Raw genomic sequence first — 115343 nt, forward strand, 5'->3', positions numbered from 1 at the left:
GGATTAACCCCCAACGCATATGCGCAGCAACTTAATGCTGCTTAAACTGGTGTCTACTTTAGTCGGGCCATTCCATTGCTCTTACTCAAAACTCATAACTCATAACTCATAACAAGGCCAATCACACACGCCAGCAAGCTGGCTGAACTCGGTACGTTCGCCTGTGTTGGCGTTATGCGAATAATTCCTAACCACAGATAACGAGTAGAAATGTCTAACTTCAACCTCCCCATCGTAAATGAGTGGTATGACACCAAGTCCTATCCAGACAACGTCACCAGAATTTCTGAAAAATATATCGATCCTTACTGGTCAGGTAATATTTGGGTGATTAAGGGCTCTGAAGCCAGCTTGATTGTCGATACCGGGACTGGGATCGTATCTCCTATTCCAATAATTGAATCGATTACGAATACACCATTAATAGCGGCCGCATCTTGCCATTATTATGATCATGCAGGAGGTCTTCACTATTTCGACCGGCGATGCAGTCACCCTCTTGATGCCGCAGTTATTTCTGATTCCACAAACGACATGGGCGCAGGCAACTTTAATCAATTTGCTGTATTTTCCGGGTTGCCAAACAAAGAGTTCAAATTGGGGGCATATCATCCTATCAGTGCAATACCCACTGACTTACTCAGCGACGGCTTCATCTTCGATTTGGGTAATCGGAGTATCGAAGTTCTCCACATTCCAGGACGCACTCCGGGAAGTCTAGTATTTTGGGAAGAGAAAACTGGCTACTTATTTGGTGGCGAAACTTTGTTTGTCGACCCATATCTAAATGATTTTCCACCTAAAGATGTGCAACTTTACGAAGACGGTTTGAAACGTCTTTGTCAATATCCGGTATCAACTATATTTGGTGGTCACTTTGAACCATTTTCTGGAAAGGAACTCATTGATTTAGTGGGGAGTGAAGTTGGGCGCTATCACTAAGTTTCGCATAACAAGACGTTTCAATCTGACTCCGCAAACTGTCACGTTTTTTGTTCCAAAAAGCCTGCCAGTTCGCTACGAAGTTGCGCTTGGCGTTATAAGCTTCCAAGAGGAATCAAGTTGAACAACTATTTTGAAAGCCCTTTTGTGGGTAAATCGTTGAAAGAACAAGTCACGAACCCAAATATCATTGTGGGTGAGCACAGTTACTATTCTGGTTATTATCATAATCATAGTTTCGATGATTGTGCTCGTTACTTGCTGCCGGATAGAACTGATATTGATAAGTTAATTATTGGAAGTTACTGCTCAATTGGTTCTGGTGCTGTGTTTATGATGGCTGGGAATCAAGGACATCAAAATAACTGGGTCAGTACATTTCCATTTTTCTATCAAGACAATGAAATTTTTTCGGATGCTAAAAATGGTTTTGAGCGTTCGGGTGACACAGTTATTGGTAATGATGTATGGATTGGCACTGAAGCCATGATTATGAGTGGTGTATCTGTCGGAGATGGTGCAATTATCGCAAGCCGCGCAGTCGTTACCAAGGATGTAGCTCCGTATTCAATAGTCGGCTCAAACCCAGCCAAACATATACGTTACAGGTTCACAGAGGCTGAGATATCTCAGTTGTTAGAAATGAAGTGGTGGGAATGGAGTGATGAACAAGTTAAGGGAGCTATGAGCTTAATGTGTTCTTCAAATATCGATGGTCTTTATGATTATTGGAAAACGTTAGTAGGCCTCAGTAATAGCTCATAACTTCTGTGGAATTTTCAGTCAATTTGCCTTTAAAAACTAGAACCTTATCTGCCGTGACTCTGGTAAACAAAGAGTGCTCTTTTTCGTTGCAAAAAAAGTTCTGTTCCACATCAGTTATACCGTTCTATTTACTACGTCGGAAATTTTTGTTTCTGATGTAATACTCTCATGATACGAATGACAGAGCCATCAACTGAATAGGAAACGATCATTGATATCTCAGGGATTATGAGTAATCGACCTTTTATATGATCTCGTTGCACGCCCATTAATGGGTGCCGAAGTAGGTTTTCTACTTTATCTTCAATGACCTTATCTGCTTTATCTGCAGCCGCAGGATTAAAGTCATAAAGAAATTCAAAAATTTTTTCTCGGTCGTTCAGAGATCCTTCTTCCCATAAGATCACTGATTAACACTCCGGCTGCGGATCTTAGCTTTGCGCTCTGCCATTATGGATTTAGCTTGGTCATGCTCAATAAAAGTAGACCTGCCGGCATCTAATTTGTCAAAAGCGAAGTTTACCTGCTCACTTAGCCAAGCATCATGAGATAAGACTTTACGTTGTTGATCTGCCAATTGTTCTGTCAGGTCCCTGCAAGCCTCACTGAGGGTACGGCCTTGGCTTTCAGCCATTTGTTGGGCTAGGCGCTTGGTTTCTTCATCGACTCGAAACTGAATTCTAGTATCCATAAGAGCATCCAACTTGTTGCGTGTGCACAAATGTTAGCACCAGGCAACTAACAAGGCCAATCACAATCGCCAGCAAGCTGGCTGGACTCGCTAACGCTCCCTTTTGTTGGCGGCGTTAAGTAATGGCGCATAACTTTCATGCCAATGGCTTCTATAGAAGCTTTCTTAACATGGGTGGTTTATCGTGTGCTATTGAAGCTCTGTTAATTTGGCTTGTTAATTTGCAACGTCGCCAATATTACTTCTCCGGTGAGCGGGGCGTTAGGCATCAAGACCAATGCGATGTGCCAGACCTTCAGGCAAGGGCTATCCTTTTAGAGCCATTGTCGGTGGGACGAACCAGAACAGGAAATTACGAGCATGTTGAAATTAGCGCGGGCTTTTTGGGGCACACTTATCACATTGGTGTTCATGGGAAATGCTATGGCGGTGGAGGAAGCGAAATACACCGTAGTGTTGAAGCCGACCAATTCGAGCTTCGAAAATACGAATCACACCTCCTCGCAGAGACTACAGTAGATGGCGATTTTGAAGATGCGGGAAATGAGGCGTTTGGTCGCTTGTTCAAGTACATCTCAGGAGACAACCAGCAGCAACAGAAGGTGGCCATGACTTCGCCAGTTGGGCAGGTTCCTTTGAGCCAGAAGATTGAGATGACATCACCTGTGGGTCAACAAAAACAAGAGGGTAAATGGATTGTTAGCTTTATGATGCCAGCCTCCTTCACGCTGGAGACAATTCCAGAGCCCAAAGACTCGGCGGTATCTATACGGCAGGTTCCAGCACGCTACATTGCCGCTGTACGTTACTCGGGGTTCTGGAATGAAAAGGCCTACCGCCGCAACTTGGCTAAGTTGAATGAATGGATTAAAAAAAATGCCCTAGCACCGAACGGACAGCCAATCTGGGCAAGATACAACCCTCCATTCATGCCTTGGTTTCTTCGGCGTAACGAAATTTTGGTGCCGGTTGCGACCCCTAACATGAGCAATTAAGCGCCGATTCTAATGAGCCAATGGGTTGTGGCCGCGGGCTCTCTCTGAGCTGCACTCCGGTAGAGCGGTTTAATTTAAGCGTTAGGTGCCTAATAGGGATCTCGAATGAATAAAATTAATCCAAAGAAATTACTCAATAGTAAATGGACAGCAGTGAGCCCAGCGAAAAAGGAAAAACACTTTTTAGTCTCTGAAGTTGAATTTGATGAAGAGGGTGTTGTTGTTTCATGTTGCATCGAGGCTGTCATGTCAAAACGCTCAATTTCGATAGATTGGCGTGATCTGAAAGATGAAAATAACTGGACTCATGGCTGGAAATAAACTGACAGGCGCTAAGAGTTACCTAAAAATTCAAGCAAGAAGGACGTGCTTACAGCGCGCCTCTTCTTGAAGCGCCATACTAAAATAGGAGTTTATTCTCAATGAGTAAAAGCATAGATACAGCCGTTTCTTTTGTTCATAAAGTAAAAAAATGGATGTCGTTTATCGTACTTGTATTGATGACCATAATTGTTTCAATTGCGATTGTAGAGCTTGGCATAATTCTTTATTTAGATATATTTGATGCTACTGATGATGTTCTTTTTCTTGAAATAGATGAGTTGTTTAAAATATTTGGCTTCTTTTTCATTATCCTAATTGGATTTGAGCTTGTAGAGACAGTGGAAATGTATTTTAAAGAAAATGTCATACATGCAGAAGTGGTCTTATTGGTGGCAGTTATAGCTGTTTCTCGTAAGGTGATTTTACTTGATCTAGAAAAATACGACCCCTTAGCGATAATAGGTTTGGGTGTGATTATTCTCGCTCTAGGAGGTTGTTATTGGTTTATCAAACAAAGTTATAAAGTAAAAAGCGTATGAAAATAAACTTAACCGAACTCTGTAATGTTTACCTCTTTTTTTACGAAGACACGTACTAATAGCCTGTTGTTTTGATTAAAGCTAAGTAACCGGTCGAATCAGGATGAACTCTTTAAAATTTATCTAACTCTTAGGTCACGCTATGTATGCAAAGGTAATCTCAATATTGTGTTGTTTTGGGGCGGTAATGGCAGTTACATCGTGCACAAGCTATCAACAAAATGATAGTTATTCGCAAGGTTTCAGACATGCTTATAACGTTAATAATGGCAATTCGGTAGATTTTACTGTTATCAAAGATATTAATTATTCAATTACTGACTGGCCGCAGTCATTGGCGGCAGACTTTTATTTACCTAAAATTTTATCACCAGAAAAAAATAATTGGCCTGTGGTATTGATGGTGCATGGCGGTGGCTGGTCTGGGCGTGATCGCAGCGATATGGACTCGACATCAAAAAAGCTAGCGAAGAAAGGCTATGCCGTTTTTAATGTGAGTTATCGATTTACCCCTGAATTTATTTATCCAGCACCCGTTCAGGATTTACAACTAGCACTGCTTTGGCTACAAAATAATGCCAAAAAGTATCAGCTTGATTTGGAAAGAGTGAATGCTTGGGGTTATTCATCTGGTTCACATTTAGTTACCCAATTAGCTAGCGTCAAGCCAGGAGAAGCCCAAACACTTGATTTTTCGCCGCCTCTGCCAAAAATTCGAGCGGTTGTTGCTGGCGGTATTCCTGCAGACTTGAGTCAATATAGTAATAGTCCTATTGTGGTTCCTTTTTTGGGCGTTAAACGCGATGAAAACCCTCAGCTATATAAAGAAGCGTCACCTATTACTCATGTTTCATCGGACGATCCTCCGGTATTTTTATATCATGGCAAGCTCGACCAATTAGTCGAAAAAGAACAGTCTATAAATTACTACCACGCTTTGCGTAAGGCTGGCGTACCCGCTGAGTTATACCTACATCCATTGTGGGGACATTTTGCTATGTTTCTCTTTGGCTGGGATGCCGAACATAAAGCCATCGATTTTCTTAATCAATATAATTATTGATATTTTATTTCACGAAATTCAAACCTTAATTTTAGAGTAAGTAGATCGGTATAACAGATGTGGAAATGAAAAAAATATTTTTTTGCCACGGAAGAACACGGAACTCACGGACGCAGTTCACGTGCGACAAGAGCCCAAAAGCCTTTGATGGATAAGAGCTACTTTCAGATCTGATCACTATTTTTCAGTGGATTCAGTGGCAAAAAAGTCTTTCGTTTTTAAAGAGCAAACTAACCATAAAACTCCAAAGAAGTTATGAGTTATTACTTAAGTCGACAGATCTTCTAACAAGGCGCTAAAGCCTCGGGCCCAGTAATATGCGCGACTTGGCTTTAACGCTGGCTATTTCTTTGGATAAAAATATTTAGATAAATGTCCAAGCCAATATTCTGGTAATTTTATTTCCCTGTTTCATTTCTATTTCTCGTATGTCGACGGCGCCAAGCTTACTAATCAATTTTTTTGCAGGCTTTACATTGTCAACTTTCGATACCAAGCTGGTAAACCAGCGGCATTGAGTAGCAAATGTTTGGCTTTCTTTGATTAGTTTTTTAAGGAACATGCGTTCGCCACCCTTGCACCATAGCTCTGCATCTTGACCACCAAAATTTAGCGTGGGCGCTGTGGATGTTTGCTCACCGCGATGACGCGCAAGGTTGTTGACTTTAAGCTGGCTGCCTTTGCGTGCTTCATCTTCTGAAGCATGAAAGGGTGGGTTGCATACGCTGATATCAAAGAGTTCGCCCGCTTGAATGATACCGTTAAAAATATGATTTTTATCGTGCTGGGTGCGCAGTGCGAAGCTGCCTTTTAGCTGGGGGTTGTGAGCGATAATCGAAGCCACGTTCTCAAGCGACTGAGCATTAATATCACTGCCCACACAATGCCAACCGTAGAGTTGGCAGGCTAATAGCGGGTATATGCCATTTGCCCCCGTGCCTATATCGAGTAAGGTGATTCTAGGTTGGCTACTCACCAGATCTATCGTCGGCTCGCTCACCCCAAGTAACTCTGCTACATAATGGATGTAGTCGGCGCGGCCGGGGATTGGCGGACAAAGCGCACCTGCTGGAATACTCCAATCGCTAATGTGGTAGTGGTACTTTAATAGCGCGGCGTTTAAAGCGGTGACTGCCAGTGGGTCGGCAAAGGCGATGGAAAGGTTACCGTAAGCGTTTGCTTTTACATAAGGGGCCAGTGGCGGGTAACTTTTTTTGAGTGCGGGAAAATCATAGCCTTGCTGGTGTAGATTTCTCGGGTGCAGGCCTTTGCGATCAGGCTTAGCTGGATAATGTTTACTTGAATAAAGTGTGCTCACAGTGATAGGCCCGAGATGTAAAATTCAAAAGTGGGGTCGATATTCGCTAATCGATGATTATAACCTTAATGTATGAATGCGGGATACGTAACAACCCATCAGCCATTCTTGCTAGGTGATTGTCTTATCGGCCTTGGCTAGCTTTCTCGGTGTATTGTGTTGTTACATAGATGAAGAACTGACTGATTAGGGTTAAGTCATGATGTGAGTTTGTACTGTTAATGCTGCAGCAACCTACTCTTTAGATTCCACTAACTTGCGAGAAGTAAATTCATGACGTGGCAACAAACATTAGCAGATCTAGAAACCGGTAAAGTGCGCGCCGCAGCACAAAATAGCAGCGGTATTTGGCAAGTGAATACGGCGGTAAAGCGCGCCATTTTAGCGGCATTTGCAGCCGGAAAAAATACTGAGTTTACGGGGGCATATCATGGCTTTGTGGATAAACATACCTTAGCTGCGCGTGAGTTTACCCTTGCCGATCAGGTGAGAATGGTGCCTGGCGGTTCATCGGTGCGTGCGGGTGCTTATGTGGCGCCGGGCGTGATTATTATGCCGCCAGCCTATATCAATATTGGCGCTTTTGTTGATAGCGGTACCCTGATCGATAGCCATGCACTGATTGGTTCCTGTGCACAAATCGGCAAGCATGTGCATGTGTCTGCCGCGGTGCAAATTGGTGGTGTGCTGGAGCCCATTGGCGCGAGGCCGGTTATTATTGAAGATAATGCCTTCTTAGGTGCTGGGGTGATTATTGTGGAAGGCGTTGTGGTGAAAAAAGGCGCTGTGATAGCACCTGGGGTGTCGTTGTCTGCGTCGGTACCGGTTTATGACTGTGTTAATCAGCTGGTATTGGGGAAGGGTGCCGATATTCCCGAAAATGCGGTAGTGGTACCCGGAACCCGACCTGTTGCGGGTGCTTGGGCTGAGTTGCAAGGGCTTAACATGGCGTGTGCGTTAATTGTGAAATACCGCGATGACAGCAGTAATGCCGCTTTAGAGTTGGAAGCTGTACTGCGCTAGGAGCAAAAAATGACTGCCATGTTACATTCAACAATTAGGCCAAGCTGGCTTAGAAAAGCGGTACTTGAACCACTGGTAGCGCACCATAAAGCGCTGAAAAAGAGTGCTGAAACTAATCCAGATGAAGCCGGCTTTTTTCTTTATGATTTAGACTTTCTTCAGCAACACGCGTCTATGCTGATGCGCCAAGATGTGGTTAAGCTGTGGTTTGCGGTAAAAGCCAATCCCTTGTCGCGGGTAATAAGCACATTAGCGCAGCAAGGGTTTAATTTTGATGTTGCGAGTCAGGGCGAACTCAGCCAAGTGCTAGCACAAGATGTGCCCGCTGCGCGCATTCTTAATACGGGTCCTGCCAAGTCACAGCGGCAAATGAAAGCCTTTTTAAGCCAAGGTGTTCGCACCTTTGTGGTGGAGAGTGTGAATCAGTTGTACTGGCTTAACCAAGCCGCGAATGAATTATCTTGCCGGCCGCAAGTGTTGCTACGCGTGCAGTTGCAATGGTCTGAGGGCGAAAAAAATCCTTTAGGTGGCAACGAAGTGACGCCTTTTGGTTTATCTTGCCAAGCGTGGCAAACGGTCAAAGTCAGCGACTTTCCTGCGCTAAATATCAATGGTTTACATATTTTCCAATGGGGAAACATGCTCAGCAATGAGCGCCTGTTTGAGCTCTGGTCGCAAATGGTTACGCCCTTGCTGGCGCTGGCTACACAGCTAGCAATGAGCTTAGAGGTATTAGATTTAGGCGGCGGGCTCGGGGTGGATTATTTACAAACAGGGCAGGGATTAAGCTGGCCAAGCATTGTCGCCGATTTAGCAATAATAAAAGCACAAGCAGGGGTGAGGGAGCTTTGGTTAGAGTTAGGGCGTTTTGCCGTCGCTGAAATGGGCTATTACGTGACCTCTGTGGTGGATCGTAAAGAGAATTTTCAGCACCAACAATTAGTACTCGCTGGCGGAATTAATCATTTAATGCGCCCAGCTATTACCGAACAGCCTTTTCCTGTGGCTATGCTCAGAGCGTCATTAGCAAAGCTTAGTTATTTTGATCTTCATGGCCCACTTTGTACCAGTTTAGATAAATTGGGCACAGTGGCGCTCGCCTGTGATGTAGACGTTGATGACTCATTAATCTTTGGTTTTGCAGGTGCCTACGGATTTACTGAAAGTATGCCCTTTTTTCTCTGCCATTCCATTGCGGCTGAATATGTGTTGCAGCACGGTAAGATTGAACAGGTGCGTAGTGCAGAGCCCGCTTCATGGTATTTACGCTAGCGGGGCCTATGAGGTTATTTTAGCTTTACTGAGGCTGGATAATATTTATCACCAAGATTTTTATTAAATTTTCTATTCGCTATAAGATTTATCGCTGCAATTGTGGCCGTGATGCAGGCCTAAATCGCAGTGAGTAGGTAAAGCGACTCCTTGATAGATTTTCTGCGGTGAATGCTACTTAATATAAGTAATACCTCGAAACTAATGTGGATTTTGTCGAAATTTTGCTTTTAAAGACTCAAGACTTCTTCGCCACGTCTCTTTGCTACGATAAGCACTGAACTCACGGAAAAATTAAGATTAAGACCAAAACGAACATTGACTTGGTAAGACCTTACAAGAGATATGCTGTTGGTTTGTCGCTCTTCGTCCGTGGGTTCTGTGCCTCTCGCAACAAACAAGCGTGGCAAAAATAGGTTTAAGTGTTCGTTTTTTCTTTGCCAAGTTGGGCAGTAGCATACAACCACATAAGTTATGTGTGATTACTTATGCCCTTTTAACGTGCGTTAGTTGCACGGTAACAGGGCATTTTTATGTTTAATCGCTTTTGCTTCTCTTTGGTTAAAATATAGCCGAATAGAATATTGAAACCAGTTTATTGAATAGCTAGCAGCTCTACTTCAAAAACAAGTAAAGAGCCGGGCTCTATGGCCCCCGCAGGGCTGTTGCCGTAAGCGAGTTTTGATGGGATAAAGAATTTAAATTTATCGCCCACCACCATTAGCTGCACACCTTCCGTCCAGCCTCTTATAACTCTATTTAACGGGAAACTAATAGGCTCATTGCGATCTACTGAGCTATCAAATACGGTGCCGTCTAATAATGTGCCGTGATAATGCACTTTTACGGTAGAGCTGGCAGTGGGGTGAATATTGCCTTCACCTTTATTTAATATTTGATATTGCAAGCCAGAAGCGGTTTCTATTACGCCTTCATTGTTTTTGTTGGTTACTAAAAATTCTTTGCCAATGGTTATATTTTCAAGTGCTGCCTTTTTATGGTTTGAATTTCTAATAACATAAAATGCCACAATCAAAATTATTGCTGCCAAAATAACAAATTTCATTATCGTTCCTATTAATGTTGAATACTTGCATTCTAACACTCGATTCTTTTTGTGGTAAGGGGTATCTCAATACGGCGCTAACGAGATAGAAATAGCTAATGCTTAGAGGTATTGAACCTGTGGTTGGCCACAAACCACTTGCTCTAGGGATTGCCTTGGCGGATTTGCCATTGTTAATGACCCTGTAAAGGGCTTGAGGATAAGATGACAAGGTTCAAGCCCTGCTTTAAACGCCAAGCTTTCAAGCGGTACAAGAGGTTGCTTATTTATACGCCAACCATTGAGATTGCTTGCCCTAAGTAGCCATTGCAGCTGTTGAGGGTTAGGCTCATTTTGTCTACAATGGCGCACTTTCTATCTCTATATGCTAGGTCAATCATGAACGATACTAAATCGCTACCAGAGTTACCGGATCGCCTGTCGACTAACCCTCGTAGCCCACATCATGTGGCAGAAATTTTTGAGCACAACATTGGTATTCGCCTCAATGGTAAAGAGCGTTTCGACGTGGATGAGTATTGCATCAGTGAAGGCTGGGTAAAAATTTCTTCACCTAAAGCGCTAGATCGCCGTGGCCAACCCTTGCTGATTACCGTCAAGGGTACGGTTGAAGCTTTTTATAGCTAAGCTATTTTTAAGTTGTCTTATTAAAGAGTCTAGAATACCTAGACTCTTTTTTTATATCTAATTAAAAGTGTAATGTCGGTAATTTTTTATTCGTAATGGTTAATCGGTAGCTGGTTTTTTCATTAAAATTTCATATAACTAGGCTATGGCGCTGTGTTAAATATTCATTTTTATTTTTGTGATGTTATATTTGGCCGAGCAGGGCTTGCTCTATAGGCGATTGAGTGTTGTACTTCATTTTCCTAATTTCAATTTTTATGTATTACATAAGGAACATCTGATGGCGGCTAAAAATATTTTGATGTTGGTAGGCGACTACGTTGAAGATTATGAAGTGATGGTGCCTTTTCAAGCGTTGCAGATGGTTGGCCATACGGTACACGCAGTTTGCCCGGGTAAGAAAGCGGGTGACTTTGTACGCACGGCGATCCACGATTTTGAAGGTGATCAAACCTATAGCGAAAAGCCGGGCCACAATTTTGTGCTGAACTTCGACTTTGCCGATGTGAAGGCTGAGGATTATGACGCCTTAGTGGTGCCCGGTGGGCGCTCGCCCGAGTACTTGCGTTTGAATGTGACTGTGTTGGAGTTGGTACAAGCGTTTGATGATGCGAAAAAGCCTATTGCGGCTGTGTGTCATGGCCCACAGTTACTAGCGGCGGCAGGCGTGTTGAACGGGCGTGAATGTGCAGCTTACCCTGCTTGTGGCCCTGACGTAGAAATGTCAGGTGGGCGTTATGTGGAGCTTGAGGTAACCGGTGTGCACCTTGAAGGTAACTTGGTGACGGCGCCTGCTTGGCCGGCGCACCCAGCATGGTTGGCGGGTTTTCTAACGCTACTGGGTACCAAAATTACTTTATAAATTTTTTTACGAGCGCCTAGCTTTGCCAAGGCGCTCGTTTAGTTTATTGATTTTTAATGCTATTTGTTCTTTTTAGCGTCTTTTTGGGCTTTCTTCTCTTTGGCTGTTAATAGCGGTTTTTTCTTGACGTCTTTTTTACTGTCTTGTCCTTTGCTCATGATCTGTTCCTTTAAACCTAAAGCCAAATAAGCCAGTGAATGGCAGGATTACGCATTGGACTCTGCCTGAACCGTCCAATTTTTTACGTGACGGTCTTAGTATGGCCTAAGGGCTGCCAATAGATACTAATGTTTTTTGCTGTTACGGCCTTTGTGGCTGCAAATAACGAATAATCACTTCCATGTTTTTATGTTTAGCCATATTTTTGTATTTTATAAATAAAATGTGAACCATTATGGTTGCCGCAAAGAGATTTATTAATCGTTAGGGCAATAAAAATATATTTTATTTATACTTATTATTTATAAAAATGGAGTGATTGTTATGGCCTACGATTTAAATAACAGATTAGTCATAGGTGTTGCTTCAAGCGCTATGTTTGATTTAACTGAGTCGGATACGGTTTTTTGTATTCAAGGCGAAGAAAAATATCGGGCTTATCAAGCAGCAAATATCGATAACCCACTGGGCAAAGGTGTTTCCTTTTCTTTTATCAAGCGCTTACTGTCTCTCAATCACTTGAGTCTTGATCAAGAAGACCCGCTGGTGGAAGTGGTGTTATTGTCGAGTAATGACCCCGATACGGGGTTGCGGGTGATGAAGACTATTGAGCATTATAAGTTGCCTATTTCTCGAGCAATCTTTATGCAAGGCAAGTCTCCTTATGAGTACATTCCTGCTTTAAATATTTCATTATTTTTATCTGCCAATGCGGTTGATGTGAGAAAAGCGATTGGCATGGGTTATCCGGCCGGTCATGTGATGGCATCAAGAATGGTCGATGAAGAGGGGGATGACTTAAGGATTGCCTTCGACTTTGATGGCGTGTTGGCCGACGATGAGTCTGAAACCGTGATGCACAATACCAATGATGTTAACCAGTTTCATGACCATGAAACTAAAAACGTATTACAGCCCCATAATCCCGGGCCATTAAAAGAGTTTTTAGTGAAAATATCAGCGATTCAACGGCTGGAAGAGCAAAAGAAACGCACCGAACCTGATTATAAAAACAAACTGCGAGTATCCATTGTGACAGCTCGTAATGCGCCTTCTCACGAGCGTGCGCTCAATACCTTAAAAGGTTGGGGTGTGATGACCAATGATGCCTTTTTTCTGGGTGGCGTAGATAAAAGCCTCATATTAGGCATTCTTAAACCGCATATTTTCTTTGATGATCAAACGCGTCATTTAGACTCCACCAGTTCGGTGGCGCCGTCTGTGCATATTCCCTTTGGCGTGAAGAACGAGGACACAAGCTGATAATATTCACTTCAGAAATATGGTCCAGCAGGTGCGACTACCCTAAATGGAGCTGCGGGCGGCGGCCATCCATTATTTCAGCTGAGTAAGAGCCTGCCCCTTGGCTTTCATCTTCTGATAAGCTGGCTTAACATTCATGTTACTGCCCGACTGGAGCTAGCTGCATGACTCAACCTGAAGACCTCCATCTTAATCTGCGCAATCTACACGCCGACGACTACGACCAGCTGCAAGTGCTGATGGATCGTGTGTATGACGACATCGGCGGCGCTTGGCCAAAAGACACCATTGCCGCGCTGATTGAACAATTCCCCGATGGGCAAATTTGTATCGAAGACGGCGACCAGCTGGTGGCGGTGGCGCTGACCGTATCGGTTAAATACGAGCGTTTTAGTAACCCCCATACCTATGACGATTTAATATTGAAGAATGAACAAATCAGGCACAGCGACAAGGGCGACTCTTTGTATGGCTTAGATGTGTTTATTCAGCCGGAATATCGGGGTTTTCGCTTAGGCCGACGCTTATACGAGGCGCGCAAAGAGCTGTGCCGATCACTGAATTTACGGGCGATTTTAGCCGGTGGCCGGATCCCGGGTTATTCTCTGCATGCGGAGCTGTATACGCCGGCGCAATATATAGAGCGAGTAGGGCGTAAAGATATTTACGACCCTATTTTAAGTTTTCAGCTGGCTAATGATTTTCAGGTGACGCGCCTGATGCGTAAGTATCTGCCTGAGGATAAAAAGTCCCTTGGTTACGCGACTTTGTTGGAGTGGCGCAATATTCTCTATACGCCGCCGTCCTCAATATTGAATGAAAAGAAAACCCAAGTGCGCATGGGTGCCGTGCAGTGGCAAATGCGCGAGTTTGGCTCGGTGGAAGAAGTATTAGAGCAAGTGGAATATTTTGTGGATGCGCTGTCGGATTATAAGAGTGACTTTGCGCTGTTTCCGGAGTTTTTTAATGCGCCTTTGATGGGCTTAACCGATCAGCTAGATCAAACCCGCGCCATTCGTTATTTGGCGCAATATACCCAACAGTTTCGCGACCGCATGTCGGAAATGGCGGTGAGCTATAACATCAATATTATTACCGGCTCTATGCCGTTGTTGGAAAACGACCGTGTGTATAATGTCTCGTATTTGTGCCACCGCGATGGACGGGTCGACGAGCAGCGCAAGATCCACATTACACCTCATGAGCGCCGCGATTGGGTGATTGAAGGCGGTAAGCAGTTTGAGGTGTTTGAAACGGACGCAGGCCGCGTGGCCATTCTGATCTGCTACGACATTGAATTTCCTGAGTTGGGGCGCATCGCCGCCAGCAAAGAGGTAGACATTATTTGCGTGCCGTTTTGGACGGACACCAAAAACAGTTATCTGCGAGTGCGCCATTGTGCCCAAGCGCGTGCCATTGAAAACGAGTGTTACGTGGTGATCACCGGCAGTGTGGGTAACTTACCTAAGGTGCAAAACTTAGACGTGCAATATGCCCAGTCTTCGGTATTTTCACCGTCAGACTTTTCATTCCCCCACGATGCGGTGATGGCGGAAACCACGGCCAATTCCGAGATGATGATGTTCTCGGACTTGGATCTGGAAAAGCTGACGCTAGTGCGCAATGAGGGCTCGGTGACCAACTTGAAAGACAGACGCACAGACTTGTACGATCTCGTTACCTCGTTAAATAACTGAGTCATGACTTTAAAGGTGCGTGTTGAAATACCTAAGCTAGCTTGCCGAGGCACAAAGCGCATCTTACCGATAACTCTTGGCGGCCAATAACCAGAGTGGCTGGGTGAAGTTTGCACAACGCATAGCTTCAGCATCGTAATAATGCGTGTAAAACGCCGTGAAGTGTTAAACTGCCGCCTTTGCTGCAATCCTTGTGTGGTTGCAGATCACTTTTAGCTTGTTGGATACGATTAATGTCAGATAAATTTTTCTTTAAAGGCCGCCAAGATGCACGCCAAAGTCATATTAAATATGGCTACGAAACTCAGGCTAAGCCGCGAAACGGCAGCAAGAAATATCCGTTAATGCTGGTGGTGACCAGCGAAGCGCGCAAGCTGGAAGTGGCCGCGCAAGTGGCTGCAGCCGAACTGTATGCCGAGATAGAGTTAGACACCCGTGAGGGTGCGGTTGAGTCGATTGGCGCGCTGACCGTGCAACTGAGCAAGCAAGCCGCGGTAAAGGTAGAAAAATTGCCAGCGCGCAATGACGTTTGTTCTTGTGGCAGCGGTAAAAAGTTTAAGAAGTGCTGCGGCTAACCATACTGTTAAAAGTAAGGTTTTAATTGCACAAATGAGCTGGAAATGATTTTGCCAGCTTAAAGCTTAACGGGTGTATCAAATGAATACTGTTTGCTGCACTCCGTTGAGTTTCTGCTATTGCACTCATTGCTATCAGTAATAAGCGCAGATGCAGCGCCCAGAACAGAGAACATTGCATGTCTAGTTTTACCTCCCCAAGCCTGCCGCTAATTGATGACTTTGTCGCGCAAAAGTGTGACGAAGTGATACAAATACTCTACCAAGATGACCATATACTGCTGATCAATAAGCCCAGTGGATTGCTGAGTTTATCGGGTAAAAACCCGCAGAACTGGGATTCGGTACACTTTCGCTTAGTGCATGGGCGCCTAGTACAGGGGCAAGTCGGCGTCAGCCCAGCATTTGCCCAAGCTAAGTTGCCGCATCGCCTAGACTTAGGCACCTCCGGCGTTATGGTGGTGGCGTTGAACGCCAATTCCGCAACACATCTTAATAAGCAGTTTCAAACGGGCAGAATTCAAAAGCGCTATCTGGCCATGCTGGAAGGTTGGGTAGCGGCGGATAGTGGAGAAATTAACGCGCCGATCGCTAAAGATGCCGCTTTGTTTCCGCGGGTAAAAATTTGCTCTACGGGCAAGGCATCATGCAGTGAATATCAGGTATTAGCGCGGTTAAGCGCGCCTAAACGCACCTTGGTGCAGTTTACGCCCCGCACTGGGCGTACCCATCAATTGCGCATTCACAGCCTAAGCGTTGGTCATCCCATTTTGGGCTGCGACTTATATCAAAATGCCCGCAGCGAACAGTGTGCCGAGCGCTTACTGTTACACGCCAGCGACCTGTATTTTACGCATCCCCACACTGGCGAGCCGATGCATGGCCACAGCCCTAGTCCGTTTTAGTCATGGGTGCGGTAATGGCGTGATAACTGATGCCATGACTAATAATAATGTGGTTTGTTAATTCTGAGACAGCTAAAGTATGTATCTGCTTTTATAGCGCTGCTATTTATTGCTCACCCACCTATAGCCCACACATTTCTAGCGCCCCATCTCTAGCGCACCCATCCTGAGTATTCGAATGACAGACGCCCGTACCTATAAGATCAGACCGACACGCAGTGAAATGCAGCAGCTTCCCGCTTTTAGTGGCCTTACATTGGCGCAAATTCATGTGCTGGCAGGCCCGGAAGACGTCGCCGTGGCGCGTGAGCACTTAAGCCAATGCCAAGTGCTGGGCTTTGATACCGAGAGTAAGCCCACCTTTCAGGTGGGCGAGCTGAGTATAGGGCCGCACTTGGTGCAATTAGCCTCCAGTGAACGGGGGTATTTGTTTCAGCTAAACGATGCTGCGAGCAATCAATTATTGGTCGAATTATTAAGCTCAGAGCAGATACTAAAGGTCGGTTTTGGCTTAAAATCCGACCGTGGCCCTTTGCAGCGTAAACTCGGCATCGAGCTGGCGGGGCTCCATGAGTTATCGAATCGCGTGAAGCAGCTGGGCTATCAGCATCCGGTTGGGCTGCAAGGAGCCGTGGCCATCTTGCTGGGCCAATATTTGGCCAAGTCCAAACGCATAGCGCTGTCTAATTGGGCAAATCCTCTATTAAGCTCAGGCCAATTACGGTATGCGGCCAACGACGCTTATGCGAGCTTGCGCATTTATCAGGCGCTGGCGCAGTTAGCTGCTAGCGCAACATAGGTGAGTTTGAGTATTATTTCGGCACAGGCACGTCTTTTTTACTGACGTTTTCTTGTGCCATCTTCTGCTCGGCCAAGTGCTTATCGGTGGCGTTTGCATGCAAATGGGCTCGACCATTATCCTGATGCAAGTGCAAACTGAGCGAGGTGAACAGTGCGAAGTGATCCGATCCTTTAAGGGAGAGTCGCTTGATGCTGACCAGCCTAAAGTGATGGCTGTGAAACAAGTGATCCAGTGGCCAACGAATAAATGTGTGTTGGGCATTAAAGGTATTAAACATGCCACGCCCAATTCGCGGATCGAGCAAGCCACTGACTTTTCTAAACAAGCGGGTGGTGGATGACCATGCCACATCGTTTAAGTCGCCGGCCACTATCACCGGCAGCTCACACTCAGCCACGCGCTTTCCTACGGCCAATAGCTCTGCATCACGGGGGGCTGACTCGTCATTTTCAGCCGGGCTGGGCGGCGCTGGATGTAAAAAATGGGCGCGTACCTGATCACCGCTTTTTAGTGTGATCAAGCAATGCATAGAAGGCACATCTTCTTCTACTAAGTAACGGATTGTTTGATCTGTTAGCGCCAGTCGAGAGTAAACGTGCATGCCATATAAGTTTTCCAGTGGGCATTGAATTTGGTACGGATAATCAGCGGCTAGCGATGAGAGCTGTTCTTGCCACCAAAGGTTAGACTCTAGCGTAACTAAGATGTCCGGCTGATGTTTTTTTACCAAACTCAGTAGGCTGTCTGCATGGCGATTGGTGGCCAATACGTTGGCATTAAGTAGCGTTAAGGTAAGGTGAGCGTGCGGGTGAGTGTTAGTTTTCACTTCTTTAGGATAAAGGCGGGTATAAGGCAAAATCCACCACAGGTGATAGATCAAGTAGCTGAGGTTTAACAACAGCAGTGACCAACTGGCAACTTGCTTAAAGTCTAGGCGCCACAGAGCAAGCAAGCTGAGCAAGCTAATAGCGCTAATAAACTGCAGTCTTGGAAAGTCTAAGCCTCGTACCCACCAAGCTGGGTTTTGCCACAAAGGCAATAAAGTCACTAAGCTGGTTACGGCCGTGGCCAGCCAAAATATCGTTAACTCCATAACTGGCGTCATCTCCATTAACCGTTTTTTGACGGCCTAAAGCGTATTTAAAGGCCAGCTTACTGTCATACATTGGCACATAATCTTACCTGATTACCCACAAAGCTCAGCCATATATCAGTGAGTTCAGTATCAATAAATTCAATAGGTTACAGGGAGGTGCCGCCTCTTCGGTAAAGAATATGAGGCTCAGTTTGGTGTTTTGACCTTGTAGGGGCCAATTTATTCGGCCCGGTTTGGTGTTTTGGTCTAAATCTAAACCTCAGTAACAGCCAGCAAAGCTGGCCAGCCGAATAAATTGGCTGCTACAAAAGACAAACCAAAACAACGCGCATCATGGCTGAAGTTCATACGTAATCAGGTAATCTTAAACATTCTGCAGCGAAAGCCAATGTAATAAGCTAAAAATCAAGCTTGTGGCGCGTTTTCAAGGGGCAACAAGCTTATGTGCTGTCTGTTATGCTCAGGCGTGATGTGTTGGTTTGATCGCCAAGTTACCCCCTATAACAATGAGCTTAACGCTTATGGAAGATAAGGAAGGCATGTGTTTATCTGGGAAGGCGTGACTGAATTTGTGGCCGTAGCTGAGCTCGAAAGTTTTACGCAAGCGGCCAAACGGTTAAATATTTCTACCGCACAGGTGAGTCGTCAAGTGAGTGCGCTAGAAGCGCGCTTGGCCATCAAGCTGTTTTATCGCACCACCCGTAAGGTATCCGTCACCGAAGCGGGCCAACAATATTATCAGCATTGCCGCTTAGCCCTTGATGGGCTGGAAGAAGCTGAGCGCACCCTGACGGAGTTGCAACAAGCCCCCCAAGGGCGACTTAAGTTAACGGCGCCCGTGACCTTTGGGGAAAAAACCATAGCGCCGCTGGTGAATGACTTTCTCCTGCGCTACCCCAAGCTAGAAGTGCAAATGCAGCTTACCAATCAAAAACTTGACTTGGTGGCCGAGGGTTATGACTTGGCGGTGCGCTTGGGTAAGCTTGATGACTCCAGCATGATGGCCAAACGACTCGGCTCGCGTACTCAATATGTGTGCGCCTCGCCCGACTACTTAGCGGCCCATGGCGCGCCGCAGCTATTAGCCGAGCTGGACGGCCACAATTGCCTGTTGGGTAATTTAGATTACTGGCGTTTTCAAGAGCTGGGTCAAGCGCGTAATGTGCGGGTAAAAGGCAATATGCGCTGCAATAGCGGTTGGGCGCTGCTGGATGCGGCCTTAAAGGGTATAGGACTAGTACAGTTGCCGGACTACTACGTGCAACCCGCCTTGGCTGCGGGCACGTTGGTGGCGATATTAGCGGAATTTCAAGAGCCAGATGATGGCATTTGGGCGCTTTATCCCCATAACCGTCATCTGTCGCCTAAGGTAAGATTGCTACTGGATTTTTTAAGTGAGGCGTTGAGCTAAGGTCGATTGCACAGTTTATAAGAGTCATGTTGGTGCAGCGTAAATTGTATAAAAAGCAAGCTGGCTGTCTGATCTCTTTTTACATCTAGGTGTTAATTTTTTGTAACTTAATCCTCCTTTCCCCACTCTTATAGAGAGCGATAAACACATCAGCAAGGAGGCGTCTGGCACTAAACGGGTAAGTGGCACTCAGCAGAATGAAGCAAGGGTGCAGTAATAGTGCAGTTTTACGGTAAAAACGGTTAACTCGGCTTGAATAAGAAGGGGAAGCTCACATGAAAACTCACATGAAATCCTTGGTATCTCTGGCGTTTTCGGCCATGTTTGCGCTTATGCTGATCCCAGCACAGTCAAACACAGTCCTTACAGACTCAGCGGTGGTAATTCAAACCTTGTCGGCAGGGGATGGTGTAGATAATCGTCAATGTCGCATGCTGGAAAAACAAGATAAACCACTGCCTGGCTTTTGTGGGCCTTAAGGTGACACGATAACGGACGACTCAATGTCAGCAAGATGGCGCGCAGGGGCAAAGAAAGGGCCAAACTGAGTACAGTTTGGCCCTTTCTGTATAATTAGCATGATTCATAGTGAATGTATTTTTTGACGCTTGAGTTTATGGTCTTTAACGCTAGTGGGCACCCTGTACGTTTTTTACCGCGTCACGCGTGGCGATGTGGGCCAAATAAGCCTGCAGTGCGGGGTAGGGCGCAAGATCTACGGCCAAATGCGGGCACCAGCTCAATACTACATATAAATAGGCATCAGCCACCGTAAACTGCTGGCCCATTAAGTAGTCATGTTGACTGAGGTGCTTATCCAAATAGGCGGCGCGCGGCGAAAACTTATCCTGTATGGCACCGCGTACCTGTTGTTCAAACACCGGATTAAACAAGAGCCCTAACGTTTTATGCACTTCTGAGTTAATAAAGCCCAGCCACTCTTGCAAGCGATAACGCGCTAATGTGCCGCTGGCTGGCGCCAACTGAGCGGCTGGATTTTGGTCGGCAATATATTGTAAGAGAGCGATATTTTCGGTGAGGTATTCGCCGTTATCCAGCTCTAATACCGGCACATAGCCTTTGGGGTTAATATCAGATAAATGCCGACCATCGGGCAGCTGGCGGTTACCGGCTAGGCTGAGTTTAACCAGTGAAAAATCGACACCGGCTTCGAGCAAGCAGATATGAGCGGCCATAGAGCAAGAGCCGGGGGCGCTGTAGAGCTTCATGATATTTCTCCTAATCGAGCTGAACTTACGGAGGGTGAGTCAGCTGAATATAGTATTTTTTTGAACTCATGAGCAGGCTGGTTGATGATTGATGCGGTTAGACTGCCCCTAAAGCACGGCTTTTGTTATGCTAGGTACTGCGTTAAAAAGGAGAGAAGATGCGCATCCTATTTGCTTTGTTGGGTGGCTTGGCGTTGTTGTTAGGTCTCATAGGCGTGTTTTTGCCGGTGATGCCCACTACGCCCTTTGTGTTGCTAGCGGCGTTTTTCTTTAGTAAGTCTTCGCCACGGATTCATGCTTGGCTGGTCAATCACCCTTGGTGTGGCCCCTTGATCCAAGACTGGCAAACCCATAAAGGGGTTCGAGCCCATATTCGCCGTCGCGCACTCTGGATGATGGCGATAAGCTTTTGCTTTTCGATGTATGTTATTCCGCTGTGGCAGGTGAGAGTGGGCTTAGGCTTGGTTTTTTTATTGGTGGTGATTTGGTTTTTGCGGTTGCCGGTTATAGACGGGCCATCGAAGGTAGTGTTGAAATAATCAGGGGGCTGATACCAAAACTCTCACAAAACCAACGGTAGTACACCCATATAAACAAAATTGCATTGCAACAAGCTAGGCCCTAAGCTAGCCGGCATGCCCACAGCAGCCCGCCTATTTGGCGGTGTCAGTCTGCTTGATGGCACTTTTTCGCAGCTATTCTTTCGTGTCTATAGGGACGGTTTTATTATGAAACTTCTCACTGTTAATCTTCTCTCTATGCACCTTCTGACCATGAACCCTCTGATTATGAAATCGACGCTATGAAACAAGAAACATTGAAACTGATTGCCGACAGCATTACCTCCATTGCTGACTATCCTAAAGCTGGGGTGATTTTTCGTGATATCACCAGCCTAGTAGAAGACGCTGACGCCTTTAAGGCCAGCATAGATGCCTTGGTCGACTTGTATCGTGATGCGGGCATTAACAAAGTATTGGGCACAGAAGCGCGCGGCTTTATCTTTGGCGCACCCGTGGCCGCGGCCTTGGGGGTAGGCTTTATTATGGCGCGCAAACCCAATAAGTTGCCCCGTGAAGTGATAGAAGTGGCCTACGATCTGGAATACGGCCAAGACAAGCTGCAAATTCATGTGGATGCCATCGCACCCGGTGAAAAAGTGCTGATCATCGACGACTTACTGGCCACGGGCGGCACGGTAGAAGCGGCGGTAAAATTAGTGCGCCGCTGCGGCGGAGAAGTGCAAGAAGCGGCCTTTGTGATAGCGCTGCCCGCCTTGGGTGGCCTGCAACGCCTCAATAAAATGGGTATTCGCGTGAACAGCCTAGTGCAGTTTGATGGGCAATAATTCACTAACTATGGTCACTCACTACCGATGAATTATCAGGTTCTCGCCAGAAAATGGCGCCCTCAGCGTTTTACCGATGTTATTGGCCAACAGCATGTATTGACGGCCCTCGTCAACGCGCTTTCGCAAGGGCGTTTGCATCACGCCTATTTATTTAGCGGTACCCGTGGCGTGGGTAAGACCTCGATTGCGCGGCTGTTGGCCAAGGCGCTGAACTGCGATAAGGGCATTACCCCTGAGCCCTGTGGTGTGTGCAGCAGCTGTGTGGAAATCGAGCAAGGGCGCTTCGTTGATTTATTAGAAATTGACGCCGCCAGCCGTACTAAGGTGGAAGACACCCGTGAGTTGCTCGATAACGTGCAATATCAGCCGGCACGGGGTCGCTTTAAGGTATACTTGATTGATGAAGTACACATGTTGTCGCGCCACAGCTTTAACGCTTTGCTAAAAACCTTGGAAGAGCCGCCACCGCATGTGAAGTTTTTGCTGGCCACCACGGATCCACAAAAACTGCCGATCACTATTTTATCGCGCTGCTTACAATTTCATTTAAAAAGTCTGGCCCCTGAGCTAATTGATGGCCAGCTGCAGCATATTTTGCGCCAAGAGCACTTGCCCTTTGAGGTAGAAGCCACGGCGGCCTTGGCGCGCGCGGCAGATGGCAGCGTGCGCGATGCCCTGAGCTTAACGGATCAAGCACTGGCCTTTGGTAATGGCGAAATTAGGCTTGTGCAAGTGGAAGCTATGCTGGGCAACCTTAACCATAACCAGTTAATGAGCTTAGTGAATGCGCTGTTGTCGGGCGATGGCGCCGCTATGCTGGCGCAAGTGGGTGAGCTGGCCAGCATGGGGCCTGATTACGATCATATTCATAAAGAGCTGGTGGGCTTTTGGCATCAATTAGCCTTGGCACAAATCGTGCCGGCCCAGCCTTTGCTGCCTTATGCCAGTGAGCTAAATCGCTTGGCGCCATTAATTTCGCCGGAACACATCCAGCTTTTTTACCAGATTTGTTTACAAGGGCGTAAAGACTTGCCCTTTGCCGCCGATGGTCGCGCGGCATTAGAAATGACCTTGCTGCGCAGCTTGGCGTTTCAGCCTAACGCGGCATTAGCGTCGCCGCCGAGTGCGGCGTCTGCGACTGTTATTGCCAACACGGCCGATACTGTCAACACAGGCGAGTCGCCAGTTACCAGTACGGCTGAGGCTGCTGTAAAAAAGCCTGAGCCGCCGCGCATCATGCCCGCTTCAATCGCGTCGGAGCCCACCTCTGCAACCGTGACTCATGAGGCGGTTTCTGCCTTGATGCCTGAGTTGGATACGCACTCAGAGTCGGGTTTGCAGCCTGAGTCTGATGCGCAGTTGGCGGCCCAGCTTTATCACGAGCAAGACACCATTTTAGCGCAAGCCGTTCAGTTTGGTTATGAACCCAAGGCGGTGATGGCGCCTGTGTCCGTTGAGTCTGCGGCTAGCGAGCAGGATGAGTTTGAGGCGGCACCGCCGTCTGCTATTACGCCTCCCCAGGCAGAGGTACCGACCACAGCGGCGCCAGATATTGCCGATCCGGCGGCGGCTAACGTGGCAAAGATTCGCAGCTTGTTGCAAACCCGTAATCGGTTGCGTAGCCAAGATACGACCGACTCAGCCGCACCTCTCGATGCCAGTCGCCAAGCTAAGCCCAGCTATACAGCACCCATAGCTAAGCCAGCAGCACCGGCCAATGGGAGTCAGCAGGTTACCGATGCACACACTGGGGAGCCCAGATCAGGGCTGGCGCCAGTGACAAGGCCGACCCCGAGTCAAGCAGGGTTGAGTGGCAGCCTAGACCAGAACTTAAACCAGCAAGGCGTTGAGTTGCCGCCACTGGATGCCTATAACGACATGGCCAACCAGCAAGAAGATGATGATCTGCCGCCTTGGTTGGATGATGCAGGTGTCGGCCCATCCCAGCCCACATCTTGGCAACCCAATGTTTCTGCTGCCAGCGGCGCGCTTGGTGCGACTCAGGTCGCGCCCTTGCGTGCAGCGTCTTCGCCCAAAACGACGACTGCGCAGCCCAAGGTACAGGTTGCACGCACAGAAGCGGGAGCGACGAATCCGACAGCCACTGGCGCGCCGCTTAATTTTGGTACCGCGACCGGCTTGCGGCCGGCGCCGTCAAAAACGGCCACCGATCCCGAGCCCTTAAAACCCAGCAGCTTGCTGATTCAGGCCACGGATGCCTGGACTTCATTGGTGGCACAGTTGCCTTTGGGGGGCTTATTACGCCAATTAGCCATGCACTCTAGCCTTGAGCAGCAAGCGGCTAATCAGTGGCAATTGTGGCTAAAGCCCGAGCACCGTCATTTATTAAATGATAGCGCCCGTGATGAGCTGGCAGCCCTGTTGAGCGAACAGCAGCAAACCGCCATTAGCTTGCAGGTGCAAGTGGGTGAGCAGTCGGGTAGCCTAACGCCGTTTGAGATTGAGCAGCAGCTCTATCAAAATGCGATAAGCCAAGCAAAAGATGAAATAGAGGCCGATGATGCGGTACAATTTTTGATATCTCGCTTTGCGGCTGAATTAGATCGCGACAGCATAGAACCTATGGCGCAGTAATGCGGCGTATTTTTATCCCTTAAGAAAGAGTGAGCAGATATGTTTGGTAAAGGTGGAATGGGCAATATCATGAAGCAGGCCCAGCAGATGCAAGAAAAAATGCAGAAGCTGCAAGAAGAGCTGGCGCTGTTAGAAGTCGTGGGTGAGTCAGGTGCGGGTTTGGTTAAAGTGACCATGGCCGGTAGCCACTCGGTACGCCGCGTGGAAATTGACGACAGCTTGTTGCAAGACGACAAAGAGCTGTTAGAAGACTTGCTAGCCGCCGCCGTCAATGACGCCGTGCGCCGCGTAGAAGAGCAAAACAAATCCCGCATGGGTGAAGTGACCGGCGGCATGCAATTGCCACCGGGCTTTAAAATGCCGTTCTAATACGCCTCGCAAGACAGCGTTTACGCCATCGAGCACACGTTAGGTTTACGGTGTGCTCGATGAGTGAACCCACCTCGTTTACGTTAAATTGTCTTAATGGCACCTGATTACCCACAAAGTTCAGCTATGTTTCAGTGACTTCAGCATCAATAGATTCAATGGGTTACAACGTGGCGTCTCTTCGGCGAAGAGGACTTCGCCAGGGTTTTATGTTTTTATTTAAAAATTGCCAGCAAAGCTGGCCTGCCGAAACCTTCTGTTTATAAACAAGTGGCAGCTACAAAAAACTAAATAAGGCAGCACACTGGCTGAGGTTCATAAGTAATCAGGTAATGACAAGCTGATACTCCTCAATCCTATTCATTTCTCGTTATCTTTTCTCGTTATTACTAAAGAGTCTGACTATGCGTTTTAGTCCCTTGTTGGATGAGTTAATCAAAAGTTTGCAGATCTTGCCCGGTGTCGGCCCTAAGTCCGCTCAGCGTATGGCATTTGCCTTGTTAGAGCGCCAACGTGCCGGTGGCCGTCGGTTGGCTCATGTGTTGGACGACGCGCTGGAAAAAATTGGCCATTGCCGTCAATGCCGTACCTTTACCGAAGAAGACCTTTGCCCTTTGTGCGCTAACCCTAAGCGCGCTGTGAGCGGCCAGCTGTGCATAGTAGAAAGTCCCGCCGATGTAGTGGCCATAGAGCAAACCGGTCAATACCAAGGGCGCTATTTTGTGTTGATGGGGCATCTTTCGCCATTAGATGGCGTGGGGCCAGAAGAGCTGGGGTTAGATAAGCTCGCCAATTGGCTGGCGCGGGAGTCATTCTCTGAACTTATCTTGGCGACCAACCCCACGGTAGAAGGCGAGGCCACCGCGTATTACATCGCCGATATTGCCAGCCACCATGGGGTGTCCGTAAGCCGCATCGCCCACGGCGTGCCCATTGGTGGCGAGCTAGAGCTGGTAGACGGCAACACCTTGAGCCACTCCTTTATGGGGCGCAATCAGTTTGCTAATTCGTGAAGGGTGAGGTGTAAAAGGGATACGCCTCACGCCTCACTTTTTACCACTAACGTTTCCAACGCCGTGTCGCACAAGGAGCCTAATAGCAGTGCTGCGTAGGCTGCTTGTTGTACTTGAGCATCTGCTTCTACCAATACGGCGCGTTTAATGTCGGCAGGCGTATAACCTTGTAAATAGAGCTGGCTTAAGGCTAATTGCAACGGGCCAAGGCTTGGATTAAAAGCGGCATTTTCTAAATAGAGACCCTGACAAATCTGGCCATCGTTTAGTAATAGGGCCACACCAGCGCGGTTATGACTGTAAGGCGCATAACTGGCGTTAGCTTGATCCCATGCCGCCAGTGTGAGCGTATCGGGCTTATGTTGCGCGGCGCTCTGCGTACTTGCCGTTAAATTGGCGGTGGGGTTATTGAGCAGGCCGTAGGTTTGCTGAAGATCCGTCGGACCAAAAGCGTGAGGCAGTATTTCATTGAGCATAAAATGGTGTTCTGGCCAAGCCAGTAGCAAGTCGTCTTGATTGAGCTCTTGCATAAATTGACGACAATGGCCACAAGGGGTGGCGCTCACTACCACTCTTTCTATGTATTGCTCATCAAATAAGGCCGCATGCCCAATGGCTGCTTGCTCAGCGTGTACCGACAGCGGTAGTGGCATACCGACAAACTCTACATTAGCGCCTAAATACCAATGACCCGAGCCGCCAATGGCGATGGCACCCACGGCAAAATTAGAGATAGACGCCTGAGCTTTGTCTTTGGCGAGCGGTAACAAGGCAGAGGCCAGCGCGCCTGTGCCCAATTCACTGGCGTCCATCAGCAGTTGGATTTGCTCTGGGCTAAAGTGCGTTAGTTGGCTGAGTCTATGTTGGTCGAGCGTGTGTTTAAGTACATCATCCATACTGTTGAACTCCTGTTTTTAGGCATTAGGCTCATTGCTCGAAGGTTGGGTATTTTCTTTGACGTATAACGTACGGCCTACCGTATAAAGCGTTGGTGTTGCCTCACGCCTCCCTCCTTACCCCTCACCTTTTCTCTTACCCTAACAACCAAAGATACAAATGAAACAAGGGCGGCGCCAATAAGGCGGTGGCAATGCCGCACACCACCATGGCCAAAGAGGCAAATGCACCTTGCACCTGACCCACCTCGGCGGCAGCTCCGGTGCCGATGGCGTGGGCACCTGCGCCCATGGCCAAGCCTTGGGCTTCGGGGTGCGTCACACCGGCTATTTTAAGCAGTGGAAAGCCAATAATAGCGCCCATCATGCCCACTATGATCACTAGGCCTGCCGCTATGGCCGGAATGCCACCCATGGCGGCACTCACGCTCATGGCCAAGGGTGTGGTGATGGACTTAGTGGCGATAGAGGCCAGCAGCTGCGGTTGGGCGTGCAAAATGCCACCGAGCAGTAAGGTGGTGCCCACCGAAATGAACACCGAAATGCTACAGCACAGTATGATAGGCCACAGTTGTTGGCGAATTTTCGCTGCTTGTTGATATAAGGGCAGGGCGAAGGCCACTACCGCCAGCTCCAATAATAAATTGAGCGGCTTAGTCCCCGCCTGATAAACACTGCTATCTTGGCCGGTAAATACCAGCAAGCCGATGACAAGCAAAGCGGGCAACATAATGGTGTTGATAAGCGGGCTCTTATAACGACGTGCCAGCTTCTTAATCGCCAAATAGCAGAGTGCAGTGAGAGGAATCGCCAGCCACAGCATCATGCTTGCATCCGCTGATATAAGCGGCCCACCACCAGTAAGATCAACACCAGTCCACTTAATGCCGCACTTAAAATCAACCCTATGCCCTCACTGAGCACGTCCACGTAGCCGAGCAAGCCTGCCGCGACCGGAATAAATAACAACGCCATGTGCCGTAATAACAGGTGGGCACTTTGCTGTATCCAGCTTAAGGGCAACAATTGGCTGGTCAGTAATCCAAATAACAATAACAGGCCAATAATACTGCCCGGAAAGGCGAAGGGTAATAAGCCGGCGATCGCTTTGCCCAGTAGCAAACAGGCTAATAACAGGCTAAAGCCGCGCACTAAGATGAACGGCTCGCTGTTGAGCAAGCTATTAAAGCGCTTGTACATAATGGGCCACGGCCTGCAGCAGCGCCAGCTTGGTTTCATCTTCTTGATGGGCAAGCACCAGTTGCTCAAGATTGTGCATATAAGGCTCAGCTTGTTGGCTGAGTTTATCTTGGCAATGCTGGCGCCAGCGCTGCCATTCTTGCTCGCTTAAGGTGTTGGGATAGTTGCGGGCGCGATAGCGAAACAGCAGCTCGCTTAAACGCGGGTCATTAAATTGCAGCGGCAGTGTGGCCAGTACCTCGGGCGAGCTGGCGTGGATCATGGCCATGGCAGCTTTATCTGCCTCGCCAAAGAAACCGCCTTCATAGAGAGCGCCGTCTACATCTTTGCTGGGACCAAATTGGTTGGGCAGTTGATACAAGGCCACCACTTTTTCTCGAATGTCGGGGTGGCGGCGCAGTAAGTCGAGGCTTTGTCGACACTGGGCACGATTGATATCTAGCTCATCGGCTCTTTGCTCGCTAAGGGCGGCTGCTTTCGCCAATGAAGGGCATTTATTGACGTGCACCAGTTTTACCGGCACAGGCAGTAAATCACCGAGATCCGCACGCTTTGTGTAGAGGCGCTCTTGTAATTGCTCCGGGCTGAGTTCGAGCAGCGGGCTAAGATCCATGGCTAAATTCACACAAATCACCGCATTAGCGTTGTCTGGGTGCCAGGCCAAAGGGGCAATCCAAGTGGCGCAGCCTTGCCAAGCAGAAAACTGGCCAGACACATGCACGAGCGGGGTGGCGTTAATCACATCGATCAGGGCTTTGGCTTTGTGTTTGTTACGCAACCCATATAAATAATCGAATAACTTAGGTTGAGCCGTACGTAATAACTTAGCCAATGCGATGGTGGCGCGCACGTCGGCCAGCGCATCGTGGGCATTGGCGTGTTCAATGCCATTGGCTTGGGTGAGGCGTTCTAACTTAAAGCTGGGCTTACCGTCTTCGTCTTCTGGCCAGTTAATGCCCTCAGGGCGCAGTGCATAAAAGGTGCGCGCTACATCCAGCAAATCCCAACGGGAGTTGCCATGCTGCCAACTGTAGCCGTAGGCATCATAAAAGTTGCGATATAAAGTGTAACGGGTGACTTCATCGTCGAAACGAATGTTGTTGTAACCCAAAATGCAGGTATTCGGCTGGCTAAACTGTTCATGAATGCGGGCAATAAACTGTGCCTCACACAAGCCCTGTTGCTGGGCGGTTTGCGGGGTAATACCGGTGATCAATGTCGCCTCAGGTGAGGGCAGATAATCGGTAGGCAGCTGGCAATACCACATCATGGGCTCGCCAATTTCATTTAAATCTGCATCGGTACGAATAGCGGCAAACTGTATCGGTCGGTCAAAGGCCGGATGCAAGCCTGCCGTCTCATAGTCGTGAAATAAAAAACTGGGTGCTACTGCAGGCTGACTCATGGTGGTTCGCTTCTTTTTTACCGTGGGCCCGGACTTATCTCGGTGCCGGCCATTCAAAGAGTAGGCATAAGAGTAACATGTAGCAAAAGCAGCGGTAAGAGGCGAGGCCCTTTGGGGCTGCTATCTGGCTTTAACTGTTACCTAGGAAGGGCTTAAAGTCTGCAGTTAAAAAACTAACCAAAAAAATACCGAGCCCAAGCTCGGTATTTTGCAGCAGTCATGGCGGCGTTTTTACACTTACCGTTTATTGCTGATAGCTCAAGGCTGTTTTTAAATTATTCTGAACTGTCTTCTACGGGTTCAAAATCATCATCACCGCCGGAGGTCATGGGTGAGCATAAACGGTGCACGCGCTTAGGGCCTATCACCTTTAAATACTTTAACCATACCTTGGCATGTTTGCTGTCGGTGGCCGTGCCTTCTTTGACTTGTTCTAGGAAACGTTGCTCTTCACTGCTGTTGGGCGCCGTTTGCTCGCTATACAAAGCCAACATGGCATGGCCGGCTTCTTCAAGAAGCGCGGCTTCTGGAACCGTAAATTCGCCACAACGACGTAAACCGCGAGGGAAATGGGCGAAGTCCTGAAATGGCTTGTTTGACTCAAAGCTCATGTTCTTTCTCACTTTAATGGAAGGCTCTTTGATTCGCGCAAAGTATGGCACTCAGCATGCGGATGCAAAATCAATATTTTTAACGTCACGATAAATTTTTTTTATGCTGAGCATTGTGATGAATTTATAAGCCATTAATGCCCTGTCGTCGCTGTGTCTGTGCCCTCGTGAGTGAGCTCAATAAAGCGCGGATGCTGACGTAACTGATCAAATTCTTCATCTTCTGCGGCCACTTCACCCAAATGCACATTATTTTTTACTGCTAACTCTAAATCTGACAAGGCTTGATCTTCATGGCCCATACCGGCATGCGCACAGGCTCTTTGATACAAGGCATGGGCGTTTTGCTGATCCACTTGCAACACTCGATTACACAGGCTCAGAGCCCATTGACGCTCGTTCATCATTAAGGCTGCATCTGCCTTGTGGGTCATGGCATCCAAGTCACCGGGCTTAATGTCGAGAATTTGGTCATAAATATCGATTTTTGCTTGTGGGCTTTGTTCTTGGCTGGCGCGCAACCAGAGGCCGTGTATTTCTTGAAAACGCTCTATTTCTCGGTAATTTTCCGCGATAACCTTAGTTTTACGTTGCAGTTCTCGTTCAATTTGTTTGAGTTTATGCTCGTAAGTGTTGGTGATCTTTTTCATCTCGGTCTCTGCATAATCCCGCGCCGTTTTCTTTAGCTCCTTTAAGGATTGCCACCCTATGATGGCCAATACCGATGCCACACCCGCTAACAGATAAAAGAAGTAAGTTACCGTCACGTTGGCGTAACTAATTGCTTTATCGGCGACGTTTAGCTCTTTTTGTACGATGTCGTCGGTCACTTTAACTTGAAATTTAGCCATTTCTGTACGCAACGCCTTCAACTCGTCGAGCATATAACGCTCCATAAAAGGCGTGAGTCGAGTGCGGACGTCGGTTTCAGCTTGAGCGTCGCTATCACCGGGTGGGTCCTGGGCAAGGAGCGGCAAAGAGCAGAGTAACAAACAAGCAGCGAGGAAGAATTTTATCATGGGATACCTAATCAAAGAATGAAGCATAAAGATGCTGTGACTGAGGGTAACCCTAGGATGCTTGGTGTTCAAATAATGTTAGGGCGGAGCCTTAGCTCCGCCCTTATTGCAGATCAAGCCAGCTCTACCTGTTCGGCTTGTGGTCCTTTCTGACCTTGGGTCACGATAAAAGTGACCGCTTGGCCTTCTGGTAAGGTTTTAAAACCATCACCTTGTATGGAAGAAAAATGAACAAAAAGATCTGGGCCGGATGCACGAGTAATGAATCCAAAGCCTTTTTCTTCGTTAAACCATTTCACTGTACCTGATTCTCTTGCGCTCATAGTCTGTATCCGATGTCGTTTAGAAATGTGGCAACACTGTGTTGTCACTATCTTGATAGTAGCAGCTCTATTCAGACCTGCGCGAAGTGGCGCTAAGTCTGCTAGAAATAGGGCGCTGGGGCCGTGATAAGGGCGAGGGTATAACTGGATTTAAGATAAGATATCATTCGTTAATTATCACTTAAATGAATGCCGCCCTAACTAATTTTTTAGATAAATGCTTGCAATAGCCTGATCTTTTGTTAGGTTAGTAGCGTATTATTACTTAGCTCACTAACTAAATAAGTTTAGGACTATAAATGAATACTACTCATGCAGACCCAGATACGGACACTAACATTGACTTGCAACTTTTGTTGCGCCACCCCCAGTCAACCGATGGTTATCAAGTAAACCGCCTCATTGACCGATGCAAACCCCTAGATACTAACTCTACCTATTGTAACCTTCTGCAGTGCCTGCATTTTGCCGACACTTGTATGCTGGCTGAAAACCAGCAAGATGGCGCACTACTGGGGTTTATCTCTGCCTACCGTAAACCCACCGAACCAAACACCTTGTTTGTTTGGCAAGTAGCCATAGATAAACGCGCACGTGGTGAGGGCTTAGCCCGCACTTTGCTGACCACCTTATTAGCATCTGATGCCTGCGCCGGCGTTACCCATCTTGAAACCTCGATCACCGCCGACAATGCGGCCTCTTGGGGACTGTTTGAAAGCGTTGCCCGTAGTCAAGCCACAGGCTCAGGCACGCGCCACCAACTCTTTGATCAGCAGCGCCACTTTAACGGCGATAGCCCCAGCGAAATTCTGTTTCGCATCACGCTTGGCTAACTTCTCTTTGCTGATCGCCCCATGAATTTATCTTTACTTTTAATTTAGCCCAGGCTTTAAGGAATCAATGTGAATAATATTTTTGATGTAATGGAATCCAGTGTACAAACCTACGCCCGCTCTTTTCCGGTGACCTTTAATAAGGCACAAGGCGTGTGGTTACACGATCAATCTGGCAAGCGTTATTTAGACTTTTTAGCCGGTGCCGGCACCCTGAACTACGGCCATAATCATCCGCAGTTAAAAGAGGCGCTGATTGAATACATTCAGCAAGATGGTATTGCCCACGGCCTAGACATGCACACCACCGCCAAGGCGTCATTTTTAACGGCACTACAACAGATTATTTTAAAGCCCCGTGGCATGGACCATGTGGCGCAATTTACCGGCCCTACCGGTACTAACGCAGTAGAGGCGGCCATGAAGCTGGCCCGTAAAGTCACCGGTCGTAGCAATATTGTGGCCTTTACCAATGGTTTCCACGGCGTGAGTTTAGGTGCATTGGCCGCCACCGGTAACCAACATCACAGAGGGGGTGCAGGTACCTCCATGGCTGATGTAAGCCGTTTACCTTACGACGGTTATATAGGCGCCGGTGAAGATAGCTTGTTGCTGTTTGAAACCATGCTTAATGATAATTCCAGTGGTCTAGATAAGCCGGCCGCCGTGTTATTTGAGGTGGTACAAGGTGAGGGTGGCTTAAATGCCTCGTCTTTTAAGTGGTTGCAACGTTTAGAAAAAATCTGCCGTGCCCACGATATCTTAATGATTGCCGATGATATTCAAGCGGGTTGTGGCCGTACCGGCACCTTCTTTAGCTTTGAGCCAGCCGGCATTAAGCCCGACATTATTACCCTGTCTAAATCATTGAGTGGCATGGGCTTGCCATTCGCCATCGTGCTGCTGCGCCCTGAATTAGATCAGTGGGAGCCCGGTGAGCATAACGGTACTTTTCGTGGTAATAACCACGCCTTTGTGACTGCTCGCAAGGCACTGGAATTGTTCTGGAAAGACGACACCTTTGCCGCCGAGGTGCGTAACAAAGGCGAATTGTTGACTAAGCGCATGCAGGCGCTGGTGGACCGTTTTCCAAAGCTGTTCGTTAAGGTAAAAGGCCGCGGCATGATGCAAGGTGTTGCTTGTTACGACGGTGATATTGCCAGCATCATCACAGGTAAATGTTTTGAGCGTGGCTTGGTCATTGAAACCGCAGGACCCGATGGTGAAGTGGTGAAGTGCTTATGCCCCTTAATCATTACCGAGACCGAATTAAACCAAGGCTTAGATTGGTTAGAAGAAGCGGCCGCCGAGACCAATAGTGAGCGTCTGCGTAAAGCCTCATAAGACGAGTGTTTAGCCCCTCGGCAGGGTAAACCTTGCCGAGGGGCAGCAAGATAAAAGATTGACTAATAACAGCATTAAAGAAAGGAAATAGCATGATAGTTCGTACTTTAGCCGAATGTGAACAAACTGAGCGCTGCGTTAAAGCAGAAACGGGCACGTGGGAAAGCACCCGTATGTTGTTGAAAGATGACAACATGGGCTTTTCTTTTCACATCACCACTATTTATGCCAATACCGAAACCCATATTCATTATCAGAACCACTTAGAGTCTGTGTATTGCATGAGTGGCGATGGTGAAATTGAAGACTTAGCCGATGGCAAAATTTACCCCATTAAGCCTGGCACCTTGTATATATTGGATAAGCACGACAACCATTTGTTACGGGGTGGCAGTGAAGATATGAAGCTGGCGTGTGTGTTTAATCCGCCATTAACGGGGAAAGAAGTGCACGATGCCGATGGCGTATACGCACTCGACACCGAACAAGCATAGACCCACCATAGTTGAACGTACTGCAGGCGGGGGTTCGCCCCCGTTTACGGACATTTTCACTGGGCAGGGTGCTGAGCTTTAGAACCTCACCCAAGCGCTTACATCCAGGCACTCACATCCAGGCACTCACATCCAGGCCCAATGAAAATGTGCGACCACAGTGAAAACCTACTTGAATAAGATTAAGGGAATAATGTGTCTCACACAGTAGAAAAGATTGGCGGTACCTCCATGAGCCAGTATCAGGCGGTACGCGATAACATCATTTTGCATAATCGTACCCCAGAACAATATTACCAGCGCCTGTTAGTGGTGTCGGCGTTTGGCGGCGTGACTGATGGCCTGCTGGAGTGCAAGCGCACCGGCGCGCCCGGCGTGTATGCCACCTATGCAGATGCAGAAGACGACAGTGCTTGGGAGCAAGCGTTGGATAACGTGCTTAATCGCATGGCAAAAATTAATGAAGACATGTTTGGGCACACACCTGAGCGCGCCTTGGCAGACTCGTTTTTACAAGAACGCATCATAGGCATTCGTGATTGCTTGCATCATTTACGTCAAGTCTGCGCCTTTGGGCAGTTTCAGTTAGCCGAGCAATTACAGACTATTCGTGAATTATTGGCCGCCATGGGTGAGGCACACAGTGCCCACAACATGGTGTTGTATTTACGCCAAAGTGGCGTGAATGCGGTGTTAATGGACTTAACAGGTTGGCGCAGTGATGAGTCCTTGCCGCTTGATGAGGTTTTAACCCAAACGCTGGCGCGATTTGACTTAAATACCCAGCTACCGGTCGCGACCGGTTACGCCCATTGTAAAGAAGGCTTGATGAATCGTTTTGACCGAGGTTACAGCGAGATGACCTTTAGTCGCTTAGCGGTATTGAGTGGGGCGCGTGAAGCCATTATTCATAAAGAATTTCATTTAAGCAGCGCCGACCCCCGTTTAGCCGGTGAAGATAAAGTGATCCCCATTGGTCGCACTAACTATGATGTGACCGATCAGCTGTCTAACTTAGGCATGGAAGCGATTCATCCGCAGGCGGCGAAGGGTTTGCGCCAACAAGACATTCCATTGCGCGTGCGCAACACCTTTGAGCCGGATCACGAAGGCACCTTGATCACCACAGATTATCGTAGCCCGTCGCCCTGTGTGGAGATGGTGGCCGGACGCCGTAATATCTTTGCCGTCGAATTGTTTGATCAAGATATGGTGGGGCGTGTTTCCCATTATGCCGAATGCTTTACCGATGAGCTGGACAGCATGCGCTTGAACCTAGTGTCTAAAGACATGAATGCCAATACGCTGACCTATTATATTTCTGGTAACCGCAAGACGGTGCGCACCTTAGTCAGCGCATTGCAGCGTCGCTTCGAGCATGCCGATATAAATACTCACAAGGTATCTGTGGTATCCGCCGTAGGCAGCGACATGAGTATTCCCGGACTTCTGGCCCGCTCAGTGGCGGCATTAAATAAAGCCCACGTGCCGGTTCGCGCCGTGCATCAGTCGCTGCGCGCCGTAGAAATGCAATTTATCGTTGATGATGAATATTACGAGCAAGCCGTGGTGTCTTTGCACGATGAGTTGGTGCAAACCGACGCCGAAACCGTGGCCTTAGCCGTGGCGTAATTACAGCCGCTATTGCGCGCCGTGACGTTCGGACAATAGACGTCAAACATTTTCACCTCATCCCTCGATTTTCGAGGGATTTTTATTTAATAGCTTAGCGGCCAAGCTGAGTGCCGTGCTTCCCTGTTAAGACGATTTTTGGCACACTGCAGGCCTATTCTTAGGATGTGGATTTTTTATGGCTAAGCGTGCCTGCGCCGTGCATATTTTGGTGGATACTGAAGCTGAATGTGCTGCACTGAAACTGAAATTAAGTAAAGGAGCCGATTTTCATCAATTGGCCAAGAAGCATTCTACTTGTCCGTCTGGCAAGCGAGGCGGCGACTTAGGCGAGGTGAAGAAAGGCGATTTAGTGGGCTCGGTAGATAAAGCCGTGTTCAGTGGCCCTGAATTAGCTATTCAGGGGCCGGTAAAAAGCCGCTTTGGTTATCATTTGATCAAAGTGCTTTATCGTAACTAATTCTTTTCACGCTCTTAGTTTTCACAGAAGCCGACATTCAGCACGACTTACCTTATATAAGAAGGGGCCTGATGTGCGCCATTTATTAAGGGCCGAGTATGTATCTTGAGCATATCCAGATCCGCAATTTCATGGGTCTTAATCAGTTGTCGCTGATGCTTAATCAGAGTACGGCACTGATGGGCGAAAATGCCTGGGGAAAAACCAGTTTGTTTCGCGCCTTGTTTCGCTTAATGGGCCAAGGTGGTTGTTGTTATCAGTTTGAAGAAGATGACTTTTACCGCCATGAATCCGAGGAGCCCATTAATGAGTTATCGATAACGCTCACCTATCGTGAGTACCGCCCTGGTATCAGTGAGCACTCCTCACGGCTGACTCGCTTGGCGCCGGCTTGGGTGAAGCATAAAGACGGTTTTCATCGTATTCACTATCGGGCGCGGGCAAAGCGTACGGACGCTGGGATTGTTAGCGATCACGGCTTTTTAAATGGCGTGGGTGGTGATCTCGAATGTGAACAAGCACTTTTGTTAGTGCATCAATTAATTGAAATGAATCCGGTGTTTCGCTTGCGTGACTCGCGCGGCATTCCCCAAGACTTACCCATAGTGAATTTAAATGGCGATTATGATCTGCTGTTAACCGAGCTCAGTGAACAGCTCGCCGTCGAGGATGAGCTGACGAAAGCGGACATTAAGGCCGGCTTAGATGCGGTGCGCCAATTATTAGAACACTATTTTACGCCCCAAGGCGCCACCAGTCGGGCGCCGCGTCGGGCGCGAGACATCGCTATTCACCCGGTTAACTTAAGCCAATTGGGTAAATTGAATAGTTGGCATCCCAAAGGCGAAGACAGCGGTCTTTCGCTGGCACTGGCGGCGGTGGCGCACACCATATTACAAGCGCGAGGCGGGCGGCCTATCGAGGTAGGTGCGCGGCCCTTGTTGTTAATTGAAGATCCCGAAAGTCGCTTGCATCCCACCATGTTGGCGGTTACTTGGGGCATGTTGGATCGCTTTCCGGGGCAGAAGTTGGTTACGACTAACTCTGGCGATTTGTTGTCGGCGTTTCCGCTACACCATTTGCGCCGTTTAGTGCGCTATATAGATGAAACCAAAAGCTTTCAAATTGGTAATGAAAAATACAATGGCGAAGACATGCGCCGCATCGCCTTTCATGTGCGCATTAACAGACCCATGTCTTTATTTGCTCGCTATTGGTTGCTGGTGGAAGGGGAAACCGAAATTTGGTTACTCAATGAGTTAGCGCGCATTTGTGGTTATGTGTTGCCTGCGGAAGGCATCCGCATCATAGAATTTGCCCAATGCGGTTACAGCCCACTGATTAAGGTGGCCCGTGACTTTGGCATTGGCTGGCATTTGTTGACCGACGGTGACGAAGCGGGGCAAAAATATGCCCAAGGGGTGCGTAGTCAGTTGCGTGATGAGCGTGAAGAAGACAGGTTGACTGTGTTACCCAGCGTCGACATAGAGCATTATTTGTTTAATAACGGTTTGGAGGCGATTTTTCGTCAAGAGGCGCAAATATATGATAAACACACCCCTACAGGTCGCATTATCGAACGCGCACTCAGCCGACGTACTAAGCCTGGCATGGCCTTATCTGTGGTCGAAGCCATAGAGTTACAAGGTGTAAACAAGGTGCCTATTGAAATTCGCCGCATGTTTGCGCGCATGGTGGCCAATTCTCGTCGTCAACGCTGAACCCTTCGGGCAGCCATATGCTTGAAACGGTAAGCCATCGGCTAAAGAGAAGCATCCCTTTAAGGTATTCATTTCTCATTTACGGCCGTGGGCCACTGCCGCGTGACTTAATCAATTTTTTATCTTGGAGACGTTATGACAGAACCTTTAGCCGCGCGCTTATTTGCGCCCTTGGCGCTCACTGCCATCGGTGCCTTATTGGTTTTGATTTTGGTATTAGCAAAAGGCGACTTGTGTCCAGGCCAGCGTCGGCGCATCAGCGACGGTTTAATGTCGGTATGGGCGGTATTGGGCTTAAGTTTGATGTTGGCGGTTGAAGCCCAAGCGCCACCTCTTATGCTGTGGTGGGGCGGGCTGACGCTGGCGCTGGGGATAGGCGTGCTGGTATATCAGGCGCGACTTGCAGGCAAGCGCAGCCTAAGTCTGAGTTGGCAGCTACCGGCTTTGATATTGGCGGCAGGATTAGGCGGGTGGATCTTAATCCGTGTTGGGCCCGCCGGTCTTTTTATGCTGGGTGCCGGTGGCTGCGTTTTTGGTCAGCTGATCATGGTGCGCGCCAAGCACAGATTGCAAGCGTTTAACCTGTTATTACCGTTGGTTGGCGTGAGCTGTGCCTTGCTCTTTATCTTGATGTTGTTAGGGCAAGCTGCGTGGGCGGGCGAGGCCGTTAATCTGGATAGCTTAGTCTTGGTGTTTAGCCAAGTATGTACAGCCGTGTTACTGGGCGCTTTAGTCTGGCTGTGGCCTGTATTTAGAAAAGAAGCCACCTCGGCACCTGTGCTAGCGGTTGCTAGTTTGTTAATCGTAGGCGCACTGACCTTGGGGCAGGGCATTATTAGCCAGTTAACAAGCTGAGCCGAATTAACATTTTTTAAACTGCAAAAAAACTCATCAACTGAGTTAATTTCTCTCGTTGTACTTGAGCTGTAACACTCCTAACATGCGCGCCTCGAAATTCGGAGGCGCCATGCGATTAATCCCACTTTATTTACACCTCATCTTGCTTACTTTAGGCAACGCTTTCTTGTTGACCTTAGTGGCGGTGTATTTAAGTGCCCAAGGCGCGCCGGCGTCGCAAATTGGCTTGGTAGGTTCGGCTTTTTATTTAGGCATGCTGGGCGCAAGTTTTTTTGCCGATCACTTTATTCAACGCCTCGGCCATGTGCGAGCACTGCTGGCGTGCTGCCTAGTGTTAACACTGGCGGCGGTGGCGTTAACCTGGACAGCCTTGCTGCCTGTTTGGTTAGTGCTGCGCATGCTGGCAGGCATGGCGGCGGCCATCGGCTTTGTGGCAGTAGAAAGCTGGGTGCTGGGTGTTTCACCTTTACATAAACGCTCTTCAGCCATGGCGCGCTATATGCTGATTTATTATTTTAGCTATGGCATTAGCCAGCTGTTTATCGACTGGATACCCGTTTCAGGCTCTATCGGCTTCTTCATTGCTGCCGGCTTGTGCTTATTGTCTATGGTGCCGTTACGCTGGGCGATAAAGCCCGATTTACAAGCATCAACAACCGGCGAGCTTGCCGCAAGCACGCCGCCGCGTGCCGAACGTGCCTTAGGCTTAGTGGGGTGCTTAGTGGCGGGCATGCTGCTGGGCACGCTTTCGTCACTCATGCCAATTCAGTTGGAGCAGCTGGCGCTGGGTGACGAAGTAGGCCTCTACATGGCGTGGCTTATTTTGTGCGGTATGGCGTTTCAACTGCCCAATGGCCGCTTGGCCGACCAAATCGGAAAACGCACTATGATGGCGGTGCAAACTGCCATGATAGCGGTGGGCTGCGTGGTGTTGTGGGAGTTTGATGGTAAAGGCGCACTGTTATTGGCGTTCGCCTTGTTGGGGGCAGGCGGCTTTACGCTTTATCCCACTACCATGTCTTATGCCTGCGGCAAGATGCAGGGGCGAGCGCTGGTGAAAATGGCGCAAAAGCTGATGTTTACCTACAGCATCGGCTCCTTAACGGGGCCCATGATAGCCGGCATTATGCTGGAGAAATTTCAGTCTGGTTTATTCTTGTTTGTGATCTTGCTGGTGAGCGGCTGGGCACTGTGGCTGTTATTAATGCGTATCTTAGCTGATAAGCCGGTGGGTACCACCATTTAGTTATTCTAGCTTGCACCCGACTTACTCTGTTTTAGCGTTCAATGCATACAGTGGACTATGTTCACTGTATGCATTTTTGTTTGTGAAGCGTATGTTAGGTATTATGAATGTCTTGTTACTCCCATCGCCTTCTTGGAGGGCTCAGTATGAAACTTAAAGCGTATTCAGCGTTAGCACTGGCTGGCGCACTTGGCTTGGCCGGTTGTGCTAATCCAGATGTATATTCTGGTGATGTGTACGGCAGCCGTGCTGCAAAACAAGCACAAACTGTGACCTATGCCACTGTAACCTCTGTGCGTCCGGTGCTCATTCAAGCGGGCGATGAAAGTCCGAATCTAATTGGTACTTTAGGCGGGGGTGCCATAGGCGGTATTCTAGGGCATCAAGTAGGCGGTGGTGCTGGTCAAGCGTTAGCCACGGCCGTGGGTGCGATAGGCGGCTCTATGGTCGGTTCACGTGCCGAAGACAAACTGAGTCAAGTGAAAGCCTTTGAAATAGAAGTGCGCACCGACAGCGGTGAAAACCTAATCGTGGTGCAAAAGGCGGACCGGACTTGGCAACCCGGCCAGCGCGTGCGTTTGATTGGCTCTGGCAGTAACTTAAGCGTGGCGCCTAACTAAGGCAGCCTGCGCCGTCACGGCAACCGCTCGCTGATGGGATATCCGCGAGCGCTAATAACGTAAACCAAAAAGGCGCCCTTAGGCGCCTTTTTGTCGTGAAGATGTTACATGTGTATTTCTACACTTTATCACTGTGCTTTTTTATTATTTTTTTCAATTTTTACTATTTGCTATGTTGTTACAGATCCGTCTTCCTGGGCTCAATTACATCTGTGCCAAGGAAGGAGCAGAAATAGCGACTAACGCAGCGCCGACTGTAAAAATGATGGTGATAATTAACTCTTTCATTTTTTTACCCTCCTCGTTGATTGACTGTGAATCTAATATACGCCTCTTTCGTTGGCTTTTCAAACGCTAAATTGTATTTATGGGTGGAATTGATGAGATATTGCCTCTAGGCTCTATTTTTATAAGTAATGCTTGTTGTGTTCGAGGTTTATTACGTTTTTTATATGGCGCTAAAGGAGTGGTGGTATATTTAAGTTAAGTAAAATCAAACGTTTATGTTGTCTTTGTGTGCGAGGTAATTACTTGGTGTTGAAAGTGTTATTTTTAAGCCGGTCACTATTGTGAGTGCTCTATACGGCCGACTTGGTCGAGACTTGGTTGTTGAGTCAGCTTTTGGGGTGATAAAATGAGCAGTAATTGTTAATTGACCTGCTTAGTGGCGTCAAAACCTGACAAATAGGCTGTAGCTCAATTTAATGGTGAAGGCTGCGTAATTGAGTTACCTCGAGTGTCTAATCTGATATGTAACGCGGACAAGTACCCCAGCGCTTGTCTGGTTGTGGAATAGGTACGGGTTGTTGAATAGCCACTTGGCCACTTGGCTACTTGGCTAATAGGCTAATAGGCTAATAGGCTAATAGGCTAATAGGCTAATAGGGGAGATCCCAAAATAAGGCTTTTCTGCTACACTGCGCGCCAGTTTTTGATCCTAAGAGGAAATGGGCGTTGACTCAGTCGGTGGAGCAGTGGCAAGCAAAATTAACAGAATGTCGGGGCGCCGAGCGTGGGCGGCTGGGGCGGCGATTACGCGGGCTGGCAAAATTGCCGGCGGCAAAACACGCCGCGGCCCTGCAAAAAATAGCGGCCGACATTATGACCTCTTGCAATGAGCGTGCCCGCCGGCAGGCATTGTTAAGCCAAACCATTCATTATCCGGCTCAATTGCCGGTGAGCGAACAACGCGAGCTGATCAAACGCACCATCGCCAATCATCAAGTGGTGATCATCGCCGGTGAAACTGGCTCAGGTAAAACCACGCAGATCCCTAAGATGTGCTTGGAGTTAGGTTTAGGGATAGATGGCACTATCGGCCATACCCAACCTCGACGTTTGGCGGCACGCAGCGTGGCGGCACGCCTTGCCCAAGAGCTGCAATGCGAGCTGGGTCAACGAGTGGGTTATAAAATCCGCTTTAATGACAGTATTAGCGCGCAAACCCAAGTGAAGTTGATGACAGACGGCATGTTGCTGGCAGAAATCCAGCAAGACCGCCAATTGCGCCAATATGACTGCATTATTATTGATGAGGCCCACGAGCGCAGTTTGAACATTGACTTCATCATGGGCTATTTAAAGCAGCTACTGCCAAAACGCCCCGATTTAAAAGTCATTATCACCTCGGCCACCATAGACCCTGAGCGTTTCTCCACCCACTTTAATGATGCCCCCATTATCAGCGTCTCGGGGCGTACCTATCCGGTGGAGCTGCGCTATCGCCCGCTACTGGAAGGCGATCAAGACCGTGATCAGCAGCAGGGCATTTTTGATGCGGTGACAGAGCTGAGCCAAGCGGGCAATGGCGATATTTTGATCTTTATGAACGGTGAGCGCGAAATACGCGACACCGCCGCCGCCTTGAAAAAGCTGGAGTTGCGCCATACCGAAGTGGTGCCGCTTTATTCACGGCTGTCTAATGCCGAACAGAATAAGATTTTTGAGTCGCACACCGGCCGGCGCATCGTGCTGGCTACCAACGTGGCCGAAACCTCACTGACCGTACCCGGCATTCGCTATGTCATCGATCCGGGCACGGCGCGCATCAGCCGCTATTCGTATCGCACTAAGGTGCAGCGTTTGCCGATTGAGCCTATCTCCCAAGCCAGTGCTAATCAGCGTATGGGTCGCTGTGGCCGTGTAGAGGCGGGGATTTGTATTCGCCTTTATGCCGAGGACGACTTTAATAATAGGCCCGAATTTACCGATCCAGAAATTTTACGCACTAACTTGGCGTCTGTGATAGTGCAGATGTTGGCGTTAGGTTTAGGTGACATTGGCGCTTTCCCGTTTGTGGAGGCGCCGGATCGCAAACACATCAATGACGGCATTCGACTGTTAGAAGAGCTGGGGGCGGTAGTGCCAGACCAAGCCGATCTCATGCTTACCCCGTTAGGCCGAGACTTGGCGCGCTTGCCCGTAGACCCCCGATTGGCGCGTATGGTGTTGGCGGCCCGCGATCTGGGCTGTGTGACCGAGGTGATGGTGATAGTGGCCGCGCTCAGTATTCAAGACCCCCGTGAGCGTCCGCAAGACAAGCAGCAAGCCGCCGCCGAGCAGCATAATCGTTTTGCCGATAATGACTCTGACTTCATGGCTTACATTAATCTGTGGCAATACTTAAAAGAGCAGCAAACTGAGCTTAGTAATAATCAGTTTCGCAAGCAGTGCCAGAAGGAGTTTTTAAACTACCTGCGGCTGCGCGAGTGGCAAGATATTTACAGTCAGTTGCGGCTGGTGGTGCGCGAATTAGGCTTTGCTATTAATAGCGAGCCGGCCAAGGGCGATAGCCTGCATCAGGCGCTGCTGAGCGGCATGCTCAGCCAAGTGGGCATGCGTGATGGCGATAAAAAAGAATTGCTGGGCGCGCGTAACGCCCGCTTCGTGTTGGCGCCCAACTCCAAGCTGGCGAAAAAGCCGCCGCGTTGGCTGATGGTGGCCGAATTGACCGAAACCCACCGCTTATACGGACGCACCGCCGCCAAAATTGAACCCGAATGGCTAGAGCGTCAGGCGGCACACCTGATTAAGTCCAGCTACAGCGAGCCTTATTGGTCAAAAAAGCAGGGTGCCGTGATGGGCTATTTAAGCCAAAGCCTGTTTGGGTTGCCGGTGGTGGTGCGCCGTTCGGTGAACTACAGCCATGTGGACCCGAGTTTGTGCCGCGAGCTGTTTATTCGCCATGCGCTTGTGGAAGGTGAGCTGCACACGCGCCATGAATTTTTTCATCATAATCAAGCGCTGCTCGACCAAGTGGAAACGCTAGAGCACAAATCCCGCCGCCGCGATGTGGTGATCGACGATGAAACCTTGTTTCATTTTTACGACCAAAAATTGCCCGCCGACATCGTCTCCATTCGCCACTTTGATAAGTGGTGGCAACCGCTGCAAAAGAGTCAGCCTGAGTTACTGCACTTCACCGAACAGATGCTGCTTAACGACGGCGCCAATCAGATATCTGCCGCCGATTATCCGGATAGCTGGCAGCAAAATGGCGTGACCTTGGCACTGGAATATCACTTTGAGCCTGGTCTTGAAGATGATGGCGTAACGGTGAATATTCCCTTGCCGTTATTAAACCAAGTGGTGGCCGAGCCGTTTGCTTGGCAAGTGCCGGGCTTACGCCGTGAATTGTTGATAGGCCTGATTAAGTCGTTGCCAAAACCCATGCGTAAGCATTTTGTGCCGGCGCCCAACTATGCCGAGGCGCTGTTGGCGGCCATGCCGCACGAAGGCGAATTACTGGATCAAGTAGAAAAGCACTTACGGCGCATGACCGGCGTGACGGTGCCGCGCGAGCAATGGGACTGGTCGGCCTTGGCCGTCCATTTGCGGATGCGCTTTTGTATACAAGATGCCAAAGGCGGCGTGTTAGCCTCAGGAAGAGACTTAGATGCCATTAAATTATCACTGCAAGGCCAAGTGCAAACCGCACTGACCCAAGCGGTGGATGATGAGCGTTTCGAACAAACTGATCTGCAACAGTTCCCCGAGCGGGAAATACCTAAAGTTCACGAGGCCAAGCGAGCTGGGTTTGCGGTAAAAGCCTATCCAGCCTTGGCGGATAACGGCGACAGCGTGGCACTGACCTTGTGTGAAGATGAAGTCAGCCAAGCGCAAACCATGTGGCAGGGCCAAAGCCGGTTATTATTACTGCAGTTACCGTCACCGATTAAATATCTACATGAAAAGCTGCCCAATAAAGCCAAGCTCGGCCTGTATTTTAATCCTTATGGTCGCGTGCTGGACTTAGTGGATGATTGTATTCGGGCCGGCGTGGAAGACTTAATGCGCCGCTATCAAGCACCGGCTTGGAGCCCTGCACAATTTGCACAGCTGAAAGATAAGGTGGGCGGCGAGCTCAATCAGACGGTGGCAGCCATCGCCTTACAGGTGGAAGAAGTCTTGAGCCGTGCTCATGAAGTGAAAAAACGCCTAAAGGGCAAAATTGACTTATCGCAAGCCATGGCCATGGCCGATATTCAAGCGCAGCTTAACGGCTTGATCTTTAAAGGCTTTGTGACTGCAACCAGCGGTGAGCGGCTAAACGACATCAATCGCTATCTAGAAGCCTTGTCGCGCCGCCTCGATAAACTGCCCGTCGATCCGCAACGGGACCGATTACAACTGTTGAAAATTAGCCAAGTGCAACAGGCTTATCAGGCGTTATTAAACAAACAGCCTAAAGGTAAGCCGTTGAGCCCAGACGTTGCCGCCATTCGCTGGATGATTGAAGAGTTACGGGTCTCTTTGTTTGCCCAGACCTTAGGCACCGCCTATCCGATTTCGGAGAAACGTATCCTGCAGCAGATTAATGGCTTGTAAAGCGAGAACAAAGCTGCACGCCATACGCTGTACGTCAAAGAAAAGACCACGCCTTCGAACCACGAACGTACGGGGTGAGGCAAAAAATAGAGCCCCGAGCACTAAGCAAAACAAAAATATCAGACCGGGCCGAATAAATTTTCCCCTACATAAAGACGGTGTTTATATTTTTCGTAATGCGTAAAACTTACAGCGATAGGCTTTAGCCTGCTTTGTGTTGTGGTGCGCATAGGTGCATGTTACTATCCGTGCGCATTTTACAGGCGAATGTCGGTCGCAACGTTTGCCACTAACCTTATAGAGAGAAAATTATGTCATTCACATTTGAAGCAGAAGTTCGTTCAGACCTGGGGAAAGGTGCGAGCCGCCGCCTGCGTCATGAAGATAAAACTCCTGCCATTGTTTACGGTGCAGACCTTGCGCCAATCGCCATTGCATTAAACCATAAGAAACTCATTCTTGCGCAAGCTGATGACAGCTTCTACAGCGAAGTGCTGACTTTGGTTATCGACGGCAAAGACGTGAAAGTAAAGGTTAAAGACGTTCAGCGTCATCCCTTCAAACCTAAACTGACTCACTTAGATTTCATCCGCGCATAATCGCGATTGAAACTAAAAAAACCGCCTTCGGGCGGTTTTTTTGTGGCTGTAGTTCAAGAACAGAGAAATACTAGCTTTGCCACGGAAGAACACGGAACTCAGGGAAAAATTAAGATCGGATAAGATCGACGAGTGACAGGGCTAAAAATATTTAATGGTTAGAAATTGCTTTCTGACGAGGCCGGTGTTGGCTCTGACCATTAATCGTCACTTTCAGATTTGGTCACTATTTTTCCGCGTTCTTCCGTGGCGAAATGCTCTTAAAGCCCTTGGTTATAAAAAGCACGCAACTGCAGTCGGTTAGGCCGTATTATTTATCTGGACGCCAGTAGCAGCGATCCATCAATGGGAATAAAGCAATCGGCGGCATCCATCAAGGCTTTGGCAGTGAGAGCGGGTATGCCATAGACTGCTACGCGTTTACCGTAATGGTGGCGCAAGTGCTCGGCCAATATCGCAAAATCACCGTCCCCGGAGACGAGCACTAAGGTGTCGGCCTGTGCGGCTGACTCCAACATGTCAATAGTAATGCCCACATCCCAATCGCCTTTGGCTGTACCATCTATGCGTTGAATAAAGGGCTTGAGTCGTAGGGTAAAGCCTAGGGTCTGTAGTCGGTGCTGAAATTGACGCTGTTTTTCATCTCCTCGGTCAATGGCATAGGCATAGGCGGCTACCACCTGGCGGCCTGCCGTGACTCGTGCCCAGAAGGCGGTGTAATCAAATTGTTGGCCAAAGGATTGACGACAGGTGTAATACACATTTTGTACGTCGACAAACAGGGTGACTTTTTCTAAGACCGTTGTATTTAAGACCTTTGTATCTAAAACCATAGCGGATGCTCACTTAAGCGGTGGGGCAGAACACATAGTGGAACCTTACCCATTAAGGTACAATAGCGCTTATTTTATTGATAATAAGCCACTTATGACACTTACAAACATTGATAAAGCGCGTTATCGTCGCCGTCTTAATCAGGTATTTATTAGCAGTGGCGTGGCATTAGCCGCGCTGAGTTTACTGCTTTCTCAGATATTGATCGCCTTATTTCCCGATGCCAGCGGCAGCCATTTTCATTGGAATGCCCTCGGCGTGTTAGTGGCGGCGGCCATAGTGGGCTTTTGCTTGAGTCATTATCGCCACCATAGCTACCTAGCTGAAGTGCTGTATGTGTGGGAGCTAAAGCGCTCGCTCAATAAAATTACCCGTAAGATGCGCAAAATAGAAGCGGCTGCCAAGCAGGGTAATATTAATGCCATGCAAGCGCTGCAATTTAGTTATGCGGGGTCTCGCCAACTTTGGCAGCTAGATGACAATATTATCATTATGGAAGAATTGGCGCTTAAACAAGCAGAGCTTGAGGGCTTGGCGGAAAAATATCAGGTCACGCTTAATATTGCCGATTACCAAGAAAGCATGTTGAGTGAATTTTAAGCACCATTCATAAGTTGTTTGCCGCACAGCTTAGGTATTTAAATCGTTGGCTGATGAAACAACCGATCGTGGGGTTTCGAGAAGCCGCTTTGCTTCAACAAGATGAATGCGTTCAGCAAGATCAAGAACAGCCTTGGGTGGCCGAGCTTAAATGCGGCCATCTGCAGCCGGTGCGTTATCAGCCTCCTTTTTCTAACCGTCCTTGGGTCATGACACAAGCAGGGCGCACCGCCATGCTGGGTTATTTATTAGCCTGTAAAAAATGGGCCTTGCCTGTTTTACAACAATAAGCATGAAAGACAGCTCCCCATGCCAATCCTAAACGGCTTCCGCTTTTCATACATTCAATGTTTAATAACCTTGTGCTAACAATGTCTAAAAAATAATACTGTCTTAGCGCCGTGTTTTTATTCAATCAGGCGCAGTAATAGAATTGAGGCTGAGCATTATTGACCGGCGCAAGCAGCTGATTTGTACTCTTTTTTGGGGTGGTTAATAAATCTAACGTATTACAGATTAGTCTCATTGTGGGTTGACTGCGCAGAGGTTTTTTACTTTTACTGTTTTAATGACAGACTGAAATCAAAGGTTATCATGAAAGCAACTCAATATTTTTCGCTTTTTTATGTATTGCTGGTAGCGGTATTTACGCTGCTGGCTTGGTTATCCTTCGGCTACTTTAATGCGCATTTCTTTGGTTTTATGGCCAGCTACTTAAGCGGGATCTTGCTGTTAAGTGCGGTGACCTATGTCATGTATGCCAAGGATAAACGGGCGGCGCGCCTTGAACGTAGACGCACACCCGAACACACCTTGCATTGGTTGGCGCTGCTCGGCGGCTGGCCGGGCGCCTTATTTGCTCAAGCTAGATTGCATCACAAAACACAAAAACAACCCTTCAAAACCCTGCTCTGGCTGACCATACTCCTACATATCATAGCGGTTGCCATACTCTTAAAACTCACTTGAATGAGTCTTGTGCTGTGGATGGTAAAGGAGATGATTGAGTAACTAGACTTACGCTAGGCTAGGGGAGGGATAATGACGGATAAAAATCACTGGCAACTGCTGGAAACTGAAAAGTATACATGCCCCACGCCCGCACCAGTCACATGGCTGCAGTTACTGTGGCGTCGCTGGCTACAAACCTTAGGTGTAAAGCAACAGCATGAATTTAGTGCCCAAGATCTACAAGACATCACAGAAATTCCGGATGTGAGTTCTCTGGCGGCGCAAAGCGCTTTCGCGAGTTATTTAGCTAAACAGGAGCAGGTGCATTCTGAGGTGCACTTTTTAGTGGACCCGCCTTTTAGTGGCACGGCTGCCATGGCACGAAGTTGGGCCTGGCAACAGGGGCGAGTGTTGTTAAGCCCGCCAACGGCCGATCAAATTACTCAATGTGCGGTGGACACTTGGTGGCAACAGCAAGCTTATCAGGGCACGGCTTGGTTAATTGATGATTTAGCGCGTTATTTTTTGCGTACCCCACAAGGCCTCGCTTTTATTCGTGTTTGGCGAGCTCGGGTACTGGCGGGAGAGTTTGGCGCCGGGCTTGTGGTGTGTGACAGCTGGGCGTTTGCTTTTTTACGGCGAGATTGGCCGTTAACAATGCCCAGCAGCCATTGTCTTGCCCCTACCTCGACGTCGTTATTGCAACAAGTGGGCATTACAGGCTCCCATCGACAATTGGCGCACTTAAGCGGCGAGGCAAGAGGTAATCTCGGAGTGGCATGGGCGTTATGGCGGTGTAAATACTTACAGCAGCAGACGGTGCCGAGTCTGCCAGTCGCGGCTAACGACACTACGGCCTTTATTCTCTATACACTGTTATTGCACAGAGGCTTAAGCGGCGCTGAGCTACAAGCTGTGTTATCTAACGTCAGTGGCACTGAGCTTAAGATGCAGTTGTTACGATTGGTTGAGCTAGGCATCATTATCTATGAGTCTGAGCACTGGCGAGTCACTGCCATCGCCTACGGCGTTGTGCGTGAGTTTTTAGCGGGGCGAGATTACCTACTGGATGATTTTTAACGGCTTGTGTTGCACAAGGTCTTTTTAATAGCAGTGCCGAAATAGGAAATGCCGATGGACTCAAAACGACTTGTTGGTTTATTTAGAGACATTAGCAGCGCCGAGTTAATTGAGGCGGGGCTGGTGGTAGTGCTGGCCATCGCACTGGTTTGGCTCACGCAGCGAGTACTGCCGTGGCTGGCGAACCGCCTTCACAGTAAGCGCCGCTTGTGGGTACTGGCATTGGTGCCGACCATACGCGTGGTGATTGTGCTGGGTGTGATTTTTTGGTTGGTGCCCTTGTTTTTTGAACTCACGGTCCAGAACACCATCGCCATTTTAAGCGTCACAGGTCTTGCCCTTGGCTTTGCCCTTAAAGATTACGCGAGCAGTATTATTGCAGGGCTAGTGGCCGCCTATGAGACGCCTTATCGACCAGGTGATTGGATTGAAGTAGAAGGCCAATATGGCGAAGTGAAGCGCATTGGCATGCGCGTGGTAGAAATAGTCACGCCCAATGATACTGTGATATTTATTCCGCATCTTAAGATCTGGGATGGCCTGATCCACAACGCAAATAATGGCGGTGCCAGCTTAATGTGCGTGGTGAACTTTTATTTGGCGCCAGATCATAATGCCGGTGACGTGTGTCGGGCATTGGAAGACGTAGCCTTATCTAGCCCTTATCTGAAACTCACTAAGCCGGTATTGGTGTTGGCCGCCGAGCAACCTTGGGGGACTCATTATCGGATTAAGGCCTACCCCATGGATCCGCGGCAACAATTTAAATTTATGTCTGACTTAACCGTGCGCGGCAAAGATAGCCTGCGCCAACTGCCGGTCAGCTTTGCTCGTATTCCACCCGAGCAAGCCATGGACTTAAGCCGCGCTGAGTAGCGTTGGCGCACCCACGCCGTGCTAGACCAGATAGTGGGCGCTAAACTCATCTGCCGGCAGCGGTTTGCTGATTAAGTAACCTTGGATAAGATCGACATTATAGTGCGCCAGTGCCTCGCGTTGTGCTTGGGTTTCCACCCCCTCTGCCACCACTTTCAACTTTAAGCCTTGGGCCATGCCGGTGATGGCGGCCAAGATGGTTTCACTGCCCAGATTTTCGCCCAGTTGTTGAATAAAGCTCTGATCAATTTTTAGGATAGTGATCGGCAACTGATGCAAATAGCTTAAAGACGAATAACCGGTACCAAAATCGTCCATGGCGATGTCACAACCGAGCTGGCGCAGGGCGGTTAAAATGGTGATGGCCTGTTGTTGTTTATCCAATAACATGCTCTCGGTGAGCTCAAAATATAACAGCCCAGCCGGCAGTTGGTATTGCTTATATAAGGCTTGAATGTCGCTAATTAAGTCTTGCTGCCAAAACTGCTGCGCAGACAAATTCATGGCCACGGGCACCGGCGTTAAGCCTTCGTCTAGCCAGCGACGTAATTGAGCGGCCAAACTGTGCATTAGCACTCGGCCTAAAGGTTGCATCAGGCCGGCTCGCTCGGCTAAGGGAATAAAATCCCCAGGCGAAATCTGACCTAATTCGGGATCATGCCAACGGGCTAGCGCTTCAACGCTGACTAATTGTCCTGAATCTCGTTCCACTTGAGGCTGATAGTGCAGGTTTAAGCCATGACCGGTATCGATGGCGTTGCGCAGAGCCGTCTCCATGGCTAGCCAACGGTGCTCGCGTGCATCTAATGAGGTGCTATATAAGCGATAGCTATTGCGGCCTTCCTGCTTGGCTCTATACATGGCCGCATCTGCGTGCTGCAATAATTGCTCTGCACTGTTGGCATCATCGGGGTATATGCTAATTCCTAAGCTGCAGCCCACCCGAAATCGCTGATTGCTCAAGGATACCGGCTGGCCCACGGCGTCGAGCAGCCGACGCGCCACGGCGGTGATTGCATCCGCATCTGCGACGTCCGGTAACAACACAATAAATTCATCGCCGCCAAAGCGGGCCAGGGTGTCGTCTTCACGCAGGTGCGTCGCCATGCGCTTAGATACTTCGAGTAATAACTCATCCCCTGACGCATGACCTAGGCTGTCGTTGACCTGTTTAAAATGATCCAAGTCGATAAATAGCACCGCCAAGCGTTGCTGGTTGCGGTGGGCGTGGCGCAGCGCATGATCCAATCTGTCTTCTAATAACCGCCGATTGGGCAGTTGGGTGAGGGCATCGTAATAGGCGAGCTTACGTACTTGCTCTTCGTTTTCCCGAATATGGGTAATGTCGGTAAACAAGGCGGCAAAGTGGCTGATTTCGCCAACTTCATCACGAATACAGGTAATGGTTAACAGCTCTAAATACAGCTGCCCAGACTTACGTCGGTTCCAAATTTCACCGCGCCAATAGCCTTTTTGGCTTAGGGTTTGCCACATCAATTGATAAAAATTCGGATCGTGACGACCAGAAGACAGCAGGGCCGGATTTTTACCGATCACTTCTTCGGCAGTAAAACCCGTGGTGTGGGTAAAGGCGGGATTAACGAACTCGATCAGTCCCTGCGCATTAGTGATCATAATGCCCTCGAGAGAGGCGGCAATCACGCGTTCGGCCAGCTGTAAGTTAAGATGCGGATGCTGCAGCGCGAAATCACGCTGCAGCATAGCGTGGTGCAGCTCAGTCGTATGGCTGGTATCGGTGCCGTTTAAAATATTACGAAAGCCCAGCAAGCCAATAATGGTGTTGCTGTCGGGCGCTTTAACCGCTAAATGGCGTAACTTATTGTCGATCAATAAGTCGCGGGCCTGCAACAAGGATCCTTCTGGCGTTATGGTGAGCAAGGGTCGGCTGGCCAGCTCGCTCACGGGCGTGTCGCCGGGGTGGCGAGCCACGTAACGCACCATATCGCGCTCGGTAATAATGCCGTATTCATCTTCAGTGCACAGCACCACGGCCGCGTCTTGCTGGTGAGCCAGCATTAAGGGCGCAGTCTGGCCCAAGGTGAGTGTGCCGGCCACCACTAGCGGTGCTGCATCCATGGCTTCGCTCACGGTGCGCAGGCTCAAATACAGCTCCAGGCCTTGTTTTAGCGTGATGTCGGTTTGCGATATGATGCCTTGCGGGCGACCGAGATTATCCACGACCAATAAATGGCGCAGCCCTTGGCTGTTAAAACGGGCCGCGACTTCTGAGGCGCGCGCATTCCAGTTGACGCTGCTGACGGGGCTGCTCATCACGTCGCTTATCGGGCGAGATAAAGACTGAGGGTCATTAAAGTCGAGGCGCAAGCTATCGTGCTCGGTCCAAATACCAATGGCGAGGTCATTTTTTATGACCAGCATAGAGCTGCAACGGCGCTCGGCCATGCGCTCGGCCACCGCATAAATAGGCGTGTTTGGGGCACAGCTTAATAAGCCGCGGTGCATGATGCGCTCTACAGGCAGGTCGGCAACGTTGGAATCAAGGTCTTTCACTTTAACTCAATCGAAACTAATTTATGTCTCACACTAGCATATTCAACTGCGAGAGCCGATCTAAATACCGTGAAAATAGTAGGGACTTAAAGAAATTATTATTTATGCTAATAAAAAATCGTTTAGCCCCTTTTTGTATCACTAATCTGCGGATAGTCGGCGTGTGACCGCTATCCGCAGTTACCTCTAGTTTAATAAGATTGGCTGTGTACCCCTTTAATGGCGCGGCCCGAGGGGTCGGCCATGAGTTTCCATTGCTCATCCCATTCAATGGCCGTGGGGGTTGAGCAGGCCACGGAAGGGCCACAGGGCACGCAGCGAGCGGCTGATTCCTGAGGGAAGTGCCCTTCAAAAATCGCGCGATAATAATAGGCTTCTTTATTAATGGGCGTATTCACTGGAAAGCGAAAGCCTGCCGCCGCCATCATCTGGTCGGTGACCTCTTGCTCCACCATTGCTTTAAGGCTGTCGATCCACGAATAGCCAACGCCGTCCGAAAATTGCTCTTTCTGACGCCACACTACTTCATCGGGCAGCAGGTCGCTGAAGGCTTGGCGCAGTATGTGCTTTTCCATTTTTCCTTGGCCACACATTTTGTCGGTTGGGTTGAGGCGCATGGCCACATCCATAAACTCTTTGTCGAGAAAGGGCACCCGCGCCTCCACACCCCATGCGGCCATCGACTTGTTGGCGCGCAAGCAGTCGTACATGTGCAGAGCTTGCAGCTTGCGCACGGTTTCTTCGTGAAACTCGCGGGCGTTGGGCGCCTTGTGAAAATATAAGTAACCGCCAAATAGCTCGTCTGAACCTTCGCCGGACAACACCATCTTGATGCCCATGGCTTTAATGCGCCGCGCCATCAAATACATGGGGGTCGAAGCTCGAATGGTGGTGACGTCATAAGTTTCGAGGTGATAGATGACCTCACGCAGGGCATCCAGTCCTTCTTGTACCGTGTACAGCAATTCGTGATGCACTGTGCCTAAGTGTTCGGCGACCTTGCGTGCGGCAATCAGATCCGGAGCATTTTCTAGGCCTACGGCAAACGAGTGTAACTGGGGCCACCAAGCTTTGCTGTTATCTTGATCTTCTACTCGTCGGTCGGCATAGATTTCGGCAATGGCAGAAATCACCGACGAGTCGAGTCCACCCGACAAAAGTACCCCGTAAGGCACATCGCACATGAGCTGGCGTTTAACGGCCGCCATTAGCGCCTCGCGCAGCTCTTCTACGCTCGAGGTTTGTTGCTCCACATTGACGTAGTTTTCCCAGTCGCGTTGATAATAGCGGCGCAACTCGCCTTCTTTGCTATACAGCAAATGCCCGGGTGGAAACTCGTTAATGGTTTTGCACACAGGGGTTAGCGCCTTCATCTCGGAGGCGACATAAAAATTACCTTGCTCGTCGTGTCCGGTATAAAGCGGAACAATGCCCATGTGATCCCGAGCAATCAAATAAGTGTCTTGCTCCTCGTCGTAGAGGACGAAGGCAAAAATGCCATTGAGCTCGTCCAGAAAATCAGGGCCTTTTTCCTGATATAAGGCGAGGATAACTTCGCAGTCCGATTGGGTCTGAAATTTAAAATCACCCTCAAGACCGGCTTGCAGCAATTTGTGGTTATAGATTTCACCATTCACTGCTAGGGCATGGGTTTTGGCTGGGTTAAGCAGGGGTTGAGCGCCGCTGTCTAAGCCGACAATGGCTAACCGTTCGTGCACCAAAATGGCTTTTTCACCGCTATAAATGCCGGACCAGTCTGGGCCGCGATGGCGCAGTAGCTTAGATAACTCCAATGCGCGGGTGCGCAGCGGCGTAACATCAGACTTAAGATCGAGAATACCTAAGATAGAACACATATCATCATCCTTAATTTGTGGCTCCGTATCATAAATTTAGGTTGGCAGAGTCACAGCAGGATGGATAGTCGAAATGGATAAAAATTAAAAATAAAGCCACTATATTTTTAATTTCTCATTAATAGTGGTTTATTTAGGTGAATAGATAAAATAGCAGGTTATTTTTTACGTATTCGTTAATTCAGGATCCGGTCAATTACAGCATTACGGCGGGAGCGATAGGATCGTCAATGCGAAACCAACCGGCAATACTCATGCGATCCCGCTGGGCGGGTAGCACTTCATGGGGGAAATCTTCCGATAAAAAACACACTAAGGTGCCGGCAGCGGGCAAAATACGGTGCAACACACTTGAGCCTTGATCGCTATACACCAGTAATTCGCCGCCTTGACTCGCTTGCCAGTCATCATTGAGATAGAGCACTGTCGTGATGCGCCGGTTGCCGCGACCGCGAAAGGCATCCACATGTTTCTTATAAAAATCACCGGCTTGATACAGCGCATAATGGCACTCGTAATCTTTGAGTCCCAAAAATAGCTGTCGATTGAGTGCTTGCTGCAAACGGGCCATCAAGGACAGGTAATAAAGCTGAATGGGCGTATTGCCTTCTAACCAGCGGGTTTTATCACTGCGAATGCGCTCATTAGTTTGCTGGTCTCGCTCACGACCTATGGCTGCTGGAGTAAGCTCGCCTGCAGGCAACGTCAGTAAGTCATGACGTAAGCTGGCGACAATATTGCTGTCAATAAAGTGAGGGAAAATGCCAATGCCAGGGCCTGCTAACGCCTCAATAATGCCATCAAAATTGAATTCAAGTCCTACTACTGCATTCACGTTTAACCCTCCAAGATTCAAGCTGCCATTAGGCGTGCTTATTAGCACAGATAGCGGCCTCAGTAGCCAGAGAGAAAAATTGCATGTGTAGCTTGTCCTTATTGCTTATGCGAAAAGGGCGGTAAGCCTCACATAGCTATCAACATAGCCCTTCTGAAGCCGAAATACAAAAATGCTTACTAAACAATTACTTAATAAATAGCGATTTTTTAAGCGTCGGATATGGAGGAAAAGTTGTGAGCTGTGCGACCTTCACAGCTCATCGCACAGTACTTGGGGTATTAGTAACTGGGGTATTAGTAATTGGGGTATTTTTGTGGGGCAGAGCAGTTAGTGCACTGCGGCGCTGTGCTTGCCAGGTTCGTCGTCTTGCATTAAAAATCCCAGCTCACCGATTTCGAATAACAACTGCTGGGTGGCCATCACAGTCTGTTGCACTATCCAGATGAATTGTGTCTCATCTATACCAGCTTGGGTGTGCAGGTAATCGGCAACGATTAATCGCGGCAGGTTATCGTCCACGATATCGACAAACACCTTAAGGCCGGGATAGTTCATGTTCAAACGGCCGAGATCCGCCACTAACACCAATAGCGCCGTGGGTCTGATTTCGATCTCACTGGTCAGCAGGGCACCTTCTTGCTCGACAAACAAACGACTTTCCAGCACGCCCTCCAGCTCTTGCAGTTCAGATAAATGAATGCCGTGGCAGTTTTCACACACGTAATGTTCAATGTAGCCGGCGCTAAGCCAACGCATGGCGGTTTCTGCTGTTAACACTCAAACTCCTAAACTATAAGCAGGTAAAGAGTCGCTAGTGTAAACCAAAGCAGGCAGCAGGAGAATAAAAAGCCGGTGCTATTAGCCCGCCCATGCGAGTAGCGCCCCTTGAGAGCTAAGTGAGAATTTGCTTTTGTACTAAAAACGGGGAATGCTGAACCTTGACTCACTCACCAGACATTAATAAGCAGAGTTAACGGTTGCCGTTAACAGCCATCATGAACGGCCACAGGACTTTTTTAATACAAGGAAGATAAATGTGAAAACCTTGCTAGCTGCAATTGATTTGGAACCCGGCTCCAGCTTAGTCGTAAAAAGAGCGGCTGAGCTGGCAGTGCGTTTGGCCGCGAAATTGCATTTGGTGCATGTGGTGGATGACTCGCTCACCCTCTATGAACCCATGGTGGAAATCTCGGTGCGCCATCGGCTTACACAAGCCGCAGAAACCGCATTGGACGCTTTGTTTAATTTGTTGCCCGAGGATCTTCAGGCGCGCAGTAGTTGTGAGGTGCTGTTGGGTAAACCGCATCAGGCATTGGCCAAATACAGTAGCTGGTCGCAGGCCGACTTACTGATCGTTGGTCGCCATCACATAGAGCCGCTGCGGGACTTATTTGTCGGTACCACTGTGGAGCGTTTACTGCGCCACTGCGATATACCGCTATTAATGGTGAGCACAGATCCGGTTGAGCCATATTTACAGGTGATGGCGGCCACCGATTTTTCACGCAGCTCTCATCATGCGCTGCAAGCAGGCTTGTGGCTGGCGCCCGATGCTACTTTTCAGCTAGTCCATGTCTGCGATCCACCTTTTATGAGCTTCGTACGCTACGAACAAGAGGATCTCGACCAGTTATTAGCGGAGAAAAAGACGCGTTTAACCCAAGAAATCACCCGCGAAATGACGTATTTTTTAGCCGACGACGACCAAAGTCGCATCCAAAGTCAAGTGCTGACCGGCAATGCGCAGCATCAGTTAACGGAAGCCTGCGAGTTACAAAGACCGCAATTGTTAGTGCTGGGCACCCACGGCCGACAAGGCCTCAGCCGCTTATTGGTCGGCAGCGTGGCCAACGCTTTTCTCAGTACCTTGCCCTGTGATGTATTAGTCGCCAGATAATCTTGTGTGTGAGACGTGAGACGAAAAAACACCGAGTTTTTAGACTCGGTGTTTTTATAGTCGTCGTGAGGCGTCGTTTGTTTATGAAGCCCTAAATAGACTAGGCCAATCTTGCTGATTATCACCCAGCACTAAGAAGTAGGGGTTTAGCAATTGCTCGGTGCTGGCATAACTGAGAGTGTCGCCATTCAACTGCACCACACTCCCACCCGCTTGCTCCACTACACATTGCGCCGCCGCCGTATCCCACAAGGAGGTGGGGCCTAAGCGCGGATAGACATCGGCACTGCCTTCGGCCACTAAGCACAACTTAAGTGAGCTGCCCATGGGCACTAATTCATGCTCGCCCAACTGCGCAAGTAAGGCCGGCATGGCGTCTCCCCCGTGAGAGCGGCTGCCCACCAGTCGCCACGGACTGCCTGGGTGGTGAGTGGCAACGTGCAACTGAGTCACTTGGCCTTGGGCATCAATTTTCTCGGCACCAAGATTGATGGCCGCGCGATAGCAAACTTCCAAGGCGGGCGCATACACCACGCCTAATACCGACTTGCCGTGCTCGATAAGCGCGATATTGACGGTAAACTCGCCGTTGCGTTTAATAAATTCCTTGGTGCCATCCAGCGGGTCAATTAACCAATAACGGCTTTGGGCATCGGCACCACTAAAGGCGGCTGTGTCTTCTTCCGATAATACCGGCAGCAACGGGGACAAGCGGCTCAGTTGCTGCTCAATTAAATGATGAGCAGCGTGATCAGCTTGGGTGAGCGGTGACTGATCGGCTTTCTCAGTCACCGCAATCGGGCGGCTGTAAATGTCCATGATGGCGGCCCCGGCCGCACGCGCTATGGCTTCCACTTCGCTCAATAGCTGGCGATTAATAGGGTGATTTATCATTAATATTGGCATCCTGCATCGGGCTCTTGAAATATAGCGATATAGTATAAAAAAATTAAGCTTATGCCTATTTAATCAAAATCGGCGGGTAAGCAAGCTGGCATGCTAGGCGGCGTTGAATGCGCGTGGGTTAAGTGAGGCGATAAATACGTCCATTCTTTGAACTTTTCCTCGACTGTCGGTATCCTTACTCACTTCTGGCGTTAACGCCTGTCTTCTTCGTTCTTTAATTGTGAGTTTGCTTCTTGATTTCCACCAATAATATCACCATGCAATTTGGCGCTAAGCCGCTGTTTGAAAACATCTCCGTTAAATTTGGCGACGGTAACCGTTATGGCCTAATTGGCGCCAATGGCTGCGGTAAGTCTACCTTCATGAAAATTTTGGGTGGCGATCTAGATCCAAGCTCTGGCCACGTGAGCCTAGATGTGAATGAGCGTCTGGGTAAGCTGCGCCAAGATCAATTCGCCTATGAAGAGTTTCGCGTGCTGGACGTGGTTATGATGGGCCACGCCGAGTTGTGGGCCGCCCTTCATGAGCGCGATGCCATTTATGCCAACCTTGAAGCCACCGACGACATGTACATGCGGGCCGCCGAGCTAGAGGGCGAAGTGGCTGAATACGACGGTTACACCGCCGAATCACGAGCCGGTGAGCTGCTATTAGGGGTGGGTATCCCTCTCGAACAGCACACGGGCCCGATGAGCGAAGTAGCACCGGGCTTAAAGCTACGTGTGTTATTGGCGCAGGCCTTGTTCTCGGATCCAGAAGTCTTGCTGCTCGATGAGCCGACCAACAACTTGGACATAGACACCATTCGTTGGCTGGAAAGCGCGCTCAACGAGCGTAACAGCACCATGATCATCATCTCCCATGACCGTCACTTCTTAAACAGTGTTTGTACCCACATGGCGGATTTGGACTTTGGTGAGCTGCGTGTTTATCCGGGCAACTACGACAACTATACGCTGGCGTCTAATCAAGCCCGTGAGCGTTTGATGTCTGATAACGCCAAGAAGAAAAGTCAAATTGCTGACTTGCAGTCGTTTGTGGCGCGCTTTAGTGCCAACGCCTCTAAAGCCCGTCAGGCCACGTCACGTGCTAAGCAGATTGACAAAATCGTCTTGGAAGAAGTGAAAGCTTCCAGCCGTCAGCACCCCTTTATGCGTTTTGAGCAAGAGAAAAAGCTCTATCGTAACGTGCTTGAGATGGAAGACATGTGCCAAGGCTACGATGGCAATACACTGCTAAAAGACCTGAATGTGCTGGTTGAAGTGGGTGAGCGTATCGCGATTTTGGGTGCTAACGGTATCGGTAAAACCACATTGGCGAAAACCTTGGTGGGCGAATTGGCTCCCATGAGCGGCCGTTGTAAGTGGTCAGAGAACGTGAAAATTGGCTATTACGCGCAAGATCACGCCAGTGACTTCGATATGGACATTACGGTGTTCGATTGGATGAGCCAATGGCAGCAAGCCGACGACGACGAGCAAAGTGTGCGTGGCGTATTAGGCCGTTTGCTGTTTAACCAAGACGACATTAAGAAGAAAGTGAAGGTGTTGTCGGGTGGTGAGCAAGGCCGCATGTTGTTTGGCAAGCTAATGATGCAAAAGCCCAATATCTTGGTGATGGATGAGCCTACCAACCACTTGGATATGGAGTCTATTGAATCACTCAACATGGCGCTGGAAATGTATCCTGGCACCTTGATCTTCGTGTCTCACGACCGTGAATTTGTGTCGTCATTGGCGACCCGTATTTTAGAGCTCACAGAAGATGGCCTGCGTAACTTTAGCGGCAGCTACGAAGAGTACTTGCGTGAGAAAGGCGTACTGTAAGCCTCACTCACCTCAGTAACACACTGATGTAAAAACACCCCAACGGGCTTAGCTCGTTGGGGTGTTTTAGTTTGTGGCTATAAGTCTCAATTTTTAAAATCTAACACTTAAATCTATTTAGCCACACAATCCACGGACAAGCTCCAGTTCAAGGGCAACAAGGACTTCATTTTTGTAAGGGTTAACCTCTAAAAATCGCTTTCGCTCTTCTCTCTATTTTCCGTGTATTCTGTGTTCTTCCGTGGCAAATAAGTGTTTATCTAAATATTACTTATCTTAATATTAATAGCGGCTTGGTGGACTCTTGCAGCATTAGGTCGGTAATGCTGCCCAGTAACCACTGGCGGATGCGAGAATGACCATAAGCGCCCATCACCACTAAGTCGATATCCTGTTGTTCTTGATAGGCGAGCAAGTTTTTCTTCACTTCACCCTGTAACAGCTTAGCCGAGGCCTTTAAGCCGGCAACTTCCAGCTGTAAGCGCGCCACTTCTAATTGTTCTAGGTTGTGCGGATCTGCGTCTGCCACCATGACTAAATGGCATTCTAAGCCTTTAAATAAGGGCGATGTAGCCAGCATCTCCACGCCTTTAAGACTGGTTGCACTGCCATCGAAGGCGAGCATCACTTTTTTCGGTGCTGTAAATACGTCCCAAGTGAGTAATAGCGGCTTATCTGTGGTGCGGATCACTTGCTCCACATGACTGCCTAATCGACTCAGATCGTCATCCTCGTTCGCACCTTGGCGGCCCATTACCAATAACTGGCAATAATCATCGTATTGCTCGATTTCGTGTACCAAGCGCCCGACACGCTGAATGGTGCGTGGGGCGGTATAACCTGCCGCCTGAATATGATTACTGGCCAGTTCGAGTATTTGGCGGCTGTGCTCTTTGGCTAAGGCTTCGCGTTTGGTGTCAAGATCGACCAGTTCTTTCGTGATGTTATCTTGCGGAGTAAGGCTGGCGGCCCCGCTAATACCAAACAGTAGCGTGGGTTCAGATTTGGGTAATACATGCAATAACACAAGAGATGCCCCCAGCTGACTGCTTGCCCAAGCGGCATAATCGCAAACCGTAGTGGTGTGTTTAGAACCGTCAATACAGGCTAGTACGTTTGTCTTCATGAGCATTATCCCGTTGATTAAGTTGTTGACTTAAATACAAGAATCGCGGGGGCTTCGATTCAAAATTAATGTAGCACACATTAAGCAAGTTTGAAGCCATGCCAATCAAGTATCATAAACTTGTCACAAAACTAATAAATAGAATGAGTTAGTGCTACTCGGTCTAGCATTTTTAGCGCAAGATGAGTAGCGGCTCAGCGTACTTTCTTTAGCGCAGAATAAGCAGCGGCACCTTGGCTTGCTTTATCATGGCAAGCGTGGTGCTACCCAGCAACAACTGGCGGATCCGTGAATGACCATAGGCGCCCATCACCATCATCTCCAGTCCAAATTCAGCTTGATATTCACTGAGCGTACGCTCCACAGGCCCTGATAATATCCGAGTGACTACTGTGATATCCGCTTGCTGTAATAAGACTTGTGCCCAGCTGATTTGCTCTTGATGGGCTTGGTTATCCTCGCCCACCAACACCAAATGCAACTCTAGCCCTGCCAGTAAACGACTATGGGCTAATTGGGTAACGGCGGCGCGGGTGCTGGCACTAGCGTCAAAGGCTAACAGTACCTTTTTCGGCGCCTTAAAATAATCTTTAGTCAGCAACATAGGGCAGTTTAAGCTGCGGGTAATGGCCTCTACGTGGCTGCCTAAGTGTGGCGAGTCCGCCGATGAGTTTGCTCCGTGGCGGCCTAAAACTAACAGACGAGTGCAAGGTGCAAATTCGACTAAGGTCTCTAGCAGAGAGCCGTGGCGTTGCATAGTATTTGCCAATACACCGCCTTTTAGCACGTGGACCTGTGCGGCTTCCAGCAGCAAACGGCCGCGCTCACTGGACTCTTTGCTTTGCTTGGCATCCAACTCACTTAAATAAGCTAATAATTGCTCTTGGCTGCCAAGGCCTATGCTGCCACTTAAATCCGGCGGCACGGCGGCGGCGGCCTTGTTGGGCACGTGCAATAATTGCAACGGGGCGTCCAAACGCAAACTGGCCCACATGGCGGCGTCAGCAACGGCATTGGCGTAACGTGAGCCATCGATACAGGCGATTACATTGGTTGTTATATTCGTCATAGCAGCTGTCCTTATTGGCCGGTTAGCTTAATCGTGGCGCTATCTTTATGTATACCAAAGCGATCCACTAAGGTGGCACTGGCTTCATTAAGGCCGACAATTTCCACTTCGGCTCCTTCGCGCTTAAAACGTAACACCACTTTATCAAGTGCAGCTATGGCACTGATATCCCAAAAATGTGCGCGACTGACATCAATGCGCACCCGCGTGAGTACTTCTTTAACATCAAAAGCCGCTACAAACTGATCAGTGGAAGTAAAAAACACTTGGCCAACCACCTGATAATCGCGAGTGTGCTTTTGCGTCTGGCTACTGGTTATCGTAAGTAGTCGACTGATCTTATGCGCAAAAAACAAGGCACTTAACAAGACACCGACTAAAACACCATAAGCTAAGTTATGGCTGTAGACCACCACGGCGACCGTGGCGAACATCACAATATTAGAGCTGAGCGGATGGGTTTTAAGATTTGCTACTGAGCTCCAGCTAAAGGTACCGATAGAGACCATTATCATTACCGCCACCAAGGCTGCCATGGGGATCAGCGATACCCAAGGGCCTAAAAACACCACCATCATGAGTAACACCACGCCCGCCACCAGCGTCGAGAGCCGGCCTCGGCCGCCAGATTTAACGTTGATTACCGACTGGCCAATCACGGCACAACCGGCCATGCCCCCGAGTAAACCGGTGGCTAAGTTAGCGATACCTTGACCCTTACATTCGCGGTTTTTATCACTTTGGGTATCGGTTAAGTCATCCACTATGGTGGCGGTCATCATGGACTCTAACAAACCCACTATGGCCAACGACAAGGAGTAGGGGAAAATAATAGCCAGTGTTTCAAAGTTGAGCGGCACATCTGGCCATAAAAAGATGGGCAGACTGTTGGGCAAGTCACCTTTACTGCCTACATTTGGCACATCTATACCAAAGTAAACGGCAACCAGCGTCAGAACGACGATACACACTAAAGGAGAGGGCAGCAGCTTGCCTAAATAGGGGACCAGCGGCAGCAGATACACAATGGCAAGGCCTGCTGCTGCCATGGCGTACACATGCCAACTGCCGCCCATCAGCTCCTCTATTTGCACCATAAAAATCAAAATGGCCAAGGCATTGACGAAGCCTGTGACCACTGACGTTGACACAAAGCGCATCAGCTTGGCCAAGCGGAAATACCCGACCAGCAACTGCAACACGCCACAGAGCAAGGTGGCAGCCAGTAAATACTGCAAGCCGTGATCTCTCACCAAGGTGACTATCAAAAGTGCCATGGCACCGGTGGCGGCCGAGATCATGGCCGGTCGCCCGCCGGCAAAAGCGATCACCACCGCCATGCAAAAGGAGGCATATAAACTGACCTTAGGATCTACGCCTGCGATTACCGCAAAGGCCAACGCCTCGGGGATCAAGGCCAAGGCCACCACTAGGCCGGCCAGTACATCGCCGCGAATATTAAAAAACCAAGTCTGTTTTAGCTGAGATAACATGATAAAAATTCCAAAAGTTCCAAAATAATAAATGGTGTATGAAAAAGGCGTCTTTGAGGTGCGATTTACTTGACTGGACTTGACTCTATCACGTGGCGGGCAAAGCCACTGCCCGCTTCTTCGTAGATATTAAAGATATCGTCGGCACCTAACTCACGCAGTTGTGCGCCTTCATCTGGGTAGCAAATAATGGCGGCTACGCGACCTTTAAAGTGGTTGTAGCGAATTTGCTCCAGCGCATATAAGTTACCCGCATGATTGGGCATGGCGAGAAAGATATACTCGAGCTGCTCGCTGATGCTGGTTTTATCCCAAAAGTCCGAGTCAGAAGCATCGCCTTCGATGGCGTTAATATTGAGTTCATTAAGCAAAGTGACTTTCTTAGTGTCGCTGTCTATGCCTAACAATTGGCCCGGATAAAGCGCTTCTAGCTCCATGTAAGCACCTTGGCCGATGCGGCCCATGCCCACAATCAGTACCCGCGCCTTGCCTAATTCGATAGGTTGGTCATCGGGGTGCAACTGGGCGTGCTCACGAGGCGCAAAGCGCTGCATAAAGCGGCGATACAAGCTTTCGTTATGGGTGTTGAGCGGAGCTGAGATAACAAACGACACCGCCAGTGCCAGCGAGACGACGATGGCCCAGTCATTACTCAACAAGCCTTGCTGCGCTGCCAATGCGGCCACGATTAAACCAAATTCAGAGTAATTAGACAGGCTAAAGCTGGCCAACAAGGAGGTTCGAATACGCAGCTTGGAGCGGCTATACAGCCAGTAATAAATGAGGCTCTTAACGGGCAAGACCAGCAGCAAGAGGGCGGCAATCCAAACGGCATCGAGCGTGGGCAGTCCCTTCAGCCCTATGCTCAAGAAAAACGCCACCAAGAAGAGTTCTTTCATATTAAAGAATGACTTGGCCAAGGCCGAGGCACTGTAATGGGATGCCAGCATCATGCCGATGATTAGCGCCCCTAAATCACCTTTTAACCCCAGCCATTCAAAGCCGCCATAGCCTACCACCAGCGCTAAAAAGATGGCAAACAAGGTTTGCAACTCACCGTGGCCAATGCGTGCCAAAATCTTAAAGGCTAACCAGCGAATAAGAGGCAATAAAGCCAGCAAGCCGATGGCCCAGATGCTTGGCACAGTCCCCTTAGACACTGTTAAAAACGCCACGGCAAACAGGTCTTGCATTACCAACACCCCAATGGCGATACGGCCATAAAAGGTGTTCATGTCGCTGCGCTCTTCCAACACCTTAACCGCAAATACGGTACTGGAAAAACTCAACGCAAACCCCATGAGCATGGCTTGGCGCCACTCTAATTCGGCGGCCAAGCTAAAACCTATAGCTTTAATTGCCAGCAACACTAAGGTAAAAAATAACGTCGACAGCAGAATATGGCCTGAGGCGGTGCCCCAGACCTCTTTTCTCAGTAACACCTTGAGATCCAGCTTAAGCCCTATGCTAAACAGCAGCAGGGTGACGCCTAAATTTGCCAAACCGTCGAGCGTGGCACTGCTTTCGTAGCCCATGGCGTTGAGTACAAAGCCTGCCACTAAAAAGCCGATTAAGGGCGGCAGGTTAATCAGATAAACGGCTAAACCACAGCCGAAGGCGATGGCGATAAAAGTGGGATCCATGGGCATGCTTTACCTTAACGAACGTGATCTTAAAAAATCACTTTAAAACAAATCAATCTCTGCCGCCGAGGCATACACATGCTGCGGGCGAAAGGGCATTTTATCGATATCACTCACTTGGCTGACGCCAGTCAGCACCAGCACGGTTTCAAGACCGGCTTGAAAGCCCGCTAAAATATCGGTTTTTAAATTATCGCCCACTATGATGGTTTCTTCCGAGTGAGCGTCCATGTGATTGAGCGCGGCGCGAATGATCCACGCGCTGGGTTTGCCCACATAGAAGGGCTTTTTGCCGGTCATGCGCTCGATAGGAGCACACAAAGCACCGCAAGCTGGGTGCATGTGTGGGCCGTGGGTATCGGGATTAGTGGCAATAAAGCGCGCGCCCTCAGACACAAAGCGCGCCGCCATCTGCATCATGGACCAGTTATAGTTGCGGGTTTCGCCCACCACCACAAAGTCGGGGTCTATGTCAGTAATGGTAAAGCCGGCTTTATAAAGCTCGTGTATCAAGGCGCCTTCGCCAATCACATAGGCTTTTTGGCCACTTTGGCGTTTTAAAAAGTCCGCCGTGGCCATGGCTGAGGTGTAAAACACCGACTCAGGCACGTCTATGCCCGCAGAATAAAAGCGATTTTGCAGATCTTTTGGCGTTTGTGACGGGTAATTGGTGAGAAATAACAAATTTATTTCTTGCTCGAGCACGCGGCGCACAAAGGCATCGGCACCGGGAATTAAATCATTGTTATGCAGAATAACGCCATCAATATCACAAATTAGGTTCTTAATTTTCATCTGTATTCTCCTTGGCGCTCGTACTGTGACGATGACCAGATTAAACGTACTAAAGGATACCCAAACTGATCCCTCGATCATGTGTCTATCGTGGTGCAAAGCCATGACAAAGATGTGACACCTTACCGAACCAGATTAATAGGGCATGGCTCAGGGTTTCACGCACCTTAGTAAAGGGCCTAATTGGTTGACGCGCAGGCGTATGGTCGCGGCGCGACCCTGTACGTATGCCGAGGGCCGCCCGGCATTGTATTCACGGGGGTTCGGCAAGACGGCGGCCAATAGCGCCGATTGGTGCGGCGAAAGCGTGGCCGCTGAGGTATTAAAGTAAGCTTGGGCCGCCGCTTCGGCGCCATAAATGCCCGGGCCAAATTCGGCAATATTTAAATACAAGGTCATGATGCGCTCTTTGGGTAATATCAGCTCCAACATGGGGGTATACACGGCTTCTAAGCCTTTGCGTACTAAGCTGCGGCTCGGCCACAGATACAAGTTTTTGGCGGTTTGCATGCTAATAGTGCTGCCGCCGCGCAATTTACCGTCATGCTTAAACTCGCTGGCTACGTCTTTAAACGCATCCCAGTCAAAGCCACTGTGTTGGCAAAATTTATTATCTTCACTAGCAATTACCGAGTTTTTCAGAGAGTTAGCGATACGGTGTGCGGGTTGCCAGTGTTTGTTAATACTTTCACCTTCAAACAGGCGGAGCACCATTAATGGCGTGACGGGGACCGGCAGATAGCGATAGGTTAAGGTCAGTATCAGCGGCAGCACTATCACCAGTGCTAACAGCCAGCGCAGCAAGCGTTTGAGAAAAGAAAACATCAATAAAGCGTCCTTGATTATGGCCTTTTGCTATTAGGTCACACTTCCAACACTTAGCCCAGCATGCTGCTGGCATTAGTAGGTAAATGCTTGTTATGTTTTAACTTATGCGTCTGTAATGCGTCAGTGACACAGCCGTTATATTTATCTCGCCAGCCACTGTGCTGGCCTAGGGCTTTGGAGACACCTCATGACCCATTTTATTAGTGCTTTGCCCAAAGTAGAGTTACACCTGCACATAGAAGGCACCTTGGAGCCGGAGCTGGTATTTGCGCTTGCCAAGCGCAATGGTATCACTCTCAATTACTTAGATGAAAGCGCCTTACGGGCGGCTTATCAGTTTCATGACTTACAATCGTTTTTAGATGTCTATTATGCGGGCATGCAAGTCTTGCTGACCGAGCAGGATTTTTTTGATCTCACCTGGGCCTACTTGGTGCGCTCGCACGCCGATAACGTGCGCCATGTGGAAATCTTCTTCGACCCTCAAGCGCATCTGGCCCGAGGCGTTCCTATGACGTTTGTGGTGGAGGGTATAGTGCGCGCGCTAGAGCAGGCGCGCCAACAATGGGGCTTAACCAGCCGACTCATAATGTCGTTTTTACGCCATCTCACTGAAGAATCGGCGATGGAGACGCTGCGCTTAGCCGAACCCTTTCGGTCACACTTATCGGGCATAGGGCTAGATTCGGCAGAAAAAGGCAATCCGCCCACTAAGTTTGCCCGCGTGTATGCACAGGCTCGCGCCCAAGGTTATCGCTTAGTGGCCCACGCGGGTGAAGAAGGGCCCGCCAGCTATATTCGTGATGCGCTCGATATTTTACAGGTAGAGCGCATCGATCACGGCGTGGCGGCCATTACCGATGCCCCTCTGATGGCGCGGTTAGCCCAAGCGCGCATTCCGCTGACTGTGTGCCCGCTGTCTAATTTGAAATTAAAGGTCATAGACCAGATGAGCGAATTGCCCGTGCGGCAACTGTTAGCGGCAGGCGTGTGTGTCACTATTAACTCAGACGATCCTGCCTACTTTGGTGGCTACATGAATGCCAATTATCAGGCATTACAAGACGGCTTGACATTAAGCGATGCCGAGCTGTTGCAGTTGGCGCTAAATAGCGTTGAAGCCTGTTGGTTATCACCACCAGAAAAAGCGCGGCTCACTCAAGCCGTCTATGCCCATGGTGACGCTTATGGTGTGGTATTGGCGCCGTAATGCTGACGGCTAAAAACGGCTGCTAAAAAACGACGGCTAAAAAACGATGCGTAAGCTGCTAAAGAATAAGGAGGCCTAGCCGATACCTTAATTATCGATTTATAGGAGAGCTGGCGTGCGCATCATATTATTACTGGCTGGGTTAACGTGCGCTACCGCTTGGGCACAGCCCCGCGCCTATATCGCTAATTTAGATCAGTCGTTGTGGCGGCTCACCGCAGACTCGGCCATTGAGTGTCGCTTAGAGCACCCGATCCCGGGCTTTGGTACCGGTGCTTTTATTAGTCAATCTGGAAAACAGATTAATTTAGTGTTCGCCTTAAGCCCGTTGCGGGCGCAGCCGCGTACCCAAACCGCCTCGCTGGTCAGTCAGTCGCCGCAGTGGCAACCCGGCCGCGGAGCGGTTGCCTTGTCGCGGGTCACCTTTTATCAGCAGTTTGACGCCATGGTCGAGCAACAAGCGGCTTGGGTGATGCTAGATGAACTGAGCCAAGGACGTTGGCCGACATTTTATTTTGATGATTGGTATCGTAAAGGCCAGCCTACCAGCGTGGGATTATCCTCGGTTAACTTTCGTGCCCGTTACTCGGCATTTTTAGATTGTCAGGCCAATCTGTTGCCTTATCGCTTTGAAGATATCGCCTTTAGCGTGCTCAATTACGTAAATAATGCCGACATGCTCACCGAGCATTCTAGCCAGCGTTTAGCCATGATTGCCGAATACGTGAAGGCGGATCCTAATATTGCTAAGGTCGTCATTAATACTTATACCGACAGCTTTGGTACCGCTTACCATAATAAACAGTTATCCGAAAATAGAGCCAAGGCGATTAAGGCCTACTTTTTAGAGCTGGGTCTGCCAGAAGACAGCATCAGCCTAGAAGGGCACGGCGAGCGTCGCCCGATTGCCGATAACCGTGACGCTGATGGTCGTGATACCAACCGCCGAGTGGTGATAAGCCTAGGTGCGAAAACGCAAATCTAGTTAAGTCGCCGAGCTAACAGCTAAAACCAACACCGAGCAATAAGCTCGGTGTTTTGTTATGTGGTTTTTGTTAGGCGTTCAGTACGCTATTTTTATAAGGCCGCTTTACAGGCATAATAGCCGCCTTATTTCTCATCATGCTCATTAATGGGTAAAAATAATCAGCTAGGAATAATCGATGACGTGGTTAATGTATTTGGCCTTGGGTGCCTTTGCTGGCACCTTAGCGGGCTTGTTTGGGGTGGGCGGTGGCTTAATTATTGTGCCGGTGCTAATTATTAGCTTTAAGTTGCAAGGCATAGGCGGTGATTTAGTCACCCATATGGCGGTGGGGACCTCACTGGCCACCATTATGTTTACTTCACTTAGTGCTATTCATACTCATCACAGCCGCCGCGCCATTGATTGGCGGTTAGCGGCCATGATGTCGGTGGGCATAGTAATAGGGGCTTGGCTGGGCGGTTACACCGCCGATAAAATATCGGGGCCCATACTGCAACGCTTGATAGGTTTGTTTGCTTGGTTAATGGCGGCACAAATGCTGTTTGGGCTGGCGCCAAAAAGTGGCGCGCCACTGCCGGGTAAACCGGTGCAGGTGGCGGTGGGCGGCATTATTGGCTGGGCCTCGGGTATCTTTGGCATTGGCGGTGGCTCACTCACGGTGCCCTTTTTAACCTGGTGCTCGGTACCCATGCAACGCGCTGTGGCCGTGTCAGCTGTGTGTGGTTTCCCCATCGCCTTGGTTGGCGCCCTCAGTTATGTGGTGCATGGCTTGGATCGTGCAGAGTTGCCACCCGAGGCGTGGGGGTATATTTATTTACCCGCATTAATTGGCGTCAGTCTCGCCAGCATGCCTTTTGCTCGCCTTGGGGCGACGTGGGCGCACAAGCTGTCTGCGATAGCGCTTAAACGAGGCTTTGCCGCCTTCTTGGTGGTGGTAGGAGCCAAGTTCTTGTTCTTCCCCGGTTAACGCCGTACGTATAACGCCATACGTGGTAAGTAAACAAAAACGCCGAGTCATAAGACTCGGCGTTTTTGTTCAATGTTGGTTTTGACCTTGTAGGGTGGCAACTTGTTCGCCACGGTTTTATATTTTTTTAAATTATCCGCTAAGGCGACCCGCCGAAGCGTTCTATTTATAAACAAGTAGCGGCTACAAAAAACATTCACCATTGCTTGATTAATCAGCGCAGCTCTCTAGCAATCAAGTAGTCGTCGACGCGGGCCACTAACCAAAGCACGACTAAGCCCACGCTCAGCCACAGTAAATACGCCAGTGCCGCCATTAGCGTTTCCTAATGGCGCGAATACCCGCTTCATATCGGCCTTCTTCAGTGTCTACTTGGGTTTGAAAATACTTTAAAAACCACATGTATTGCTCGGGCCATTCAGTTAATAAGGCTTCAATTTCCGCGTTCATGGCGCGGGTGTCGGCGGTTATATCGCTGGTGGGGTAAGGCGCCATAGCCGGGCGCATCACTAGCTCATAACGATGTAGCTTGGTGTTATACACGCTTAATACCGGTATCACCTTGGCTCCGGTCAGTTTTACTAATTTAGACAGCGCGGGCAGGGTGGCTTTGGGCTCGCCGAAAAACGGCACAAACAAGCTGGCTTCACGGCCGTGATCTTGGTCGGGTAAATAGAAAAAGTGCTTGCCGCTTCTAATGGTTTTAATCACGGCTTTAATGCCGGCATCACGCTCATAAACGATGCCATTAAAGCGTGCGCGCTGGCGATTAATAAACCAATCAAACACTTCATTTTTGGCGCTGTGCATCATGGTACACATGGGCAGACCTAATGAGGTTAAATATAAACCGCCTGCATCTATGGCCCAAGTATGGGGGATCATAAAGATGATTTTTTCGTCCGCAGCCAAGCAGGCATCCAGATGCTCTTGGCCATGGACTTTAAAGCGGCCTTGCAAATAACGTTTGCTGCGCGCCGTCCATTCGCCGTAGCTGATAAAGGTCATTAAGCCGGCGCGGATAGAATGCGCCAACATGGCGTCCACTTGGCTTGCGGTAAGCTTTGGAAAACACAATTTTATATTGGTGCGCGCTATGTAACAGGGCTTTTTGGCCAGACGCATTAACAGAGAGGTAAAGATGCCGGCAAGGGCGTCGCGTGCGCGCACCGGCAGCCAAGCCAGCAACCAGAGCGCGGCGATAGCGAGCCAAGTGAGCCAGTATTTAGGATGCAAGTAATGACGTTTAAAGGTGAGATCATAAACGGGGTCAGCCACAGCCACAGTAGATTCCTTTTAATAAAGAGGCGAGCAGTGTAAGAAAAAATGACTTATAAATCATCTGTTACCTATTTGGACGGCTGGCGGCGCGGCCGAAAATAATCCTGATTGTCATAAAATGTGGGGTCTTGATTCTCAGGCCACCAATCGGGTATGCCCAGCAGCGGTATGGGGAGTAAAGGGCGCGGCTGATCAAACAAGGCGGTGCGGGCAAGCTCAGTGGCCAGTATGGGATCAAGGTGGGTATATTGCTGAGCACGATTGAGTGTAAAAAAGCACGGCTCTACCTCAATCACCACGCATTTCGCCGTTAAGCCGATAAAAGGCGCAAGGGCCTGTTCATATAATGCGTGACCAAAAATAAACGGTTGCCAATCGCTGCCAAAGCGCGCCCGTTGCTCAATAAACAAGCCCTGCCAATCATGCTGTTGCAACAATTGCTTCATTTCGGCCTGATCACTGACCACTAACACCAGCCCACATTCATCGAAATGAGTAATGCGGTCACGCCTCGGCGTACGTGTTAAGCCTTGGGCATTAATGTCCGCCATGTGCAAACGGGTAAGCAGAGATTTAGTGTGTGGAAACAGCGCCCAGATCAAAGCGCCAAAAAAGTCATGCCAGTTGGTCGCGCGTGTTGGCACCAAGCCCTGAGCCACCGCTTGTTCGTAGTAGCAATTAAGCGCCAAAAACTCAGCATCATCAATAAAGCGCACCGGCAAGGGCTCGCCTGCCAATGAGGGATTTAATCGTCGATTAAGCTCGGCTACCGTTGGCCAATCGGGACAAGTGAGATCCATAAGCCCCGTCAGTTGTGCCAATACGGCGTTACGCTGAATAACGTTAGCATCCCAAACCATAAATATCCCCACCTATGACGGTCTTTAAAAGCCGGCAAGCATACCCAAAACTGTGTCTTACGAGAAGAGCGAGGGCAAGCAGGCCGCGTCAATGGTAATATATGGCCTCAGGGTTAGGCGCTCACGCCAGCGAACATGATTCACCGTTACGCAAATATGTTCAGCCGTTACGCAAGCATGGACAACCCGCACCGCAATCTCGATAACCAGGCAAGTATTTAACCAGGCAAGTATCAATCAGCCGAGCCATAGCAGGGATAGAAAAGAAATGAGGGTAGTAACACCGGGCTTTAGTTTTTTTCCGCGCATGGCCTTGCTGGGCTATGCGCTTATGATGTCGTTTTTGTTGCTTGGCTATAGCGCCAATCAATATTGGCAGTACCATCATTATCAGGTGTTAGAGCAGGGCATTGAGCCTGTGGTGGCGGCACTTCATGACTTGCAGCGCAAGGTGGTGATCAATGCGGATAAAGACCTGCTATTAAATAAAAAAATCAGCCAGCTGTCGCAAAACATCTACCAGTTTACGGCGTTTATTGAAAACAGAGCTACGCCGCTGGCGGGCTTGGAGGAGGTGCAAGCTCGACTCAAGCAATACCAGCAACAATTGCAGGCGCTGCAAGATGCCGACATGCACAGCCGCTACGCCTTAACCGCCTTTACGGAGCGAATGCGAGCTCTAGTGGATAAAGACGACAGTTATTATTCTATTTTACTTAGGCGCAGCCGTTTGTATCTTAATGCGCCCAATATTCAGTATTTATATGTACTGGATGACGATGCCAGCCGCTGGCAAGATCAAATGCAAACCAGTAATCAAGACTTGTTTGATCACTACCAACTGTACCGCAACAGCCTAACGCCCTTAGTACAGCAGCGCCACGCCTTGATAAGCGACAATAAAGACGTGTTACTAGACTATAAAACCAAGTGGCAGCAGGCGTCTCACCATCATTTACAATATATGCAGCTGGCCTTGTTGCTGTGGCTACTATTCGTCTTTAGCTTAGGCTTGGTGGTGTTGTGGCTACATAACCGAGAGTTGCGCAAGGTCAGCCAAGCGTCTCTTGAGCTGGCACGCGCTAAGACCGACTTTTTAGCGAACATGAGTCATGAAATACGCACGCCCATGAATGCCATCATAGGTTTCGCTTCTCTTTTGCAGCAAACACCGCTCTCACTGAACCAACAGCAATATTTAAAAAAAATCAGCCAGTCCTCAGAAAACTTATTACTGCTGATCAACGATATTTTGGACCTAACCAAGGTTGAAGCCGGCAAGTTAGAGTTGGAAGACATCGCCTTTGATTTAAATGAACAGCTGGAAAAACTCTCCAGCTTATTTGCAGATCTCTCTGAGCATAAACAACTCGAAGTGATCATAGATAAAGCGGCTGACGTGCCCAATTTGCTGCGCGGCGATCCATTGCGCCTCGGTCAGGTTTTGATAAACCTAGTCAGTAATGCGATTAAATTTACCGAGCGCGGCGAGGTGATCTTAAGCATCACCTTATGCAGCGAACAATATAATGAAACATCCAGCCATCACACACCTAAAGCCGCACCGTCGAGCCGCGAGCGGGACAAGCCTACGGGGCCAAGATTATGCTTTGCCATTAAAGATACCGGCATTGGTATTATTCCCGACCAACTGAGCCGCTTATTTCATGCCTTTACCCAAGTGGACGCCAGCACCACCCGTAAATATGGCGGCACCGGCCTTGGCTTAAGTATTAGTCATCATTTGGTGCAATTGATGCAGGGCACCATAGTCGTGGACAGTCAGCCTGGCCGTGGTTCTACCTTTACCGTTAACTTGCCATTAAGGGTGGCGGAGCAGGAGCGCTTAACGCCTGTGGTGACTTATCAAGCTCAAAAAGTATTATTAGTGGACGACAATCCACTGGTTTTACAAGTGACCAGTCAGCTACTGCGCCAGCTTGGATTAGTAGTGTATAGCGCGTCCAGTATTGATGCGGCGAAAGTGCTGCTACACAAACAAGGCGAGCAATTGGCGCTGGCGCTGATTGACTGTTGCATAGTGCAAGATGATGGGCTGGATTTAGCGCGTTTTATACGTGCTCAAGACCAGCTAGCGCACATTGCCATAGTGGTGATGAGCGCCTTTGGCCAAGATAAAGTAGCAGAAAAGATGCGCGCCTTAGGGCTCACGCATTTTTTAGCTAAGCCTATTACCGAGCAAAATTTGCGCTTAAACGTGAGCCGCGTACTGGCCCCTCAAACCAGCACACACTTAGAGCCATTAGCCCTCAATCAATCTCAATTAGCGGATTACCGTCGCCAATTACTGGGTAAGCAAATTTTGCTGGCTGAAGACAACCGCATGAACCAGCAATTAATCTTGGAGTTTTTGAATCAGGTAGGGGTGTCAGTCACCATGGCGGACAATGGCCGCCAAGCGGTGGAGCTGATGAATAAGCAACAATTCGATGCCATCTTAATGGATCTACAAATGCCGATCCTCGATGGTATTGAGGCCACCCGCCAAATTCGTAAACTCAATACTCAACACGACATTCCTATTATTGCCTTAACGGCCAGCGCCATGCGCGGCGATAAAGAGATAAGCATTAGTGCGGGCATGAACAGTTATGTGACTAAGCCCGTGGATCGCTTCGCGCTGTATCAAGCCCTAGTGTTGTACTTGACACCACAGACAGCGTTGCCGTTAGTACAGCAAAGGGTGCAAACTCTACCTGAGTTAGCACCGCCAAAACCGGCCATGCAAAACCTAGCCGAGGGTCAGGCATTTTTAGCACAGCATCAAGATCTGGTGTGGCAATTGACGGCCTTGATGGCGGCAAAAGACTGGCCTTCAGCACAGCAATTGATGCAGGCACTGGCCCAGCAGGCCGAAACACTCGAACTCACCGAGCTTGCTGCTCAAGCACACCTGATATGGAAAACATTACAACAGCAGCAGCGGCCCAGCGCCGAGCAACTGAGCCGATTAAAACTCTGCCTAAGGGAAAGCTAAGGCCAGCGTAGCACGCGGCTTTAAAGTCAAACCGAGCCGAATAAATGGACTCCTACAAAAGATAAAATCTTGTAGCCGGCCGTCTCTTTGGTAAAGAGGACTTCGCCGGTCCGCGTTAGCGGATGTTTTTACAGTTACTCCAAAGCCAAGTGCAGGATCTGAGATCCGCTTCACACCGGCGTCTTTTGCCATGCATAATGTCGAAAAATGTTGTCTATCTGGAATTAAATACTGCAGATTTAATATCGATTAGAGGATGGTTTTGATGCTCTAGGCCTTGTCTTGCTTGCGTTAGCAACTATTTTAGTTGGCCTTGTGTTTTACTCTGGATTTTATCTTTTTTTTAGATGATATTACCGCACATTGCAGTGTGCCTAGGGTGAGTTCATGAAAGTATTAGTATTAGGTAGTGGCGTGGCCGGTGTTGCCAGCGCTTGGTATTTGGCCCAACAAGGTCATGACGTGGTGGTATTAGAGCGACAACCGAATGCGGCGGAAGAAACCAGTTTTGCCAACGCCGGCCAATTGTCCTTTGGCATGAGCTCACCGTGGGCGGCGCCAGGCATTCCACAAAAAGCGGTTAAATGGCTGTTTCAAACTCATGCTCCGCTCAAGCTACGCCCTAGCTTAAATCCGGCTCAATGGCAGTTTATGTTGTCTATGCTGGCGAACTGCACCGAAAAAGCCTACGCCATTAATAAATCGCGTATGGTGCGCGTCTCTGAATACAGCCGCCATTGCATTAATAGTTTGCAAGATGAACTGCAGCTCCCTTTTGAAGCGCGCAAGCAAGGTTTATTGCAGGTGTTTCGTAGCCAAAAGCAAATAGACGATGCAGCTAAAGACATCAACGTCTTGCAAGAATTTAATGTTAATCACCAACTGCTCAATGTGGAAGAATGCATTGCCCGCGAGCCTGCCTTGGCACGTGTTAAGCACAAATTGGTAGGTGGATTGCATTTTCCTGACGACCAAACCGGCGACTGTAACTTGTTTACTAAGTCGCTGGTTGAGCGCTGCAAAGAAAAGGGCGTACAGTTTAAATTTAATACCGAGATCAAGGCGCTGGTGAGCGACGGCGACCGCATCATGGGTGTGCAAACCGCACAAGGTTTAGAAATGGCGGATCAAGTATTAGTGTGCATGGGCAGCTACTCGCCGTTCTTGCTTAATCCGTTAGGCATTCGCTTGCCCGTGTATCCCATTAAAGGTTATTCACTGACCATAGAGATTAAAGATACCGCCGCTGCACCTTTGTCCACCGTGATGGATGAAACCTATAAGGTGGCCATTACTCGGTTTGATAATCGTATTCGAGCGGCAGGCACCGCCGAGTTGGCAGATTTTAATGCCGACTTACCCAAGGCGCGTCGCGAGACCATAGCCGAGTCGGTAGGCAGTTTATTCCCTGAAGGGGGTCATTTAGACTCGGCACAGTTTTGGACTGGCTTTCGCCCTATGACGCCAGATGGCACGCCCATTATTGGCGGCACCCGTTATAAAAACCTCTGGCTAAATACCGGTCACGGCACCTTGGGTTGGACCATGGCCGCAGGCTCGGCCAAGCTCATTGCCGATTTGATCAGTGGTAATAAACCCGAGATTGACGCCAGCGGTTTAGACGTGAGTCGTTACGCTTAAATTTACGCCCCCAACTGCCTAGACAGCTGTATATCAAGACGCCATAATGGCGTCTTTTTTATGCCTATTGATTGATACTCATATCAGGTCAGCAGCTTGTAATAAGAAGATGAGGGCTCTGTTGTGGTCCGTTTCTTCGCTGAAGAGCACTTCGGCGGGCCTGCAAAGCTGGATGGTTTTAAGGCCAAAAATGAGAACCAAACCGAGCTGAATAAATTGGCTCCTACAAAATAATCGTCTCTTGTAGCCCGCAACTTGTTCGTGGGTCCTGCGAAGCAGGATGGTTTTAAGGCCAAAAATGAGAACTAAACCGAGCCGAATAAAGTGGCTCCTACAAAATAATCGTCTCTTGTAGCCCGCCGTCTCTTTGATAAAGAGCACTTCGGCGGGCCTACAAAGCTGGATGGTTTTAAAGCAACCTAAGCAAAAAATACAGCGTGCCTCACCCAACTTTGCACTTAACCGAAGGACTTTATGCTCACCACCTTGTTGAACATAGTAATACCCGTGTTTGCGGTGGTTGCGGTCGGGTTTGTGATTGGCCGGCGCCAAGCAGCAAACTGTCATTCGACTAGCCGTCCTCATTCGACCACAGACATGAGCTTTGTTAATCTGGCGAATGTGCAGGTGTTTTGCCCAGCCTTAGTATTTTCGGCGCTCATTGAGCACCCGGTAGCACTGGGTGACAGCTGGCTACTGATAGTCGCGGGCCTGTTGCTGATAGTGGTGCCCGGTGGCATCTTGTTTAGTCTGAAATTTAAGGGGCTAGAGCGGCGCACCTTAGCCATGGGCGGCATGTTTCGTAATACCGGCAACATTGGTATTCCATTAATGATGCTGGCCTACGGCAAAGAGCAAATGGGTGCCATCATCATTTTATTTGTGCTGTCGAACCTAGTGCACTTTTCATTAGGGCTGTTTATGTTGTCGCACGCGGCAGGGCGCTGGCAGTGGCTAAAAAATCCTCTGGTGTGGGCGGCCTTGTTAGGCTTGTTTTTAGCAGATCATCGGGCCGTGTTGCCCGATTTTGTGTTAACCAGCAGCCAACTATTAGGCCAAATTTCGGTGCCATTAATGCTGTTTGCACTAGGGGTGAGACTCTCCCAAGGTGAGATTAGCGAGCTAGGCTTGGCGCTGCGCGTTAACCTCACTTATTTAGCGGTGGGAGCGTTAAGCTTTTTAGCGGTGGCAACTTGGCTACCGCTGAGCCGCGACTGGTTGCAGCTATTAGCCTTGTCTGTGATGTTGCCGCCTGCGGTATTAAATTATTTATTGTGTGAGCAATATCGTTGCCAGCCAAATAAAATGGCCAGCATAGTGCTGTTGGGCAATTTAATGTCGGTAATAAGTATTCCTGTGGTGATTTATCTGACCTTGACCTTTATTTAATTCTTTATTTCAAAGCCTGATTAATAAAGCGCATAAGTAGATCGGTATAACAGATGTGGAAATGAAAAAAATATTTTCTGCCACGGAAGAACACGGAACTCACGGACGCAGTTCACGTGCGACAAGAGCCCAAAAGCCCAAAAGCCTTTGATGGATAAGAGCTACTTTCAGATCGGATCACTATTTTTCAGTGGATTCAGTGGGTTCCATGGCAAAAAAGTCTTTCGTTTTTAAAGAGCAAACTAACCAGAGAACTCCACAGAAGTTATGCGTTATTACTTATTAGCCGGTATGGCATTAAAGCGGGTTAAATTAAATCGCTTTAAGTATTGCGCTTAATCAAATATCACCTCGATATATGATCGATTTCTAAAATTTCATTTTTAGTATAAAGGCTTGTTTGTAAAACGCTTTTAACTGTCTATACTGGTTCCCTTTCTTGATTACGTACGGTACCAATGGAACTTCTACCCAGATGGTTAAAACCCAATCGCGCGGCCTCTGCCGTGGGGATTTATCTTACGCCAACGAGTCTGTTCGCCATCGATGAACAGGATACGGCTGTGGTGATTGAGCGAGCCATAGGGCAGGGCGAAGCCGTGCCGGTGGCGCTGAAAGCCATGATTGATGAGCAAGCGTGGCAAGGCCGACGTCTGTCTTTGGCCCTCAGCCGCCATTGGTACCAGCAAACGCAACTCGAAAAACCCGCTATTCCAAATGAAGAGTTAGCGCAAGCGCTGCCTTGGTGCATGCGCGAGCTGGTTAATGAGCCAATAGAAAACTTATTGTTTGATTACATAGACTTGCCCCCCGGCCCTGCGGGGCAACAGCGCATTGCCGTTTACACCAGTCAGCAAGAGGCTTTGGCACGCTTAGTGCAAGCCGTTACCCCAATATGTGAGATCGCCACCATAGGTGTCGATGAATTGGCGGTTGCCAACTTATTGGCGCCAGAAGAGCGGGGTTTACTCTTGCACAAGTTGCCAGGCCAAGAGCTGACCTTGACCTTTATTCACCAGCGCCAGTGGCATTTTTCGCGCACCATTCGGGGTTTTCAGGCGTTAGATGACGAGCAGATGTCGGTGGATCAATTTGTGTTCGATAACCTCTTGTTAGAGTTACAGCGCAGTATTGATTTCGCCGTGGGCCAGTTGAAGCTTATCGCCCCAGATAATTGGTATTTGGCCTTGCCACAGCGAGTCACGCCCGCCATTACCGACGCCATTAGTCAGGTGTTTGATATAAAACCTAAATCGCTAACCTCTGACCGCCTATCGCCGGTAAGTTTGCCCGCACTTGGCATTTTAAAAGAGAGCCAAGCATGAAGCAGCGGATTGAATTTTACCAAGCCGTCCTTAAGCCCGCTCAAGACCCCGCTAATCTGGGCTTGTTGTGGCGGGTGAGTCTCGCCATTGTGCTCGTTTGGGGGCTGGTGTTTGCCTATGCTGGCGTTAATCAATATCAGCTTCAGCAGCAAAATATGGCGTTGCAAGCGGCGGTACAAATAGGCGAGCAAGATGCCGAACAACTGCGCAGTGCCTTGGCTGAACTAAAAGCGCGCCAAGACGACGGCACCAAAGAGCAGGTTGAGCAAACCATTAGAATTCGCCAAGATCTATTGCAGTTGCTGAACCAAAAAAACTTAGTGTCTTACGCCAACACCTTAAATGATCTTGCGCATATTCCCTGGCAAGGCGTGGCGTTACAAGGGCTGACCTTACGCGGCAAGCAGATGGTGTTGCGCGGTGCCGCCAGCCAAGCCAGTGCCGTGCCGGCATGGATTTTGGGTTTTGAGCAAAGCGCTAGCCTGAATGGCCACCGTTTTGGCCAATTATCCATTAGCCAAGACACCGAGGGCGGCTTGAACTTTAGCCTCTACAGCTCAGAGGTAGCCGATGAATAACCTTAACCAATTATTTTCAGATGTGAGTAATCGTTTTGCTGCCTTATCTCAGCGTGAGCGCTGGCTAGTACTGGGCGCAAGCTGGGCCTTGTTGGCTTGGCTCGGCTTATTGCTCTATCAAGGCGGCATTGAGGCGCGAGTGACCGAGCTTCGCCAAAGCCAAGACAGTTTAACCACCCAACTTGCTCAACAACAGCTGATGAGCAGTGAGCTTAGCCAAGGGATAGCTGAGCTTAAAAATAACGGTGCAGACCAGCAGCTTGACCGGTTAAATCAGCGTTTATCTCGGCTAAATGAAAACGTTGATGAAAAAATGCAGACCTTAGTTGAGCCTGAGCAAATGTCCGCCTTATTGCTGTCGATACTCAAGCAAAGTAAGGGGCTTGATTTGCTGGAGCTGAGCAACGAAGCGCCCACTCGCCTTAATAGTGAACAAGATGCACAGGCCTTGTATCGCCATAATTTAAGTTTGGTATTAAGCGGCAGTTTTTTGTCGTTACTTGATTATGTAAAGCAGCTTGAGCAGTTATCGGGTCGTGTTTTTTGGCGCGGCTTGGAATTTGAGTTAGACGAGTACCCCACCGCCACCATACGGCTGGACTTTTTTACTATCAGTCAACATAAGGAGTTGTTGCGTGGTTAATCCGTTATTGCTGCTGTTGCTCAGCACCACTGTGGGGCTGCAAGATCCCACTCAGCCCTTAACGTCCGCCGTGGTGCAAGCCGAGTCGAGTGCGCCTGAGGCCGTGGCACCTGTGGCTTTACACCTGCAAGCAATTTTTAGTGGTGGCCACACCAGCGCCATTATCGACGGTAAAACCTACCAAATAGGCGATAGCGTACAAAACTATCGCTTAGTGCGCATTCAACCGAGCCAAGTTGTGCTTCAAGGCACGGGCAAGCCTCTAGTCTTAACGTTATTTCCCTCTTTATAAACGCTGAGTAACGCATGAACTTTACACTAAAACCCATAGCGATTGCCTTATTAGGCGCTACCTTGTCAGCTTGTATCACAGTACCAGACGGCACCTTACCTAAAGCCGCACTCGATGACGCCTTAAATGCGCGGCCCGATGCCGTGCCGTTAGATGTACAACAAGAGCTGCTAAACGCCCAATCTAATGCCAACACGCCACAGGCGGAGCCAAGAGACAGGCGTTTTAATATGGCCGCCAATAATGTAGAGGCAAAAAGTTTTTTTAATGCGCTGGCCAATCAACATGGGGTGAGCATTGCCGTGCATCCAGAAGTAGACGGCACCATTAGCCTTAATCTTCGCCAAGCCACCTTGGCTGAAAGCTTAGCCGCGCTCTCGCAGTTATACGGCTACGGCATAGAGCGTAAAAATGGCGTGTATCAGGTGTTTCCGAATGGTGTGCGTACCCGCACCTTTAACGTCAACTACCTAATGTTGTCGCGTACTGGGCAGTCGCAAACGGCCATTAGTGGTAGCAGCTTATCAAACAGCAGTTCAAATAGTGACGGCGGCGGCAATACCAGCGGCTCTGGGGATGCCACGCGCATTAGCACTGAATCAACCAATGACTTTTGGGTCGATTTAGAGTCCGCTCTTAGCCGCTTAATTGGCAGCAAAGACGACAGAGTAGTGGTGACCAACCCACAAGCAGGATTGGTGAGCGTGCGCGCCACACCAGACGAATTAGCATTAGTAGAAGATTTTTTAAGTCAGGCGGAACGTCAGCTTAAACGTCAGGTTATTTTAGAAGCACGCATTATTGAAGTAGAGCTGAGTGACGGTTTTGAGCAAGGCATTGACTGGGCTAATTTACAGGCCGGTAGTGGTAATAACATAGGGCCGACGCATCGCGTTACCGGCGGTAGCGCTAATGCATACCCAGGCTTTTTAAATCCACTTGGGGAACTGTTGGGTGGCGGGGCCGTGTTTAATTTCACCGATGGTAGCTTCTCGGCCATGATCAATTTGCTGCAAACTCAAGGTGAGGTTAATACCTTATCTAACCCCAGAGTTGCGACCAGCAATAATCAAAAAGCCGTGATCAAGGTCGGTACCGATGAATACTTCGTTACCAACTTTACCTTAGAAACCACCACCAGTAATAATGGACCTCCAACGCAGTCACCTGATCTGGAGCTATCGCCGTTTTTCTCGGGTATCTCTTTGGACGTAACACCACAAATATCCGATGACAATCGAGTGTTACTGCATATTCACCCTACCGTCAGTGAAGTGACGGACAACAACAAGGTGCTGAATTTAGGTACGGGGCAACCGATCATTTTGCCATTAGCACGCAGCACGGTGCGAGAGTCCGATACCGTAGTGGAGGCGCGCTCTGGCGAGATGATAGTGATCGGCGGCCTGATGCAAGAGAAACAAAAAGAGATTAATACCGGTATTCCCTTGCTCAGCCAAATTCCCATTTTGGGTAATTTATTTAAAAACCGCAGTGTTAGCAGCCAAAAGAGCGAGCTGGTTATCTTGTTGCGTCCGGTAGTGGTCGCAGATAACACCTGGCAAGACGAACTTAAGCGTTCACGGGACTTGCTGGAAAAATGGTATCCAGAAGATCCCATGAGCCGCTTAATGAGGGGAAGCTTTTAATGGCGTTGTGCGCTAAGGCGGCCAAACACTTTGCTGCCAAATACGTGTCTGCCAAATATGGCGCTGCCATCTTACTGGTAGCTGGCAGTTTGTTGCAGCTACCCAGCGCTCAAGCTCAAGACGAAACGGCAGTGGAAGAAAACGTGCCCTGGACGGATTTAATGGTGAATTTGCCAGAAGCCGAGATGGACGCTTTTGCCGCCGACTATTTACAGCAAAGTTTGCAACAAGCGGCACCTAAGCCATTGGCATTGCCGCCTTTACCTCAAGTTCAGCCTCAAGCCAGCCCTGTGGCCGTAAGCAAAGCGCGCCACTCAGGCCCCAGCAAGTTAGATTTTTCTGAAGTGGTATTGAGCCGGGCCGACTGGCTAAACGAAAAAAACCGCCAAGCCGATGCGGCACTCGCCAATAACAATTGGCCTTTGGCCGAGTTACAGCTGGCACAGGCCTTAGGCGAGTATCCAGACGCCCACGACACGCGTCTGCGCTTAGCGGCCATGTTGTATGGCCGAGGCGCACTGGGCCAAACTAACGACGTATTACAACAAGGCATAGATCTTGCACCTACTTATGTCGGTTTTCGCCTCACGCTCAGCCGTATTTTGGCGGAACAAGAACGTTTTGTGGCCGCCCTGCATCAGCTTAATCAAGTTAACCCAAGCGTCGTTGAGCATTTAGATTATTACAGCTTAAAAGCCGACATGGCTAGACGCAGCGGCCAATGCCAGCAAGCGATAGACACCTATCAACAGTTGCTGGCACACAGCCGAGTCGGCGCTTGGTGGTTAGGCTTAGGCCTGTGTCAGCGCGAGCTTGGCCAAGACTTTAGTACCGCCTTTTATCAGGCGCAGGCCAGTGCCGACCTAGGCGCCGCCTCGCAACGTTTTGTAGAACAGCAACTCAACCTTTTGGGGAAAAATGGCCAAACACAAACTCACTAAACGCCTTGGCGAATTACTGATTGACCACAATGTCATCAGCCAAGAGCAATTAGAGTCGGTGCTACAAAAACAGCAGCGCGAAGGCGGGCGCATCGGTGCCCTTATGGTGCAAATGGGCATACTCAGCGAGCTAGAATTATTAGGCTTTGTGGCCGAACAGCTCGACTTGCCCCTGCTCGATCTCAATAAAGTAGACATAGACCCGCAAGCGGTAAAATTATTGTCTGAGGTGTATTCTCGCCGCCACCGCGCACTGGTAATAGCCGCAGATGAGTTTAAAGCCACTGTGGTCTTATCTGACCCCGCCGATCTCGACACCCAAGACGCCATTGCCAATCTTTTGCTGCCCCGCGAAGTTAAATTGGCGGTCGCGCCACAGAGTCAATTATTTGGCTTATACGACCAGCTTTACCGCCGCACCGACGACATCGCCCATTTGGCCGAGCAGCTGCAAGGCGAAAACGCCCCCAGTCGCCCAGCGCTTGAGGCAGCAGGGCTGGACGACAGCGATGCCACCGTCGCTAAATTGCTGTATTCCATGTTTGAAGATGCACTGCAAGTGGGCGCCTCCGATATTCATATCGAGCCCGATCAAAACTTGATCCGCTTTCGCATGCGGGTAGACGGCCTCTTACAAGAAACCGTGCTTAAAGAAGTGAACATAGCGCCGGCGCTGGTCTCACGGCTTAAGATCATGGCCGGTCTCGATATTGCCGAGCGCCGTTTGCCCCAAGATGGCCGCTTTGCGCTCAAAATAAAAGGCAGCCCGGTAGACGTGCGCATGGCGACTATGCCGGTGCAGTTTGGCGAAGCCGTGGTATTGCGACTGCTGGATCAATCCCAGGGCATTCGCAGTCTCGACAAAGCCGGCATGCCGCCAGAACTGCTGACCGCCTTTCGCCGAAAACTGGCCAGCCCCAACGGCATTATCTTGGTGACCGGCCCCACCGGTAGCGGTAAAACCACCACGCTTTATGGCGCCTTAACCGAGCTTAATACCCCAGAGCGCAAAATTATCACCGCCGAAGATCCGGTGGAATATCAGCTATCGCGGGTCAATCAAGTACAGGTAAATGTTAAGGCGGGCTTAACCTTTGCCGCCATTTTGCGCACCAGCTTGCGTCAAGATCCCGACGTATTGCTAATAGGCGAGATGCGCGACCAAGAAACCGCCGAAATCGCCATGCGCGGCGCGCTTACCGGTCACCTAGTGTTGTCTACCTTGCACACCAACGATGCCCCCAGCTCCGCCATTCGACTGATGAACATGGGCGTGCCCGGCTATTTGGTGGCCAGCACCTTAAAAGGCGTGCTCGCCCAGCGCTTGGTGCGCCGCCTTTGCGAATATTGCAAAGTTGCGCATGATCCAGAGCTTAGCGAGCAGCAATTTTTGCGCTATTTAGCGCCTGATTTGAATCTGGATACCCGTTTTTACCATGGCGCGGGCTGCGCTAGCTGTAACCAAACCGGTGCTAAAGGCCGACTGGGTGTATATGAGTGGCTAGAAATAAATCAGCCTATGGCCGATTGCCTGCGCGATGAAAATATCGACGGCTTTAACCAGCTAGTGGCGGCAGACAGCCGCTACGTTAAGCTTTCGCATTCTGCACTTAAGCTCGCCATAAACGGCGACATCGCCTTAAGCGAAGTGCTGCGCCTGAGTGAGTGGATAGATTAATGGCTTTTTTTCAATATCGCGCCCGCAATACCCTTGGCCAACTGAATCAAGGCCGCTTAGAAGCCGCCTCGCGCGAAGCCGCCGCCGAAAGCTTAATGAGCGCCGGTTTAATGCCGGTCGAGATTAAAGAAACCAAAGCCGCCGCCAAGGCTGGCATCAACTGGCAGCAGTTTTTACATGGCAAGGTAAAGCTCGAAGCCTTATTGATCTTATGCCGCCAGTTTTCTTCCCTCACCCGAGCCGGTATTCCGATTTTGCGCATCGTAGAAGGCCTGCGCGACACCACCGACAATAAGCTGCTGATCAAGGCGTTGAACGAGGTAGCCGAGGCCCTTAACCAAGGCCAAACGCTGGCTAATGCGTTGGCGGCACACCCGCATATTTTTAATAGCTTGTTTATCTCATTGGTCGACGTGGGCGAGAGCACGGGACAGCTAGAGCAGGCATTTTTACAGTTATCGCATTATTTTCAACTGGAATTAGATACTCGCCGCCGCGTTAAAGCCGCCACTCGTTACCCCATGTTTGTGTCTATCGCCATGCTGGTCGCCATGGTGGTAGTTAATATTTATGTGATCCCCGCGTTTACCGGCATTTTTGCCAGCATGGGCTCAGATCTGCCGTTGATGACGCGCATCCTTATCGGCTCATCGGAGTTTTTTACCACTTATATCGTGCATATTGTGCTGGGCTTGGCAGCATTCGGCTTCGCTATTTGGCGCTATGTGAAAACTAAAAACGGCCAATTGCGCTGGCATACTTTGCTACTGCGCATCCCCATTATTGGCCCGCTGGTGAATCGTATTTTATTGGCACGTTTTTGCCGCAGCTTTTCTATGATGCTAGGCGCGGGCGTACCCATAGTGCGCGTGCTCACGCTGGCGGGCACCGCCACCGGCAATGCCTACTTAACTAAGGCCATGCTCGGCATGGGCGATGAACTTGCCTCGGGTAACAGCTTATCGCGGGTGGCGAGTGACAGCGGCGTATTTACGCCACTCATCTTGCAGATGTTTAAAGTAGGTGAAGAAACCGGCCGAGTGGATCAAATGGTGATGGAAGCCGGCAAGTTTTATGAAGAAGAGGTGGATTATGACATTACTAATCTCACCTCTAAAATCGAGCCGATTTTGATTGTCGTTATTTCTTGTATGGTATTAGTACTCGCACTGGGTATTTTTACGCCAATGTGGGATATGGTGAACTTAGTCAATCAGTAGCGACTATGCGCTAAATCAAGGTGCTAAACACCATTTGTGCTACAAGTTGCAGAACTAAATCAAGAGTTCAATAAGAGTTGAAACATGTGTTGAACTAACAATGAGATAAGCAGCGTAATAGATGAATAAAACGGCTTTTTTTTGCACAATGGCTATTGTATAGCCTCAGTCAGGCCAGTATGATCGGGACATGAGTAACAATGTTTTGTAACTTATATTTTTAGTTTCATTGCATAATGCGATGCAAATAAAATTTTAATTATTTACGCAATTAACAAAGCAACCAAGGAATAAAAGCATGAGAAAATCCGCAGGTTTTACCCTGATTGAATTAGTTATCGTTATCGTAATTTTAGGTATTTTAGGTGCCGTAGCCGCCCCTAAATTATTTAACTTACAAGGCGATGCTTATGGTGCCAACTTAAATGCCATGAAAAGCTCTATCTCTACTAGTATGACGATGGCTAATGCTAAGGCTCAAATTCAAGGCAAATTTGGTGACCTAAAAGGTACAACAGGAGATGATGTAGTTACAGGTTATGAGAATATCGAGTTCATCGGTGGTTATCCTAAAGCGATTAACCCTAAAGGTATTTTAGACACATTAGATGGTTTTGAAGTTGCTCGTTATAAAGTAACTCTGGATAAAACTATTACTAGTGCTGAAGCTGCTAAGTATGAAATTACAGCTGGTCGGACAGCTTTACGTATTAGCCCTGCCACTATCGTCAAAGATGATTGTGAAGTGACTTATGTCCAAGCAAGAGCTCAGAAAGATGGGACTGGAGTTGATAACACCGGTGCAGAAACTTATGCGCCAGCCTTAGTATTTGCAGATACTGTCGGTTGTTAATAATAAATTATTTACAAGGGCGGCTTAGGCCGCCTTTTTTGTAACTCTACGAAATATAAAAATTATGCATATACGGCGTGGTTTTACTCTTATCGAGTTAGTGTTAGTAATTTTGCTAATCGGCATTATTAGTGCCGTGGCACTGCCGCGCCTAATAGATAATGCCAGCACCGACAGCGTTGTGACCCGAGACGCATTAGTATCGCGATTGCGCTTAGTGCAAACCATGAATATGAATGAACCACAAAGCCACCGCACTCGCTTGGCAGTCGGACCTTCGGGCTTTGCCCATATTACTGATATTATCGGTACCGATACGCCTGCTCCTGAGAGTACAAGTGTCGGTAGCGCTAATCTTAGTGACAGCAGCTTAAGTTGGCGGCGCATGCAGAGTGCCGACGCCAGCATTAAATTAAACACATACACTGCATTCTCTATTCTTTTCGACCGTTTAGGTCGTCCATATTTTTTTAACAGCGCTGGGCAAGCGGTAAATATGTGTGCCGACGGTTGTGACATATCAATCGGTGCCAGTAATCGAAAATTGCGCATTGAATCAGAGGGCTATATTCATGGCTTATAGTCGTTTGCATCTTGTGACTTTATCGAATAAACAAGCGGGTTTTTCGTTATTCGAATTGGTGTTGGGCATTATGTTGCTCAGTATTTTAATGACGGGTGCTGTAGCCATGTTAATTAACCTAGCCCCCAAAACCGTAGATCCCGCCATGGAAGTACGCGCCGCACAATTAGCGCAACGACTTTTAAATGATATCTCGCTGCAAAAATACGATCATGCTAATAATAATTTCGCTTGTGGTTCTGCGGATGGTGAAACTTGCACCTCAGCAGAAAAGTTTGGTCCCGATACCGATGAAACCAGTTTAGCCGACTTTAATGATGTAGACGATTACGATACAACAGCAATTTGCACGGCCAGCGTTAAACCCGATAGCTGTGATAATAACTGGATTACCGCCTGTTGGTTTACCGAACAGTGTAATGATAACAGTAATGCTTATAGCCAATTTATGGTGAAAATTGACGTTAAGCCTCATGAGTTTGAAACTGGCGTTATAGACTCGGCCAAAAAAATTGAAATTGCCGTTCGCCAACCCAATGGCAGCGTATGGGAATATGCGGTGTTAAGAGGTAACTATCCATGAGGATGCGTGGCTTTACACTCATAGAGCTGGTGATTGTAATGATGATCTTAGGAATAGTCTCCGTATTCTCTGTGCGCTTTATTACCAGCAGCGTACAAATCTATCGCCAAGGTGCCGATCGCGAAAGCTTGATGAGCGACGTGCGTTTTGGCATCGAACGCTTAAATCGTGAAGTACGTAATGCCGTACCAGGCTCATTATTAATTGAAGACACAGGTAACTGTGTACGTTTCTGGCCGATTACTAATGCGGGTCGTTATATCGGTGCTCTCTCAAGCGGAACCGAGTCCACTAAAGTGTCGTTACCGATGAGCGTTCCAGCTAGCGAGCAGGATGCTTGGCTGAAGAGTTGGCAAGATAAATGGTTAATTATCAATTCCATTGGTTTGGATAGTAGTACTCAAACGTGCGCGACGGGTTATGATTGCGCGGTAAAAGTCGTAACTCTGCCGACTGTTGAGGAGAGTGATAAGAAATTAACATTTTCCTTTGCCAGTAAACCGCAGTTTTCTTCAGCTCCGGCTAAACGAGTTTATTTTGCTAATGAGCAAGTACGCTATTGTGTTAACAATGCACAGCAACTTACACGAGCCGTGTCACCAATAAGTGAAGAATTTACCAGCGAGTCGATACTAATGGCAGAACATATCAGTATCGGTTATTTCTCTATAAATAATGATGGTTTATATTCCACACTCAACGTTGATTTAACAGTGAGTAAGAACAATGAAAGCATTGATTTTCGTCATAAGATAAGGCTGTATAATGCGCCATAATCACTCTTTACATATTCATCAGTCTTTGCGCCGTAAACAAGGCGGCAGCATGCTGTTGATAGTAGTATTTATGATGGTAGTGCTCGCATTATTGGTTACCACCATGGGCAGTTTTCTATCGGACAGCAGTCAAAAAACCAGCGTAGAAGTACGCGCCACCCGCGCATTAATGGCGGCACAAAGCGGCTTAGAATATGGATTTTATAAAGTGGGTAATGCAGATAAGTCTGATCCTACAGCCGTTAAAGCTATATGCGAGGCTATAGCTATTGATGAAGATTCGTTGCCACTTAACGATATTAAAGGGTTTACCGATTGCCATGCCATTGTCACCTGCACAGCAATCGATGACACAAAAACTTACAGCATAACCAGCGAAGGCCGTTGTGGAGAGCCATTAACCGCCAGCCATTCCAAGGACGACACCCGCACAGATTTCGCCGTTAGCCGCACATTAACGGCCGAGGCTCAATAAGGAGTTTTCATGTTTAAAATACTCACAGCATTGACATTAGTCTTGTTAATCATTCAGCCCGCACAAGCCATTAAAATTGATAACAACCAGCTATTTCCTGCTGTTGCTCAAGGGCACAGCTGTCAAAAAGAACAGTTGGATATGGATGATAGTGGTAATCAGATTAATGGGGCCTTTGCGCCACTTGATTTTTGCTCCTTCGATGACCTAGAAGGTACTTGCGATGGCGAGAAATGCGAGATAACAGGCAGAAATAACGTATCAAAGTTACAGTTGAATGGGGATATATTCAACGAGCCCAAAAATAACACAAAAAATTGGCCTAATATCAGTGACGGCACATATACCCTTGAAGCAGGAAAGTATGCGTTAAGTGAAAGTGACATCAATGGTGGAAATAAATTCACAATCTATGCGTTAGGTGATGTTGAAATATATATAAAAGAAGATTTTAAATTACAGGATAAGTCATTTGTTATAAATTCTAAAAATGGGGTCATTGATTTTTATTTTAAAAAATCGTTTGAACTTCAAGATGCCAATGTTCATGTTGATGGTGATGTGCGTTTCTTCGTAAAAGATAATAACAAAGAAAGTGCGGTTGATTTTCAAAATACAAAAACAACCAAAGAGCTGGGCAGTCAGGTTAGTCTTTATTCAAAAGGCGGCATTAAAATACAAAAAGAATCACAATTTGATGGTTATTTGTATTCTGGTGGAGTGATAGATTTACAAGACACTACCAAAATCAACGGTCGAGTGACTGCACAAAAACTAGAGATGGAAGATGAAGCCATTATTAATGATGCAGGTCAAGGCGGCCTGGTGGATCAGTGTTTTATTGATTATTTTGATCGAAGTGGATTGGATGGCACTTGGGCTGTTACTAGTAGTAAAGGAAACTTCACTCCTAAACTGATTAACGAACGTTTTCGTTTAACCACAGCCGATACACAGCAAGCGACTTCTGTTACCTACCTCAGTGCTTTCCCTAGTGCTAAAAATCACTTTGTAATTGAGTTCGATCACTTTGCTTATGATGGCAGTGGTGCCGATGGTATTGCCTTAGTATTGTCTGATAAGAATGCTAAAGTATTACCTGGTTCCTATGGTGGTCCGCTCGGGTATGGTTCTAGAGCAAATAATAATATCGATGGTTTTAATGGCGGCTGGTTAGGCATTGGTATTGATGAGTACGGTAACTTTGTGCGGGAAGGGGGCGGCAATAGTTTAAATAGTAGGAAAAAACACACAGTCGCGATTCGTGGTGCCGGTAGTGGTACACAAGGCTATGATTTATTGGCTAGTTACACGGACGCTGATACACCGATTCATAGTGGTAATAATTCAAATCGTCCGCACCGTTATCGAATTCGCATTAATTTTAAAAGCGCTCATCAAGCTCAGGTTACTATATCGCGCAGAGTTAACTTTAATGGAGAATATGCGGTTCTAATAGATGAGACTATAACTCAAGAACAGTCAGTTCCAGAAGAACTACTACTTTCAATCACCGGCTCAACAGGTAGCTCAACTAGCATACATGAAATTGATAATACTCTTATTTGTGCGACAGATATAAAAATTATTCCTCCTCCTCCAATAGACCACTTTCGCTTTGATATTGTAGAGGCCACAGCTCAGTCTTGCGGTGTACAAAAAGTTGAATTAATGGCTTGCGTAAACGCGGATGATAACTGCGCTGAAAAGTATGACCAATCTATTGCTGCAACTCTTGTCACATCACCAAGTATGGTGTGGCGTGGCGGAAATGGCATGGCGTTTGCCGGCACTAAAATATTTGATCTAAAAGGTGCTTCGGGTAGCATCAAGTTAGATGTTGCTAGTTCCAACCCCCAAGCTAAACTTTACAGTACAACACTGTGCCAAATAGCAGGAAGGGGGTTTAGCGAAAATAATTGTGCTATTGAATACTCTGGTGAAGGAGAGGTGCTTAACTTCACGATAAACGATGATTATGTGTATGCTGGTGCAGTGGCGACTGCAATATTAGCGCCTCAAGAAAAATGCAAAGCATTGTATCAAGATGTCGAAAAAGAGGTAACCTTCACGGCTATTAGTGAAAACCCTCAGGATGTTGAATATCGGCCTGATTTATTCTTAACGATTGACGACAAAGAACATGAGCTAAAGCAAAGTACGGCTGATACGTCGAACCCACTCACTAAAACAGTCAAATTCGATGAAAATGGTCAAGCTAACATTCAGTTGCGTTACCCTGAAGCGGGAAAGACCAAGATAGCAGCCAGCATTAATGATGCTATCGGTGCCGATAATTTGATTACACTCCCTAAAGGCTTGTGTGTGAAAAGTGCTGGCGAATGTAGTGCAGCCAATGCCAGTTGTGCCCCCTTTGTTGCAGCGGGACAGCCCTTTGACTTAACCGTAACGGCGCATGGTTTACCACTTAAAAATAATGATATTTGTAGCGGCCCTGTGTTACAGAATTACGTGCAAGACATTAGCTTGTCAGCTAACTTAATCGCACCTAAATCAGGGGTAGCAGGTGTGCTTGAACAACCAAGTTATAGGCACAACGCTACGGAAGAGGTTGATACAGCTACTCATGACCAAGGTATCAACACAGTTAGGCAAAGCGTCAGTGAGGTTGGGGTATTCGAGATCACCGCAACACCTAACGGTAATTATCACGGTATTGACGCTACGCAGATCAAAGCTGGCACTAGCGCAGCCCTTGGTCGTTTCTACCCCGCCCAGTTTGTGCTAGAAAGAGGCGAGGTGATTGCTACTCACAGCGGTGATAATAAAGAAAGCTATATGGACCAGCCGTTTAATATTAATTTTACTTTATCAGCCGTTAATACCAGCGGTAAAGTTGTTGAGAACTACATCGGTGACTTCATTAAATCGCAAGTCTCATTGGCTGCACTGGTAAATAACAGAGATGCCAAAAACCGCCTTAACACACCAATAGATGTTTCCAATTCACAATGGGCGGATGGTGTTTTAACATGGAATACTCAGACGGCATTTAAACGTAATGAAGACAAGCCAGATGGCCCTTTTGTACTAGATGTTAAGTTAGACTTTGATGCGGGTGAGGCAGGTAAAATTGTTCCGCTGCAAGACGATAGAACCACCAACCAAGATAACAATTGCAACCCAGTTAGTAATAATTGTCTGTTGTTAGGCCAGCAAGAAGTGAGGCACGGCCGCTTGCTCGCAACAACAGTTTCTCAAACGGTTAATAGCGATGCATCAGTGCCATTGAAAATCCAATACTGGGATTCTGCAGAAGGTGATGAAGGCGACTGGAAGTTGTTTGAGGGAGATAATTGGACTGTATTACAGAAGAGTCAAATTGACTTCACTGGCAATTCTTATCCAAACTCTAAGCTTATTTTTGGTTTAGGGCAGGGAGAGGCCATTAATCCAGACACGCTAAATACTATTATGGTTAAGGGTGAAACTAAGTTGAATGTCGCCGCACCCAACATTGTGGTGCAAATACCCTACCGAGTAGTAGTGCCAATTTGGTTAGAAGATGGAAAAGCCAATGAAGGCTCAATCAACTTTGGTCAACCTAAGGGTAACAGCAGTGTGATTTACCGTCGAGAGCAGTTCAACTAAAGTAATGTGTAATAACAAGGGCGCAGTAGCGCCCTTTTTGTTGGCTGTTTTTCATACAAATGGCGGTTGGGTTTGATACAGGTCAAAGCTTCAAATGTGACCTGCATACTATAATTGCAACAAGATTGGATACAATTCGTTTACTTTTTGGGTGCATTCATCATATCGTATTTAGGCTCTCAACAGAATGACAAGTAAGGATGCTTGAACGATGAACAGTGCTAAAACAATAGATAAAGATCGACAGCCTTTAGCCGCACCGTCGACGAGTGGCATTGAGGTAAATGTAACTCCCATTAGCCATGGCCTGCATTTTAAACGCCAATTGCTGCAGCACTTATTAGATCACTCTGTTGAGTCTGTGATCATTACCGACACAAACGGCATCATTGAGCGAGTGAACACCGCCTTTACCGACATTACTGGGTATACGGCAGAGGAAGTGGTCGGCAAAACCCCCAATGTGGTGCAATCTTCTCGACACGCGCCTGAGTTTTATCGAGCCATGTGGAAGCAGTTGGCTGAAACGGGCAGTTGGAACGGCCAAGTGTGGAATCGTCGTAAAACCGGTGAAGTGTATTTACAGTGGTTAAGCATAAATACCTTAACCGATGACACAGGTAAGGTTACACACCGAGTCGCCATAGGGCATGATTTAACCGCATTAAAATCAGATCGTAATGATCGCAGCCTGTTTACCTTTAATGACCCGCTTACCCAATTAGGCAATCGGCAATTACTGACCAGTCGACTCGATCAAGCATTGGCCGAGGCTCAGCGTAATGGCATTGGTATTGGCTTAATGGTGGTGGACATTGGCCGCTTTAGGCAGATAAACGAGCAATTAGGCTTGGCCTGGGGCGATGACATTTTGCGCCAGCAAGCCCGCACCTTACAAGCTGCGGTAGATGAAGCCGACACCTTGGTACGTTTACAAGGTGATATGTTTGCCATCTTGCGCCACAGCCGCGCACACGATACGGCCATGGCGCAGTTGGCCGATAAACTATTAGGCTTAATGGCGCAGCCAATAGTGCTGGCAGATAAAAGTGTGGTGAGTTTGCAGCCCAGTATTGGCATTGCTATTTATCCGCGCGATGCGGTTGATAACGCCGGCTTGTTGCAGGCGGCTGAGCATGCGCACAGCATGGCTAAACGGGCGGGGCGTAATCGTTTTCAGTTTGTTGATCAACACCAGCATGATTTACACCATCGCGAATTATTAATTGAACACAGTTTGCACCATGTGATTAATACCATGCAGGGTGAAGGCTTAAGCTTATTCTATCAGCCACAAGTTAGGCCGACCGATGGCAAAGTAATGGCATTAGAAGCGCTGTTACGTTGGCAGCACCCTAAGTTAGGGCCTTTGTCGCCTGCGGAGTTTATTCCGGTGGCCGAGAACAGTGGTCAATCTGTGCGTTTAGACCGTTGGGTAATAGAGCAAGTGTGCATGCAAGTGGCCTTGTGGCGGCAGCGCTATGAACGAGTTCCGGTGGTCTCCGTTAATTTAAGTGCCCAACAATTTAGTGAATTTGATTTTGCCCAATGGTTATTAGCCTGTGTTGAACGAGCGGGTATTACGCCATCGTGTATTAAGTTAGAAGTGACTGAAACCGCCATGATGCAAGACAAAGCCAGATGCGTGGCCATGCTGGAGCAGTTACGGGCAGTGGGTTTTAAAATATCATTAGATGATTTTGGTACCGGTTATTCTGCTTTGGCCTGTTTACACCAATTTCCGTTGGATGAGCTAAAAATTGATCGCAGCTTTATGGTGGAAGCCAGTCAGAATGAGCGCGCATTTCTACTGCTTAAAACCATTGTGCGGCTAGCACAAGAGTTGTCATTAAATTTGGTAGTAGAAGGCGTTGAAGAACAAGACCAACTTAATCTATTAGCTAATTTTGGACCGCTAACCGTGCAGGGGTATTACTATTACCGGCCTATGCCAGTGATAGACGTAGCGAAAGTATTGGAGCTAGGTTAATGGCTGACGCGGAGCGATGGCAGAGTTAGTTTGTGTAGGGTGGCAACTTGATCGCCACGTTTTGTTGTTGGTTTAAAACCATTCTGCTGCGCAGAACCGGCGAACAAGTTGCCGGCTACGGGGTATCTTTTGTAAATTGCCGTGTTCTTGTTTTCGTAGTGTGGCAATTTATTCGCCACGGTTTTGTATTTGGTTATAATTTAAGGCATTAGCAAAAACTATAACCAAACTGCATCCCATAAGGGGAGACTGTAATTAAATCTGTGTAACTGTTTATCATTGACCCCTAACGGGAAGGATGAACAGACGATGGATAAAAAAGACCTAGAAGCCTTTGCACGCGAAGCCGACCGGTAGCCCAGCAATTAAATACGGGTTGGCGTTGATGAGTGCATAGCGTGATGTGATAGATTTGCTGTGGCAAAGAAACTCTGCCTGCGAGTGCGTCTTGATAGGTCATTATTCGTCCTTGAATAATGGGTTGAAAATGAGAGTGTAGTTGCAAGCGCGGTGTGGTGCTGTTCTTAAAACCATCCAGCCGCGCTGACCCCGCGAACAAGTTGCGGGCTACAAGTGCGATTTCTTTTGTAGGTGGCCGTCTCTTCGGCGAAGAGAACTTCGCCACGGTTTTGGTTTTTTTTCAAGCTACCATCCGCTGACGCGGACCAGCGAATAAATTGCTGGCTACAAGGGACATTTGGTTTTGGGGTTTTGTAGGAGCCAATTTATTCGGCTCGGTTTTATGTGTTGTTTAAAAATAGCCAGCTGCGCTGGCCCGGCGAAGTCCTCTTTACCAAAGAGACGGCTGGCTACAAGGGAAAAGTGCTAACTACAAAAAAAAGGCCCACCGCAACTATGTTGCTGTGGGCCTTTTGCTTGGTGCTTGGCCTTAGCGCACGCTTAGGCTTAGCTCTTTCGCGAGTGCGTCGGCTTCTTGCTGCCAAGCTTGGCCTAAGGCGCGCACCAGTGCTGGGTAGCCATCATCGGCTAACGGCGCGGTTACGCTAAAGCTGCGCTGCTTTATGAGTTGCCCGCTGCCATTTAATAATTGCCATTGGCCCTCGGCCAGTGCATCGCCAGTTTGTTGCCCTTGAAAGCGGTGTACTGCGAGGCGCAATTCTCGCACCGGTAATCCGGCGGCAAGCGGTTGCCCTTTGCTGATGATTTGCGCATTTGGCAAGGCGAGGGCGAGGCGTTGTTGCAGCTGTTGTTGCAGCTGCTGGCCTATGCCTTCGGCCCATAAATGCTCGCGCGCTTGATACACCTCAATGTCGTTCAGTTGCATCACTATGCCTTCATTGTCTAAATGATTGGCGATGCGAACGGGTGCCACTACAACGGCGAGCTGAGTGCTAAATTGCTGTGTAGCGGCCGGCGCTGTCATATTGGTGGGCAGCATATAAGTGGTGGGGCCGCTTACTGTGCCTGCGCAGCCCGTTAACCCGCCTAACGTTAAGCCAATGCCGGCCATGAGGCCGACCCAAAGGCGTGGTTTAGCGAGGAGATGGGGGCGAGTGATGAGTCGCGTTTTTATCATTGTTTGGCCCTCGGTTGGGGATCGGCGGATAACTTCTTATTAAAAATAAGTGCATTAGGCTGATCATTTAAGGTGCGCACTACTGGCTGTACATCACGCATTAGTTTTTCGAGCCGCGACAGGGTTTGCGTTAATTCGTTGTAACCTTGAGAGTCAGGCGAGAAGCCTTGTAAGGTATCGCGCAATTGCCGCATGGTGGTGTTGACGTTGGCCGGCAGTTTTGAGGTGGCGGGATCCGTCAATAACTTGTCGACTGAGCTGGCGATGTCGTTAACCTTGCGCATGGTTTGCTCTGTGCTGGCCAAGGTAGTGTTGAGCGTGCTCAAGATAGGCTCAATGTCTAATTTATTCAGCTTATCCAACAGATTAGAAACCTTTTGTTCAATTTGGGCAAACCCACCCGAGGTGCTAGGAAACACGGGCTTTTCCACGAAGGTCATATGCTGGAACGGTGGCGCATCTTTATAGAAATTGAGATCCACAAACAGGGCGCCGGTGAGCAGATTGCCCGCTTTTAATGACGCACGCAGACCATGGCCAAACATGGCATCTAAGCGCTCGGCCCAACTGGCCATGTCTGGTTCGGTGTCTTGATCATCAAAGCGCTCAGGCTCGATACGGATCAAGATAGGAATGGCAAAGCGGCTTAAAGAGTCAGGTTGGGGGGCGGTAAAGTTCCACGGCACGCTGATCACTGTGCCAATGCGCACGCCGCGATATTCCACCGGTGCATTTGGACTTAAGCCGCGCACTGTATCATCGACCAGTAATACATATTCTAAGTAGTTACTGTAATGCCCTTCGTTGGCGCTATCTTCATCATTAAACAGCACATAATTGGCGTCTTCTTTGGCTTGGCGGCCCCTGGGCATGTTAGCGGGAACGCCAAAGGTGATACCGCCGCCAATTAAGGATTCTAATGAACCCACGTTAACTTTAACGCCCTCGGAATCTAGGCGTATGTCTAAGCCTGAGCTGGTCCAAAAACGGCTGTGGCTGGTCACTAAGCCTTCATAAGGCGATTGAATAAAGAGTTTATGGCTCATTTCACGGGTGTCGGGATCAAAATAACTGCTTTCCACGCGACCTACGGTAAAGCCTTGATAGCTCACCGGATCGCCAGTAGACACCGAATTACCGATTTGGCTGGTGAGATTAATGCGTAATCCGGCCGCATCTGGGGGCGCGACCGGTGGTTGGTTTAATACTTGAAACGTTTCAAGCTCTACTTCGCTGTTACCGGGCAAGAGCTGAATAAAGGCGCCAGACAACACTGTGCCTAAACCACTGACGCCTTCACGACCGATACGGGGTTTTACTACCCAGAATTGGGTGTCTTGATTCAGCATCTTGCTGGCTTGTGGAGTCATGCGTGCCACTATTTCGGCGTGGCTTAAATCGTCGGATAAGCTAACTTTTTCGACTTTGCCCACTTCAACATTACGGGTCTTGATCAGCGTTTTTCCTGCTTCTATGCCTTCGGCATTATCCATGATCAAAGTAATAGAAGGCCCTAGGCGGCTCAGGTTATCGTAAATCATCCAAGCGCCAATCAGCACGGCGACTATGGGCACTATCCATACCGGTGATAATGAGCGCTGGAGCCGACGCTTAGCGCGCTGCGGTTCAGACATGGGGTGATTCCTTGCTGGTAGATGAAATAGGGGTTGTTGAAATAGCAGTGGTTGAAATAGCGGATTCGGGTATTAGCGGCGCCGAGGTATGGGTCTGCTTGGGGGCTGTGTGTAACCAGATGCTGCGCGGATCAAATAAAATGGCGGCCAGCATGGTGAGGATCACGACCACGGTAAACGACAGTGCTGCGGCACCTGGCTCCACCGACATCACAGACCCATTGCGGATCAAGGCCACCAAAATGGCCACCACAAATACATCCACCATGGACCAGCGACCGATGAACTCGGTAATCCGATACAGGCGGATACGATTTAAAGGGCTAAGCACCGACTTGGGTTGGCGCACGATATAACAGAGCCATAATAGCGCCAGCATCTTACAAACTGGCACGATAACGCTGGCCGTTAAAATAATCAGGGCGATGGGCCAGTCGCCCGTTTTAAAAAATAACAGCACACCGCCAATAATGGTTGAGGCTTGAACATCCCCTAAAGAGGTAGTGGTCATAATAGGATAAAGGTTGGCGGGTAGATACATCACCATAGCGGCGAATAACAGCGCTAAACTCGCCTGATTATTCACACCCTGATAAAGATGCAAGGGCTCGCCACAACGCCCGCAACTCGGCTTAACCGGTTTTGCCTCCGCCGCTGGACTCGCCGACACGCGATTAACTAAACCACAGATGTGACAGCCAGCTAAGCCTTGTAAGGATGCCGAATAACCGAGTTGTACCTGAGAAGGCGCCTTGGGCTCTGGGTCTAGCTGCTGCCAGAGCCAGTCGCGGTCTACCGATTGGGTGGTGAGTAACAACAAGAGGGCGTAGGCACAAAAGGTCCAAAACGACAGGCCCAGTTCAATATCAGCGATGCCGATTATCTTGATCAAGCTAACTAAGGTGCCAATGACGAACACGTCTGCCATCATCCAAGGTGTTATGTAGCCCAAGGTGCGTGCGATGCGCTGGCTGCGGGGCAGCAACTTGTTTTGTGTCATGCCCACACATAACCACAGCAAGCTGCACAGGTATAAGCCGGGCAGTATGATCACGGTGAGCAGCACGCTCAGCGCAATCAGCGGGTAATGCACACTTATGAGTGCGGCTGCGGTGTCGGTCAGTGCTATGCCATTACCAATGCCATTGATATTAAAGCTTAAAAATGGAAAGGCGACCGATAGTATTAAGGTCACTAAGGTGGCCAACGCCAGCGCCAGACTGCGCTCCGCAGGATTGGTGCGTCTGCGCACTAAGGTATGTTGGCAGCGTGGGCATTCGGCTTTTTCACCATTTTTTAAGCGCGGTAGCGCCAGCACAAGGTCGCATTCATGACAAACGCGCAGTCTACGTCGAGAAACGTTCAGCGACTTGTTAGGCGTCGAATACTGGCTAGCTGAAGACTGTGCAGAGTCGACCAATGAAACTTCCGTATCATAAATTTGCAGGTGAGTGCTTGATACTACGACAGATTTACGCCACTCACCAGCAAAGATGCTCAGCAAATAAGCTGTGTTAGGGGAGCGGCTGCGTATTAAAGCAACGCATATGTGTCCAAGTCGTAATTTTGACTAACTAATCAAAGCTATCCATGCAAAAAGTCAGGTTTTTCTTTATACTACTTTGCCAAAAGCGCTCCCATTTGGAGCCCATCATTTAGAATTTATTATTTGGAACTCATTTATGACTGATGCCAACATTCAAACTCTGCTCTTGGTCGATGACAGCCGTGTAGCGCGCCTCAGCCTAATGCGTCAAATAAGTAGCTTGCCGCGCGAGTTTGAAATATTACAAGCCGCCTCTGCCGATGAAGCTCAAGCATTAATGCAAGACCGCCAAGCGGATGCGGCCTTAATTGACTTTAATATGCCAGGGCGCGATGGCTTGATGTTGGCAGCCGAATTTAGCGAAAGCCACCCTGATATGAAAATGGCACTGGTGACGGCAAACATTCAGCAGCCGTTAGTGGAGCGCGCCGAGGCCTTGGGTATGGCGTTTTTAGCCAAACCCGCTAATTTGGATGCCTTAGCGCGTTTCTTGGGTGTTGCGATATGAGTCGTTTGTTAAGCACAGACGAACACGATGTGGTGGTCGAGCTGATGAATATTGGCATTGGCCGGGCGGCCAATGCTTTGTCGCAGATGGTACAAGATGAAGTGTTGTTATCTGTGCCTGAGCTGCAATTTTTACATCCCGACGAAGCCAGTGACAGCTTTTGTGCTTATCTGCCCAATTTATTAGCCGGTGTGATGCAAGACTTTAGCGGTTTTATGACAGGTCGCGCCGCCTTGTTGTTTCCTGAAGATCGCAGTTTAGAGTTAGTGCGTGCCATTCTCGGTGAAGACATGTCCGCCGATGAAATCTCAGAATTAGAGCAAGAAACCTTAGCCGAGCTCGGCAATATTTTGCTCAATAATTGTTTGGCGACCTTGGCCAATTTACTGAATCACGAAATAAAAACCGAGTTGCCCCACGTATTTAATGTAGATACGCCAAACTTATTACGTCGCTTATCCTTACCGGATGAGACAGATAACACCTCTTTTATCATGTTGGTGCAAATTGAATTCAGCTTGCGCAAGCGTGACCTACAAGGTTATTTGGCTTTTTTAATCGACGTGCAATCTGCCGGCGTATTTGTAGCGTCGTTGCGTAACTATTTGGCTGAGTGTGCTTAATGACTGAGATGCATCAACCAGCAAGCAGCCCAGACTTATGCTCTCTTGGTCTTGAGTATATTGAAAACGGTGTTGCGCTGCTCGACAGTCAGCAAAAAGTGCTGTTCTGGAACCAGTGGTTGGTACGTTATAGCGGCATTACGGCGCAGCAAGCCTGTGGGCAGACCTTAGAAAGCCTGTTTGCTGAGCCTTTGCCTGGGGTTTTGCTCGAGTCTATTCAAGGTGCGTGTGAGCTGGGTTTATCCCGCGTATTGTCTTATCAGCTTCACGGTCAATTGCTGCCTTTGCAAAGTCCTGTGGCATTAACGCCTATCTTTCACTCTTTGGTGTTGCGCTCCATTCGCCAAGGCGACGTGGCGGTCTTGATGCAAGTGCACGACATCACTAATGCGGTGCGCCGCGAGCGTCATTTGCGCGATCAGCAGCAAGCCTTGCGTCAAGCACATAAAACGCAGTCCGAAGAAAAGCAGTTTATAGATACTGTGCTAGAAACCATCAGTGCGCTTGTGGTGGTGACCGATTCGGCGGGATTTATTATTGATATGAATCACAGCGCCGAACTAAGTACCGGCTTTAGCCAAGAGCAATTAATTGGCCAGCCCTTTAAGATGCTGCTTGGATTAGAAAGTTTTAAGCATTTATCTGGCCATCATAAGCTGGCGGGTGAAGCGCGTTCTTTTAACTGTCGCATGACTAATTCTTTTGATGAAGCCATCCATGTGCGCTGGACGGTCAAAGCAGTTAAGGAAACAGATGATCCCCTGCATTATTTGATTTATACCGGTCAAGATATTACTGAGCGTGAGCGCGCCGATGCATTATTGCGGTTAGAGCGTGAAATGTTAGAAATGGCAGCAGGCAATGAACAAGTGGATAATATACTCAATCACGCCTGTTTAGCGCTAGAACGCCAGCTTGAGTCTTGCCGCGTTGCTGTGGTGCAAATAGACGCACAAAATAAATTACAGGTTCGTAACGGGGGGCGGCTGCCCGACAGTTTTTGTGATCAGTTATATGAATTAAAAAGTGAACGTTTGTTGCGCGTATTGCGAACGGGCTTAGATCTCGGCCAGCTACAGATATTTAATGTGCAGCTAAAGAGCGCCCATTGGCAACCTTGGCTGGCGCTGGCGAAAGAATATAAAATGGCCGGTTGCTGGCTAATGCCTATTCAAGTTAACGCCGGGGTTTCAGAATATTTGTTGACGGTATTTCCGCGTTATAAGAGTACCCCTTGCCCCCATGAGCAGATGATGATCCAACGGATAGGGCAATTGACGGCGCTGATTTTGGAGCGCCAGCTACAGCAAGAGCAAATCAAGCAATTGGCCCTCTATGATTCACTCACCGGCCTAGCGAATCGTAGCTTGCTCAATGAGCAATTACAGCGCTGTATTTATCGTGCTCAGCGCCAAGTGGTATCTTTTGCGCTGTTGTTTATTGACCTAAATGGTTTTAAGGCGGTGAATGATACTCTCGGTCACGATGCGGGCGATGCTTTGTTAGTGGCGTTAGGCGAGCGCTTAATGTCGCGTTTTCGTGCTACCGATTGCTGCGCCCGTATTGGCGGTGACGAGTTTGTTATTTTGTTGGATGACATTACCGACGACAGTGTCGCTTTTTCTCTGGCAGATTCATTACTCACGTTAATTGCTCAGCCGCTCAGCTGGGGACAACATACATTACAAGTAACGGCATCCATTGGTATCGCCTTATATCCAGAAGACGGTGATACTGCTGCGGCCTTATTAACGCGAGCCGATAACGCCATGTATCATGCCAAAGCAGACAGTAAGATAACCGGGCTTGGTTGCGTAATGCGATTAAACAATGACGAGTATCAGAGCTGATAACCTACAGAATAATCGATGTTTTGTAGCCCGCCGTCTCTTTGATAAAGAGGACTTCATGGGCCCATCGTATCTGGCGGGTTTTAAACCAAACCGAGCCGAATAAATTGGCTCCTACAAGGGACAAATCAACGGCAAAACCCCAATAAAAAACCCCGCAGTGCGGGGTTTTTTTATGCATTTATGTCGCTTGTGCGATTACGGCTTGTTGCTTATAGAGCTCTGCGCTTATAAAACTCTGCGCTTACAGTACAGCAGCAATACCGTCGCACAGGGCATCTATGTTGTTCTTGGTGATGCCGGCTACGCTAATGCGGCCAGAACCGACGATATAAATGGCAAACTCGTCTTTTAAGCGGGTCACTTGGTCTTTAGTTAAGCCTGAGAAAGAGAACATGCCGTTTTGACGGGCAATAAAGCTAAAGTCTCGGCTTACACCCCGGCTCGCCAATTTTTCGACGAACAGGGTGCGCATTTCTTGGATACGTTCGCGCATCTCGGCCAATTCTGCTAACCAATCTGCATACAGTGCAGGATCTTCGGCAATCAGGGCAATCACGTTGGCGCCGTGGGCCGGTGGGTTGGAGTAGATAGCGCGAATAATCGCTTTAACTTGGCTAAAGGAGGTGTTGGCAGTGTCGGCGTTTTCGGCGACGATAGTAAAGGCACCTACGCGCTCGTTATACATGCCAAAGTTTTTAGAAAAAGAGCTGGCAATCAGCAACTCTTTATTGTGCTCGGCAAACACGCGCAAACCGTAGGCATCTTCGTCTATGCCTTGGCCAAAACCTTGGTAGGCGAAGTCAAACAACGGCAACCAGCCTTTTTCAGCGGACAGTTTTGCCAACTGCTCCCACTGGGCAGGAGTGGGGTCAATACCGGTTGGGTTATGGCAGCAACCGTGTAGCAATACCGCATCACCGGCTTTAGCGTGCGCCAGATCGGCCAGCATGCCGTCAAAGTCTAAGTCTTTGGTCTCGGCGTTATAATAACCGTACTCTTTAACGGTGAGGCCAGAGGCTTCAAACACGGCTCTGTGATTGGCCCAAGTCGGGTTAGAGATCCACACCGTATTGGTGTCTAGCTTGCGGGCAATAAACTCACCGGCAATGCGCAGTGCACCCGTGCCACCAGGAGATTGGGCGGTGCGGGCGCGTTGCTCGCTAATAATGGTGGCGTTTTCACCAAACAACAGCTTTTGCACAACGTCTGCGTAGGCGTGTACGCCTTCAATGCTGAGGTAATTTTTGGTGGTTTGCTCGGCAACTAAACGGGCTTCGGCTTTTTTGACGCAGCGTAGCACAGGCGTTTGGCCGGCTTCGTCTTTATAAATGCCCACACCTAAGTTGATTTTATGGGCACGAGGATCGTTACGAAAAATGTCGGTTAGGCCCAAAATAGGGTCGGCGGGTGCAGCAGTGACCTTCTCAAACATAGCGTTATTCAATCCTTGTGATAACGAGACGATTGCTCAGTGAGCAATAGCCTCAATAAGTAATAAACCCGAATGGGGACGCCTAGTTATAACATTTGCGCAAGCATTACAAAATGATTTTGCGACCTTGCCTGCAAAAAAATTACTTTTTCTTGCCACTAAAGGTATACGCCCGTCACCTTACTTTTTAGGCTGATAGGGGTATATGTGAAGCCTAGGGATCAATGGCTGGTCGCTAATACTGGCGGCGCGCCGTGCACGAACCTGAGCTGGCGGATAATCGGCCAGTTCGGTGATGGCTGGCGGATCGTCTTGGCAAAGTAACAAGGGCAGATGCGCCTTTACCTGTTGCTGGCGGGGGGTGATTTCTTCTTGCCAGCGCACGTTCACCATAGGATGGGTTTTAACCGGCCGGCGCAAGCGCAGCTCTGTATTCGCCGGCAGACGTTTCACATCATAAATTTCCCGATCCACACATTGCAGCCATGTCTGTGGATCTGTGAGTGGCGGTGGCAAAAGGCGCGCGGCCATAAGTTGCGCCACTAACGCATCTTTATCGATTTTTTGAATAATCTGCTTATTCGCCCAGGTAAAGCCTAAGCGCGCCGCCGCTTGAGGCAGTAACACCAGATGACGATACACTTGCAAGGTGATCAAGCCCGGCAAGGTGTTGTGCACCAGCGCGAACTTTTGGTCACGGCTGCCTGCAGCTTGCACCTCGGCCTTAAATTGGTTCTTTAGGTGATTGATCTGCGTAATGTGTTGCGCGAGTTGCGGTTTAAGGTGCGTGGGTAATAACAGATAGCCTGGCAGGCGAAAGCTGGCCTTGGCGGAATGATTAGGCTGAATAAACCACTGTTGATAGCTGCGTAACGCCGCCGCTAGCGCCTCATCACCCAACAGCGGGCTGACTTGAATTTGGCTGACCGGCTCATGCTCATCTCCCATGGCCACGGCGGGCAGGGCAAAGCAGCGCGCCTGAACCTGCCCAAGAGTGGCTTGCTCTGTTAGCCAACTATTAAGCGCGTTAAGAGCCTGTTCGAGAGCAGTAAACACCTGCATTAAGCGCGCGGCTGGGCTAAAGGTGGTTATTATATCTGGAGAAGTCATTGTTTATGCCAACATACTTTAGTGTGTGTTGTAATCTAGCAGCCGGCCTGAAAGCGGGCAAGTATATCAAGCATTGGTCAGTTTTGCAGAGCCCGTGAGTGTCTGTTGTAGGGCCCGTGTCTTAGGTAAAGAGTATTCGGGCCGGTTTGGTTTTTTTTTGTTTAACTGGCAGCGTTGCTGACGGCTTAAAACTGCCCGCAGGGCTTATTGATATGCCATCACTTCGCCGTTTACTCTCAGGTCTAAATATTCACCTGGGCGAAAGGCGCGGGCGCCACTCACGCGCATTTTGATCTGTTGCGTGCCCGATGGGTCTTGCACGCTAAGCTGCACTAGCACGTCATGGCCATAATAAATGGTGTTTAATACGCAGGCGTTAAATTGTGCATCATCCCCATTACACAGCACAAACTGCTCGGGGCGGATCATAATGCGGGTCTCAGGACGGTTGGTTTTGCAGGCCTGCGCCAAGGTATGAGTACCAAGGCGGCTGTGCAGTTGTCCATTAATCAGGCGCGCCGGCAGCACGACGGCCTCGCCGACAAATTGCGCCACTTGCAGATCCACCGGATATTTATATAAAGATACAGGGTCACTCACTTGCACACAGTGGCCGTGGCGCATCACGGCCACCAGATCGGCCATCGACAGCGCTTCTTCTTGATCGTGGGTCACCATAATGGCGGTGGCACCTATGTGCTCAAGGGTGCTCTTCACTTCTTCGCGTAAGCTGATGCGCAGGCCTGCGTCTAAGGCAGAAAACGGCTCATCTAATAGCACTAAAGACGGTGAGGGCGCCAAGGCTCTAGCCAGCGCGATACGTTGTTGTTGGCCGCCGGATAGCTCAAAGGGCATGCGGTGGCCGAGGCCGGTCATGCCGACCAGATCCAGCATCTCATTGACCCGCGCGGTTTGATTGGCTTTCTGTAATTGACTGAGGCCAAAACTGATATTTTTTGCCACCGTTAAGTGCGGAAATAACACCCCATGCTGGGGCACATAGCCGATGTTTCTTCGCTCTGGTTTTACACAGATGTGCTTGGTATTAGTTTGGGCATCAAATACGGTGTTGCCATTGATGGCAATGCGCCCAACATCGGGTGTTTCAAAACCGGCGATGGCGCGCAGCAAGGTGGTTTTACCGCAACCTGAGGGGCCTAACACCGCCAGCATCTTACCTTCATCAAGCGTGAGGCTAATATCTTGCAGGGCTTGTACGTCACCAAAGCATTTTGATAACTGATTAATCATGAGTTTTTGCATAAGTGGCTTCCAGCGCGATCACGCTTGACGAGTGTTGCGCCCAAAAGAGCGCATGGTTAACAGATAAACCGGCAAGCCCGAGATCACAATTAATAACGCCGCATAGGGAGCGGACGCCCCATATTCGGCATTGGATGTGTGCTCCCATACCTTAGTGGCTAGCGTTTCCACGCCGGTAGGGCGCAGTAACAAAGTGGCGGTCAGCTCTTTCATGATTTGTAAAAACACCAAGGCTAAGCCTGCGCCTACGCCCGGTGCGATCAAGGGTAAGGTAATGCGCATAAACACGCTCAGCGCATTTTTGCCTAAGGATCGGGCGACTTCTTCGAGTTGGCTGGACACTTGAACGAGGGCGGCACGGGTAGTGGATTGTGCCAAGGGCAAATACAAGATAGCGTAGCCAATCAGCAATAAGGGCGTAGTTTGATACAGTGGAAATACGTAGCGAATGGCGAAAAAAACTAAGGTTAGGCCGATAACCAAGCCCGGCAAACTGTGAATAAAATAGGGTAAGCGCTCCGCTAAGGTAGAGAGGCGGCCTTGATAGCGTACCGCTAAAAACACCAAAGGCAGGGCCAATCCACTCGTGAGAACAGCGCCACTCAGACCAAAACTTAAGGTAGTAGTGAGGGCACTGATCACCGCCTGACCATGAAATGCACTCGAGCTGCCGGTAAACAACCAATAACCAATAATGCCCAGCGGTACCCCAGCAGCCAAGGCGACCAGTAACAATAAGCCGAGCACCGCCAATGGCTTAAGCCAACCAAGCCTTAGCATTTCGATCTCGCCAGAGGTCCCTTGGCGGGTAATGGCGTAGTGTCGTTTGCCTCTGAGTAATAACTCCAGCCCGATCACCATTAAACACAACAGCAATAATACTAACGTTAACATGGCAGCCGACGCCCCATCGAAGGCCACGTAATATTGGTCGAATATGGCGGTGGTAAAGGTTTCATAATTTAAAAATGCCAAGGCGCCAAATTCCGCCAGCATGTGCAAGGCAATTAAGATGGCGCCACCAAACAGCGCCGGGCGCAGTTGCGGCAAGATCACCTTAAAAAAGGTCTGGGTGCGATTAAAGCCAAGAGAATGCGAGGTTTCTTCTAAGGCTGAGTCCATACCGCGCAAGGCGGCCGCTACCGGCAAATGCAGTAAAGGATAGTTACAAAGCGTGAGTACCAACACGGCGCCGCCTAAGCCTTCAAGCTGTGGGAAAATGGAAATCCAGCTGTAACTGCTAATAAAAGCCGGCACTGCGAAGGGCAGGGTGACTAATGCATTCCACAGCTTACGCTTAGGGATATCGGTGCGTTCAATCAGCCAAGCAGTCGTTACGCCAATCAAGGTGCTAAGCAGCGTCACCATTGCCAGCAGCTGCAGGGTATTGAGCAACAAGTGATAGACTCGCGGGCGAAAAATCAGGCTCACGGCTTGGCTCCAGCCGGCTTCGTGGGCACGCAGCAGAATATAAAACAGTGGCAGACTGGTCAGTAGCACCAATAAGATAACCGGCAGCACTAGGCCAAGAGGGACCGCTTGGGTGCGCTTTTTAACCATGAACTGATCAGACATTAAGGGTTCTCGATTGGCCGACTTACGCATCGGTGGGGCAGCGTCTAGTGCCGTTAAATGGTTCTTTGTAGCCGGCAACTTGTTCGCGAATCCTGTTTAGCAGCATTGTTTTTAAACACAAATCGGCCCGAATAAATTGGGCCCTACGAAAGAAAAGCCCCGTATCCGGCTACGTGTTGGTAATGTAGTCGGCAACTTGTTCGCCGGATCTGCGCAGCAGGATAATTTTTAAGCCAAAGTCATAAAAAAGCCGGAGGCATTATAGACGCCTCCGGCTTTGGTCATTTGACGTGACATATTTTCCGTCCCTGGAAAACTGTGTTTGCGGTTAACTAATACTGAAACGTGTACTTACAGCAAACCCACTTCTTGCAGCAGCTCAATGGCGGCTTTGCCGTCGCTGTATTCGCCTAAATCGAGGGTTCCGTTTGGCGGCGTAAGCTCAGCAAAGGGCTTTAAGCCATGCGTATCGACCTTAGGATTGAGTGGATACTGAGCACTGTTATCAGTCAAAATCTGTTGGCCGGCTTGGCTGGTGGCAAAGGCCATAAACTGCTGGGCTTCATCTAAGTGCTTGCTGGACTTTAAGATAGCCGCACCAGATACGCTGATTAAGTCGCCCAAATCATGGGTGCCCATAAAATAGAGCGCCGAGTGTAGCTTGTCCGCACCTTGCTCCCGGGCCATGTTGTCCCAGTAGTAGTTATTGATCAGGGCAAAGGGCACATCACCGCGCTCAACCGCCGCCATGGCGGCCTTGTTATCACGATATTCTTTGCCATTTTTCTGTAAACCTTCTAGCCAAGTTTTGGCTTTTGCACGACCATCCAATTTTATCATGGCGGACAATTGGGTTTGAAAGGCGCCGCTGGTTTTTACGAAGGCAAATTGGTCTTTCCACTTGGCATCTGTAAGGTCGTACACGGAAGTCGGCAGCTGATCGGGCGAGGTTTTCGCCTTGTTGTACGCCAACACTCGCGAGCGCGCGAGCAAGCCGATCCATTGACCATCAGCATCGCGATAGGCGGCGGGAATATCGTGCAGTGCCTTGGCATCAATCGTCGCCAGCAAGCCTTTATTGGCCAGCATGATCAAAGGGGTGGACTCTTCGGTATAGATAATGTCTGCCGGTGAGCGCGCACCTTCTTCGACGATTTGGTGGGCGAGTTCATTGCTCGCACCTTGACGGCTTTGCACTTTAATATGGGTTTTGGCGGTAAAAGCATCAATTAGGGCGAGAGTGGCAGTTTTATGCTGGCCGTTATAAATGGTCAGATCCGCATAGGCGCTGAGTGGGCTAAAGAGCAGCATAGTCGAGAGCGCCAAGGTGCTGAGTTTAAGGGCGCAGCGGCGAGAATTCGACATAGTAAGATCCTTGGAAGGGCAATGAGAGATATGAATACAGTTGATAATAGCAATGCTTATCAATACCGATAAAATGTATCATACGAACGAGTCATGTCAAGCAGTTAGCTCGGCAGACCTCTCTTATAGCAGGCTAAATATTAATTGTGATCGGTTTATTTTTATCAGTAAGTGAGCAAGAGAAGAGTCAGTAATATCAATGCTTATACGTTGGTATTGAACATAATGTAAGTAGCTGCGCAGTATGGTGTCATAGTGAAATATGCTTTAGGGAGGAAAGTTACAATCGTGTAGCCGGCAATGTATTAGCCGCTCCTGCGAAGCAGGATGGTTTAAGAAAGCAAAACCGTGCCCAAGTCCTCTTCACCGAAGAGACGGGCACACTACAAACCCTGCATTCTGTAAACAAAAAAGCCGACTGCAGGGCGCAGTCGGCTTTAAAAAGCATGAACTTATGGTTTAACGTCAGCGCTTAGCGATGGCGCTCTTGCAGCTTATTGACAACATCACTGAGTTGTAGCTCTTCTTGCTGCAGTAATACGGTCAGGTGATAAAGTAAATCCGCTGACTCATTGACCAACTCTTCTTTGTCGTGCACGGTCGCGGCAAGGGCAGTTTCTACGCCTTCTTCACCGACCTTTTGTGCGATACGCTTGGTACCACTGGCGTACAGACTGGCGGTATAGCTGGACTTAGGATCCGCACCCTTACGGCTGGCGATCACTTGCTCTAATTCGGCCAAGAAGGTGAGGTTGGGGGTGACTTGCTCATTAAAGCAAGACACATGGCCTAAGTGACAAGTAGGACCAATTGGCTCCACTATTGCCAGCAAGGTATCGTTATCGCAGTCGGTGCTGATGTCGACTAACTGCAAAAAATGGCCGGAGCTTTCGCCCTTGGTCCACAAGCGATTTTTAGTGCGACTAAAAAAGGTCACCTGCTTGCTAGCCAAGGTGAGCGCCAGCGCCTCGGTGTTCATGTAGCCCAGCATTAGCACGCGGCCGCTGTGGCGGTCTTGCACTATTACCGGCATTAAACCGTCTACCTTAGCCCAATCCAGTTGGCTTTCATTAAAGCGGCTTTCGTCGAACGATAATACTTGCTTAGCATCAGTCACGAGTTTGAATTCCTTGTTGTCTTAAATACTGCTTCAGCTCAGCGATATTGATGATGCCTTTGTGAAACACGGATGCGGCCAGCGCGCCGTCTACGTCTGCCTGTAAGAAGGCGTCTTTAAAGTGCACCATTTCACCGGCGCCGCCTGAGGCAATGAGCGGCACATTACAAATGGCGCGTACTTTTTGTAGCTGCTCAAGATCGTAACCTTGGCGCACGCCGTCTTGGTTCATGACGTTCAGCACAATTTCACCGGCACCGCGGCGCTGCACTTCTTCCACCCAGTCCAGCGTGCTCCACTTAGTGACCTGAGTGCGGCTTTCGTCACCGGTAAACTGGTGTACCTGATAGAGACCAGTGGTCTCGTCATAGTAAGAGTCGATACCTACTACTATGCACTGTACGCCAAAGGTATTGGCAAGCTCGGTGATCAGTGCGGGATTGCTGAGTGCGGGTGAGTTGATGGAGATCTTATCGGCGCCAAACTCTAAAATTTGCGCCGCATCTGCCACCGATTTAATGCCACCGGCCACACAAAATGGAATGTCGATCACTTCCGCCACGCGGCTGACCCAGCTCTTATCGACCACACGGTCTTGGCTGCTGGCGGTGATGTCATAAAACACCAATTCATCGGCGCCTTCGGCCGCATAGCGTTGGGCCAATGGCACTATGTCACCGATAATTTCGTGGTTACGAAACTTAACGCCTTTTACTACTAAGCCGTCTTTTACGTCTAAACAGGGAATTATGCGTCTTGCCAGCATGCGATTGCCTCTTCTACGGTGAATTTACCTTCCAGCAAAGAGCGACCTAAGATAACCCCGGCCACGCCAGTGTTAGTCAGCGCCTTAATGTCATCGATGTTGCCGATGCCGCCAGAGGCCTGCCATAAAATGGTGGGGTAGCGCGCCGCTAGCTCGCGGTATAAGGCGACGTTTGAGCCAGTGAGCGTGCCGTCTTTGGAGATGTCGGTACACAACACATGGCACAGGCCGGCCGGCAGATAATGCTCGAGCAGGGCTTCGATAGTGATGCCGCTGTCTTCTTGCCAACCGGCAATGGCAATTTTCTTCTCGCCTTCAGGCGTAATGTTAATGTCTAGCGCCAGCACGATGCGCTCTGGGCCGTATTGCTTGATCCAACTCACCACCAATTCCGGATTTTTCACCGCCGTGGAGCCAATGACTACCCGTTGCACGCCGATATCCAGCAAGTCTTTCACGTCTTGCTCGGTGCGAATGCCGCCACCAATTTGCACTGGCACTGGGGTGTTGGTTACTAAGTCTTTAATGATCTCGAGCTGGCGCTGGCTGCTGTCTTTGGCGCCGTCTAAGTCTACTAAATGCAGCTGCGTGGCACCGGCGGCGACATAGAGGTCGAAGCGTTCTTGGGCCGAGGCCGAGTATTGGGTTTTTTGCTGGTAGTCGCCTTGATACAGACGCACCACTTTACCGCCAATGAGGTCGATGGCAGGAATAATCATAATTTACAGCTCCAAGAAATTTTTCAGCAGTTGCGCACCGGCCGCACCCGAGCGCTCGGGGTGAAACTGCACGCCAAAGAAATTGGCGTTGCCAATGGCGGCACTAAAGGCCGCGCCGTGCTGGCTGCTGGCCAGCGTATAGTCGCCTACCGGCACCGCATAGGAGTGCACGAAGTAGAAATAGCTGCCATCGGGAATGTCGTTAAACAGCGGATGATCTGGCATGGAGGTAATTTGATTCCAGCCCATGTGCGGCAAGCGCACGCCATCACTTGCTTGCATGTGCTGACACTCGGCATCCACTAGGCCTAAGCAGTCCACGTTACCTTCTGCCGAGTGCTTAACCAACATCTGCATGCCAAGGCAAATGCCCAGTACCGGCTGTTGCAATTGCCCGATTAACTCCACCAAATTACGCTCGGTCAGGTTTTTCATGGCTTCCGATGCGGTGCCCACGCCGGGCAACAGCAGCTTATCTGCGGCCAGTAGCACGGCGTGATCACGGCTCACGGTTACGCTGTAGCCTAAGCGTTCGATGGCGTAGCGCACCGAGGACAGGTTGGCGCAGCCGGTATCAATAATAGCGACCTTGATGTTGTTGCTAGTGGCTTCGCTCACAAGACCCCCTTGCTGGAAGGCAATTCATTACCCTCCACCTTGAGTGCTTGGCGCAGGGCGCGGCCAAAGCTCTTAAAAGTGCTTTCCACCATGTGATGGGTATTGTCACCGCTCACTTTCAGGTGGATGTTGCAGGCCAGACTATCACTTAACGAGCGGAAGAAGTGCGGCACCATTTCTACCGACATATCGCCGACCTTGTCTTGCTTAAATTTACCGTCAAACGACATATACGGGCGACCGGATAAATCCAGCGTGACCGCCGCCTCACATTCGTCCATCGGCAGTACGAAACCAAAGCGACCGATGCCGCGTTTGTTGCCGAGCGCCTTGCGCAGGGCTTCGCCTAAAGCCAGAGCCGTGTCTTCAACTGTGTGGTGGTCGTCTATGTGCAAGTCGCCATCGACTTGCACGTTGAGCTGAAAACCGCCGTGGGTGGCAATTTGGTCTAACATATGGTCGAAGAAGTTCAGACCGGTGTGGATGTGGCTGCCACCTTGGGTATCCAGATCCAGCGAGATACGGATGTCGGTTTCTTTGGTGGTGCGGGTGACGCTGGCCTTGCGGCCACGGCTTAATAAACTCGCCACGATTTCGTTCCAACCGATAAGCTGGCCTTCGGCATCGGCATGGCCGTAGTGGAAGCTCGGCAGGCCCATGTTTTCGGCTAATTGTATGTCGGTGTGACGATCGCCAATCACCCAAGAGTCGGTAAAGTCGATGCGACCGGCTTGCAGGTAATCTTTCACCAGACCTAAGCGTGGCTTACGGCACGCGCAGTCGTCTTCTTGAAAATGCGGGCAGATTAAGGTGTCCTGAAACTGCACCCCTTGAGAATTCAAGATCTGCATCATCAAGTTATGCGGCGCATCAAAGTCCGCTTGCGGGAAGCTGTCTGTGCCTAAGCCGTCTTGATTGGTCACCATTACCAGCTTGTAGCCTGCGTCTTGCAGCTTCAACAGCGCGGGGATCAGGTTGGGTAAAAACGCCAACTTATCGAGACGGTCTAATTGTTTGTCTACCGCGGGCTCTTCAACCATGGTGCCGTCGCGGTCGATAAATAAAATACGTTGCTTAGTCACTTATTGCTCCTGTTGCAGTACATCGAGTACCGCGTCCATTTCGGCTGGGGTGCCGATGGTGATCCGAATGCAGTCAGCCAAACCGGGTCGGCTGGCGAAGTCGCGCAATATAATACCGGCCTTGGCCATGCGTGCAAATAAGGCCGCACCGTCTTTAAAGCGCACCAACAAGTAGTTGCCGTGAGGGGCGAACACTTCTTTTACCTCTGAATGCTGGCTAAGTTGCAGACCGAGTGTGGTTTTTAGATCATTCACATCCGCCACGCGCTGGCGCATTACCGCCAACCCTTGCTCCGTTAACGCCTGCGCGGCAATTTGCGCCACTGGCTCTGGAATGGGGTAGGGCGCAATCACCTTTAATAGCAGCTCAATCACTTGCGGGTTTGCCAAGGTAAAGCCACAGCGCAAGCCCGCCAGACCAAAGGCCTTAGAGAGGGTGCGGATCAGCACTAACTCGGGGTAATCTGCCAGTAAGCTGGCTTGGCTAAAGCTTGGGCAAAATTCGATATAAGCTTCGTCCACCACCACCAGCGCGCGGCCTTTAGCAGCGCTCAGTAAGCGGCATAAGCCCGCTTGGTCGACCAAATCCCCAGTGGGGTTATTGGGCGAGCACAAGAACACGATTTTTACTTGGTCGAGCTTTGCAATAATGGCGTCAAACTCGGGCTGGCGCTCGGTAGACAAGGGCACATCGATAATGCCCACGTCATTGGTTTGCGCGCTGATGGCGTACATGCCATAAGTGGGCGAGCATAATAAGATGCTATCTTGACCGGGCTCACAGAAGGTGCGAATCAGTAATTCGATACCTTCATCGCCACCACGGGTTACTAACACTTGTTCGGTGCTCACACCGGCGTAGGCCGCGTAGCG

105 protein-coding genes (1 of these 105 running past the window's edge) are annotated in these 115343 nt (G+C 49.0%); 64 read left to right on the forward strand and 41 right to left on the reverse strand.

Annotated features, from left to right (window positions below):
• Positions 1–210: 210 nt before the first annotated feature.
• Together ACEN2G_RS04820 and catB are read left to right on the forward strand one after the other, a co-directional pair.
• A complete protein-coding gene (locus ACEN2G_RS04820) occupies positions 211–942 on the forward strand; it encodes an MBL fold metallo-hydrolase (RefSeq protein WP_442020339.1) in 732 nt (243 codons plus the stop codon).
• A gap of 120 nt (positions 943–1062) precedes the next feature.
• Entirely contained in the window at positions 1063–1707 is a 645-nt protein-coding gene (gene catB / locus ACEN2G_RS04825) for a type B chloramphenicol O-acetyltransferase (RefSeq protein ID WP_442020340.1), read from the forward strand.
• Positions 1708–1838: 131 nt separating this feature from the next.
• Here catB and ACEN2G_RS04830 read toward each other — a convergent pair whose 3' ends face one another.
• Both ACEN2G_RS04830 and ACEN2G_RS04835 read right to left on the reverse strand, forming a co-directional pair.
• Entirely contained in the window at positions 1839–2114 is a 276-nt protein-coding gene (locus tag ACEN2G_RS04830; RefSeq protein ID WP_442020341.1) for a type II toxin-antitoxin system RelE/ParE family toxin, read from the reverse strand.
• Positions 2111–2398, reverse strand: coding sequence for a damage-inducible protein J (locus tag ACEN2G_RS04835; protein WP_442020342.1), 288 nt, complete (start codon positions 2396–2398; stop codon positions 2111–2113). The genes ACEN2G_RS04830 and ACEN2G_RS04835 overlap by 4 nt, the downstream gene beginning before the upstream one ends.
• Before the next feature lie 122 nt (positions 2399–2520).
• Here ACEN2G_RS04835 and ACEN2G_RS04840 point away from each other — a divergent pair, with 122 nt between their 5' ends.
• The 4 genes from ACEN2G_RS04840 (at position 2521) to ACEN2G_RS04855 (ending at position 5319) form a co-directional block, all read left to right on the forward strand.
• Positions 2521–3393, forward strand: a complete 873-nt coding sequence (locus ACEN2G_RS04840) for an SOUL family heme-binding protein (protein ID WP_442020343.1) — start codon at positions 2521–2523, stop codon at positions 3391–3393.
• 105 nt (positions 3394–3498) lie between these two features.
• Positions 3499–3714, forward strand: coding sequence for a TIGR02450 family Trp-rich protein (locus ACEN2G_RS04845; RefSeq protein ID WP_442020344.1), 216 nt, complete (start codon positions 3499–3501; stop codon positions 3712–3714).
• 101 nt (positions 3715–3815) lie between these two features.
• Complete coding sequence (locus tag ACEN2G_RS04850) at positions 3816–4256, forward strand: phosphate-starvation-inducible PsiE family protein (protein ID WP_442020345.1); 441 nt, start codon at positions 3816–3818, stop codon at positions 4254–4256.
• Positions 4257–4443: 187 nt separating this feature from the next.
• The gene (locus tag ACEN2G_RS04855; protein WP_442020346.1) at positions 4444–5319 is read left to right on the forward strand and encodes an alpha/beta hydrolase fold domain-containing protein; all 876 of its coding nucleotides are present in this window, start codon (positions 4444–4446) and stop codon (positions 5317–5319) included.
• A 364-nt stretch (positions 5320–5683) separates the two neighbouring features.
• Here the strand turns inward: ACEN2G_RS04855 and rlmF are convergent, their stop codons facing one another.
• Positions 5684–6637 carry a 23S rRNA (adenine(1618)-N(6))-methyltransferase RlmF gene (gene rlmF, locus ACEN2G_RS04860; protein ID WP_442020347.1) on the reverse strand — a complete coding sequence of 318 codons (954 nt, stop codon included), beginning with the start codon at positions 6635–6637 and terminating at the stop codon, positions 5684–5686.
• 273 nt (positions 6638–6910) lie between these two features.
• Here rlmF and ACEN2G_RS04865 point away from each other — a divergent pair, with 273 nt between their 5' ends.
• Entirely contained in the window at positions 6911–7660 is a 750-nt protein-coding gene (locus tag ACEN2G_RS04865; RefSeq protein WP_442020348.1) for a 2,3,4,5-tetrahydropyridine-2,6-dicarboxylate N-succinyltransferase, read from the forward strand.
• A 9-nt stretch (positions 7661–7669) separates the two neighbouring features.
• Entirely contained in the window at positions 7670–8932 is a 1263-nt protein-coding gene (locus ACEN2G_RS04870; RefSeq protein ID WP_442020349.1) for a PLP-dependent decarboxylase, read from the forward strand.
• Positions 8933–9527: 595 nt separating this feature from the next.
• On the opposite strand, the gene ACEN2G_RS04875 is transcribed toward ACEN2G_RS04870, so the two are convergent.
• On the reverse strand, positions 9528–9998 hold the full coding sequence (locus ACEN2G_RS04875) for an FKBP-type peptidyl-prolyl cis-trans isomerase (RefSeq protein ID WP_442020350.1): 471 nt from the start codon (positions 9996–9998) through the stop codon (positions 9528–9530).
• Positions 9999–10376: 378 nt separating this feature from the next.
• Between ACEN2G_RS04875 and ACEN2G_RS04880 the strand changes: the two genes are divergently transcribed.
• The 7 genes from ACEN2G_RS04880 to ACEN2G_RS04910 all read left to right on the forward strand — a co-directional run bounded on the left by ACEN2G_RS04880 (position 10377) and on the right by ACEN2G_RS04910 (position 16885).
• The gene (locus tag ACEN2G_RS04880) at positions 10377–10625 is read left to right on the forward strand and encodes a DUF3297 family protein (RefSeq protein ID WP_442020351.1); all 249 of its coding nucleotides are present in this window, start codon (positions 10377–10379) and stop codon (positions 10623–10625) included.
• A 280-nt stretch (positions 10626–10905) separates the two neighbouring features.
• The gene (locus tag ACEN2G_RS04885; protein WP_442020352.1) at positions 10906–11487 is read left to right on the forward strand and encodes a DJ-1/PfpI family protein; all 582 of its coding nucleotides are present in this window, start codon (positions 10906–10908) and stop codon (positions 11485–11487) included.
• Positions 11488–11970: 483 nt separating this feature from the next.
• A complete protein-coding gene (locus ACEN2G_RS04890) occupies positions 11971–12909 on the forward strand; it encodes a 5'-nucleotidase (protein WP_442020353.1) in 939 nt (312 codons plus the stop codon).
• A gap of 164 nt (positions 12910–13073) precedes the next feature.
• A complete protein-coding gene (locus ACEN2G_RS04895; protein ID WP_442020354.1) occupies positions 13074–14606 on the forward strand; it encodes a nitrilase-related carbon-nitrogen hydrolase in 1533 nt (510 codons plus the stop codon).
• 233 nt (positions 14607–14839) lie between these two features.
• Positions 14840–15181: a PBPRA1643 family SWIM/SEC-C metal-binding motif protein gene (locus tag ACEN2G_RS04900; RefSeq protein WP_442020355.1), complete on the forward strand. Its 342-nt coding sequence runs from the start codon at positions 14840–14842 to the stop codon at positions 15179–15181.
• Positions 15182–15360: 179 nt separating this feature from the next.
• Positions 15361–16086, forward strand: coding sequence for an RluA family pseudouridine synthase (locus ACEN2G_RS04905; protein WP_442020356.1), 726 nt, complete (start codon positions 15361–15363; stop codon positions 16084–16086).
• A 178-nt stretch (positions 16087–16264) separates the two neighbouring features.
• Positions 16265–16885, forward strand: a complete 621-nt coding sequence (locus tag ACEN2G_RS04910) for a 3'-5' exonuclease (protein ID WP_442020357.1) — start codon at positions 16265–16267, stop codon at positions 16883–16885.
• Positions 16886–16898: 13 nt separating this feature from the next.
• Here ACEN2G_RS04910 and ACEN2G_RS04915 read toward each other — a convergent pair whose 3' ends face one another.
• The gene (locus ACEN2G_RS04915) at positions 16899–17993 is read right to left on the reverse strand and encodes an endonuclease/exonuclease/phosphatase family protein (RefSeq protein ID WP_442020358.1); all 1095 of its coding nucleotides are present in this window, start codon (positions 17991–17993) and stop codon (positions 16899–16901) included.
• 532 nt (positions 17994–18525) lie between these two features.
• Between ACEN2G_RS04915 and ACEN2G_RS04920 the strand changes: the two genes are divergently transcribed.
• Together ACEN2G_RS04920 and ACEN2G_RS04925 are read left to right on the forward strand one after the other, a co-directional pair.
• Entirely contained in the window at positions 18526–19395 is an 870-nt protein-coding gene (locus tag ACEN2G_RS04920) for a LysR substrate-binding domain-containing protein (protein WP_442020359.1), read from the forward strand.
• 275 nt (positions 19396–19670) lie between these two features.
• On the forward strand, positions 19671–19874 hold the full coding sequence (locus tag ACEN2G_RS04925) for a hypothetical protein (RefSeq protein WP_442020360.1): 204 nt from the start codon (positions 19671–19673) through the stop codon (positions 19872–19874).
• A gap of 150 nt (positions 19875–20024) precedes the next feature.
• Here the strand turns inward: ACEN2G_RS04925 and ACEN2G_RS04930 are convergent, their stop codons facing one another.
• Positions 20025–20624, reverse strand: coding sequence for a glutathione binding-like protein (locus ACEN2G_RS04930; protein ID WP_442020361.1), 600 nt, complete (start codon positions 20622–20624; stop codon positions 20025–20027).
• A gap of 158 nt (positions 20625–20782) precedes the next feature.
• Between ACEN2G_RS04930 and ACEN2G_RS04935 the strand changes: the two genes are divergently transcribed.
• The 5 genes from ACEN2G_RS04935 (at position 20783) to recR (ending at position 25952) form a co-directional block, all read left to right on the forward strand.
• Complete coding sequence (locus tag ACEN2G_RS04935; RefSeq protein WP_442020362.1) at positions 20783–21163, forward strand: YbaN family protein; 381 nt, start codon at positions 20783–20785, stop codon at positions 21161–21163.
• A 263-nt stretch (positions 21164–21426) separates the two neighbouring features.
• Positions 21427–21972, forward strand: coding sequence for an adenine phosphoribosyltransferase (gene apt / locus ACEN2G_RS04940; protein WP_442020363.1), 546 nt, complete (start codon positions 21427–21429; stop codon positions 21970–21972).
• A 27-nt stretch (positions 21973–21999) separates the two neighbouring features.
• The gene (dnaX, locus tag ACEN2G_RS04945) at positions 22000–24570 is read left to right on the forward strand and encodes a DNA polymerase III subunit gamma/tau (protein WP_442020364.1); all 2571 of its coding nucleotides are present in this window, start codon (positions 22000–22002) and stop codon (positions 24568–24570) included.
• 39 nt (positions 24571–24609) lie between these two features.
• Entirely contained in the window at positions 24610–24939 is a 330-nt protein-coding gene (locus ACEN2G_RS04950) for a YbaB/EbfC family nucleoid-associated protein (protein WP_442020365.1), read from the forward strand.
• A gap of 404 nt (positions 24940–25343) precedes the next feature.
• Positions 25344–25952: a recombination mediator RecR gene (gene recR / locus ACEN2G_RS04955; protein ID WP_442020366.1), complete on the forward strand. Its 609-nt coding sequence runs from the start codon at positions 25344–25346 to the stop codon at positions 25950–25952.
• Positions 25953–25978: 26 nt separating this feature from the next.
• On the opposite strand, the gene cdd is transcribed toward recR, so the two are convergent.
• The 7 genes from cdd to ACEN2G_RS04990 all read right to left on the reverse strand — a co-directional run bounded on the left by cdd (position 25979) and on the right by ACEN2G_RS04990 (position 31406).
• Positions 25979–26848, reverse strand: coding sequence for a cytidine deaminase (cdd, locus tag ACEN2G_RS04960; RefSeq protein ID WP_442020367.1), 870 nt, complete (start codon positions 26846–26848; stop codon positions 25979–25981).
• 136 nt (positions 26849–26984) lie between these two features.
• Positions 26985–27674, reverse strand: coding sequence for an LrgB family protein (locus ACEN2G_RS04965; RefSeq protein WP_442020368.1), 690 nt, complete (start codon positions 27672–27674; stop codon positions 26985–26987).
• On the reverse strand, positions 27671–28027 hold the full coding sequence (locus ACEN2G_RS04970; RefSeq protein WP_442020481.1) for a CidA/LrgA family protein: 357 nt from the start codon (positions 28025–28027) through the stop codon (positions 27671–27673). The genes ACEN2G_RS04965 and ACEN2G_RS04970 overlap by 4 nt, the downstream gene beginning before the upstream one ends.
• Before the next feature lie 4 nt (positions 28028–28031).
• Positions 28032–29453, reverse strand: coding sequence for an exodeoxyribonuclease I (gene sbcB, locus ACEN2G_RS04975; RefSeq protein ID WP_442020369.1), 1422 nt, complete (start codon positions 29451–29453; stop codon positions 28032–28034).
• A 275-nt stretch (positions 29454–29728) separates the two neighbouring features.
• Positions 29729–30064 carry a DUF413 domain-containing protein gene (maoP, locus tag ACEN2G_RS04980; protein ID WP_442020370.1) on the reverse strand — a complete coding sequence of 112 codons (336 nt, stop codon included), beginning with the start codon at positions 30062–30064 and terminating at the stop codon, positions 29729–29731.
• Between the two features lie 134 nt (positions 30065–30198).
• Positions 30199–30948 (reverse strand): tetratricopeptide repeat protein, encoded by a 750-nt coding sequence (locus ACEN2G_RS04985; protein ID WP_442020371.1) that lies wholly within the window; start codon positions 30946–30948, stop codon positions 30199–30201.
• A gap of 248 nt (positions 30949–31196) precedes the next feature.
• A complete protein-coding gene (locus tag ACEN2G_RS04990; RefSeq protein WP_442020372.1) occupies positions 31197–31406 on the reverse strand; it encodes a cold-shock protein in 210 nt (69 codons plus the stop codon).
• 299 nt (positions 31407–31705) lie between these two features.
• Here ACEN2G_RS04990 and ectA point away from each other — a divergent pair, with 299 nt between their 5' ends.
• From ectA to rplY, 11 genes are all read left to right on the forward strand, one after another.
• On the forward strand, positions 31706–32239 hold the full coding sequence (gene ectA / locus ACEN2G_RS04995) for a diaminobutyrate acetyltransferase (RefSeq protein WP_442020373.1): 534 nt from the start codon (positions 31706–31708) through the stop codon (positions 32237–32239).
• 69 nt (positions 32240–32308) lie between these two features.
• A complete protein-coding gene (gene ectB, locus ACEN2G_RS05000) occupies positions 32309–33583 on the forward strand; it encodes a diaminobutyrate--2-oxoglutarate transaminase (RefSeq protein ID WP_442020374.1) in 1275 nt (424 codons plus the stop codon).
• Positions 33584–33675: 92 nt separating this feature from the next.
• Positions 33676–34077, forward strand: coding sequence for an ectoine synthase (locus tag ACEN2G_RS05005; RefSeq protein WP_442020375.1), 402 nt, complete (start codon positions 33676–33678; stop codon positions 34075–34077).
• 195 nt (positions 34078–34272) lie between these two features.
• Entirely contained in the window at positions 34273–35709 is a 1437-nt protein-coding gene (locus ACEN2G_RS05010) for an aspartate kinase (RefSeq protein WP_442020376.1), read from the forward strand.
• 178 nt (positions 35710–35887) lie between these two features.
• Positions 35888–36169 carry a peptidylprolyl isomerase gene (locus tag ACEN2G_RS05015; protein WP_442020377.1) on the forward strand — a complete coding sequence of 94 codons (282 nt, stop codon included), beginning with the start codon at positions 35888–35890 and terminating at the stop codon, positions 36167–36169.
• Between the two features lie 98 nt (positions 36170–36267).
• Positions 36268–37890 carry a DUF2813 domain-containing protein gene (locus ACEN2G_RS05020; RefSeq protein WP_442020378.1) on the forward strand — a complete coding sequence of 541 codons (1623 nt, stop codon included), beginning with the start codon at positions 36268–36270 and terminating at the stop codon, positions 37888–37890.
• Between the two features lie 135 nt (positions 37891–38025).
• Positions 38026–38745, forward strand: a complete 720-nt coding sequence (locus ACEN2G_RS05025) for a hypothetical protein (RefSeq protein WP_442020379.1) — start codon at positions 38026–38028, stop codon at positions 38743–38745.
• Positions 38746–38857: 112 nt separating this feature from the next.
• On the forward strand, positions 38858–39994 hold the full coding sequence (locus tag ACEN2G_RS05030) for an MFS transporter (RefSeq protein WP_442020380.1): 1137 nt from the start codon (positions 38858–38860) through the stop codon (positions 39992–39994).
• A 146-nt stretch (positions 39995–40140) separates the two neighbouring features.
• A complete protein-coding gene (locus ACEN2G_RS05035; RefSeq protein ID WP_442020381.1) occupies positions 40141–40614 on the forward strand; it encodes a glycine zipper 2TM domain-containing protein in 474 nt (157 codons plus the stop codon).
• Positions 40615–41568: 954 nt separating this feature from the next.
• Complete coding sequence (gene hrpA, locus ACEN2G_RS05040) at positions 41569–45441, forward strand: ATP-dependent RNA helicase HrpA (RefSeq protein ID WP_442020382.1); 3873 nt, start codon at positions 41569–41571, stop codon at positions 45439–45441.
• A 311-nt stretch (positions 45442–45752) separates the two neighbouring features.
• Positions 45753–46040 carry a 50S ribosomal protein L25 gene (gene rplY, locus ACEN2G_RS05045; protein WP_442020383.1) on the forward strand — a complete coding sequence of 96 codons (288 nt, stop codon included), beginning with the start codon at positions 45753–45755 and terminating at the stop codon, positions 46038–46040.
• A gap of 314 nt (positions 46041–46354) precedes the next feature.
• Here the strand turns inward: rplY and ACEN2G_RS05050 are convergent, their stop codons facing one another.
• Positions 46355–46873: a LabA-like NYN domain-containing protein gene (locus ACEN2G_RS05050; protein WP_442020384.1), complete on the reverse strand. Its 519-nt coding sequence runs from the start codon at positions 46871–46873 to the stop codon at positions 46355–46357.
• Between the two features lie 94 nt (positions 46874–46967).
• Between ACEN2G_RS05050 and ACEN2G_RS05055 the strand changes: the two genes are divergently transcribed.
• The 5 genes from ACEN2G_RS05055 to ACEN2G_RS05075 all read left to right on the forward strand — a co-directional run bounded on the left by ACEN2G_RS05055 (position 46968) and on the right by ACEN2G_RS05075 (position 50381).
• Positions 46968–47474, forward strand: coding sequence for a DUF3087 family protein (locus tag ACEN2G_RS05055; RefSeq protein ID WP_442020385.1), 507 nt, complete (start codon positions 46968–46970; stop codon positions 47472–47474).
• A 53-nt stretch (positions 47475–47527) separates the two neighbouring features.
• Positions 47528–47764 carry a DUF3565 domain-containing protein gene (locus ACEN2G_RS05060; RefSeq protein ID WP_442020386.1) on the forward strand — a complete coding sequence of 79 codons (237 nt, stop codon included), beginning with the start codon at positions 47528–47530 and terminating at the stop codon, positions 47762–47764.
• Between the two features lie 304 nt (positions 47765–48068).
• Positions 48069–48443, forward strand: coding sequence for a DUF1294 domain-containing protein (locus ACEN2G_RS05065; protein WP_442020387.1), 375 nt, complete (start codon positions 48069–48071; stop codon positions 48441–48443).
• Between the two features lie 72 nt (positions 48444–48515).
• Complete coding sequence (locus ACEN2G_RS05070) at positions 48516–49505, forward strand: hypothetical protein (RefSeq protein WP_442020388.1); 990 nt, start codon at positions 48516–48518, stop codon at positions 49503–49505.
• A gap of 54 nt (positions 49506–49559) precedes the next feature.
• Entirely contained in the window at positions 49560–50381 is an 822-nt protein-coding gene (locus tag ACEN2G_RS05075; RefSeq protein WP_442020389.1) for a mechanosensitive ion channel family protein, read from the forward strand.
• Positions 50382–50402: 21 nt separating this feature from the next.
• Here ACEN2G_RS05075 and ACEN2G_RS05080 read toward each other — a convergent pair whose 3' ends face one another.
• From ACEN2G_RS05080 to ACEN2G_RS05095, 4 genes are all read right to left on the reverse strand, one after another.
• The gene (locus ACEN2G_RS05080; RefSeq protein ID WP_442020390.1) at positions 50403–52913 is read right to left on the reverse strand and encodes an EAL domain-containing protein; all 2511 of its coding nucleotides are present in this window, start codon (positions 52911–52913) and stop codon (positions 50403–50405) included.
• Between the two features lie 191 nt (positions 52914–53104).
• The gene (asnB, locus tag ACEN2G_RS05085) at positions 53105–54769 is read right to left on the reverse strand and encodes an asparagine synthase B (protein WP_442020391.1); all 1665 of its coding nucleotides are present in this window, start codon (positions 54767–54769) and stop codon (positions 53105–53107) included.
• A gap of 196 nt (positions 54770–54965) precedes the next feature.
• Positions 54966–55604: a 2OG-Fe(II) oxygenase gene (locus ACEN2G_RS05090; protein ID WP_442020392.1), complete on the reverse strand. Its 639-nt coding sequence runs from the start codon at positions 55602–55604 to the stop codon at positions 54966–54968.
• Between the two features lie 330 nt (positions 55605–55934).
• Positions 55935–56363 (reverse strand): YbjN domain-containing protein, encoded by a 429-nt coding sequence (locus ACEN2G_RS05095; protein WP_442020482.1) that lies wholly within the window; start codon positions 56361–56363, stop codon positions 55935–55937.
• A gap of 280 nt (positions 56364–56643) precedes the next feature.
• Between ACEN2G_RS05095 and ACEN2G_RS05100 the strand changes: the two genes are divergently transcribed.
• A complete protein-coding gene (locus ACEN2G_RS05100; protein WP_442020393.1) occupies positions 56644–57504 on the forward strand; it encodes a universal stress protein in 861 nt (286 codons plus the stop codon).
• Between the two features lie 81 nt (positions 57505–57585).
• Here ACEN2G_RS05100 and cysQ read toward each other — a convergent pair whose 3' ends face one another.
• Complete coding sequence (gene cysQ / locus ACEN2G_RS05105; protein WP_442020394.1) at positions 57586–58398, reverse strand: 3'(2'),5'-bisphosphate nucleotidase CysQ; 813 nt, start codon at positions 58396–58398, stop codon at positions 57586–57588.
• A 245-nt stretch (positions 58399–58643) separates the two neighbouring features.
• On the opposite strand from cysQ, the gene ACEN2G_RS05110 reads away from it, so the two are divergent.
• Positions 58644–60236, forward strand: coding sequence for an ABC-F family ATPase (locus tag ACEN2G_RS05110; RefSeq protein WP_442020395.1), 1593 nt, complete (start codon positions 58644–58646; stop codon positions 60234–60236).
• A gap of 271 nt (positions 60237–60507) precedes the next feature.
• Here ACEN2G_RS05110 and ACEN2G_RS05115 read toward each other — a convergent pair whose 3' ends face one another.
• The 6 genes from ACEN2G_RS05115 to mtgA all read right to left on the reverse strand — a co-directional run bounded on the left by ACEN2G_RS05115 (position 60508) and on the right by mtgA (position 67187).
• Positions 60508–61362, reverse strand: a complete 855-nt coding sequence (locus tag ACEN2G_RS05115) for a universal stress protein (RefSeq protein WP_442020396.1) — start codon at positions 61360–61362, stop codon at positions 60508–60510.
• 208 nt (positions 61363–61570) lie between these two features.
• The gene (locus tag ACEN2G_RS05120; protein WP_442020397.1) at positions 61571–62431 is read right to left on the reverse strand and encodes a universal stress protein; all 861 of its coding nucleotides are present in this window, start codon (positions 62429–62431) and stop codon (positions 61571–61573) included.
• 11 nt (positions 62432–62442) lie between these two features.
• The gene (locus tag ACEN2G_RS05125) at positions 62443–63924 is read right to left on the reverse strand and encodes a SulP family inorganic anion transporter (RefSeq protein ID WP_442020398.1); all 1482 of its coding nucleotides are present in this window, start codon (positions 63922–63924) and stop codon (positions 62443–62445) included.
• Positions 63925–63989: 65 nt separating this feature from the next.
• Entirely contained in the window at positions 63990–65567 is a 1578-nt protein-coding gene (locus ACEN2G_RS05130) for a cation:proton antiporter domain-containing protein (protein WP_442020399.1), read from the reverse strand.
• A gap of 42 nt (positions 65568–65609) precedes the next feature.
• Positions 65610–66362, reverse strand: a complete 753-nt coding sequence (locus ACEN2G_RS05135) for an HAD-IIA family hydrolase (protein WP_442020400.1) — start codon at positions 66360–66362, stop codon at positions 65610–65612.
• A gap of 150 nt (positions 66363–66512) precedes the next feature.
• Positions 66513–67187: a monofunctional biosynthetic peptidoglycan transglycosylase gene (gene mtgA, locus ACEN2G_RS05140; protein ID WP_442020401.1), complete on the reverse strand. Its 675-nt coding sequence runs from the start codon at positions 67185–67187 to the stop codon at positions 66513–66515.
• 190 nt (positions 67188–67377) lie between these two features.
• Between mtgA and ACEN2G_RS05145 the strand changes: the two genes are divergently transcribed.
• The 3 genes from ACEN2G_RS05145 to ACEN2G_RS05155 all read left to right on the forward strand — a co-directional run bounded on the left by ACEN2G_RS05145 (position 67378) and on the right by ACEN2G_RS05155 (position 70355).
• The gene (locus tag ACEN2G_RS05145) at positions 67378–68400 is read left to right on the forward strand and encodes an adenosine deaminase (RefSeq protein ID WP_442020402.1); all 1023 of its coding nucleotides are present in this window, start codon (positions 67378–67380) and stop codon (positions 68398–68400) included.
• A 115-nt stretch (positions 68401–68515) separates the two neighbouring features.
• A complete protein-coding gene (locus ACEN2G_RS05150; RefSeq protein ID WP_442020403.1) occupies positions 68516–69385 on the forward strand; it encodes a flagellar protein MotY in 870 nt (289 codons plus the stop codon).
• 178 nt (positions 69386–69563) lie between these two features.
• Positions 69564–70355, forward strand: a complete 792-nt coding sequence (locus tag ACEN2G_RS05155) for a sulfite exporter TauE/SafE family protein (RefSeq protein ID WP_442020404.1) — start codon at positions 69564–69566, stop codon at positions 70353–70355.
• 315 nt (positions 70356–70670) lie between these two features.
• Here the strand turns inward: ACEN2G_RS05155 and lpxM are convergent, their stop codons facing one another.
• The gene (gene lpxM / locus ACEN2G_RS05160) at positions 70671–71639 is read right to left on the reverse strand and encodes a lauroyl-Kdo(2)-lipid IV(A) myristoyltransferase (protein ID WP_442020405.1); all 969 of its coding nucleotides are present in this window, start codon (positions 71637–71639) and stop codon (positions 70671–70673) included.
• A gap of 65 nt (positions 71640–71704) precedes the next feature.
• A complete protein-coding gene (locus ACEN2G_RS05165) occupies positions 71705–72496 on the reverse strand; it encodes a DUF3025 domain-containing protein (RefSeq protein ID WP_442020406.1) in 792 nt (263 codons plus the stop codon).
• A gap of 268 nt (positions 72497–72764) precedes the next feature.
• On the opposite strand from ACEN2G_RS05165, the gene ACEN2G_RS05170 reads away from it, so the two are divergent.
• From ACEN2G_RS05170 to ACEN2G_RS05255, 18 genes are all read left to right on the forward strand, one after another.
• Positions 72765–75494 carry a response regulator gene (locus ACEN2G_RS05170; protein ID WP_442020407.1) on the forward strand — a complete coding sequence of 910 codons (2730 nt, stop codon included), beginning with the start codon at positions 72765–72767 and terminating at the stop codon, positions 75492–75494.
• A gap of 387 nt (positions 75495–75881) precedes the next feature.
• Positions 75882–77135: a D-amino acid dehydrogenase gene (locus ACEN2G_RS05175; RefSeq protein WP_442020408.1), complete on the forward strand. Its 1254-nt coding sequence runs from the start codon at positions 75882–75884 to the stop codon at positions 77133–77135.
• Positions 77136–77609: 474 nt separating this feature from the next.
• On the forward strand, positions 77610–78524 hold the full coding sequence (locus ACEN2G_RS05180) for an AEC family transporter (protein ID WP_442020409.1): 915 nt from the start codon (positions 77610–77612) through the stop codon (positions 78522–78524).
• 458 nt (positions 78525–78982) lie between these two features.
• The gene (locus ACEN2G_RS05185; protein WP_442020410.1) at positions 78983–79849 is read left to right on the forward strand and encodes an MSHA biogenesis protein MshI; all 867 of its coding nucleotides are present in this window, start codon (positions 78983–78985) and stop codon (positions 79847–79849) included.
• Positions 79846–80427 carry a fimbrial assembly protein gene (locus ACEN2G_RS05190; RefSeq protein WP_442020411.1) on the forward strand — a complete coding sequence of 194 codons (582 nt, stop codon included), beginning with the start codon at positions 79846–79848 and terminating at the stop codon, positions 80425–80427. Before ACEN2G_RS05185 ends, ACEN2G_RS05190 begins: the two co-directional genes overlap by 4 nt.
• Positions 80420–81070 (forward strand): MSHA biogenesis protein MshJ, encoded by a 651-nt coding sequence (locus ACEN2G_RS05195; protein WP_442020412.1) that lies wholly within the window; start codon positions 80420–80422, stop codon positions 81068–81070. Before ACEN2G_RS05190 ends, ACEN2G_RS05195 begins: the two co-directional genes overlap by 8 nt.
• A complete protein-coding gene (locus tag ACEN2G_RS05200; protein ID WP_442020413.1) occupies positions 81063–81362 on the forward strand; it encodes an MSHA biogenesis protein MshK in 300 nt (99 codons plus the stop codon). Before ACEN2G_RS05195 ends, ACEN2G_RS05200 begins: the two co-directional genes overlap by 8 nt.
• 14 nt (positions 81363–81376) lie before the next feature.
• A complete protein-coding gene (gene mshL / locus ACEN2G_RS05205; protein WP_442020414.1) occupies positions 81377–83011 on the forward strand; it encodes a pilus (MSHA type) biogenesis protein MshL in 1635 nt (544 codons plus the stop codon).
• Entirely contained in the window at positions 83011–83952 is a 942-nt protein-coding gene (locus ACEN2G_RS05210) for a hypothetical protein (RefSeq protein WP_442020415.1), read from the forward strand. The genes mshL and ACEN2G_RS05210 overlap by 1 nt, the downstream gene beginning before the upstream one ends.
• Positions 83930–85630, forward strand: coding sequence for a GspE/PulE family protein (locus tag ACEN2G_RS05215; protein ID WP_442020416.1), 1701 nt, complete (start codon positions 83930–83932; stop codon positions 85628–85630). Before ACEN2G_RS05210 ends, ACEN2G_RS05215 begins: the two co-directional genes overlap by 23 nt.
• A complete protein-coding gene (locus tag ACEN2G_RS05220) occupies positions 85630–86850 on the forward strand; it encodes a type II secretion system F family protein (protein WP_442020417.1) in 1221 nt (406 codons plus the stop codon). The genes ACEN2G_RS05215 and ACEN2G_RS05220 overlap by 1 nt, the downstream gene beginning before the upstream one ends.
• A gap of 298 nt (positions 86851–87148) precedes the next feature.
• Positions 87149–87703, forward strand: a complete 555-nt coding sequence (locus ACEN2G_RS05225) for a pilus assembly FimT family protein (protein WP_442020418.1) — start codon at positions 87149–87151, stop codon at positions 87701–87703.
• A gap of 64 nt (positions 87704–87767) precedes the next feature.
• Positions 87768–88286, forward strand: a complete 519-nt coding sequence (locus tag ACEN2G_RS05230) for a prepilin-type N-terminal cleavage/methylation domain-containing protein (protein WP_442020419.1) — start codon at positions 87768–87770, stop codon at positions 88284–88286.
• Positions 88276–88869, forward strand: coding sequence for a type IV pilus modification PilV family protein (locus ACEN2G_RS05235; protein ID WP_442020420.1), 594 nt, complete (start codon positions 88276–88278; stop codon positions 88867–88869). Before ACEN2G_RS05230 ends, ACEN2G_RS05235 begins: the two co-directional genes overlap by 11 nt.
• A gap of 2 nt (positions 88870–88871) precedes the next feature.
• Positions 88872–89645, forward strand: a complete 774-nt coding sequence (locus ACEN2G_RS05240; protein WP_442020483.1) for a PilW family protein — start codon at positions 88872–88874, stop codon at positions 89643–89645.
• A complete protein-coding gene (locus tag ACEN2G_RS05245; RefSeq protein ID WP_442020421.1) occupies positions 89635–90120 on the forward strand; it encodes a pilus assembly PilX family protein in 486 nt (161 codons plus the stop codon). The genes ACEN2G_RS05240 and ACEN2G_RS05245 overlap by 11 nt, the downstream gene beginning before the upstream one ends.
• Before the next feature lie 9 nt (positions 90121–90129).
• The gene (locus tag ACEN2G_RS05250) at positions 90130–93732 is read left to right on the forward strand and encodes a DUF6701 domain-containing protein (RefSeq protein WP_442020422.1); all 3603 of its coding nucleotides are present in this window, start codon (positions 90130–90132) and stop codon (positions 93730–93732) included.
• Positions 93733–93943: 211 nt separating this feature from the next.
• Positions 93944–95722, forward strand: coding sequence for a putative bifunctional diguanylate cyclase/phosphodiesterase (locus tag ACEN2G_RS05255; protein ID WP_442020423.1), 1779 nt, complete (start codon positions 93944–93946; stop codon positions 95720–95722).
• An 889-nt stretch (positions 95723–96611) separates the two neighbouring features.
• Here ACEN2G_RS05255 and ACEN2G_RS05260 read toward each other — a convergent pair.
• The 3 genes from ACEN2G_RS05260 to ACEN2G_RS05270 are packed head-to-tail and all read right to left on the reverse strand — an operon-like array spanning position 96612 to position 100313.
• On the reverse strand, positions 96612–97259 hold the full coding sequence (locus tag ACEN2G_RS05260; protein ID WP_442020424.1) for a PqiC family protein: 648 nt from the start codon (positions 97257–97259) through the stop codon (positions 96612–96614).
• Positions 97256–98893, reverse strand: a complete 1638-nt coding sequence (gene pqiB, locus ACEN2G_RS05265; protein ID WP_442020425.1) for an intermembrane transport protein PqiB — start codon at positions 98891–98893, stop codon at positions 97256–97258. The genes ACEN2G_RS05260 and pqiB overlap by 4 nt, the downstream gene beginning before the upstream one ends.
• The gene (locus tag ACEN2G_RS05270) at positions 98886–100313 is read right to left on the reverse strand and encodes a PqiA/YebS family transporter subunit (RefSeq protein WP_442020426.1); all 1428 of its coding nucleotides are present in this window, start codon (positions 100311–100313) and stop codon (positions 98886–98888) included. Before ACEN2G_RS05270 ends, pqiB begins: the two co-directional genes overlap by 8 nt.
• A 262-nt stretch (positions 100314–100575) precedes the next feature.
• On the opposite strand from ACEN2G_RS05270, the gene ACEN2G_RS05275 reads away from it, so the two are divergent.
• The 3 genes from ACEN2G_RS05275 to ACEN2G_RS05285 are packed head-to-tail and all read left to right on the forward strand — an operon-like array spanning position 100576 to position 103420.
• A complete protein-coding gene (locus ACEN2G_RS05275; RefSeq protein ID WP_442020427.1) occupies positions 100576–100947 on the forward strand; it encodes a response regulator transcription factor in 372 nt (123 codons plus the stop codon).
• A complete protein-coding gene (locus tag ACEN2G_RS05280; protein WP_442020428.1) occupies positions 100944–101570 on the forward strand; it encodes a chemotaxis protein CheC in 627 nt (208 codons plus the stop codon). Before ACEN2G_RS05275 ends, ACEN2G_RS05280 begins: the two co-directional genes overlap by 4 nt.
• Positions 101570–103420 (forward strand): diguanylate cyclase domain-containing protein, encoded by a 1851-nt coding sequence (locus tag ACEN2G_RS05285; protein ID WP_442020429.1) that lies wholly within the window; start codon positions 101570–101572, stop codon positions 103418–103420. Before ACEN2G_RS05280 ends, ACEN2G_RS05285 begins: the two co-directional genes overlap by 1 nt.
• Before the next feature lie 244 nt (positions 103421–103664).
• Here the strand turns inward: ACEN2G_RS05285 and ACEN2G_RS05290 are convergent, their stop codons facing one another.
• From ACEN2G_RS05290 to hisC, 11 genes are all read right to left on the reverse strand, one after another.
• On the reverse strand, positions 103665–104855 hold the full coding sequence (locus ACEN2G_RS05290) for an amino acid aminotransferase (RefSeq protein ID WP_442020430.1): 1191 nt from the start codon (positions 104853–104855) through the stop codon (positions 103665–103667).
• Between the two features lie 180 nt (positions 104856–105035).
• A complete protein-coding gene (locus tag ACEN2G_RS05295; protein WP_442020431.1) occupies positions 105036–105965 on the reverse strand; it encodes a DNA replication terminus site-binding protein in 930 nt (309 codons plus the stop codon).
• Between the two features lie 204 nt (positions 105966–106169).
• Entirely contained in the window at positions 106170–107228 is a 1059-nt protein-coding gene (locus ACEN2G_RS05300) for an ABC transporter ATP-binding protein (protein ID WP_442020432.1), read from the reverse strand.
• A gap of 18 nt (positions 107229–107246) precedes the next feature.
• Positions 107247–108803 (reverse strand): ABC transporter permease, encoded by a 1557-nt coding sequence (locus ACEN2G_RS05305; protein ID WP_442020433.1) that lies wholly within the window; start codon positions 108801–108803, stop codon positions 107247–107249.
• 351 nt (positions 108804–109154) lie between these two features.
• Positions 109155–110168 (reverse strand): extracellular solute-binding protein, encoded by a 1014-nt coding sequence (locus ACEN2G_RS05310; protein ID WP_442020434.1) that lies wholly within the window; start codon positions 110166–110168, stop codon positions 109155–109157.
• Between the two features lie 472 nt (positions 110169–110640).
• Complete coding sequence (gene hisIE / locus ACEN2G_RS05315; protein ID WP_442020435.1) at positions 110641–111285, reverse strand: bifunctional phosphoribosyl-AMP cyclohydrolase/phosphoribosyl-ATP diphosphatase HisIE; 645 nt, start codon at positions 111283–111285, stop codon at positions 110641–110643.
• Complete coding sequence (gene hisF, locus ACEN2G_RS05320; RefSeq protein WP_442020436.1) at positions 111278–112051, reverse strand: imidazole glycerol phosphate synthase subunit HisF; 774 nt, start codon at positions 112049–112051, stop codon at positions 111278–111280. Before hisF ends, hisIE begins: the two co-directional genes overlap by 8 nt.
• A complete protein-coding gene (hisA, locus tag ACEN2G_RS05325) occupies positions 112033–112770 on the reverse strand; it encodes a 1-(5-phosphoribosyl)-5-[(5-phosphoribosylamino)methylideneamino]imidazole-4-carboxamide isomerase (protein WP_442020437.1) in 738 nt (245 codons plus the stop codon). Before hisA ends, hisF begins: the two co-directional genes overlap by 19 nt.
• 3 nt (positions 112771–112773) lie before the next feature.
• On the reverse strand, positions 112774–113364 hold the full coding sequence (gene hisH / locus ACEN2G_RS05330) for an imidazole glycerol phosphate synthase subunit HisH (protein WP_442020484.1): 591 nt from the start codon (positions 113362–113364) through the stop codon (positions 112774–112776).
• Between the two features lie 20 nt (positions 113365–113384).
• Positions 113385–114470, reverse strand: a complete 1086-nt coding sequence (gene hisB / locus ACEN2G_RS05335; RefSeq protein ID WP_442020438.1) for a bifunctional histidinol-phosphatase/imidazoleglycerol-phosphate dehydratase HisB — start codon at positions 114468–114470, stop codon at positions 113385–113387.
• Positions 114471–115343 carry the 3' portion of a histidinol-phosphate transaminase gene (hisC, locus tag ACEN2G_RS05340; protein ID WP_442020439.1) on the reverse strand. Its footprint extends 231 nt past the window's final position, so only the last 873 of its 1104 coding nucleotides appear in the window; its start codon lies off the right edge, out of view — the gene reads right to left on this strand; its stop codon occupies positions 114471–114473. It lies immediately after the preceding gene.

This window comes from Oceanisphaera sp. W20_SRM_FM3, assembly GCF_052119705.1.
In the GTDB taxonomy this organism is placed as follows: domain Bacteria; phylum Pseudomonadota; class Gammaproteobacteria; order Enterobacterales; family Aeromonadaceae; genus Oceanimonas.

Coding starts and splice junctions, on each gene's coding strand:
- ACEN2G_RS04820 (WP_442020339.1), top strand. CDS start 211: ATGTCTAACTTCAACCTCCCCATCGTAAATGAGTGGTATGACACCAAG.
- ACEN2G_RS04835 (WP_442020342.1), bottom strand. CDS start 2,398: ATGGATACTAGAATTCAGTTTCGAGTCGATGAAGAAACCAAGCGCCTA.
- ACEN2G_RS04840 (WP_442020343.1), top strand. CDS start 2,521: ATGGCGCATAACTTTCATGCCAATGGCTTCTATAGAAGCTTTCTTAAC.
- ACEN2G_RS04845 (WP_442020344.1), top strand. CDS start 3,499: ATGAATAAAATTAATCCAAAGAAATTACTCAATAGTAAATGGACAGCA.
- ACEN2G_RS04850 (WP_442020345.1), top strand. CDS start 3,816: ATGAGTAAAAGCATAGATACAGCCGTTTCTTTTGTTCATAAAGTAAAA.
- ACEN2G_RS04855 (WP_442020346.1), top strand. CDS start 4,444: ATGGCAGTTACATCGTGCACAAGCTATCAACAAAATGATAGTTATTCG.
- ACEN2G_RS04865 (WP_442020348.1), top strand. CDS start 6,911: ATGACGTGGCAACAAACATTAGCAGATCTAGAAACCGGTAAAGTGCGC.
- ACEN2G_RS04870 (WP_442020349.1), top strand. CDS start 7,670: ATGACTGCCATGTTACATTCAACAATTAGGCCAAGCTGGCTTAGAAAA.
- ACEN2G_RS04875 (WP_442020350.1), bottom strand. CDS start 9,998: ATGAAATTTGTTATTTTGGCAGCAATAATTTTGATTGTGGCATTTTAT.
- ACEN2G_RS04880 (WP_442020351.1), top strand. CDS start 10,377: ATGAACGATACTAAATCGCTACCAGAGTTACCGGATCGCCTGTCGACT.
- ACEN2G_RS04885 (WP_442020352.1), top strand. CDS start 10,906: ATGGCGGCTAAAAATATTTTGATGTTGGTAGGCGACTACGTTGAAGAT.
- ACEN2G_RS04890 (WP_442020353.1), top strand. CDS start 11,971: ATGGCCTACGATTTAAATAACAGATTAGTCATAGGTGTTGCTTCAAGC.
- ACEN2G_RS04895 (WP_442020354.1), top strand. CDS start 13,074: ATGACTCAACCTGAAGACCTCCATCTTAATCTGCGCAATCTACACGCC.
- ACEN2G_RS04900 (WP_442020355.1), top strand. CDS start 14,840: ATGTCAGATAAATTTTTCTTTAAAGGCCGCCAAGATGCACGCCAAAGT.
- ACEN2G_RS04905 (WP_442020356.1), top strand. CDS start 15,361: ATGTCTAGTTTTACCTCCCCAAGCCTGCCGCTAATTGATGACTTTGTC.
- ACEN2G_RS04910 (WP_442020357.1), top strand. CDS start 16,265: ATGACAGACGCCCGTACCTATAAGATCAGACCGACACGCAGTGAAATG.
- ACEN2G_RS04915 (WP_442020358.1), bottom strand. CDS start 17,993: ATGACGCCAGTTATGGAGTTAACGATATTTTGGCTGGCCACGGCCGTA.
- ACEN2G_RS04925 (WP_442020360.1), top strand. CDS start 19,671: ATGAAAACTCACATGAAATCCTTGGTATCTCTGGCGTTTTCGGCCATG.
- ACEN2G_RS04930 (WP_442020361.1), bottom strand. CDS start 20,624: ATGAAGCTCTACAGCGCCCCCGGCTCTTGCTCTATGGCCGCTCATATC.
- ACEN2G_RS04935 (WP_442020362.1), top strand. CDS start 20,783: ATGCGCATCCTATTTGCTTTGTTGGGTGGCTTGGCGTTGTTGTTAGGT.
- apt (WP_442020363.1), top strand. CDS start 21,427: ATGAAACAAGAAACATTGAAACTGATTGCCGACAGCATTACCTCCATT.
- dnaX (WP_442020364.1), top strand. CDS start 22,000: ATGAATTATCAGGTTCTCGCCAGAAAATGGCGCCCTCAGCGTTTTACC.
- ACEN2G_RS04950 (WP_442020365.1), top strand. CDS start 24,610: ATGTTTGGTAAAGGTGGAATGGGCAATATCATGAAGCAGGCCCAGCAG.
- recR (WP_442020366.1), top strand. CDS start 25,344: ATGCGTTTTAGTCCCTTGTTGGATGAGTTAATCAAAAGTTTGCAGATC.
- cdd (WP_442020367.1), bottom strand. CDS start 26,848: ATGGATGATGTACTTAAACACACGCTCGACCAACATAGACTCAGCCAA.
- ACEN2G_RS04965 (WP_442020368.1), bottom strand. CDS start 27,674: ATGATGCTGTGGCTGGCGATTCCTCTCACTGCACTCTGCTATTTGGCG.
- sbcB (WP_442020369.1), bottom strand. CDS start 29,453: ATGAGTCAGCCTGCAGTAGCACCCAGTTTTTTATTTCACGACTATGAG.
- maoP (WP_442020370.1), bottom strand. CDS start 30,064: ATGAGCTTTGAGTCAAACAAGCCATTTCAGGACTTCGCCCATTTCCCT.
- ACEN2G_RS04985 (WP_442020371.1), bottom strand. CDS start 30,948: ATGCTCGACGAGTTGAAGGCGTTGCGTACAGAAATGGCTAAATTTCAA.
- ACEN2G_RS04990 (WP_442020372.1), bottom strand. CDS start 31,406: ATGAGCGCAAGAGAATCAGGTACAGTGAAATGGTTTAACGAAGAAAAA.
- ectA (WP_442020373.1), top strand. CDS start 31,706: ATGAATACTACTCATGCAGACCCAGATACGGACACTAACATTGACTTG.
- ACEN2G_RS05005 (WP_442020375.1), top strand. CDS start 33,676: ATGATAGTTCGTACTTTAGCCGAATGTGAACAAACTGAGCGCTGCGTT.
- ACEN2G_RS05015 (WP_442020377.1), top strand. CDS start 35,888: ATGGCTAAGCGTGCCTGCGCCGTGCATATTTTGGTGGATACTGAAGCT.
- ACEN2G_RS05020 (WP_442020378.1), top strand. CDS start 36,268: ATGTATCTTGAGCATATCCAGATCCGCAATTTCATGGGTCTTAATCAG.
- ACEN2G_RS05025 (WP_442020379.1), top strand. CDS start 38,026: ATGACAGAACCTTTAGCCGCGCGCTTATTTGCGCCCTTGGCGCTCACT.
- ACEN2G_RS05030 (WP_442020380.1), top strand. CDS start 38,858: ATGCGATTAATCCCACTTTATTTACACCTCATCTTGCTTACTTTAGGC.
- ACEN2G_RS05035 (WP_442020381.1), top strand. CDS start 40,141: ATGAAACTTAAAGCGTATTCAGCGTTAGCACTGGCTGGCGCACTTGGC.
- rplY (WP_442020383.1), top strand. CDS start 45,753: ATGTCATTCACATTTGAAGCAGAAGTTCGTTCAGACCTGGGGAAAGGT.
- ACEN2G_RS05050 (WP_442020384.1), bottom strand. CDS start 46,873: ATGGTTTTAGATACAAAGGTCTTAAATACAACGGTCTTAGAAAAAGTC.
- ACEN2G_RS05055 (WP_442020385.1), top strand. CDS start 46,968: ATGACACTTACAAACATTGATAAAGCGCGTTATCGTCGCCGTCTTAAT.
- ACEN2G_RS05060 (WP_442020386.1), top strand. CDS start 47,528: ATGAAACAACCGATCGTGGGGTTTCGAGAAGCCGCTTTGCTTCAACAA.
- ACEN2G_RS05065 (WP_442020387.1), top strand. CDS start 48,069: ATGAAAGCAACTCAATATTTTTCGCTTTTTTATGTATTGCTGGTAGCG.
- ACEN2G_RS05070 (WP_442020388.1), top strand. CDS start 48,516: ATGACGGATAAAAATCACTGGCAACTGCTGGAAACTGAAAAGTATACA.
- ACEN2G_RS05075 (WP_442020389.1), top strand. CDS start 49,560: ATGGACTCAAAACGACTTGTTGGTTTATTTAGAGACATTAGCAGCGCC.
- asnB (WP_442020391.1), bottom strand. CDS start 54,769: ATGTGTTCTATCTTAGGTATTCTCGATCTTAAGTCTGATGTTACGCCG.
- ACEN2G_RS05095 (WP_442020482.1), bottom strand. CDS start 56,363: ATGCGTTGGCTTAGCGCCGGCTACATTGAACATTACGTGTGTGAAAAC.
- cysQ (WP_442020394.1), bottom strand. CDS start 58,398: ATGATAAATCACCCTATTAATCGCCAGCTATTGAGCGAAGTGGAAGCC.
- ACEN2G_RS05115 (WP_442020396.1), bottom strand. CDS start 61,362: ATGAAGACAAACGTACTAGCCTGTATTGACGGTTCTAAACACACCACT.
- ACEN2G_RS05120 (WP_442020397.1), bottom strand. CDS start 62,431: ATGACGAATATAACAACCAATGTAATCGCCTGTATCGATGGCTCACGT.
- ACEN2G_RS05125 (WP_442020398.1), bottom strand. CDS start 63,924: ATGTTATCTCAGCTAAAACAGACTTGGTTTTTTAATATTCGCGGCGAT.
- ACEN2G_RS05130 (WP_442020399.1), bottom strand. CDS start 65,567: ATGGATCCCACTTTTATCGCCATCGCCTTCGGCTGTGGTTTAGCCGTT.
- ACEN2G_RS05135 (WP_442020400.1), bottom strand. CDS start 66,362: ATGAAAATTAAGAACCTAATTTGTGATATTGATGGCGTTATTCTGCAT.
- mtgA (WP_442020401.1), bottom strand. CDS start 67,187: ATGTTTTCTTTTCTCAAACGCTTGCTGCGCTGGCTGTTAGCACTGGTG.
- ACEN2G_RS05145 (WP_442020402.1), top strand. CDS start 67,378: ATGACCCATTTTATTAGTGCTTTGCCCAAAGTAGAGTTACACCTGCAC.
- ACEN2G_RS05155 (WP_442020404.1), top strand. CDS start 69,564: ATGACGTGGTTAATGTATTTGGCCTTGGGTGCCTTTGCTGGCACCTTA.
- ACEN2G_RS05165 (WP_442020406.1), bottom strand. CDS start 72,496: ATGGTTTGGGATGCTAACGTTATTCAGCGTAACGCCGTATTGGCACAA.
- ACEN2G_RS05170 (WP_442020407.1), top strand. CDS start 72,765: ATGAGGGTAGTAACACCGGGCTTTAGTTTTTTTCCGCGCATGGCCTTG.
- ACEN2G_RS05175 (WP_442020408.1), top strand. CDS start 75,882: ATGAAAGTATTAGTATTAGGTAGTGGCGTGGCCGGTGTTGCCAGCGCT.
- ACEN2G_RS05180 (WP_442020409.1), top strand. CDS start 77,610: ATGCTCACCACCTTGTTGAACATAGTAATACCCGTGTTTGCGGTGGTT.
- ACEN2G_RS05185 (WP_442020410.1), top strand. CDS start 78,983: ATGGAACTTCTACCCAGATGGTTAAAACCCAATCGCGCGGCCTCTGCC.
- ACEN2G_RS05190 (WP_442020411.1), top strand. CDS start 79,846: ATGAAGCAGCGGATTGAATTTTACCAAGCCGTCCTTAAGCCCGCTCAA.
- ACEN2G_RS05195 (WP_442020412.1), top strand. CDS start 80,420: ATGAATAACCTTAACCAATTATTTTCAGATGTGAGTAATCGTTTTGCT.
- mshL (WP_442020414.1), top strand. CDS start 81,377: ATGAACTTTACACTAAAACCCATAGCGATTGCCTTATTAGGCGCTACC.
- ACEN2G_RS05210 (WP_442020415.1), top strand. CDS start 83,011: ATGGCGTTGTGCGCTAAGGCGGCCAAACACTTTGCTGCCAAATACGTG.
- ACEN2G_RS05215 (WP_442020416.1), top strand. CDS start 83,930: ATGGCCAAACACAAACTCACTAAACGCCTTGGCGAATTACTGATTGAC.
- ACEN2G_RS05220 (WP_442020417.1), top strand. CDS start 85,630: ATGGCTTTTTTTCAATATCGCGCCCGCAATACCCTTGGCCAACTGAAT.
- ACEN2G_RS05225 (WP_442020418.1), top strand. CDS start 87,149: ATGAGAAAATCCGCAGGTTTTACCCTGATTGAATTAGTTATCGTTATC.
- ACEN2G_RS05230 (WP_442020419.1), top strand. CDS start 87,768: ATGCATATACGGCGTGGTTTTACTCTTATCGAGTTAGTGTTAGTAATT.
- ACEN2G_RS05235 (WP_442020420.1), top strand. CDS start 88,276: ATGGCTTATAGTCGTTTGCATCTTGTGACTTTATCGAATAAACAAGCG.
- ACEN2G_RS05240 (WP_442020483.1), top strand. CDS start 88,872: ATGCGTGGCTTTACACTCATAGAGCTGGTGATTGTAATGATGATCTTA.
- ACEN2G_RS05245 (WP_442020421.1), top strand. CDS start 89,635: ATGCGCCATAATCACTCTTTACATATTCATCAGTCTTTGCGCCGTAAA.
- ACEN2G_RS05250 (WP_442020422.1), top strand. CDS start 90,130: ATGTTTAAAATACTCACAGCATTGACATTAGTCTTGTTAATCATTCAG.
- ACEN2G_RS05255 (WP_442020423.1), top strand. CDS start 93,944: ATGAACAGTGCTAAAACAATAGATAAAGATCGACAGCCTTTAGCCGCA.
- ACEN2G_RS05260 (WP_442020424.1), bottom strand. CDS start 97,259: ATGATAAAAACGCGACTCATCACTCGCCCCCATCTCCTCGCTAAACCA.
- pqiB (WP_442020425.1), bottom strand. CDS start 98,893: ATGTCTGAACCGCAGCGCGCTAAGCGTCGGCTCCAGCGCTCATTATCA.
- ACEN2G_RS05275 (WP_442020427.1), top strand. CDS start 100,576: ATGACTGATGCCAACATTCAAACTCTGCTCTTGGTCGATGACAGCCGT.
- ACEN2G_RS05280 (WP_442020428.1), top strand. CDS start 100,944: ATGAGTCGTTTGTTAAGCACAGACGAACACGATGTGGTGGTCGAGCTG.
- ACEN2G_RS05285 (WP_442020429.1), top strand. CDS start 101,570: ATGACTGAGATGCATCAACCAGCAAGCAGCCCAGACTTATGCTCTCTT.
- ACEN2G_RS05290 (WP_442020430.1), bottom strand. CDS start 104,855: ATGTTTGAGAAGGTCACTGCTGCACCCGCCGACCCTATTTTGGGCCTA.
- ACEN2G_RS05295 (WP_442020431.1), bottom strand. CDS start 105,965: ATGACTTCTCCAGATATAATAACCACCTTTAGCCCAGCCGCGCGCTTA.
- ACEN2G_RS05300 (WP_442020432.1), bottom strand. CDS start 107,228: ATGCAAAAACTCATGATTAATCAGTTATCAAAATGCTTTGGTGACGTA.
- ACEN2G_RS05305 (WP_442020433.1), bottom strand. CDS start 108,803: ATGTCTGATCAGTTCATGGTTAAAAAGCGCACCCAAGCGGTCCCTCTT.
- ACEN2G_RS05310 (WP_442020434.1), bottom strand. CDS start 110,168: ATGTCGAATTCTCGCCGCTGCGCCCTTAAACTCAGCACCTTGGCGCTC.
- hisF (WP_442020436.1), bottom strand. CDS start 112,051: ATGCTGGCAAGACGCATAATTCCCTGTTTAGACGTAAAAGACGGCTTA.
- hisA (WP_442020437.1), bottom strand. CDS start 112,770: ATGATTATTCCTGCCATCGACCTCATTGGCGGTAAAGTGGTGCGTCTG.